At 50.3% G+C, this 81,037-nt stretch carries 98 protein-coding genes, 1 tRNA gene and 1 pseudogene; 31 read left to right on the forward strand and 69 right to left on the reverse strand.

Annotation, left to right across the window (positions count from 1 at the left end; genetic code table 11):
* Positions 1-507: 507 nt before the first annotated feature.
* The gene (locus EH228_RS20635; protein ID WP_275065353.1) at positions 508-639 is read right to left on the reverse strand and encodes a hypothetical protein; all 132 of its coding nucleotides are present in this window, start codon (positions 637-639) and stop codon (positions 508-510) included.
* Between the two features lie 101 nt (positions 640-740).
* Here EH228_RS20635 and EH228_RS04325 point away from each other — a divergent pair, with 101 nt between their 5' ends.
* Positions 741-1,964, forward strand: a complete 1,224-nt coding sequence (locus tag EH228_RS04325) for a rhamnan synthesis F family protein (RefSeq protein WP_240116226.1) — start codon at positions 741-743, stop codon at positions 1,962-1,964.
* 42 nt (positions 1,965-2,006) lie between these two features.
* Here the strand turns inward: EH228_RS04325 and EH228_RS20135 are convergent, their stop codons facing one another.
* The 21 genes and pseudogenes from EH228_RS20135 to EH228_RS04430 form a co-directional block, all read right to left on the reverse strand.
* Complete coding sequence (locus tag EH228_RS20135) at positions 2,007-3,986, reverse strand: tail fiber/spike domain-containing protein (RefSeq protein WP_193323266.1); 1,980 nt, start codon at positions 3,984-3,986, stop codon at positions 2,007-2,009.
* Between the two features lie 57 nt (positions 3,987-4,043).
* A complete protein-coding gene (locus tag EH228_RS04335; protein ID WP_152320458.1) occupies positions 4,044-6,497 on the reverse strand; it encodes a host specificity factor TipJ family phage tail protein in 2,454 nt (817 codons plus the stop codon).
* Positions 6,484-6,849 carry an NlpC/P60 family protein gene (locus tag EH228_RS04340; protein WP_152320545.1) on the reverse strand — a complete coding sequence of 122 codons (366 nt, stop codon included), beginning with the start codon at positions 6,847-6,849 and terminating at the stop codon, positions 6,484-6,486. The genes EH228_RS04335 and EH228_RS04340 overlap by 14 nt, the downstream gene beginning before the upstream one ends.
* 13 nt (positions 6,850-6,862) lie before the next feature.
* Positions 6,863-7,333, reverse strand: coding sequence for a hypothetical protein (locus tag EH228_RS04345; protein ID WP_152320459.1), 471 nt, complete (start codon positions 7,331-7,333; stop codon positions 6,863-6,865).
* The gene (locus tag EH228_RS04350; RefSeq protein ID WP_152320460.1) at positions 7,333-7,830 is read right to left on the reverse strand and encodes a hypothetical protein; all 498 of its coding nucleotides are present in this window, start codon (positions 7,828-7,830) and stop codon (positions 7,333-7,335) included. The genes EH228_RS04345 and EH228_RS04350 overlap by 1 nt, the downstream gene beginning before the upstream one ends.
* Positions 7,830-10,733, reverse strand: coding sequence for a tail protein (tape measure) (locus tag EH228_RS04355; protein ID WP_152320461.1), 2,904 nt, complete (start codon positions 10,731-10,733; stop codon positions 7,830-7,832). Before EH228_RS04355 ends, EH228_RS04350 begins: the two co-directional genes overlap by 1 nt.
* Before the next feature lie 38 nt (positions 10,734-10,771).
* Positions 10,772-11,464, reverse strand: a complete 693-nt coding sequence (locus tag EH228_RS04360) for a DUF6246 family protein (RefSeq protein ID WP_152320462.1) — start codon at positions 11,462-11,464, stop codon at positions 10,772-10,774.
* Between the two features lie 14 nt (positions 11,465-11,478).
* Positions 11,479-12,060 carry a hypothetical protein gene (locus EH228_RS04365; protein WP_152320463.1) on the reverse strand — a complete coding sequence of 194 codons (582 nt, stop codon included), beginning with the start codon at positions 12,058-12,060 and terminating at the stop codon, positions 11,479-11,481.
* Positions 12,057-14,111 (reverse strand): glycosyltransferase family 2 protein, encoded by a 2,055-nt coding sequence (locus EH228_RS04370; protein WP_193323267.1) that lies wholly within the window; start codon positions 14,109-14,111, stop codon positions 12,057-12,059. Before EH228_RS04370 ends, EH228_RS04365 begins: the two co-directional genes overlap by 4 nt.
* 37 nt (positions 14,112-14,148) lie before the next feature.
* Positions 14,149-14,907, reverse strand: coding sequence for an Ig-like domain-containing protein (locus EH228_RS04375; RefSeq protein ID WP_152320465.1), 759 nt, complete (start codon positions 14,905-14,907; stop codon positions 14,149-14,151).
* A gap of 67 nt (positions 14,908-14,974) precedes the next feature.
* On the reverse strand, positions 14,975-15,358 hold the full coding sequence (locus EH228_RS04380; protein ID WP_152320466.1) for a phage tail termination protein: 384 nt from the start codon (positions 15,356-15,358) through the stop codon (positions 14,975-14,977).
* Entirely contained in the window at positions 15,355-15,723 is a 369-nt protein-coding gene (locus EH228_RS04385) for an HK97 gp10 family phage protein (protein WP_152320467.1), read from the reverse strand. Before EH228_RS04385 ends, EH228_RS04380 begins: the two co-directional genes overlap by 4 nt.
* A 1-nt stretch (position 15,724) precedes the next feature.
* Entirely contained in the window at positions 15,725-16,075 is a 351-nt protein-coding gene (locus EH228_RS04390; RefSeq protein ID WP_152320468.1) for a hypothetical protein, read from the reverse strand.
* Between the two features lie 175 nt (positions 16,076-16,250).
* Positions 16,251-16,625 carry a DUF7370 family protein gene (locus tag EH228_RS04395; protein WP_152320469.1) on the reverse strand — a complete coding sequence of 125 codons (375 nt, stop codon included), beginning with the start codon at positions 16,623-16,625 and terminating at the stop codon, positions 16,251-16,253.
* A gap of 2 nt (positions 16,626-16,627) precedes the next feature.
* Complete coding sequence (locus tag EH228_RS04400; RefSeq protein WP_152320470.1) at positions 16,628-17,719, reverse strand: major capsid protein; 1,092 nt, start codon at positions 17,717-17,719, stop codon at positions 16,628-16,630.
* 12 nt (positions 17,720-17,731) lie between these two features.
* On the reverse strand, positions 17,732-18,160 hold the full coding sequence (locus tag EH228_RS04405; protein WP_152320471.1) for a hypothetical protein: 429 nt from the start codon (positions 18,158-18,160) through the stop codon (positions 17,732-17,734).
* Positions 18,161-18,262: 102 nt separating this feature from the next.
* Positions 18,263-19,372 (reverse strand): annotated as a pseudogene (locus EH228_RS04410) (DUF2213 domain-containing protein); the annotation flags it as partial.
* A 23-nt stretch (positions 19,373-19,395) separates the two neighbouring features.
* Entirely contained in the window at positions 19,396-20,292 is an 897-nt protein-coding gene (locus EH228_RS04415) for a phage minor head protein (protein WP_152320546.1), read from the reverse strand.
* A 37-nt stretch (positions 20,293-20,329) separates the two neighbouring features.
* Entirely contained in the window at positions 20,330-21,763 is a 1,434-nt protein-coding gene (locus tag EH228_RS04420; RefSeq protein WP_152320473.1) for a DUF1073 domain-containing protein, read from the reverse strand.
* Between the two features lie 10 nt (positions 21,764-21,773).
* A complete protein-coding gene (locus EH228_RS04425) occupies positions 21,774-23,021 on the reverse strand; it encodes a PBSX family phage terminase large subunit (RefSeq protein WP_152320474.1) in 1,248 nt (415 codons plus the stop codon).
* Complete coding sequence (locus EH228_RS04430; protein WP_152320475.1) at positions 23,014-23,451, reverse strand: terminase small subunit-like protein; 438 nt, start codon at positions 23,449-23,451, stop codon at positions 23,014-23,016. The genes EH228_RS04425 and EH228_RS04430 overlap by 8 nt, the downstream gene beginning before the upstream one ends.
* A 65-nt stretch (positions 23,452-23,516) precedes the next feature.
* Between EH228_RS04430 and EH228_RS04435 the strand changes: the two genes are divergently transcribed.
* Positions 23,517-23,777, forward strand: coding sequence for a hypothetical protein (locus EH228_RS04435; RefSeq protein ID WP_152320476.1), 261 nt, complete (start codon positions 23,517-23,519; stop codon positions 23,775-23,777).
* Here EH228_RS04435 and EH228_RS04440 read toward each other — a convergent pair.
* From EH228_RS04440 to EH228_RS04475, 8 genes are all read right to left on the reverse strand, one after another.
* The gene (locus EH228_RS04440) at positions 23,774-23,956 is read right to left on the reverse strand and encodes a hypothetical protein (protein WP_152320477.1); all 183 of its coding nucleotides are present in this window, start codon (positions 23,954-23,956) and stop codon (positions 23,774-23,776) included. The two genes, EH228_RS04435 and EH228_RS04440, sit on opposite strands and share 4 nt — an antisense overlap.
* Before the next feature lie 518 nt (positions 23,957-24,474).
* Positions 24,475-25,407, reverse strand: coding sequence for a hypothetical protein (locus EH228_RS04445; RefSeq protein ID WP_152320478.1), 933 nt, complete (start codon positions 25,405-25,407; stop codon positions 24,475-24,477).
* 158 nt (positions 25,408-25,565) lie between these two features.
* The gene (locus EH228_RS04450) at positions 25,566-25,892 is read right to left on the reverse strand and encodes a GrlR family regulatory protein (RefSeq protein WP_152320479.1); all 327 of its coding nucleotides are present in this window, start codon (positions 25,890-25,892) and stop codon (positions 25,566-25,568) included.
* A gap of 168 nt (positions 25,893-26,060) precedes the next feature.
* A complete protein-coding gene (locus EH228_RS04455; protein ID WP_152320480.1) occupies positions 26,061-26,750 on the reverse strand; it encodes a Rha family transcriptional regulator in 690 nt (229 codons plus the stop codon).
* 184 nt (positions 26,751-26,934) lie between these two features.
* Positions 26,935-27,225 carry a hypothetical protein gene (locus tag EH228_RS04460; RefSeq protein WP_152320481.1) on the reverse strand — a complete coding sequence of 97 codons (291 nt, stop codon included), beginning with the start codon at positions 27,223-27,225 and terminating at the stop codon, positions 26,935-26,937.
* Positions 27,200-27,754 (reverse strand): hypothetical protein, encoded by a 555-nt coding sequence (locus tag EH228_RS04465; RefSeq protein WP_240116222.1) that lies wholly within the window; start codon positions 27,752-27,754, stop codon positions 27,200-27,202. The genes EH228_RS04460 and EH228_RS04465 overlap by 26 nt, the downstream gene beginning before the upstream one ends.
* Positions 27,751-28,236 carry a lysozyme gene (locus tag EH228_RS04470; RefSeq protein WP_152320482.1) on the reverse strand — a complete coding sequence of 162 codons (486 nt, stop codon included), beginning with the start codon at positions 28,234-28,236 and terminating at the stop codon, positions 27,751-27,753. The genes EH228_RS04465 and EH228_RS04470 overlap by 4 nt, the downstream gene beginning before the upstream one ends.
* A complete protein-coding gene (locus tag EH228_RS04475) occupies positions 28,236-28,484 on the reverse strand; it encodes a phage holin (protein WP_193323268.1) in 249 nt (82 codons plus the stop codon). The genes EH228_RS04470 and EH228_RS04475 overlap by 1 nt, the downstream gene beginning before the upstream one ends.
* Before the next feature lie 282 nt (positions 28,485-28,766).
* Between EH228_RS04475 and EH228_RS04480 the strand changes: the two genes are divergently transcribed.
* Together EH228_RS04480 and EH228_RS20140 are read left to right on the forward strand one after the other, a co-directional pair.
* Entirely contained in the window at positions 28,767-29,147 is a 381-nt protein-coding gene (locus EH228_RS04480) for a hypothetical protein (RefSeq protein WP_152320483.1), read from the forward strand.
* Between the two features lie 39 nt (positions 29,148-29,186).
* Complete coding sequence (locus EH228_RS20140) at positions 29,187-29,759, forward strand: helix-turn-helix domain-containing protein (protein ID WP_193323269.1); 573 nt, start codon at positions 29,187-29,189, stop codon at positions 29,757-29,759.
* 599 nt (positions 29,760-30,358) lie between these two features.
* Here the strand turns inward: EH228_RS20140 and EH228_RS04490 are convergent.
* From EH228_RS04490 to EH228_RS04595, 21 genes are all read right to left on the reverse strand, one after another.
* Positions 30,359-30,847, reverse strand: a complete 489-nt coding sequence (locus EH228_RS04490) for an antiterminator Q family protein (protein WP_152320484.1) — start codon at positions 30,845-30,847, stop codon at positions 30,359-30,361.
* On the reverse strand, positions 30,844-30,966 hold the full coding sequence (locus tag EH228_RS04495; protein ID WP_152320485.1) for a YlcG family protein: 123 nt from the start codon (positions 30,964-30,966) through the stop codon (positions 30,844-30,846). Before EH228_RS04495 ends, EH228_RS04490 begins: the two co-directional genes overlap by 4 nt.
* A complete protein-coding gene (locus tag EH228_RS04500; RefSeq protein WP_152320486.1) occupies positions 30,963-31,349 on the reverse strand; it encodes a hypothetical protein in 387 nt (128 codons plus the stop codon). Before EH228_RS04500 ends, EH228_RS04495 begins: the two co-directional genes overlap by 4 nt.
* Positions 31,346-31,732 (reverse strand): hypothetical protein, encoded by a 387-nt coding sequence (locus EH228_RS04505; protein ID WP_152320487.1) that lies wholly within the window; start codon positions 31,730-31,732, stop codon positions 31,346-31,348. The genes EH228_RS04500 and EH228_RS04505 overlap by 4 nt, the downstream gene beginning before the upstream one ends.
* A complete protein-coding gene (locus EH228_RS04510; RefSeq protein WP_152320488.1) occupies positions 31,729-32,148 on the reverse strand; it encodes an HNH endonuclease in 420 nt (139 codons plus the stop codon). The genes EH228_RS04505 and EH228_RS04510 overlap by 4 nt, the downstream gene beginning before the upstream one ends.
* Complete coding sequence (locus tag EH228_RS04515) at positions 32,145-32,777, reverse strand: recombination protein NinG (protein ID WP_152320489.1); 633 nt, start codon at positions 32,775-32,777, stop codon at positions 32,145-32,147. The genes EH228_RS04510 and EH228_RS04515 overlap by 4 nt, the downstream gene beginning before the upstream one ends.
* A complete protein-coding gene (locus EH228_RS04520; RefSeq protein WP_152320490.1) occupies positions 32,770-33,075 on the reverse strand; it encodes a hypothetical protein in 306 nt (101 codons plus the stop codon). The genes EH228_RS04515 and EH228_RS04520 overlap by 8 nt, the downstream gene beginning before the upstream one ends.
* Positions 33,068-33,199 carry a protein NinF gene (locus EH228_RS20785; protein WP_152320491.1) on the reverse strand — a complete coding sequence of 44 codons (132 nt, stop codon included), beginning with the start codon at positions 33,197-33,199 and terminating at the stop codon, positions 33,068-33,070. Before EH228_RS20785 ends, EH228_RS04520 begins: the two co-directional genes overlap by 8 nt.
* Positions 33,199-33,429, reverse strand: coding sequence for a hypothetical protein (locus tag EH228_RS04530; RefSeq protein WP_152320492.1), 231 nt, complete (start codon positions 33,427-33,429; stop codon positions 33,199-33,201). The genes EH228_RS20785 and EH228_RS04530 overlap by 1 nt, the downstream gene beginning before the upstream one ends.
* A complete protein-coding gene (locus EH228_RS20790; protein ID WP_152320493.1) occupies positions 33,426-33,596 on the reverse strand; it encodes a NinE family protein in 171 nt (56 codons plus the stop codon). Before EH228_RS20790 ends, EH228_RS04530 begins: the two co-directional genes overlap by 4 nt.
* Positions 33,559-33,864, reverse strand: coding sequence for a MarR family transcriptional regulator (locus EH228_RS04540; protein ID WP_152320494.1), 306 nt, complete (start codon positions 33,862-33,864; stop codon positions 33,559-33,561). The genes EH228_RS20790 and EH228_RS04540 overlap by 38 nt, the downstream gene beginning before the upstream one ends.
* Positions 33,861-34,406 (reverse strand): phage N-6-adenine-methyltransferase, encoded by a 546-nt coding sequence (locus EH228_RS04545; protein ID WP_152320495.1) that lies wholly within the window; start codon positions 34,404-34,406, stop codon positions 33,861-33,863. Before EH228_RS04545 ends, EH228_RS04540 begins: the two co-directional genes overlap by 4 nt.
* On the reverse strand, positions 34,403-34,849 hold the full coding sequence (locus EH228_RS04550; protein WP_152320496.1) for a recombination protein NinB: 447 nt from the start codon (positions 34,847-34,849) through the stop codon (positions 34,403-34,405). The genes EH228_RS04545 and EH228_RS04550 overlap by 4 nt, the downstream gene beginning before the upstream one ends.
* 12 nt (positions 34,850-34,861) lie before the next feature.
* Entirely contained in the window at positions 34,862-35,119 is a 258-nt protein-coding gene (locus EH228_RS04555) for a Lar family restriction alleviation protein (protein WP_193323270.1), read from the reverse strand.
* Positions 35,120-35,317: 198 nt separating this feature from the next.
* Complete coding sequence (locus tag EH228_RS04560) at positions 35,318-35,539, reverse strand: DUF7301 family protein (protein ID WP_240116223.1); 222 nt, start codon at positions 35,537-35,539, stop codon at positions 35,318-35,320.
* A 184-nt stretch (positions 35,540-35,723) separates the two neighbouring features.
* Positions 35,724-35,957: a hypothetical protein gene (locus EH228_RS04570; RefSeq protein WP_152320499.1), complete on the reverse strand. Its 234-nt coding sequence runs from the start codon at positions 35,955-35,957 to the stop codon at positions 35,724-35,726.
* A complete protein-coding gene (locus EH228_RS04575; RefSeq protein ID WP_152320500.1) occupies positions 35,957-36,550 on the reverse strand; it encodes a DUF6475 domain-containing protein in 594 nt (197 codons plus the stop codon). The genes EH228_RS04570 and EH228_RS04575 overlap by 1 nt, the downstream gene beginning before the upstream one ends.
* Positions 36,550-37,491 (reverse strand): replication protein, encoded by a 942-nt coding sequence (locus tag EH228_RS04580; RefSeq protein ID WP_152320501.1) that lies wholly within the window; start codon positions 37,489-37,491, stop codon positions 36,550-36,552. Before EH228_RS04580 ends, EH228_RS04575 begins: the two co-directional genes overlap by 1 nt.
* A gap of 122 nt (positions 37,492-37,613) precedes the next feature.
* On the reverse strand, positions 37,614-37,865 hold the full coding sequence (locus tag EH228_RS04585) for a hypothetical protein (RefSeq protein ID WP_152320502.1): 252 nt from the start codon (positions 37,863-37,865) through the stop codon (positions 37,614-37,616).
* A gap of 9 nt (positions 37,866-37,874) precedes the next feature.
* A complete protein-coding gene (locus EH228_RS04590) occupies positions 37,875-38,195 on the reverse strand; it encodes a hypothetical protein (RefSeq protein WP_152320503.1) in 321 nt (106 codons plus the stop codon).
* A 108-nt stretch (positions 38,196-38,303) separates the two neighbouring features.
* Complete coding sequence (locus EH228_RS04595) at positions 38,304-38,534, reverse strand: transcriptional regulator (RefSeq protein WP_152320504.1); 231 nt, start codon at positions 38,532-38,534, stop codon at positions 38,304-38,306.
* A 116-nt stretch (positions 38,535-38,650) separates the two neighbouring features.
* On the opposite strand from EH228_RS04595, the gene EH228_RS04600 reads away from it, so the two are divergent.
* The 3 genes from EH228_RS04600 (at position 38,651) to EH228_RS04610 (ending at position 40,323) form a co-directional block, all read left to right on the forward strand.
* Positions 38,651-39,352: a S24 family peptidase gene (locus tag EH228_RS04600; RefSeq protein ID WP_152320505.1), complete on the forward strand. Its 702-nt coding sequence runs from the start codon at positions 38,651-38,653 to the stop codon at positions 39,350-39,352.
* A gap of 457 nt (positions 39,353-39,809) precedes the next feature.
* Entirely contained in the window at positions 39,810-40,094 is a 285-nt protein-coding gene (locus EH228_RS04605) for a hypothetical protein (RefSeq protein ID WP_152320506.1), read from the forward strand.
* Between the two features lie 13 nt (positions 40,095-40,107).
* Positions 40,108-40,323: a hypothetical protein gene (locus EH228_RS04610; RefSeq protein WP_152320507.1), complete on the forward strand. Its 216-nt coding sequence runs from the start codon at positions 40,108-40,110 to the stop codon at positions 40,321-40,323.
* Here EH228_RS04610 and EH228_RS04615 read toward each other — a convergent pair.
* Positions 40,320-40,526 (reverse strand): hypothetical protein, encoded by a 207-nt coding sequence (locus tag EH228_RS04615; protein WP_152320508.1) that lies wholly within the window; start codon positions 40,524-40,526, stop codon positions 40,320-40,322. The two genes, EH228_RS04610 and EH228_RS04615, sit on opposite strands and share 4 nt — an antisense overlap.
* 252 nt (positions 40,527-40,778) lie before the next feature.
* On the opposite strand from EH228_RS04615, the gene EH228_RS04620 reads away from it, so the two are divergent.
* The 14 genes from EH228_RS04620 to EH228_RS04695 all read left to right on the forward strand — a co-directional run bounded on the left by EH228_RS04620 (position 40,779) and on the right by EH228_RS04695 (position 50,251).
* Positions 40,779-41,006, forward strand: coding sequence for a hypothetical protein (locus EH228_RS04620; RefSeq protein WP_240116224.1), 228 nt, complete (start codon positions 40,779-40,781; stop codon positions 41,004-41,006).
* A gap of 16 nt (positions 41,007-41,022) precedes the next feature.
* Positions 41,023-41,295 carry a hypothetical protein gene (locus EH228_RS04625; RefSeq protein ID WP_152320509.1) on the forward strand — a complete coding sequence of 91 codons (273 nt, stop codon included), beginning with the start codon at positions 41,023-41,025 and terminating at the stop codon, positions 41,293-41,295.
* Between the two features lie 95 nt (positions 41,296-41,390).
* Complete coding sequence (locus EH228_RS04630; RefSeq protein ID WP_152320510.1) at positions 41,391-42,536, forward strand: hypothetical protein; 1,146 nt, start codon at positions 41,391-41,393, stop codon at positions 42,534-42,536.
* 190 nt (positions 42,537-42,726) lie between these two features.
* Entirely contained in the window at positions 42,727-43,032 is a 306-nt protein-coding gene (locus EH228_RS04635; RefSeq protein WP_152320511.1) for a hypothetical protein, read from the forward strand.
* Entirely contained in the window at positions 43,032-43,964 is a 933-nt protein-coding gene (locus tag EH228_RS04640) for a recombinase RecT (protein ID WP_152320512.1), read from the forward strand. Before EH228_RS04635 ends, EH228_RS04640 begins: the two co-directional genes overlap by 1 nt.
* Complete coding sequence (locus EH228_RS04645; protein ID WP_152320513.1) at positions 43,961-44,641, forward strand: lambda exonuclease family protein; 681 nt, start codon at positions 43,961-43,963, stop codon at positions 44,639-44,641. Before EH228_RS04640 ends, EH228_RS04645 begins: the two co-directional genes overlap by 4 nt.
* A 3-nt stretch (positions 44,642-44,644) precedes the next feature.
* Positions 44,645-45,061, forward strand: a complete 417-nt coding sequence (locus EH228_RS04650) for a regulator (protein WP_152320514.1) — start codon at positions 44,645-44,647, stop codon at positions 45,059-45,061.
* 1 nt (position 45,062) lies between these two features.
* Entirely contained in the window at positions 45,063-45,659 is a 597-nt protein-coding gene (locus EH228_RS04655; RefSeq protein WP_152320515.1) for a hypothetical protein, read from the forward strand.
* Positions 45,656-45,835 carry a hypothetical protein gene (locus EH228_RS04660; RefSeq protein WP_152320516.1) on the forward strand — a complete coding sequence of 60 codons (180 nt, stop codon included), beginning with the start codon at positions 45,656-45,658 and terminating at the stop codon, positions 45,833-45,835. Before EH228_RS04655 ends, EH228_RS04660 begins: the two co-directional genes overlap by 4 nt.
* A 298-nt stretch (positions 45,836-46,133) precedes the next feature.
* Positions 46,134-47,090 carry a hypothetical protein gene (locus EH228_RS20145; RefSeq protein WP_193323271.1) on the forward strand — a complete coding sequence of 319 codons (957 nt, stop codon included), beginning with the start codon at positions 46,134-46,136 and terminating at the stop codon, positions 47,088-47,090.
* Entirely contained in the window at positions 47,083-47,376 is a 294-nt protein-coding gene (locus EH228_RS04670; RefSeq protein ID WP_152320517.1) for a hypothetical protein, read from the forward strand. Before EH228_RS20145 ends, EH228_RS04670 begins: the two co-directional genes overlap by 8 nt.
* 271 nt (positions 47,377-47,647) lie before the next feature.
* The gene (locus tag EH228_RS04675; protein ID WP_152320518.1) at positions 47,648-47,968 is read left to right on the forward strand and encodes a hypothetical protein; all 321 of its coding nucleotides are present in this window, start codon (positions 47,648-47,650) and stop codon (positions 47,966-47,968) included.
* Between the two features lie 349 nt (positions 47,969-48,317).
* Positions 48,318-48,788: a class I SAM-dependent methyltransferase gene (locus EH228_RS04685; RefSeq protein ID WP_152320519.1), complete on the forward strand. Its 471-nt coding sequence runs from the start codon at positions 48,318-48,320 to the stop codon at positions 48,786-48,788.
* A 299-nt stretch (positions 48,789-49,087) separates the two neighbouring features.
* Positions 49,088-50,251, forward strand: a complete 1,164-nt coding sequence (locus tag EH228_RS04695) for a site-specific integrase (protein ID WP_152320520.1) — start codon at positions 49,088-49,090, stop codon at positions 50,249-50,251.
* A 14-nt stretch (positions 50,252-50,265) separates the two neighbouring features.
* Here the strand turns inward: EH228_RS04695 and EH228_RS04700 are convergent.
* Positions 50,266-50,341: transfer RNA gene (locus tag EH228_RS04700), tRNA-Thr, on the reverse strand.
* 319 nt (positions 50,342-50,660) lie between these two features.
* On the opposite strand from EH228_RS04700, the gene EH228_RS04705 reads away from it, so the two are divergent.
* Positions 50,661-52,283: a sensor histidine kinase gene (locus EH228_RS04705; protein ID WP_152320521.1), complete on the forward strand. Its 1,623-nt coding sequence runs from the start codon at positions 50,661-50,663 to the stop codon at positions 52,281-52,283.
* A complete protein-coding gene (dcuR, locus tag EH228_RS04710) occupies positions 52,280-52,999 on the forward strand; it encodes a two-component system response regulator DcuR (protein ID WP_152320522.1) in 720 nt (239 codons plus the stop codon). Before EH228_RS04705 ends, dcuR begins: the two co-directional genes overlap by 4 nt.
* Here dcuR and EH228_RS04715 read toward each other — a convergent pair.
* Complete coding sequence (locus tag EH228_RS04715) at positions 52,980-53,948, reverse strand: FAD:protein FMN transferase (protein ID WP_152320523.1); 969 nt, start codon at positions 53,946-53,948, stop codon at positions 52,980-52,982. The genes dcuR and EH228_RS04715 overlap by 20 nt on opposite strands.
* A 52-nt stretch (positions 53,949-54,000) precedes the next feature.
* Entirely contained in the window at positions 54,001-56,760 is a 2,760-nt protein-coding gene (locus EH228_RS04720) for a flavocytochrome c (RefSeq protein ID WP_420841448.1), read from the reverse strand.
* Between the two features lie 658 nt (positions 56,761-57,418).
* Between EH228_RS04720 and EH228_RS04725 the strand changes: the two genes are divergently transcribed.
* Both EH228_RS04725 and fumA read left to right on the forward strand, forming a co-directional pair.
* The gene (locus EH228_RS04725) at positions 57,419-58,930 is read left to right on the forward strand and encodes an anion permease (protein ID WP_152320524.1); all 1,512 of its coding nucleotides are present in this window, start codon (positions 57,419-57,421) and stop codon (positions 58,928-58,930) included.
* Between the two features lie 55 nt (positions 58,931-58,985).
* Entirely contained in the window at positions 58,986-60,632 is a 1,647-nt protein-coding gene (gene fumA, locus EH228_RS04730; protein ID WP_152320525.1) for a class I fumarate hydratase FumA, read from the forward strand.
* 42 nt (positions 60,633-60,674) lie between these two features.
* Here the strand turns inward: fumA and EH228_RS04735 are convergent, their stop codons facing one another.
* The 6 genes from EH228_RS04735 to gpt form a co-directional block, all read right to left on the reverse strand.
* Positions 60,675-61,304, reverse strand: coding sequence for a LysE family translocator (locus EH228_RS04735; protein ID WP_152320526.1), 630 nt, complete (start codon positions 61,302-61,304; stop codon positions 60,675-60,677).
* Between the two features lie 94 nt (positions 61,305-61,398).
* Positions 61,399-62,652, reverse strand: coding sequence for a glutamate-5-semialdehyde dehydrogenase (gene proA, locus EH228_RS04740; protein ID WP_152320527.1), 1,254 nt, complete (start codon positions 62,650-62,652; stop codon positions 61,399-61,401).
* Between the two features lie 10 nt (positions 62,653-62,662).
* Positions 62,663-63,766 carry a glutamate 5-kinase gene (proB, locus tag EH228_RS04745; RefSeq protein WP_152320528.1) on the reverse strand — a complete coding sequence of 368 codons (1,104 nt, stop codon included), beginning with the start codon at positions 63,764-63,766 and terminating at the stop codon, positions 62,663-62,665.
* A gap of 217 nt (positions 63,767-63,983) precedes the next feature.
* A complete protein-coding gene (crl, locus tag EH228_RS04750; protein ID WP_152320529.1) occupies positions 63,984-64,391 on the reverse strand; it encodes a sigma factor-binding protein Crl in 408 nt (135 codons plus the stop codon).
* A gap of 209 nt (positions 64,392-64,600) precedes the next feature.
* Positions 64,601-65,848 carry an esterase FrsA gene (gene frsA, locus EH228_RS04755; RefSeq protein ID WP_152320530.1) on the reverse strand — a complete coding sequence of 416 codons (1,248 nt, stop codon included), beginning with the start codon at positions 65,846-65,848 and terminating at the stop codon, positions 64,601-64,603.
* A gap of 120 nt (positions 65,849-65,968) precedes the next feature.
* A complete protein-coding gene (gpt, locus tag EH228_RS04760) occupies positions 65,969-66,427 on the reverse strand; it encodes a xanthine phosphoribosyltransferase (protein ID WP_152320531.1) in 459 nt (152 codons plus the stop codon).
* Between the two features lie 262 nt (positions 66,428-66,689).
* Here gpt and pepD point away from each other — a divergent pair, with 262 nt between their 5' ends.
* Positions 66,690-68,147, forward strand: a complete 1,458-nt coding sequence (gene pepD, locus EH228_RS04765; RefSeq protein WP_152320532.1) for a beta-Ala-His dipeptidase — start codon at positions 66,690-66,692, stop codon at positions 68,145-68,147.
* A 77-nt stretch (positions 68,148-68,224) separates the two neighbouring features.
* Here pepD and dinB read toward each other — a convergent pair whose 3' ends face one another.
* Positions 68,225-69,280 carry a DNA polymerase IV gene (gene dinB, locus EH228_RS04770; RefSeq protein WP_152320533.1) on the reverse strand — a complete coding sequence of 352 codons (1,056 nt, stop codon included), beginning with the start codon at positions 69,278-69,280 and terminating at the stop codon, positions 68,225-68,227.
* A gap of 239 nt (positions 69,281-69,519) precedes the next feature.
* Between dinB and dpaA the strand changes: the two genes are divergently transcribed.
* Positions 69,520-70,257, forward strand: a complete 738-nt coding sequence (dpaA, locus tag EH228_RS04775; protein ID WP_152320534.1) for a peptidoglycan meso-diaminopimelic acid protein amidase — start codon at positions 69,520-69,522, stop codon at positions 70,255-70,257.
* Here the strand turns inward: dpaA and EH228_RS04780 are convergent.
* Positions 70,228-70,995 (reverse strand): class II glutamine amidotransferase, encoded by a 768-nt coding sequence (locus EH228_RS04780; protein ID WP_152320535.1) that lies wholly within the window; start codon positions 70,993-70,995, stop codon positions 70,228-70,230. The genes dpaA and EH228_RS04780 overlap by 30 nt on opposite strands.
* A gap of 45 nt (positions 70,996-71,040) precedes the next feature.
* On the reverse strand, positions 71,041-71,619 hold the full coding sequence (gene lpcA, locus EH228_RS04785; protein ID WP_152320536.1) for a D-sedoheptulose 7-phosphate isomerase: 579 nt from the start codon (positions 71,617-71,619) through the stop codon (positions 71,041-71,043).
* Between the two features lie 212 nt (positions 71,620-71,831).
* Here lpcA and fadE point away from each other — a divergent pair, with 212 nt between their 5' ends.
* Positions 71,832-74,264, forward strand: a complete 2,433-nt coding sequence (gene fadE / locus EH228_RS04790) for an acyl-CoA dehydrogenase FadE (RefSeq protein WP_152320537.1) — start codon at positions 71,832-71,834, stop codon at positions 74,262-74,264.
* A gap of 105 nt (positions 74,265-74,369) precedes the next feature.
* Here the strand turns inward: fadE and mtnK are convergent, their stop codons facing one another.
* Entirely contained in the window at positions 74,370-75,569 is a 1,200-nt protein-coding gene (mtnK, locus tag EH228_RS04795) for an S-methyl-5-thioribose kinase (protein WP_152320538.1), read from the reverse strand.
* 164 nt (positions 75,570-75,733) lie between these two features.
* On the opposite strand from mtnK, the gene mtnA reads away from it, so the two are divergent.
* Positions 75,734-76,768, forward strand: a complete 1,035-nt coding sequence (gene mtnA / locus EH228_RS04800; RefSeq protein WP_152320539.1) for an S-methyl-5-thioribose-1-phosphate isomerase — start codon at positions 75,734-75,736, stop codon at positions 76,766-76,768.
* 129 nt (positions 76,769-76,897) lie between these two features.
* Here the strand turns inward: mtnA and EH228_RS04805 are convergent, their stop codons facing one another.
* The 3 genes from EH228_RS04805 to EH228_RS04815 are packed head-to-tail and all read right to left on the reverse strand — an operon-like array spanning position 76,898 to position 78,734.
* The gene (locus EH228_RS04805; RefSeq protein ID WP_152320540.1) at positions 76,898-77,440 is read right to left on the reverse strand and encodes a 1,2-dihydroxy-3-keto-5-methylthiopentene dioxygenase; all 543 of its coding nucleotides are present in this window, start codon (positions 77,438-77,440) and stop codon (positions 76,898-76,900) included.
* Complete coding sequence (mtnC, locus tag EH228_RS04810; RefSeq protein ID WP_152320541.1) at positions 77,437-78,123, reverse strand: acireductone synthase; 687 nt, start codon at positions 78,121-78,123, stop codon at positions 77,437-77,439. The genes EH228_RS04805 and mtnC overlap by 4 nt, the downstream gene beginning before the upstream one ends.
* Positions 78,120-78,734 (reverse strand): methylthioribulose 1-phosphate dehydratase, encoded by a 615-nt coding sequence (locus tag EH228_RS04815; RefSeq protein WP_152320542.1) that lies wholly within the window; start codon positions 78,732-78,734, stop codon positions 78,120-78,122. The genes mtnC and EH228_RS04815 overlap by 4 nt, the downstream gene beginning before the upstream one ends.
* A gap of 152 nt (positions 78,735-78,886) precedes the next feature.
* On the opposite strand from EH228_RS04815, the gene EH228_RS04820 reads away from it, so the two are divergent.
* Both EH228_RS04820 and EH228_RS04825 read left to right on the forward strand, forming a co-directional pair.
* Positions 78,887-80,047: a pyridoxal phosphate-dependent aminotransferase gene (locus EH228_RS04820; protein ID WP_152320543.1), complete on the forward strand. Its 1,161-nt coding sequence runs from the start codon at positions 78,887-78,889 to the stop codon at positions 80,045-80,047.
* On the forward strand, positions 80,035-80,802 hold the full coding sequence (locus tag EH228_RS04825) for an amidohydrolase (RefSeq protein WP_152320544.1): 768 nt from the start codon (positions 80,035-80,037) through the stop codon (positions 80,800-80,802). The genes EH228_RS04820 and EH228_RS04825 overlap by 13 nt, the downstream gene beginning before the upstream one ends.
* On the opposite strand, the gene EH228_RS20795 is transcribed toward EH228_RS04825, so the two are convergent.
* On the reverse strand, positions 80,803-81,003 hold the full coding sequence (locus EH228_RS20795; protein WP_152320552.1) for a helix-turn-helix domain-containing protein: 201 nt from the start codon (positions 81,001-81,003) through the stop codon (positions 80,803-80,805).
* Between the last annotated feature and the right edge of the window lie 34 nt (positions 81,004-81,037).

Consider the following 81,037-nt stretch of genomic DNA (forward strand, 5'->3'; position numbering starts at 1 on the left):
CCGTCAGCTTAATCAATTATATTTACCACGCAATGCGAGTTCACCGTTCGGTTACTCAAGTGAATGCAAATACCCAAATGGAAGACTAAACGTGTTTGAATGCCTGTGTAGGTTGTTGTAGTAACATCCTTTAGACCAAACTGTGCTGGCAGTGAACTGGACTGACAACATCCGTAACCAGAAGCCATCAAAGTAGTAATATTGCTCAAAAGAAAAGATAGGCGGGAGCTACAAGGTAACACATGCTATTAGCATACCCTTGCATTGAGCCACAAACAATCTCACTGTACATGCCACAATTTTGCCACACTCACAACGCGCAAAAATGCACATTCGTGTTAAGAAAAGCAAAACAATGCAACAGTAAACAGATGATTTTACTAGAAAAAATGGTGCCGATAATAGGAGTCGAACCTACGACCTTCGCATTACGAATTCTAAGAATGACATTTTAACACAACCACTTACCGCATTAAGCCTCGCTCACACGTCCCAACATGCGGAAAGTTACGGAAAGGTACCGATCCCAACCTTTCCATAGCTGTCCCAAATCTGTCCCACTGAACAGCCCGGCGAACCGGGCTGATTGCTATGCATCTGGCGAGTTTGGTAGCGCCACTGTTCCGTCTGTCCCTTCATGATCACAATCCTGACGAAATCATTTCAAACATATTGATTTGTTGCACGGCCAGGAATATTCTCCTTTTGCCCCCACATACCGAAGAGACTACAAAGTGTCAATGCTGCATTTTCTCATAAATAAAAACACACTGCTAAATATCATCTATTCTGTACGTTCAGTAGTTGACGGCATCAGATGCCCGAGATTTACCAAAATCATATTCCGACAGTGGTTCTGTGGGGGTAGGGTTGTCCTGATTGCCCTCTACGAAAAGAAAGATCTTCGTTATGATGTCGTTAATTTCCTAAGAATATGTAAGCAGAAAGGTATTTTTGTTGTGGGTGTAAACACACAACGACTTTCTGATCCAGAGCGCTACTCAGACATTATTGATGTGTACATAGAAAGAGATAATTTCGGTCGTGATTTTGGTAGTTATCAGGATGGATTCAGGTACATATTTAATAATGACATACACGAAAAGTCAGACAGAATACTGATGGTTAATGACAGCGTTTACTATTCATCAACTAATCTATCTGATTTCATAGATACTATGTTTAGCACTGATAAAGACGCATCAGGGGCTACCGAGAATTTCGAAATCTCGCACCACATAGGATCGTTCTGTGTATCTATTGCTGGAAAAGTTGCACGCGATCAGCGGTTTGTAGACTTTTGGGAAAAGTATAAAAAGAACAATGTTCGTCCTCGAATTATAAAAAATGGGGAAATGGGACTGACGAATACCCTTAAGAAAATATCAGGAACTGAAGTTGTTGCAGAATATAGCTACACAATGCTCGATAAAAAGCTAAAAGATCGTGATTTTCTTGTTGAGTATATAAAAAGCCTTAGATGGGGAACTTTACAGGGGTTCGGTAAGATTGCTTTTTCATCTAATGATGTATTTTTTTCATCACGCTTAATAAGAGATTTTTTTAAAAAGCATTATGAAGAAATATCAGGAGTAGAAATTGAATGGGAAAAGTTCAATTATAACGATATTGATTTTTTTAAATTTGTTAAATCATGCAATTTCGAATCCCTACCATTTGGTACGGAGGTTCTAAATAATATAAAAAGCAAATGCCTTGAGGTTTTTCTGGAGGGTTCACAAATACATCTTAATTGTGTTTCCATGATAATGATTGGACTCCCCATAATTAAGCTAGATCTTATTTATCGAGGAATGGCTGGCCGAGGCGATTTACTGAGGATAAAAGAACATCTTAATGAAAAGGATTATGAAGTTTTTTCAGAATTATTCTCTTCAAGAGATTACGGAGAAAAAACACTTCGCGGATTTAAAAAAATAAGTTTCGTGTATGGTTATATATAAAAAACGAAGACGGGAAAGCGCCCACCGAAAGGTGGGCTATTATTATTCGCCAGAAAATTCAAATTGACACGCAAATGCTGCAATATTAGATCCGGTCACATTGCGCACATAAAATTTAGCTGATGTCGCCGTGCTCTCACTTGGCGAATACGACAGAATATAATCAGCACTAACATTTATTGGCATTGCTCGCCCCCACATAGGAGTTTCTGCAAACACACCGGCAGGAATGGTAACTGAATACGAACCACTACTTGAAGACACTGCACTTACTGTATTGGATATTCTAAATTTACCTCGTTCAACATACGATGTTGCTGGAGTTGAAAATGATGAATCGGTAACTGTCCCTCTGTGAATATTGTCTAAATACGTACTGTAGGTAAAGTATGACAGGTCAGAGAACGCTGTCGTCATATCACGAATGGTATTTTCTGTTATTGTCCAGTACGATATTTCAGTACTGTTCCCATCGAGAAAACCATCAAAACCACGAGCGTTATTGTTTGAAATCATACCCTCTATCCCGCCTGTGATATTAATAGCGTATGAGGTTGATGTACCTGTGTTTTGTAGATTTCCGTAAATTTGATTGCCTGTTATTGTTGCATTATCTCCTGATGATGTTATTGCATTACCAGCAACACTAATCCAGTTATTAGCTATAACAAGAGCGTCTACATCAGAACTAATTGCCACGCCAGTACCAAGTATAATATCTATAATATTACCATCTAATGTTACAAAAAGTCCGGCGGGGAAAATAGCGGCTTGAGTACAGGCAATAATTGTATTATTGCTAATCATCCAGCCCTCGCAATGATTACCTACTGTATTATCAGAAGACCACTCAACACCAACAGAAAAACTCATTATTGTATTTCGTGTAATGCTGATATTTACTGAACTGGTAGCGATTATCCCAGTACCAAACTGACCGACATAGGCTGGTACATTCATAATATCATTACCTGATATCGTTCCATACCATGCATTTTTAAGTGATATTGCAGTGGAGAAATAGTTAGTAGCGGAATTTTCATAACTACCAATAAAACAATTTATAATACCCCAGTGTTCAACAGGCTCACCTGAAAGATCACCCACCGATATTGCAGTTGTTACTCCTGATGCCACTGGGATCAACTTCAATCCGCTGATATAACTACCACTAGCCAGAATGGCTACAGAACCAGACTCTCCTAAATGCAATTCTGCTCCATCAGAATCAATCTCAAATCCTCCTAATTTATATCTGTTCTGAGTTTCACCATTTGTTACTGTCGTATTTATATAAAATATATCTCCGCGTGGTACAAAAAGTTTTGAGTGGGCAGCCAGGGCTTTACTAAAATACACCCCATCTTCTGTTGTTCCATCACCATATGCACCAAACATGTAGGGTGTTATGTTATTCGCATCAACTCGCTGCCAGTAAAAGGTTGTGCTGGCGTTTGGAACGCAAATAGTACCTCCGTTATCTGTCCCTGCCCCAGCCACAGAAACAAAAATTCCACCTCCCTTATTGCCGCCTTCATAATATGAATCAAGAATGACTTTAACTCCCGCTTCAGTTGGAGTTAATTCGCTAAGCGCATTCCATGAAGAAACTTTCCCAAGAAAATTGTAACCTATACTCGATCTTAATGTTGCATCACCTGTAGAAATCCATGCTCCCGTCCCTATTCCTCCACTCGTTTCAGGGGTTGACCCTGCTGGTACAACTTTTGGCAGTTCACCATCCCATCTGTAATATTCTCCGCTCCCTTCATCATAAAGAACTTCATTGGGAAGTGTCAGCGTCGCGCCATCCTGAAAAGATTTAACAACTATCCAGCCGAAACTGGCAATTGCCTGTTGTGCAGTATATCTAAGCCCTTCAATGGTGTAGTGAGCATTACCAAATCGGTCGATATATTGCTGTTCTGTTGATGTTACAAATTCATCTATCTTACCTGCATTAAATTTAAGATCGCGGGGTGATTCGGATGGTACTGCATTGCTGGTTGGTGTGGTAGCCATATATTTTTCCATAAAAAAGCCAGCGCTAAGGCTGGCTCTTGATGTTTGTCAGGTGGTTTATGAGTAAATTAAATCGCTGTACTCAGCCAGAGTTAATGAAACCGTTCCGTCTGAATTCGGTTTTATACTGCTGACCGTCCATAGCATAGAATCAAGGTCGTCGGATGTTGCAATGATGTATCTTGACGGTAACTGAACATCGCCACCATCCCATATATTCAATTCAATATCAGGAACCTCGGCAACAAAGCCAAAATTTGAATCATCACGTTGATATGCTCTTATTCGTTGTGTTGGGTTTCCTGTATTGTCTGTAACAACAACATACATATCCCCGTCAAAATTAATCGGCTCACTCGTTGAGAACGTATTATTATCACGACTAACTATATAACCCTGCTGCTGGTTATAATCGTAAATATCAGGCATCTGAATAACGCTGCCACACTGAATAATTCCATCCTCAAAAACTTTGGCATTCATCTTTATTCGTGAATAAAGAAGTCGTTTTGTTTCCCGCAATGCCCTTTCTTTCGCCTGATATTCATTGCGGAAACCAACAATATCCATTTTGTTCGGATTTGATGCCTCCTGCTCGACGATCTGACCGTTCAGCACGCGATAATTTACGTATGTTTTGTCGTTGGTCGTCGGATGAACATAGCTGGTCTGGATTCCGTCATAGCCTCCTGGCAGTGTTGCCTCGTAGCTGATTTTGTACTCATCTGTCAGCATGTTTGCCCGGTTAAATACCGCTGCCGGGTAATCCACTTTTTGATCGCGGGTGAACGTCAGTACACCGTCATCCCAATACGCGATAACGCTGGCCGCATTGCAGATCGCCTGCACCCGGTCACCCAGAGAATCGTCCTCATTATCAAACGTGTAGTCAAAATAACCCAACTGCTCATCGGGTAATGACTCAGCAATAGAGTACAACTGATACAAATCGATTGTTGACTCTGCCTGCTCCCCCATAATCAACCATGTGTGAGCCACCGCGTCAGCGAACGATCTGGATGCCCGCAGGTTATAGTCAATCGTCTGGGTGTCCGGGTCGTAACTGATAGTGTGCCGAGTGACCAGTAAATTATATTTACGCTCACGACTCCCCAGCGCGTTCTCCGTAGCCCGGACTTTTACCCTCACCAGTGTGTCAGTAGCGTGAACCACGTTTGTACGAGGATTGATAGCGTGGATTTCTTCCACTTTAAGTATGCTGGCATCAGATGAGTTATCAGTACGCTGGAATGAAATAGCGTAACGCCCATACCCTCCTGTTGGGGTTATTTTATCTGTGCGGTAAAAAACCTCGCTGGTTGAATCATGGGGGGTTGTCTGCCGGTACGTGAACACCTGTGTTGTTCCGGCGATCTGATTATTGTCATCGTCGACCTGCCAGAGCGTAACCCGCCAGTTTGTTTCCGTGTTCCCGCCCAGCGATGACTGGGTATGTATCCATAACTGTGATGACTCTATCGGTGAAAATACGGGCCCGATGACAAGCGCTTCGTTATCATTGAGTGTGAACGGTGAACTATTGATGGTTGCAGACTCTGGAACAGTCCCATCCCCCAGCAGGCTACCCATGATAAATGTGTAGTATTCTGTCGGGTCTATGACTGCTCCATCATCACTTTCTTCCGCAGATATTAATGTGCCTGAAAAAGTAGCATCAGTCGTTACATTCCCTGACGCTGTGGCATATGTTACGTTTATTGTGAATGTAACGGAGTGAGGCAAGGCTAGAGACATGAAATAGTCGAATGTGGAGTCTTTCAGTATTTTCACTGAAATCTGTCCACCAGCATACGATCCGCTAACAACGTTATTTGATGTTGCAGTCTCTATTGGATAACTGTCGCTCTCATTCTGGCCGGGGACCTCCTGACCGTCCACATCATCAAATCCATATCCCTCATAAATAACGTCTATCGTTTCTCCGGGTTTATAAATCTGATATTCAGCCCCCGACATTGCTCCCAAATTTGATTCTGAATAGCGTATTGATGAGTAACTGTATTCTCCGATCCCGACACACATAAACTCAGTGACATATTTAAGGTTGTCAACATATTCGAAAACAGATTCCTGTATTAAATCAGGAAAAGACCGGATCTGTCCGTAAATGTCAGGTTTAGCCTGATATAGCCTGGCGGTATTTGTCTGACCTGTCAGTTTATTATTCGGCGAGTCAATGCTGTTATCGCCGGTGTTGGAAATGGAGGTTTTCGGCACCAGGAATGCGAAAACCTGTCCGACAACTTTAAAAATGGGGCTGAGAATATCGCCAATAACTCCTTTTGGCTGGTCGAAAATGACAACGTGATCCGTTTCGTTCATGACGAAATTCAGTTCATCATCATCTGTTAAATCAACGCCATTGACTGATATTCTTATATCACGGTGTAGGTTCTGCTCTGTCAGCCAGGCATAAAAAAAGGTGCCTGCTGGCACCCTGTGTTTTTCTTTCTGCGTTCCGGCGAAACGCTGGACCTCAATCAGTGGCATATTGATAAAACTCCAGTTTTGAAAATGCACGCTCAATAACGAGCAGTGAATCCATTCGCACGCCGCCGCCCTCGCCGCGACTGTGCAGCGCTTTGCGATCAACAGTCAGACCAACATGGGCTGGCATTGAGCCTGTATAGCCAACGAATATCCCGTTATTGATGGGTTTTACCACTTGCTCCCAGAACACCACATCACCCTCATAGCAGGTCAAAAAATCCCGACCGGCCTCGTAGTCCGCTGTATGGTGGAGTTCAATATCCAGTACGTGCCGGTAGAACAAAACCACCAAACCCCAGCAATCCACCTTATCGAATGAACACGCCCGGTCAGACCACGGCACGCCGATCATGCGTTTAATAAAATCAGAGGTCCTGCAATCCAGGGTATTCGACAGGGTCATATAGCCGGCCAATATTATTGTTGAGGGGGTTAGTGACAGACAGAGTCAGTGAAACATCGGACGCGTTCATATCGACAGTTTTGACGTACAGCGTCCAAGATTTTATCGGTGTGGATATGTCTGCCGTATCGAATATTTGCCGCGTGCCAGTTATTGATTCTAAACGCGCCGCACCGGTCCATTTTTTGAGTAACGTTTTAACATCGGTCGCCAGGCGGCCAAGTTTTACTGTCGCATCGATAATCGGCGTACCGCTCTGCTGGCTCTCGTCAATCTCAAACCGAGACGGCGTATAAACCTCACCGCCCAGCGTTTTGGAGAAAAACTGTTTATCTACCAAGCGAACATAGCCGAATGATGAATGATAAAAGGTCAGTGTGTCATAGAGTCCGCGTGTCGGCCTCTGCTGCCGGTATTCGCGAAATGTTGGCATCAGGGAACCCTCGGTAAAGATTCAGGATCACGGCCATCGTCGTATCCCGTCACAATGATATCCAGCCAGCTCGCCCAAGGCGGCGGCAGTTCAACAATAATGTCGTCATAATCATCATCAGGGTTATAGAGATGATTTGCGATGACCGTACCAGTCCACGTGACGATCCCCCCGCTGATATTCGTCTGTACCGGCATTTGTGTGAAATGCAGTTCCTGCACCTGCAACCCTGCACCACCCAGGTTGACCGGCATACGAAACCAGTTAACCCCTTTGTTGAGATAGTTCTCGCTGCGCAGCCACTGTAGAAACGCACGTTCCTGTGCCAGCGTGAATATCCATGTCAGCGACCAGGTAACCTTTAAATCATCCGTCATACTCTGGAAAATAGCCGGACCAACAGCCGGTTGATCTGTCTGAAATCCAGTATCCAGCGTCATGCTTTTACTGGTTTTTTGAGCGAGAGGGAGCCAGTCAGGGTAATCAATGATCGCCATTAGCTCTGGCCTCTCGGTGTGCGTTTAACATTGAAATTACTGGTTATGCCCTGGCTGATAGAACCGCCGTTCGTCAGGTCTGCAATTATCATATCGATAGTCACCCCTCCGTTTCCGTCTGACGTGGCCTGCGCATCAACGTTTGAACTGCTGTAGTTCTGGACATTCATCGCAATGCTGATACTGCCGCTGCCGGAAATGTCTTTATTGCTGATGACTGACCCGTTATCACCGGGGATCATGTACTGGCTGCCATTTGACGCTTTATAAATCTCCGGCGCGTTACCCTCCCCAACCTGATACAGGGAACCGGATGATACGGCACCACCATTTTTACGAGCACCAGCCAGCGCCAGCGCCTGCGCACCAGCAACGGTAGACGCCAAAGCGGCACCACCCGTCACCGCCGCACCACCGAGCGTAGCCGTTGCAGCCAGTGCCGCAGGAGTCGCCCATGCAGCACTAGCAACAAGCGCCTGCGCTGATGATGCGGCCACTGCTGCACTTCCTGCTGTTTGCTGGATGATGAGGTTTTTCGCATACTCAACACCCATCTGCACGATAGAGTTGATCACGCTGTTGAGGACTGTGTTCCCGAGAGAGCGCATTGCATCGCTGAGGCTCATTGTTCCGGTCAGTAACCCTGTTAATGCGTTTGATGCATTACCGGCAAATGAGTCTACAGCACTGGTCAACATGTCGTAGCCCAGACTCTGCTGACTCAGTATCGCCCACTGCGCATCTGTCCGCGCTTTTTCATACGCGGTGTTGGCAGCATTCATCAGAGCCAGACCGTTTTGCTCAGTGATAACTTTCTGCTGCGTGTACTGCTGGATAAGCGCCAGTTTTTGCGCATTCTCATTAGCTAGCTGCTGGACCGGATCAACATTCCCAGCCGCCTCCTGCTGAGGCGTTACAACTGCATCAGCGCGGATCTTTGCCAGATTAGCTTGATGCTGCTGCTCTAATCGTTCAGACGTTTTGTTGTACTGCTCCTGACTTATTTTCTGAGCGGAAAACGCAGTATTTAAATCCTGAACATCCTGCTGATAGCTGGTGTTCTCTTTGTTCTCAGGCAGGAGCTTTTCAGCCGCTGCCTGTGCTTTCAGGGCATTAGCCGTATCCCATTTCTTAGCTGCATACTGACCGGCAAGTGCGATCTGCGCCTGCGTCGCCCCTTTTCCTAATGACTGTTGGGCATTGAGGATCGTTTGTTGACGGCTCAGGTTTTGCGTAGAGTCAGCGGACAGGTCTGCCTGATTTTTCAGATTAGCCAGTTTCTGCGCAATATTTTCTGCCTGAGTAGCGCCTGCCTTCTGCTCAGTTTTTAGCGTCTTCTGCGCCTGCGTGTTCTGGTATGTCGCCGCCGCGTCAGATTCCATCTGTTTAGTGTGCGGGTCATCTTTCGACAGACCTGCATCTTCAGCAGCATACTGAGCTTGCAATTTTGCTCTAGCTTCGCCCTGCAATTTAGACAGCGCGAGATTGCGCTCTGACTGTTTGAGCAGGTTCTTTTGTCCGTCCGTCAGGTTGTCTGTTGACGCTTTCAGACTATCAACATTGAATTTTGCATTTGCAGCCTCACGCGCCAGATTAACCAGAGTCCCAACGAGGCTTGTTATCTGCGCCTGTCCATCCTTTGTGGACGAGGTCATATTTTGTAGCTGCAACGCCAGGGCCTGAATGGCTTCAGGTGACGGATTACTGTTGATGGCTGATAACTGTTTCGCAAGTTCATACGCCTGCTGCTGACTGATCCCGAATTTGTCAGCCAGAACGCCAACGGTATTACTGATCGAGTTTGCTGTTGCAGAAAACGCCTGGCCAGCGCCATAAGCCTGCTTTATTGCAGTGTTATAATCATTTGTGGTGATGTTTAACGCATCAAGCCCATCACCAAACAATTTGACGCTGGCATAGCCGCCGCCCATTGCAGAAATGATATTATCTTTAAAAGAGATAAATGAGGCTGACGCATCGCTGATCGCCTTCGGTATTTTAGCTATGGCCTGATTGTACTCAAGCAGCGCTTGGTTGCGCATCAGAGTGGCCACCTCACCATTTACGCGGGCAAGGTTTGCATATTTATTGGAAAGTGCCGCCACGCCATTCTGTGAAATGGTGATCACTTTATCCATCGCATCAGCAGCATCGGACAGCGCATCCATTGCGTTTTTACCGCCGTTTAGCGATGTAATCAACGTGCCAGCGACGATTGAACCCAGTGCAATGATTGATCCGACAATTGCGCCGCCAGGGCCGAATGCACCCGCCAGTTGTGATCCCTGTTGACTGAATGCGACAAGCGCCGATTGCCCTCCCTGAACTTGTACGATGAAGTCCTGCACCTGGTAGCCTGCCTGCTGCATTTTACCCTTCCACGCACCAGTGCTTTTCCCTCCTGCCTCTGCGCCGTTTTTCATGTCATAAAGACGGCCAGTTAGTTCAGCTATTTTTTTCTTTTCTTCATCTGTAGCGGCAGATCCGGCCCGCAACTGAGCGGCGAGTATTGCGGCGCTGCGGGCTGATTCCTGCTCCGCTTCTTCCAGAATGGCTAACTGGTTACCCAGTGATTCAATAATTCCTTCAGCACGGCTGAATTCAGAACCGGCCCCGCTTGTGCCTGATTTTGCATCCAGCATGGCTTTTGCAATACCGCTTACCGTGGTGTTTAGCTTATTCAGCGATCCGTCAATGGATTTTGAATACGTATTAAGGGTATTTAGCGAATCACCAGCAGAGTCAGCATTTTGATCGAGAGAACCCAATCCTTTACCTGATTTCTGAGCGCTGGAGTCCAGATCGCTTAGCGCTTTTTGGGCCTCCTTACTTCCCTGCAGCAGGGCTGACACATCGGCGCTGATGTCATAGACGATGCTCCCTACATTCTGCTCACCTGCCATATTGATCTCCGGGCATAAAAAAACCGCCTTCTGGCGGTTTACTGTGATTTAATTTTCTTCTTGTCCTGATCCAGCATGGCCTGCCAGCGGCGTTCATCCTCATCCATCACGGCGTCAAACTCCTCGCGAGTGAATCCCTTCTGATCCGGGTATTTCGCTGCCAGTAACATCTGAAATTCTGTCATTGTTAGTTGCTCTGCCTCACTGCGTGGCATGCTGAAATGATTTCTGGCCGCACTGATATACTCAAATGCATTGAACTCGCTGGTGGCCTGCTGCGTCTCGTGGCGCTGAAGTTTTCGCACTTTCGCTTTACCGATGATCCCGTGCTGGATGAGTGACTGCGCTACCAGCACTATGTCAGCCAGTGGCATTTTTCCGTGTCGGTAAACAAAGGCCCATTTACCCGTTTTGCCAGGCAACAATTCACCAATTAACGGCGTTATGTCGTCGTCACAGCATGCCATCATCGTGTTCATTGCTGCGTACACGGCCTGTTTACTGGATTGTGGGCGGGAAATGTACTCAATCAGCCACTGAGGAATACGGCCATATGCCTGTATCGCCCCATTAATCAGCACGGACATGTCGTCATTATGCAGGTCATAGAACGTCTGCACAATCTGCGCTGGCTCTCCGATCTTCGTCATATTGATGAAAGATGGTCGGAAAAAATAATCATTTTCCTTGAGGGATATGAGGCATTCGCCGATCTCTTTGCATGGGGTCATTTGGTATCGCCGTGTTATATATCAAGCCGCCATGCACGGCGGCGCTCTGCCCTTATAACCCTGTCAGGGTGCCGTTCAACAGTGTAAATGTCAGCGTGATCTACCAGTGAATAGCATGGGTAAATAACGTCACCCCCGCACGCATCGCCTACAGCAAAATCAGCAGCTTTACCGCTATCCCACCTCGTCAGTACATCACTGATGCGATGTTTCGGTACGCTGTAGCAAACTCCGTGGATCAGTCTGGGGATGGTTATGCAATCCCATTGGTGTTTATCGGCCTCAATGAGTTTTTGCGCTATCTGCATCTGATACTGCGGCGGCCTGCCGGTGCCGAGATAAAAAGAGCATAAATTATCAGGAAACCGATCCAGCCACGCTGCTGCTTTGTCCCGAAACCCAGCAACTGGCACCGCATCATCTTCAATGATAACCACCCTACAATCCTGCTGACTGGCCCACCCAATGGCGCGACGGTGATTCCAGTTGGCCCCGTTGTTACCCTCATCAATGAGGGTGAGTGCGTCCAGTGATTCAGCCAGGCGAGTTGCCATGTTGCGACGGGAGTGATGGCCGACGACACAGAATTTAATCATGCAATCCCCATCCTCTTTTTATATGCCGTGTATCGCTGGTCGTTCTCGAATTTTTTGATGCCGTATTTCTGTTCGAACAGATGAACCTGCCCCCAAGTCATTTCGTCGGGTAATGCAGTTCCGCCTGTTTTTGAAACCAGGTGCTTAACGTGTGACGTTGGGATCAGCATTGGCAATACGCCAGCCAGCCTGACCTGTTCAATTACCGAGTCGTCCGCGCACCAGTAGCGGAAATCCTCATCCAACCCACCGATCTTCTCCCACAGTTGCCGCGAGAGCATGAAGCACCAGCCGCTGAAATGTTTCCCGTTAACCGTGCCGGTTTCGTTTTTCGTGATGCCCTGCTGCCTGCTGTCGCCTGGACTGGCTGGTGACATGACGGGGTGCTGAAATTTCAGTAACTGATCTAACCATCCGGGCATAAACTCCAGATCGTTGTTAGCAACCATAACCCACGGCGCGTATCCGGTTTTTATGCCGCGATTGGCAAACGAGTTATATGCAAACTCCCGTCCCTCGAAGAGAGTCACAGCACCGGCATAGCGCACGTTTTCAGCCTGCTCAATCACGATCATATTGACGTTATTCGCTCCGGCACCCTCGCGACATGTATCGATAGCGTGCTGCGTCATTGCGCGGCGTTCTTCTGTGTCGCCCTTCGACAGCATGACAACATCGACAACCGGAGGCTTTGAGCGTCTTACTATCTGCGTCTGATAGCGCTGAGATAGTTGCGTTTCTGTCGTTGTACGGTTGTAGTCGTAGTGATACAGAACCCGATCAATAGCGTGCTCAGTGCGTAGCAGTGGACGCAGGTCTTTGGCATACTCCCGATCCTCGCCGCATAGTTTCGATGGGAACGGCGTACGCAGGACAATGGAGCGCTTTACTGCACAAATGTGATTCGGGATGCGGTGATATTCGTTACCGGTATTCGCATCCTCTGCATATTTCAGCGAGTAGCGGCACAACAACGGTGCATTGCCATCGAGTGACACTTTCGCATGAAACGTAATGACGTCAGCGCCAGATGCAGTGGCTGCCAGCAGTGATGTAATGTAATCAGGCTCTACGCGGTCATCGTCATCAACGAATACGACATATTTGCCCTTTGCCAGCCTGACCATTTCGTTGCGTTTGTCGCCCAACTGGATAGTTTTGGTATCCATGATGAACAGGATTTCAACCCTGTCCTGCTCAGTTTTACCCAGTTCGTTATATTGCCTGAATATCTGAGCCTGGATTTTCTGTGCGAAATTATCCCAGCGCGTGTGAACTGAGGGGATCAGGATTGACAGCGAAACGCCAGGTTTATTCCCTGCAACAATTCCGCTGCGAAACGGAATATATTCAGAACTGTTGCGTTTCTCTTCAGCCAGTTGAGGTTTGGCCGTCTGCCTGACGTGTTCGGGAACAGATGACTGTACAGATCCTTTTTCATCGCTGGCATAAAACAGTCCGGCTGAATTTTCGACGTCCGCATAGCGACAGGTTGTCAGCCCTGCGCTGAAAATTCGGTCAGACCATGATTCGTGTTCAAATCCCCATGTGCCGAATTCGGTATCCATGCCACCCACACGATCAACCGCCTTTCGTGTCACGTACAGCATGCAGCCCTTTGGCCTGACGTGCGCACGTATCCCGTTCTCACGGAAATAGACGTCATTACCCCAGAGATACATTAGATGCGGCTCAGGTGATGAGATGTACGGCAACCACCAATTTTCACTGGATGGCCACGTGTCATCGTCAAACAGAAAGAGGTAATCGCAACCCGCGTCAAACAGCGATTCAATGCAGCGGTTTTTAGCAGCAGCAATACCGGTTGCTGTGTTGTTGCGGATCAGCTTAATACCATCGGGAACCATTACCGGCGTATCGCTACCATCATCAACTACGACAATTTCGCTGTTATCAGGACTATGGTCAGCAAATGCCGCTAATGCCTTTTTCAGCATGTCAGGCCGGTTGTGCGTTGTGATTGCTATTCCGATGCGTGGGGTTTGCTGTGTTGCCGGATGATAAGTGACGCCATCAATGATGACCTGCATTTGCATCTCTCAAAATAAAGGGGCCGAAGCCCCGGAATTAGCTACCCTGCTCTGTAACTGTAATGGTGCTAGCTACAGTAAAGCCGCCATCCTCAGATGTTGCAGTGACTGTCGCTGTGCCAGCACTACGACCGATGACCAGACCGGCGGTCGTCACTTCGGCAATAGTCGCATCGGAACTGGTCCACGCTACATCGCGATCAGTCGCGTTGAGCGGTTGAACAGATGCGGTCAACTGGATTTCCGAGCCAACTTCAACTGAAGCGGTTTCCGGCGTTATGGTGATGCCGGTGGCCGCGATACTGTCATTAACTTCAAACACTACAGTGTCAGCGTCGTAAACTTTCCATTCACCAGAGAATGTTGCAATGTCACTAGTGCCGAAATCGCCCGACCATGATGTGGTATTGAAATACCCCATCAGATAGGTCCCAGCATCCTCACCCACGAAATCGAAACGAACCCACAGGGTGGGCTGACGTCCCGCCTGAACCTCGTCAAAGATATATTTCGACAGTCGCCACGCGCCCACTTCATTTGCTTTGTCCGATTTGCGGAACTCACCCTCGCCGGATACGGTAAAATCCATGTTGTTGACCAGGTTCTCAACCAGCCCCTTGGCATCATCAGCTTCAGAGCTGACGGTGTTCATTGAGAAGTCAATCCCTTTCGTTGTCATTGCGCCCAGGCGTTTAAACTCAGTGAGCGCCGGAACAGTATCAGCACAGCCGAAAGCCATGCGTAGTACGGCCACTTTGCCGATCAGCTTGCCAAAATCGCTAGCACAGCCCTGCATAATTTCTTCCTCTTTCAGGTAATAAAAAAGGCCGCCGATTGGCGACCTTATTGGTATTGGTGTTTAGCTATTCGCCGAATGTGACGGCGAACTGGAGCCGATAGACGAGACGGCCCTCTGATGTGAGTACGGGCGCGGGAATGCTGCCCATATTTTCGATGAACCCAACGCAATCATTCGGGAGCGGCCATTTCTGAACGTATTCGACAATGTTATTGACTGCCACATCAACGTCTTTGTTGTTATCTACAGCACCCACCACATCAACGAGAATGTGATATTCTGAACTGAGATCATCGCGTATGGCTGTGCCACCGTTAGGCCTGAATACAATGAATTTATCCAGTTTCTTCCCGGCATCTTTCCAGTAAAGCGTCTGAACAACAAACCCATCACACAGACCCGCATCAACAAAAAGGTCTCTGACCCGTTCGTGCATCATTGGTGTCATAGTGAGAGTTCCTTTTTCATTGCTGCATCAATAGCTTCACGAGAATCCTCAAACCCCAATCGAAGAAATTCCTTCTGCGCAGTAGAGCGCCGGAAATTTTGTGGGATGTTTGGATCGTTGACGTACACTGCGTATTTGGCTGAGTAACCCACGCGCCCCGTGATCCTCGTTCCATTTTCTGTTATTTCACGGAACTGACTGTTGATTAACGTTGATGTATCGATTGGTGTGTAGATTGCCGCCTGTGATGAGCCAATAATCAACGCGGATTGCAAAGCCCGCACAACTCTTCGCCCCTGAATATCGTTAATCAGCCGGTTCAGGTTCTGCTGCGCCTGCCGAACCCCCTTGACCTTAACGCCCATATCACACCCCCGTTATCAGCGCATAGTCGTCTGCGGTGCGTTCAAACGTGTCAGCATAGCGAATGATGTGCATGATTTCGTCGGCACCATCAACGGACAGCGGATCGGCCTCTGCTGATTCACCAATGAGAATGTAATCGCCTTTTTTAGCGTCCGCATACTCAGTCCAGTGAGTGTTTTTGATGACAAACTCAACGCCAAGTTCGCCCATCCGCGCGGCAGCATCCCCGCCGTAATCGCACATGATTAGCTCTGGTGCTGAGAATCCGAGCGAGTCGCCCCGCTCATCATCGCCCAGGCGACGCCAGATAGTGCATGAGGCTGTGTAAGACCAGTTGGCTAATGACGACATGACTACTCCTTCCACTTCAGGATAGTGGGGTTCTCTGCTGCTATTTTTCGGCAGAACAGGAACCACTCGCCGTTAGTTTTCAGGTAACCGGTCGTCTGCCGCCCTGTGCTGGTCATCACCCATACCCTTTCGAGAGGTGCAGGTAATCGCTCAGTAACTGAATTCCACGCCACAGTTAGCCCCCAACAACATCAAAGAAGCCGACAGACGCACTGGACAGCGGCAAGTCAGCAAGGCATCCATTCGTGTCCCATGCCAGCAACTGATCATAAAGGTAATCGGTGCCAGCACTGTCATACGTGAACGACCGTGATGCGCCGGACGGGGCAGACTGAGACGCAATCTTACGAGCACCAGACAGGGCCGCAAGACGCGTCACAGCGTAGATAAGCAGGAGCTTTTGCAAACTCTCTGAATACCCGGCCCCGTCCATGCAGTCAGACACAGCGCTAACCTGATCTAACAGCAATTGCAGAATGGCGTCAGGAACAGTGAAGCCCAGATCCGCCATGAGTTCCTTTACGTCATCAATCGTGATTTGGGCTGCCATTGTTAGCTACCTGATTCGGTCGTTGCGTGGATAACGGAGAAATGCCCGTTGATATCCTGCTTGACCATCAGGCCAGCGGCACCCCAGGTGCGCCACACGTAATCGCTGTTGTAGAACTGGCGAGGATCGGCAACAGTACCGAATGCCTGACCAACGATTGGCGCGATAACGCCTGCCTGCAATGGCACAATCAGAATTTCGTTACCTTTCAGCTCGAAATCTTCCTTAATTGCAGCAATGCCGGTCAGTTTCAGCATTTCATCGAGCACAGTGCGGGTCTGGTTAACATCAAAATACAGTTTTTCGATGTTGGACAGAATTTCACCAGAAACGTACCAGGTCTGATTGCCGTACTGATAGTTTTGCAGCTTCAGAATGTCACGCAGGCGGATAGCTTCAGATCGCATCGCGGCCACGTCTGTGCTGGTAGTGAAATCCAGCGCCAGAGTAACCTGGGCCACACGTTCATCAGCGCGCAATCCTTTCCAGGTGTAATCATCAAATTTGATGAAATTACCCTCGCTGTCACGGAAGCCGTTCCAGATGTAGTCAACATACTGCCGACGAACGTCATTTGTAGAACTGGTCTGAGCGTCAGACAGTGATGACAGAGCAGATCCCTTATTGAACACCGGATCACGCCAGTTAAATTTAAATCCGCTGTCGTGAATTGGCACCATCGTACCGTCAAATGTGTACGACCGGGCATCCAGCGCAGCACCGATCTGACCAGACATTGACGTATGCGCCCAGCCGCGACCACCAGTGCGTGCGTACTCGTACACAGACTCTTCCAGGCGAACAGAACGGGACAACGGCAGCAGGTCATTCAGCAGGGTAAACTCGGTGTTGGGTTCAAATTCTGCCAGGACTGTCTGGTCGTATGCTTTATACAGACGGCGGATATCATCGATAGCATTAACCGCGTTCAGCTCAGGCGTGTTTTCAGCCGCACCGTGCCAGCGTGTACGTGCAATGAAATCAGCCACGGCCTGAGCAGAGGCATTACGCGCCGCAGTCAGTTCGCGAAACTGAGCCTGGTTAACCGCGAGATTGCCGGTCTCAGTGGCCTTTTTAGTTGAGAATACAAACATTAATCGATCTCCTTACTTGACCACTACGCGCAGCAGTTCGCCAGCGGTAGAAATTACGGTTTCTTCGTTTTCTTCAACAAAGAACTGGGCATCAGCGCCGCCACCAGTGGCCACCTGACCATTTACAACAGATAGCGCATCGCCTTTGTTGTACGTGCCAGCTACGGCTGGGATGTTCAAGAACACGCCGGGGGTCGGATGAAATGCAACGACCCATTCGCCAGCAGCGATAGTGTCATCGACTGTTTTGCAGCGCAGATAATCGAAGTTAGCGACATATTTAATGCCAACATCGGCGTCACTGGCTGCGGTGAATAAACCGTTTACAAACGTGCCTACAGTACCGGGCTGAGTATCAGCGGCTGCGGCACCCTCGCGGTGCAGTTGCGGATTAGCGAAAATACCACCCGCGTGAATTACGTGTTTTCCGTCTCTGGCCATCAGTGATTACTCCGGCATGTCTGAGAATGAATTTTTATTGTCTGAATGGTTGAATGCGCCATTCAGTCCGTGCGATGTGGCGCACTGTGCATACAGCTCGTTCAGTGCCTCGCCATCAAGAGCGTTAACGGCAACGTCAGTCATTTTGAATTTCTCTTTGACTGCGGTGCGTTTCTCACCCTTTTCTTTATCAGCGTTGACTGCCAGGCTGTTTTTCAATGATTTCAATTCATCGGCGAAAGGCGTGAACCATTCGGGCGCTTCACTGTTTACAGTCGTACCCTTTTCCTTCTTATCCTTCTCTTCTTTTTCTTTCTTCGCCTTTTCTTCCTTAGCCTTTTCATCAGCGTCAGCTTTCGCCTTAGCATCATCGGCCACCATCTGGTTATATGCGTCCATCAGCTCGGCGTCGGTCTTGCCTTCAACCTCTTGGCCCTTAGCTTTCAGCGCGTTTGTGATGAGTTCTTTCATCGGGTTTGTTTCCTCTTCGACTTCGACAGAATTGCTGTTGGCGCTGAAAAACGCCTTTAGCTGGTTAAAAAATGATTTGAATGCGGGATCTTGTGGATCAGGTTTCTCGGAGTCGGCCAGATTGACCGTTTCGATTTCCTGTTCAGAGCCATCAGCATTAACGAAAATGCCGACGCCTTCAGTTGGCGTGCCTGCCCCTGGCTCGTCCAGCAGTACGGCAACGTGGTCAAAATTCATGTTGGTGGCGATTTCGTCGTACTTTTTTCCCTTGGACTCGCCATTGGCCGCAATGCCGGAATACAGCAGGCCGGTAGAGATATGGATGGGCTCGACGTTTTTTCCTGCCGCCATATCATCCAGGCGGGTCAGCAGGCGCTTGCCCTTCTCTGTCCCCTCTGCATAGCGGCGATCAACGTACATATCACCGGTGACTTTCCCACTGGCATGATTGACGTTCTGTAACCAGGCTCCAACGTGGTATTCATTTACTGCCTGAACATCCCGCGCTGAAATGTGTTTCCCGTCCACTTTCGGGTGACCAAGCGGCATCGGGTTTCGCTCAAGCGTTTTGTAGCTTTTCTCTATTTCTGCTGCCGGGTACAGTTTCCGGTTCATCACAATGTCATCAACAACGGGCGTAACGCCGCGAACCACAATGTGTGGCCTGCCGTTGATGGTTTCAGTTGTGATATTTGACGCGGAGTTGATGACCGACAGCACGTTAACGCAGTTGCGTTTCATGCTGTGCCCTCATTGATTGCGGGTTATTTACTCTTTGATTTTTTGGGTGCCGGTTGCCATGCTGCACGCTCTTTCGCCAGACGCTCAACCATGCCGGGATTAACTACTTTTCCGTCATCGTCGAGAATGACCGGTATCTGTGAGCAATAACAGTTGTAGCGGTTGCCGCCTTCTGCATACCATTCTTCTACTTTTTCAGGTGTGTAGATATGTCCATGCCGCGCAACGTGCCATGAGCGGCTAGTAGGCTTTAATGCGGACAGGTGGATCATGGCAGTGTTCAGCCCCAGCCTCTCGCGAGACCATTCCGTTTCCAGCCGCTGAGCTTTGCGCAATGCTCCAACCTGTTCGGTCTGTGCCATGTTTTTGGCGCGAGACATTGATACATCGAGGCGTTTACTGACAATCTCTGCTGTCTCGCTGGGATTGATACCCCTGCCAACCGCATCTGATATCACGTTAGCCAGGTCACCACGCGCCTTGTCAGACTCCAGTCGCCAGTCACTGTACGTAGAGACGCTGGTGGCGGCGATCTGATTGAGGTATGCAGGACGGCTTAGCAACTGAGTTAGCGTTGTTTGCTGTTCGTAGATGGGTGACTGCACAGACAGATTAGTAAACGCCTGATGTGTGCCGCGTTCGTACTCAGCAATGATGTATTCCAGCGACCACAGGTTATTGCTGCCGCCATCCAGCAAATTGTTATCCAGGATCATCTGCACGCGCTGCAACAGATCAGCCAGTTGCGCTGCGGTCATGTCATAGATATACGTACCGGCGTTAACCTGGTAAATAACATTGCCATGCACAGCGTATGACTGATTATTGCTGGCCTGCGCCCTGCCCGTCAGTTTCTCATCGAGTAGCCGCCTCATCGCCAGTTTTATTTGGTAATAACGGTTTTCGATGTCGCGGAACATCCGGCTAACTGGCCGCGCGGATTGGGTTGGGTCGGCTTTATTGCGTGGTATCACCGGTGTCCTGATCAGTTTCGTCGTCACTTAACGGGTCTCCCGGTGGCACCTCTGGCGGCAGTTCATTTTCAGGTATTGGCTCCAGTTCACCGACAGCGCGTATTTCATTCTGAGTGATTGCCGGAGTGCCATATGCCGCCTGTGTTTTCTGCGCAACATCTGCCATCGCCTGCATGTTCGCGATCTTCTCCTGCTCACTCGGAGCCAGCAGATCAGACCATGCGAGAGTGACCTCTCCAGTAGATGGCGGGTCGATAGCACCCATCATCCAGAAACGCTCAATAAGACTGGTAATCAGTGCGGTCTGATGCCCCCAGCGACGGGTATTGCAGCGCTTCGCCCAGTCCGTCTTATCCTCGTCGGAGGCGAGCCGCCCGGTCTGCTGACCGTACAGGATAGTGAATGGTATCTGAATTGATGCAGCAAATTCGTTAGCCGCCACTGTCCACGTAGGTTCAGGATCGGCAGCAGCAACAGACAGCACAGACGGCGTGCCAGCCTGCATAACCAGCGCAGCATCTGTCCCGCGGTTCATCCTTGCTATTTTTTCGTTCAGCGCGTCACCGATGTTATTGAACCCGGCCTCTTTAGCCTGTTTCGCCAGAACATTAAGATCTGTTTCTTTATCGAACGCTATACCTAACTGGCGGCTGGCGTTCTTCAGAAAACCTTCAGCACTACCACCGGAAATCTTTTCGAGGTCCAGTATTTTGTTATATCCGGCACGCAGCAACGGGACGCCTGCCAGCATATTCTCGTCTTCAGAGCCTTCAGCAATGATGATGATGCGATCCGGGTGGACATCCACGCTACGGACTGGACCATAAGTACCATCATCTCCAACCGGCTGCTCGTTAAACATGTATTTAACTGGCTGACCGTAGGTCTCTGACATTGTGTCTATATCAAAATTACCAGGCTGAATTTGTGATTCCCATGCGGGGATCAGCCGAACTATAGATTTGTCTTTCAGCCTGCCGACTACATTCCGGTCAACTGGCTCTTTCCACTCTCTGCCATCGCGAAACTGAATGAGTAGCGCGGAATATCTTCCGATTAAGTTTCGCCGGTCGGCGTCTTTAATTTTAGCCCAGTGCTTCTTCAGGAGTTTGGTTACCTGAGTTTCCCACGGCGTGGTTTTGCTCGCTTCTTTCGACTCATCCCCATCAATAACAGTTGGGCTATCAGTCCAGCATGAGTCCAGTAGTTTATGCACTGCTGCATGAGCCACGGCATTACGTTCATAGGCGCGGTAATACAGGTCAAACTCCAGACCGTCTGGATAGCCGAACTCACCCCAGAGTTTTGTACGTTTCGTATTGCCGTTAATCGCTCCAGCATAGAGCGCACGCTGCCGTCCGATGGATGCAGCCAGCGCATTAACGAGGAATTCGACCTCGTTGCTTTGTTCAGTCACTGATTGCTCCTTAGAAAAATATTGCGCCGGTTGTCTGCTGTTTTATCAGTGGAGCCAGAGCGTAGCGTGTGCCGTCCATATAGTGGTTATGGGCATCAATGATGTCGGTGAGGACATCACCAGTCAGGCGATCTGTCTTGTAACTGTAGAGTCGAGCTTCTTTCAACCAGCCAGTACAACGAGGGTGAATGATAATTTCTTTGTAGCTTCTCAGGTGTGCTATTCCATCCTCTACGCTACCCTTCCACTTCTCAACACCAGTGATGCGAGGCAGACATGCACGTCTGCCATTGCCGTCCTGTTTGACGTGACTGATTGTTTCCGGGCGTGCAGAGTCAGCCCTGACAACATGCTGCTCAATTCCTGGTATTCTCTGGATCATGAAATCAGCAATGTCATCATTTTCAAGCCCAACCATACCAGCCTCATACTCAATCAATAGCCTGTCCTCATGTACCCAACATTTTACGCCAACAGTCGGATCCTGTGAGAAGCCCCAGTCAATGCCATAGTAAGGCCCATCCCATTCAGGTTGCGCCTCGAAATCTTCAACACGATATTTCCCGGCCAGTATCTGAGCGTCGCTGTTCTCTCGATATGCTCCATCCCATACCCATGCATAGGTCTGGTCATCCAGCCGCCTACGGTCGCTCTGACGCTCCCCTTCCAGCACGTCAGGGAACCAGGGGTTATCCGTGTAGTTCATCTCGACAGTTACACAATCATCCCCAGCTTCTTTCCTGAATCGCTTGTCAGTAGGACTACCATCACGCTCAGGGTTCCACGTCACCCATATTTCTGAGCCTTCTTCACGCACTGTAGGGCTAAGTTTTTGCCAGGCTACTTCACTGACCGATTCAGCCTCGTCCACCCAGCACAATAAGATGCGAGCCTTAGACTTGATGCTGTCGAGGTTGTGGCGCAGTCCAGAGAAAACGTAATTAACGCTTTTATCGACAGTGCGGATGTACTTTTCGCCAATATCAAACTGTGCAGCCAGCCACGGGACGCCAAGTATTGCCTGTTTGACTTCCTGCATGCTCGACTCTTCCAGCGAGTTCATAAACTCACGGGCGCAGAGTATTACCCCTGACTCACCGTTCATCATCGACTGATACGCCTTAACTGCTGTCATCAGTGCGAATGTGCGAGTTTTTGCACTACCACGACCACCATGAGAGCAGCGATAGCGCTTATTTGGAGCAGTGAACAACGGGGCGAGCTTAGCGGGTATCGGAAGCTGAACGGTATCACTCATGTTTAGGCTCTACCGGCAGAAGCTGAATTGTCGTTGGTTTCGGCGACATGCTTCCGTCTGAAGATTTCACGTCGATATCCTGAGAAAGTTTGTCGCCATACTTCTTGGGGTTCATGCGAGACAGAACCCATTTACGCGTATCGATACGCAAGCGGGCCTTGGCTACAGCTGCGCTTTCCTCGGTGGCGTCATCGGATATCTCTACCAGCTCTTCGAATATCGCGTCTTCACGAATGGAAGTTGCCTTTGCGTACTGGTCACGAAAGTCTTCATGCTCACGCAGCCAGCGAAACACTTTGGTCTTGTTAGGCATGCCGGGACGTTCGCATACCTTGCGCAGACTTTCACCATCGGCAAGCAGAGAGCAAATATCATCCGCCACCTCTGGTAAATAATCAGAAGGGCGGCCAGTCTTTTTCTTGGTCGCCATAAATTTTCCGTTTGTTTTTAAAATTGATTAGATTGATAGTAAGAGCTCAACACTAAGGAGAGCTTATGTCTACGTTCAATCTTTCTAGTTACAGATCTTCAGGCAGTGCAGTCCGTCATGAAACAACCGATAAAGAGCATGGCATCGCACACGAAGTGCTTTTGGTTGCCATCATGACCTATCTAGCTAAACAAGAACAAACCAATCAGGGTTTGATTGAGGTCGGACAACTGGTTGAGGGAATTATAGGGAAAAGTCACCCAAACAGCCTTCGCATTGCTTCCGATTTGATTAATGAAGCGAAAGAAAATTTCAAGAAGGCCTAACTACCATCCTGCGGAACGTACTCCATCTTGAGTACGTCGTCCGGTGCCAGGTAAATCCATGAGCCGTCTTCTTTGGATAGCCCGACGAAACCGTTAACCAGTTCAGGCTGTGATCGGTTCATCAGCCCCTCATGGGTTTCACCAGATTTAGTTGTTACTGTGATTTGATATGTAGTCATTTAGAATTATCCACTGTCTGGGTTTATATCACTCTCGTAAATTCCCTGACCATGAACCCCATATCCATTATGTTTGTTCTGCTATCTGTGCCTGTACGACACCATAAACAGAATATTATAAATTCGCTTTCATCTACCATCGCAGCGACGGGCGACTATGAGTGCTCACTCCTGGTTGTCAGCTCAGGAGACACGGTATCGGCGTTTTTGATTCGCTCTGTGCGCTGGCGTGCAGGAGTTGAACGGTCATAGCTAACACAGAGGACGGCGACGGCCTGCGCGTGGTGAATGCTATTCGGTGAATGTGGTCACTGTGACAGCTCCGTATTCCCCAGAGCCAACTTTCATCCAAAGCGTTACAGGAGGGGTGACATTCACTACACGACCTGCCCGGTGCCACGCATCGCTGTCTGCATCATCTGCGTACACAACGAATCCGTCAGTTACAGTGATGTGAGCACTGTTCTCACCAGTCGTTATCTGCACCGGCGTTTGTGTCAGCGTAATGCGTTCAGTACTCATCGAAAGTCGATCCTCTTAATTAACCGGCGCTGCCAGTTCTTGCCAGCTGTCGGCAGTATGAAAGTGTTGCCTGGTGTCTTGTACGTTTTGCTGCCGCCGAATTTGTAGACGAGCGTTATTGATTCGGCATCACTTGTGTCAATGACCGCTGACTGTGCTGCATATGTTTCACCAGTGATGTTTATTTCAATTGGTGATGTTGATATGTCTCCGGATTCAATTTGACCATCGAAAAACAGATCAAATCCTTTTTCAGTATCGCCAGCATAAACCGGCTGATCATCGTTCGTGATTACGCTATCAGATGCGCAAAACATCGCAGTTCCCGCAACAGCACTAAAACTGGCTGTCAGCACTTTTATCTCATCTGTAATGCTGATTATTTCTGCCCGTGAAAATTCGGGGCTCTGATAACTGATTTCACCGTTGTTTATTCCGATTTGAGAGTAAACACCGTCGCTAATTATCTGCGCACGAAATGCCAAGTTTTCTCGACCGATGTGCCTGAAAACGAACTGAGCAGTGACAACCCCCGCGGTGAAATCGAGTAGTTGCGCATGTTCTCCCGTTGAAGCAGTTTCTCTGTACTCTGTCCAGCCTGTTCCGCGTTGAGTGTTCGTTATCCCTGATGTGCTGATGCTGGTCACTAAATTTGATGTCGCGTGATTCAACTCAATTCTGCCAGCGGGAACACTATTGCGATACTCAACAGCCCAGGTGTTTTCAGATGCAAACTCGAATGCACTGGCGCTACCGAACGTGATGTACTCTGGCCCGGTATATGTTATGCGTGAGTCGAGCGTTGCAGCGGTCATGTCGATTGAGTAAAACGGCTTAGACTGCTGAGCGCCGATGAGTACAGAATCAGGAGTCCATACGCCGGGGTTGGCATCACCACCAATGATCGGAGCGCCGGGAATGCTTATCATTTTTGCCCCTTTTTTAGAACTTTGTGCTGATTCAGTTGATACATAGCCGTGATTTTTGCCATGAGATTTTATTTAAATCAGCAATATCGGGCATTCTCAGTGAAAACACCCTGTATTGCAGGTAATAAAAAACCGCCCGGAGGCGGCTTGCTTTCGCTTCATGCCAGATTACTTAGGAAAGTTATTTTCCCGCTGATAGTTTTTGACTGATCATTTTTAATATGGCCTTTGAATTTATAATGATCACCATCCCCATCAATAGACAACTCAAGGTCTGATGTCCCTGTCCCATTAAATGCATTGGTATCATTCTTGTTGTACGGTACCGACTTAACGAAAGCTTTGTTACCTTTTACTTCCCCTTTGTAAAAGCAAACATCATCACCGCCATTGATAGATCCATTGTTTACAATGACAATCCCGCCTAACTGACCATTCTGGTTAACATTAGTATCAAAAATAAGCTTATAAATTCCGTCTTTCATGCTCACTCCTAAGTGGTTATGCCTTATGGCGTGAGCATTATATCACCAACAATTTGGCATCAATTGCTGATTTTTCTACACTTTGCAGTGTGGCTAACTGTTCCCATGCGCCGGGTTTAAGAGCCGTTGTGAAAGTGGCTCTCAGTAAATGGTGGAGAAATCACGCCTTTATGCTGCAAGTCGGTGCTGCTCTTCTATCAGCGGTTGGCGGTGGTTACGCTCAAACATGCTTGTAAGCTCTGCCTTCCGCTTGTCATAGTCCCAGCCCATGGTGATAAACACCGTATCTGCACGCTGAAGTTCCGTGATTGCCCTGATTTGTTCAGCGGTCAGGTAATCCCGAATAGCCTCGGTTTTGCCGATGTCATTCTCTTTTCTGAACTTTGCGGACGTTGTGCCGAGTACGATCCGGTTAATCATGTTGGCTTCGTTGCTGAAGTGGTAATGCTCAGCCTCTTTCCCTTCTGATTCTCTACTGCTCTTGATGGCGTTGGTCATTGGCCGGTATTCTACTCGGGCCAAATCTCGTTCTGCCTGAATCAGCGATTCCTTTCTGGCTTTCTCCCGGTACTCGATGAAGCTATCCACCAGGCGAACCTGACCATCCCTTGCTTTATCACCGCCAATGAATGGCATGGCAATCAGGAACCCACGTTCGGTAAGTTCGAAGCAAGGCTTTGACCTGTTTGATTTATCAACATAAGAGGTCTCCTTGAAATCAAGGGCACCTAAATGTTCCGTCTCAATTAACGACCGGATGTTTTGCATCACGTTATCGTGGCGTCGACCAAATTCAGCCGCGATGACTTCAGTGCTAACAACTGGAGTTCCTTTGACGATCTTAATCAGGTGTTTCATCGGAATTACCTTTTTAGTGATGAACCTTGTCGCACAGGAAAACGGCCCTCAGAAGGCTCCGACAGCCAGCCGGTTCCTCAAGGGTCATCCTGAAAAGTTCTGAGTTGAAATGCGCTGCGATGCGCGGGGGATTTACTGCATAAAAAAGGCCGCCCGGTGGCGACCTCGTTATGTCTCGGGGCTATCAGATCAACTTCTTAGCCAGCTCGACCAGATCATCAAAATACGCATGAGCCTGCGAGCCTGCTGTTTCAACCAGCTCTTTCAGTTTTGCTGCAAATCGCTCTAAATCTGACAGAACTGGCTCAGAGTCGGCTGTCTCAGTAGTAGTGACCACCGGCTCAGTCGTTACTGTTACTGTCTCTGCCGTGGTCGCTGTAGTGTCTGCTGCTGTAGTGTCGGTCATTGTTGTTGCCTCTTTTGATTTGATGAACAGGCTCTTCAGCCAGTTAAGGAGTTGTTTGAGATTTTGCATTCTGCCGATCCTTCTCTATCTGCCGGATTGCAGAGAGTTGATTGTTTGCCTGGTCAATGGCTGTCAGTAGTGGATCTATCCACAACACAGCCTGACAGTAGGTCATTGTGCCGGGGGCAGCGGTGGCAGGACTGGCGCTGTCAGATTTGACGGTATCGGGGTGCATTGCGCTGGAACGTAGACTGTTCGCGTAGTCGAGCAACCGGTCAGCAACATCAGCAGAAATAGCGAGACTGCACGTCGGCTGTTTCTTGAGAATTGTTCTGTACTCAATCTCTTTCTCCTGCGCGTTGCCTGTGATTGTCGCTGTGTATTGCTGTGCGGTGGCCGCTATCTCGTTCGCGCGCTGAAAACTCAGTGCCTGAGTGGAGATAATTGCTGTCTGTGTTGCCGTTTCGCGCTGAAGCTGTTTGATGCTGGCCTGAGCTGTTACCGATTTTCCGTGATAATGCAGGGCCACCATCACCAGACCAATAACTGTCAGCAACAGAACCAGAACGGCAACCGCTGACCATTTGATGCTGCTCACGATTGCCCCCAGTTGCAGACTTCGCGCTCAATCTCGCGTCGATTCATTAGCCCCTTCCACTTCTTGCCACCAGCATAAACCCAGCGACGCAGCTGATCGCATGCGCCAGCGGTATCTCCCTGGTTGATTTTGTACAGCAGTGTTGAGGTTTTGAAATTGCCAGCGCCAACGTTGTACGCAAATGAGTACAACGCAGCGCGGGTCATGTCAGGGATCGGGCGCTTAATATACGGGTCAATCTGTGCAGCAGTTGTGCGCAGATCTTTGTCCAGAAGGGCGTTACATTCCTGCTCTGTGTACGTCTTGCCGAGCATAATGTCTTTACCTGTATGGCCGTAACAAACAGTCAACACGCCAGCGACATCTTTATACGGTTTATACTCAACGCCTTCCAGACTCGGTATTAAAACTGCGGCCATTGCCAGGGCACCACCGGCAGATGCTGCGATCAGTTTGTTGCGCAGCGCAGGAGAAATAGCCATTAATCCTCCTGCCCAGGAGGAGAAAGTATCCCCCTGGAGGTCGCATTTCTGTATGTTTTCAACATCTGATGTTTGTACCAGACGTTAACAATGAACGTAGCGATACCAATAACAACGCCACTCACTATTGCCACCTGATTCCAGTCCAGACTATGTATCCACTGCGACACGCTACCCCCGCATACCAGGGTGCCGGATACGCAATAACTCGCTGCTGATGCGATTTTATCTGGCATGATTTTGATCATCCGTACCTCCCGTCATCGGGGGCTGTGTGTATTGTTGAAAGAGGAAAGTGCGCCGTCCCGACTAACCAGGGAATGTTGTTATTGATTCGGGAGGCGCAAAAGAAAAGGCCCACCGATGTGAGCCCTTGAATAGATGCGGGCGCGACCCCGCTTTATCGCGTGTTATGTGGTGAATGTCATGTTTTTATGACAAAAGTACTTGTCATGGTTTTATGACAATGGTAGTATCTATTCATCGGCAGGGGCATAAGGCCCGGCCAATAAACCAGAAGGGTTTTCGAAATGACTAAATCAGAAATCTTCAAAACAGCACACGAAATCGCTAAATCAACTAACGCTGTCGTGGGCTGCTATCAGATCGCTTTTTCTCTCGCTCTTAAATCTGTTTACGCGTCACTGACCCAGACAATGGAAGAAAAGTTGATCGACATGGGGATGCACGTTTGGGAAAAAGGTGACTATCGTCGAATCTATATAAAAGCAGAACATTATGAGGCTGTTTTCGGACTCAAAACCCAGCACTACAAAACCGGCAACATAAAAAGCGCAATGCTGAACGGTCAGGAAATCAGCAACAGTAAGGCATACAAATTATGCAGCACAGCTAGTTATTTTGACTGCAACACTCAGCAGTTCGTATCAAACATGACACCAATTATCTGATTAACAGCGCCCCGGAAACGGGGCGTAACAGGAAACAATATGACGCCCGAATTTTTAGAATCCGCTGGCAAATTGCTGTTCGGCGACAGATGGCAGACTGATACCGCCGAGCTACTCGGCGTTACGTATCGTACTGTCCGCCGCTGGATATCCGGTGAATCAGCAATTCCATCTGGAATAAAAAAAGATTTGCTCGCAGCTCTGGAAAACAGACAGCAGATGATCGCTGAACTCATTAAACATGAAACCAACAAAAAGGAATTGTCTATGTATCTCGTTGATTACAAAATCGTTCATAAAAATGATAATGGAACAGTCCTGATCCTGAAAAATATCAGAACAAAAAGTAAAGATTGTTATCGGATTGTTCGAAAAATTGATAACTCATTCCGCAACATGACAGACACCAGAACAGCGAATGCATGTGATGAGGGAGCCGAGCACGTCGCTAGGGCACTCCCAAAAAATATTGCAATATGCCAGGCGATTGAGGCGGAGATCGGGATCGGCGGCATGATTGATGTTCTGGACGACCATAATATGATCCCAAAATATAATGATAAAAAAACAGAACAGTATAAAAATGCAGGTTTATGGTTCGATATCGAATAATAAACCGCTAAACATCGTCCACTGCCTGTAATACTATCAACGTTCCCCGCGTCAGCGGGGATAAACCACATTCACTCTCACCTTAAACATTGTTCCCCGCATTAGCGGGGCTAAACCGAAGTGAGCATGAATTGTTCCCCGCCACGGCGGGGATTTTATTGGTCACCCCGCGCCTTAAGCGATAGCTTCCGTACTCGTCAGTACCGGGGTGAATTTGGTGCCACCGCAAGCCAGCATGCAGACCCTAAATATTATCTGCGACCGGCAGCGATGGTCTTTATCAACATCAACGCACCCATCCAGAGTGCGGCCTGCCGATCCGCAATCTTTGCAGGTCTTCAAATCCCGTACGGGTTGTTGTGGTGGCCTTTCTGTCCTCAGTCTTTCGACCTTTCACCATATTGGGCAACCTGTGATTCGATATTCACCACAACGAGAAAAACACTCAACGTCTCTAAAGCGCTCAAAAGCACCCGCTGAATGTTTTTCTCTGTTGTGCAGATTTCAGACATAAAAAAAGCCGCCGTGATGTCCCTAAGAACACGTACGGCAGCTTATGCAATAATGATTGCTCATTTGTTCATTAATGTCAACACGTTCTACGCAACCTTCCCAATTTTATTTACCTTTTTCCGTTCGTTCATCGCTTTTAGCAGCGGGAAATAGATCATGTACTGACTTGCGGCCAGAATTTCGCTCACCTCCCGGCGACAGGTAGACATCGACGGGCGTTTCAGCCGGTTCCCTCCCCTCGTTGCGATTTTGCGTGGAGTTGCAACCTTGTGGATATACACTGCAATGGCGTATTCAGATGAACCATGCGCGTAGTAGCTCAGCAAAATACCAAACGCCTTTTTGTCAATGCACATGACGGAATCTACGACCTGAGAAATCAACATTCCGTCATCGTCATTGCATATCGGACGAGACATACCAGGCTGAGGCTCTACCGTTGCCATATACTGCGCTATCACACTGCTCTGGCGTTTTTCCAGCCTGCCTGAGTAGACCCATGCGCCCCACAGCTCCAGCCAGCCATTAAGCCAGTCGTGCTGTTCTTTTGTCAGGCTCAGTTCACGGACAGTCACAACGTCCTCCACTTCATCAGATGGCTGAAATTTTGCAGGATTTTGTAGTCGTACATAAACGAGTGCTTGCTTTTGTAGAGACGTAACAATTGCCATTTATGGCGCAGGTAGTCAGTCATTGCTCTATCCTCTCGTTTTGCCAGAGTGGCAATGGTTCTTTATGCCCGGCTTTACGGATCCGGGCCTTTGCGTTTCGTTCAATCTGAATCAACTTTTCGATGTTCTGACGACGCTGCTTTTCCTCCTGTCGGAGATATTTAACTGTGTCAGCCAACTGGGTCTCTTTTTTCGCAACAGAGAGCATGTAGACAAATGGATCGAGAACAAACTCACAGCGACGACACCGCACCTGACGATCCTGTTCATTAACCCAAACAATGTCGTGAGGACAGAGCCGCTTACCCGTTCCCTCGGGCAAAAAAGGCAAGCTGTTTTTCTCACTCTCTTCCCTCGCTGGGAACGCCAGGACATTACTTAACTCGTCTTCGGTTTCTGTTGTCATGCTGGCATCCCCTCCCAATAAATTCTTATGAGAACTCTCGACCCAAATGATTCCAGGCCGGTAACAAGAATTGGCGCGTGGTAGTGCCTGTATCCTTTTTCTATCTTCTTGAATGTTTTCAGCCTAATTAGGTCAATCGTATAGCCGTAAGCATCTATTTCAGTGCATCCATTAAGATGAGATACATAGCAATAAAGCGGGCTTTGTCTTTTAAAGATCACTCCCACAGCTTCGTAACCACTGGAAAAAGTAGCTGCTCTTTCTTTTACGGATTTGATCCTTTCAGATTCCAGAAAATTAAGGTTTTCTTGATGAATATCTGAGAGAGATACGTTCCGTCTGCTGTAGATTTCAGGTAGAGACATGGTGTTTTGAGTGCTCATGCTGCCTGCTCCTTCTGATATCTCTCGAACCAGAAAACGATGGGTGATTCCGTTACATGTACCTGACCAAACCTCTCAGCAGTGCGGAAATTGACGCTATGCCTTCTGGCTCTGGAGACTTGCTGCGCTATTTCATTTCTGAATGATTCAACACTGAATGTGGCTTTAAACAGATTGCATGGAGCACATGCAGGGAACAGGTTTTCATACACGTCATTTTCAGGTAGCCAGTGCTCGCCTGTTGCAATGGCACGGCGGACACCATTAGCCTGTCGTGGGCTAAACTCCCATTTGCGTAGCGCAGCCTCAACGTGATCAGCATGCCAGCCCCTTTCTGGCAATTCGCATCCGCAATATGCACATCTGCCGCTAAATTTATTTCTAAGCTCAGCTCGCTGGGATTTTGTCAGTTTCATGCTGCCTGCTCCTGTTGCCGTTTGCGGAGTTTTTCGTAATGACTAGCCCGGCGCGTGAATATGGTTTTCACACGTTTCAGGTACTCGATGTCGAATTTTCGAACCTTGTTGTCATGCTCTATGCGCTCAACCGTGCCCAGGCCAAACTTTTCGATGAGGTTGATGCGATAGGGGATCGGATTGCCGGATAAGTCGCGGTTGCAGTGGACGCAGCTCGCGTTGTTGTTGAAAACATTGAAGCGGAGCCAGGGCGCTGCGCCACGAGAACGATAATGGCTGGCATCTACTGCGCCGCCACGAACGCCGTAATTCAGAGGCCTACCACAGGATATGCAGGGGTCTCCATAATCACGCCAAAAAATGTACCGATTAACCGCTGCCTGAGCCTCTCTGTTCCACTCCGGTTTCCCCTTAAGCCTTTCCCTTCGCTGTCGCAAATCATCACGCTGCAACTTCTCCTGCTTGCGCTGCTCACGCGCAGCATTACGCTCATCAACCTGTTTGTTGAAAGCGATAGCGCATTTGTAGTTGTGGCAGACTTTCTGGAGAGAACTTCGGGGGGTGTATTCAGTTGAACAGATTGGGCACTTTTTCAGTTTCGGCGGCTTCGGCGTTATGCCTTTAGCCATTGGTCAATTCCTTCTGTCGTTCACCTTCACGCTGGAAGTCGTTACCATCGATGGGCATCAGAAAATGCGAGAAACATAGCGCCCAGTCGTTAAGCAGGGTTCCATCACCCAGCCTCACCTGTAACTTTTCTGAGTAAATAAGCCATCTGACGCTACCACCATTAGAGAATTTTCGACCATTAGGCAGTGCAATAACTTCACTCGATGCAACGAGTCTCACAGTCGTAACCACTGTGCCAACAGCCTCGGGGTCACCACCGATCAAAATCGCAAGCCCTCCGGCTCTTAACTCACTCATCCCCTTCCCCTCTCATGTCAGTATTCGGATCAGTCATTTCGTAGAACGATGTGCAGCTATCGCAAACGTATGTTCCATCTGTTGATAATGGCGTGCCGCAACCGGCGCAGATTTGCTCGTTCATCAGTGCAACCTCACTATAGTCCCTTCATGAAGACCGTCCTCAAATCCAATAACGATTGACTTGTCTTCAAATTGCCAGAAAAATTCTGTATCAGGGCTGTCTCCTGTCACTCCCTCAACGTATCCGGCTATCCAGCTCATCATCATGTTTACAGAGTCGACACCATCCGATTCCATATCATCAAGTAAGTCACTGAGGCGATCTGCATATTCGCTGCTTTTATCTGTCATCTGCTCTTCCTCGTTTTGTCAGCCACACGCGCACGCAAGCCATCCACATATTCAAATGTGGTTACCTGGCTCTCGGTGGGTATTTTTCGGGATGTGCGTTTCTGGCGGGGTCGTCTTAGTTTTGCGTGCTCACAGATGAGATAGGTTATGCTGACGTTCTGTCGCATTTGCCGCCCTCACGGTTCCTATTAATCGCTGAAACTCGGACATTCTTTCGCTAACACCGAACTCGCACTGTGTGTTGCCTTTTTTAAACATTGACCCGTTTATGCGGGTAGGATCGTCTTTTTTGAAAACCAACCCTTTCCCGCACAGCCACGTTAATTTCACACTGACAGATGACTTTTTGAACCCCGACCCCGCCGCTATCTCAGCAACTGTCATCCATTCGCCAGACTCCAGTGCCTCAATTACTGCTATCTGTAATTTGCTCATGCTGCCCTCTCAATCAGTCTCGCGCCGAATCTCATCAGCACATCACGATCAACGGTTTTAAACTCACAATGGGTTCGCGGCCATGGATGCCAGATAACAAGCATCTGCCCTCTGTTATTTCCCGATACTGGCTTACCCGTTGTGGCGTTCAGGAAAGAAAGTCGTCCTCCGGTGATAAATCTGACTTCATGCGCCGAACTGATCGCCTCGCGGAACCAGCCAACTGAGGTGTCAGAATTCAGCAGCATCACGCAGCCGATAGCGTTATCTGCATTCTCCGCTGCTGCTTTTTGTACAAATGGACAAACATCGCTGTACGGAGGGTTAAGCCATACGTAGCCGGGGATGTCAGGCTTTGCGGCTTTCCACGATGTTTCGAGTGTATTTTGTTCTTCTGTGATGTAATGCCGACACAACGCGTTATCTGCATCAGCCGCTGCATCCAGGGTGAAACTGAACTCAGCATTGAGCGCTAAAAATATCTCTGGCGGCGTCTGCCAGGCATCCTTGATTTCTGCTGCGGTGTTTGATTTATCAGTCATGCTGCACTCCTGCTATCGCCGAACCGCTTCGCCAGTTCGTCGGCCAATATTGTTTCGTCCTTCCACTTAACGTCATGCTCAGTACCGAATGCGTAGGCACATTCGATAACGTCACACATCTCGCGGATGGTCATTTTGCTGGTAGACAGCCCCAGAACAACGAAACCGCCGTTAATGCCTGGAACAGTTTTCTGTCCCTTTAGCGCGGCGGTTATCACGTGTTTCCATTCCTCCGGTTCCAGCCAGTTGCTGTACCACTCGACCTGTTTTGAAATGTCAGTCAGCATGGCCCACATTTTGTCGTTCTGAGCGACTGAACGGGTCATTTCTGAGATGGTGACAACGAGGGGGTGTTTCAGGTCAGTAGGCAGGTCGCGGATAATCTGGATTACGTTTTGTTTCTGGGCGTCGGTAGCAAGGTAATACTTCGGCTTTTTAGCCATGGTCTACCTCCTCTAATCTCCCTTAATGGATATGCCTGCATTGGTATCCTCATTGATGAGGGCACCATCACTCTTCTCCAGATTGGCGCGGGTGTTCCAGGCGGTAATAGCAGCTCCATCAGTCTCATGGAATCCAGTGCGAGAATCGCATCTCCTGCATTCAACGTAATACCAGTACTGCCCTTCCCCTGTTCCATCCTCAGTAAAGCAGTCAGAATCTACGCCACCACAGAACGGGCAAGGCTTCATCTCAAGCTCATCGTTGGTCATGATCACACCTCTCAATAGGTTGACCGGTAAGAATTCGGTCATGAAAAACTAAGCCAAGGCATTTTGATCTAAGCGCCTGGCGACTTATATATCCTCGCTGGAAAACTGAATGCCACTTAGATTGGATCCGCGTCCATGAGTCAGCTGATTTATGCATTTCAGATAGTGCATAAAGCGCACATTTTACAATGCCCTCCATCACTCCCCTCCCTTACGCGCTGGCTCGGCCAACAAAAATAACGCCTTCTCCATCTCCCGCCTCATGATGCTGTGCAGCACCCGGTCACGCCGATACTGGCACCCCTTGGGCTTGTGCTTTCGGCGTTCCGCAAACGGGAGAGATGATGATTTGTAATACTGCTGCATCTGACGTCCACTTTCGGTTATGTCGATGCGGATAAGCTCTTGTGCTGTGGTCATCCGATGTATCTCCATCCAAATTTTACGATTGCTACAGGCACGAAGCCGATAACAAACCAGGCTAAGGCGAGTGCGAAGAGTGCCGCGAAAGGGTCTTTCCCCTCCAAAGTCAGATTTATGCATGAGCGCAAAAGGGTCCAGAACCACACCAGCATCCAGCCGACCCCGATTATTTTGGCGATTATCATGGTTTCACCCGATGACTTTGTACGCTGTTAATAACACTCACCCCAGCGCTGGTTATCCGATAGCCAGCGAGTTCGACAAACCCCTTCAACCTCACTGACTCGAACGCAAGATAGCCGTCACGCGCCAGACGTTTTGTCGTCTCCGACCACGAGTTGATTAGTCCCGGACTATCAGGATCTGTCTCAGCAGCAAAAGCTCGTTCAAGTATTGATAGTTGTGTTTTGTTCATCAGGCCACCCCCTTGTTTTCTATCAGGTACATTCCATTGCGGATCTGCTTAGCTTTGCTGCGGTCACCCAACAGAAACGGCTGCGGCTCTTTCTGGAACCCTGCCCGGATGTTCTGCGCATCATCCATGCCAATCAGAACGCTCTCGCATTTCTGTATTCCGGTCAGCAGGTAGGCCCGATACCGTTTTTCGAACTCTTTGGCGCGGAACGGTATTTCGTCCTCAGTCATCCCGGCAAACTCAACCCAACCGCCCATGTCAGCGACAATTGCGTGGATAATCGGATCGTCGAATACAACACTGTTACGGCGGCCATAGCTGCAAATTGCTTTATGGCATTTCGACCAGGCCAATAACGCCTTGCCATCTTTGTTGCCCTCGATATGACGCAGAAGGTCAGCGGGTTTCGGGAAGAACTGACCGTTGTCGGTGTCGCGGGTATGCCCCTGGAATGATCTGGAGACGTCTTCAATCGGGTATGGCTTCAGGGCGTTCCAGTAAATACCAATCATCACCTCGGATATGTCTTTGCCGTAAATCTCGCCAATGGCGGCCATCGACTGAGCGAACTTTGGTTTTTCAGAATCAATCATCAGAACGGTGCTCCTGTGTCTTTGGCCCCGGCCCAGCGCTGAAGGGTGTCTAGGTTACGTGCGGTGGTTGCAGTGTACTGACCTTCGGCTATCGCCCTTGCATGCTCGTTGTCGGCCAGGTCACGCAGTTTCTCAACCTGAGCAGCGTCTCTGAGCAGCGTCTCAATACCGTCATAACGCTTGTTAGACGGGTTTTTGCCCATCAGCCAGATGTCGAATTTGGCACCAGTGATCGCCTTGCAAAGTTCGTCAACCGTGAAGCCCTGAGCCAGTCGGGCTTTGATCCGTCTTCTGCGCTTGTCGTCGAGTTTTGATGCCTGGTGGTTATGCTCGGCCTGCCAGTGGGTGAATACCTGCCTGACCGGATCAACAACAGGCTGTTCAGGTGGTGGCGATTCAATGGGTACTTGCGGGGTTATTTTTTCTTTCACGTCCCCCGTGGGGACTATAGGGGCATTAGTGTCTTTCTTTGTCTTTAGAGTATGTCTTTTGTGTGTCTCTGACTTAGAGACTTCGTTTGTCTCTAACTTAGAGACATTCCGTGTCTCTGGTTTAGAGACAAGGTTGCTAACTTGGAGACACTTGCTGAATTGCCACGCTGAAACCTCCTTGTTAACACCGATTTGATTTCCATCCATCAGAAGGCAATTCATTGAAATCAGTTCTTTTTTTGCCTTGTTGACGTTCTGGCGAGATATGCCTGTAAGCAGGGCTATCTGTTCGTCGGCAATGCGATCTGTTTTCTTGTTAAAGCCATAGGTTTTACGGATGTAGGCCAGCATTATTTTTAACTGCCGGGCCGTTAAATCGGCACTTGCGATAGCCTCAAGCAGCTCGTTAGCGATTCTGGTATAACCATTATCGGTATCGACCACGCGGCGCTCCACGACCTGCAAATCAGGTCTTATTGCTCTGACATTGTTAAGGGCTGGCTCTGCCATGAGTTGACCCTCCCCTGTTTACATATCCAGTTATTCCTGGCATAATTACCTCGCTGAATTTTTTCAGAAATCGATTGTTATCTGCACTGAATCCTCGGCTGCAACCGGGGATTTTTTATTGGTCAGAACAGCGCAGGTGTTGATTTTTTTGCTCTGCCCTTCTTTGGTTTTTCAGCTGGGAGTGATGTTTTATCAGCCCACTGTTTTGCGTAATAAAAACAGTCGTCAAACATCGCTCCTTTCTTGCTGGCCTGCGAACATCGCTTATAGTGGTCGACACCACGGAACGCGCTGCTTTGCGCGACAGATTCCGGGTAGCCGAGTTTGATAAGCTGACTTCTGATATTCTGTTCAATAAATTCAATGTGATTCACTACATCCTCCTATGCGGAAAATGATTCCTCTTTTGGCTCAGTCATTTCCAGCTGCAACTTTGCGAATTCCATCGCAACTGTCATCAGCCACCGGTATTGATCCAGTGGTAATTTTTTCTCCCCGTGCATGACAAAATCCTCCACACCGCAGGCGGCGAGAGTTTCCATGATTTCCGGGTATTTCCTGGTGCGATGCAGAATTGTCGAGTCAGCTACATTCAGCAGACTGGCCACTACTGTCTGACGCGTATTACTTAATGCCTGGTGTGCGGTAGCCAGCAAATGGCGACCGATAAACGAAATGCTTTTGCGTGTTTTTGCATGTTCCATCTGTGATAATTCTCCGTGTTGATTTACATGTGGCGGTGCCGTGGGGCTGCCACTTAATGTTTGCGGGTGAATCACCCGGCGGCCTGATTGTGTAAAGAGCGGTGTTACTTAAGCGGCTGTTTCCTGTGATGAAAACACCAGACTTTCTTTAGTTACCGGCTGGATGGCTGGAAACTCTTTTGACGCTGTTTCAATTTTTTTGGCTTTTCCGGGTGAAGGTCGGCGGACCCCGTAGGCGATCAGGTTCAAGTAGCCTGGTGTTGTATCCGCCAGTGCCGCGAGCCTCGACCATTCGTCGGCACTGGCTTCCTTCCTCCAACGGAGTAAATCGTTGAGCATGGTCTTGTCCTCGTTATGACTACAGACAAGACTTTATCATTATGATAAATGAACTGCAAGCGCATTTTATCAACTTGCATATTTATCAAGAAGATAAATGATGAAAAAATAGGGGTATGGAAAATAAAGAAATCAGGCGTAAAAATCTCGCCGATCTTCTAAGTAGGCATTTAGAAGAAAATCCTGAATCTAACAGAGCAAAGTTCGCTGAACTCTGCGGATTAGTACCGGCGCAGTTAAGTCAACTGCTGGGGAATAAATCTTTCCGTAACATCGGCGACGCGCTTGCCAGAAGGGTTGAGGCGGCGTTGGAATTAAATCATGGGTGGATGGATTCATTGCATGATGTAGTCCAGCAAAATTCTGAATTAGAGTTTGCGGGTCCGATCAGAAGTGGCTATGTTCCAGTAATGGGCGAGGCCATTCTGGGGATAGGTGGATCTGTGGATATGATCGAATTCCAGGCTGGCTGGCTGCGAGTTTATAGCGGAGATAAAGATGCCTACGGGCTGAAAGTCAAAGGGGATAGCATGTGGCCGCGCATACAGTCTGGCGAGTTTGTTGTTATTGAACCGAACACCGCAGTTCGGGCCGGGGATGAAGTTTTTGTACGAACTAAAGAGGGTCACAACATGATAAAAATCATGAATAAGACCAGGGACGGAAACTATAAATTTTCAAGCGTGAACAATGATCACAGGCCGGAGACACTAACGCCAGGTGATGTTGAAACGATGCATTTTGTGGCAGCAATCGTGAAACCAACCCGCTATATAGCGTATGAAGACATTTCAGTTGACGAAAACAGATTAGCGTAAATAAAACCAACAACCCGGTCACTGTGCCGGGTTTTTTGTGTCCTCGATCCTCATCCGGCCAGCACCGGATTCCCCGCATAATACATTGATTTATTTATCTTAATATCTAAAACAATCTCCCACCGACGCCATCTTGCCCCCCCACCCCTGGCTTGATTAGCCGCACTGTAGCGTAATTTAAAAATAAATATCCTTATAAATCATTTTTATAAATACAAAAGTGAATTTATTTATCATTTTGCTATTGTGATTAATTTATCATTTAGATAAAGTATATCCATCAGCACGACACACCGCTACACAGTCAGCTGATTTGCTCTTTAACAATCAGGATTGAGGGTGATTCACCCCACCAAAGGCAGTTGGCTTTGGACTGGATGAAATGCAGCTGCATCGACAGCAACCGCGAAGATAAGCAACGCGGCGTCCAGTACCTAAGCCAATTGAGGAGTCCACCATGCCACGTAATCCACAAAAGAACCTGGCTCGTGCAATCGTGCATCACGAACGCAAAGAGTACATCCGCAAAATTGACCGGGCATTTAATCGACTGGCGGCGGATTGCAGTAGCGACAGAGTACTGACAGCAGTAACGCATGCACCTGACTGGCGCTGCAAATCATCTGATGAGCCTGAGTTCATCAATATGGAGAATTCGCAGTACAGGAAAGTGCTGAACGAAGCTGGGCGTCAGATAAATGCTCGGCAGAAACAGCGCGGTAAATCAATTCCATTAATTTAACAGCGAGGCAGGTATGGATAAGATATATTTCGAATTCGCAAAAAAATCATCAATAAACAAAAGTAGGGAGGAAGGAGCTTTCAGCTTTTTTCAATACAACCTTTCAGCAGAAATGGCAATAACGGAAATAGCCAGTCAGTTGAAAATTGAGGACGCTGAGATTTTCGACAAAAATCAGGCTGAGCATATCAGGGCCGTGCTTAGCATAGCCCTGAAGATGATTAGTTAAAAGAAAACCTTTCCTTTTGGTTCGGGATTCTCTTCGTTAAATTTCTTCTTTGCCACTTCCCGACATGAGGGAAGAATATCAGCAATGCGCTGTATCAGCTTTTCCGGTGTGATTATCGACTGGTCTCCTGAAGCGAGAGCCAGTGCCAAATCATAAGCGACAGACTCAATATTTCTGTCGCCAGCAAAGACATTTGCAGACATAAAACATTCCTTATTTTGACTGTGGAAACAGCAGTCTACGCCTTTCCTTTGACTGTGGAAAGCAGGGAAACCACGCGCCGGGCGTGGCTAAATATCCCGGCATGAACTGTTAACAAGCCGCCACCTGAGCGGCTTTTTTATTACCTGAATAGGTGGTCACATGAGCTATCGCGGCATGTCGTGGACGGTCACGTTTTCATTATGTGGCCTGTTATTTGCGTTGGTTATTTATGGAATTGTGGAGATGTTAATATGGGTATAGATACAGGCGGGCCAGCGTTTCCAGAGATGGGTAATGTTGCACATAATTCTGACTGGTTGCTTGATAATGGCATGACGCTGCGTGATTATTTTGCTGCTAAGGCTATTAACGGAATCCTTTCTGACCCTGATGCTGGACTGATGGATGATGACTTAGAACGGTACGCAAAGATTTCATTTAAAGTCGCCGACGCCATGATTAAGGCGCGCAACCAATAACCGGTAAGGAGAGGATATGGGCGATATGGGGGATTACTGGCGTGACTTAAAGCCCGAACTGAAGGAACGGAAAAGGAAAGCAAGAGATGGCGCTCACGAAGGAATTAAGTCTTTTTTCATGAAAAATGGAATTGAATTTGAAGAGGGAAATAACACGATAATATTCAGGACTCCACACGGAACAGTAGCATATTACCCACCAAGCCAGCGCATGCAGCACAAAAACAAGTGGAAAGATTGCAGCCCGACATACTGCATGAATTACGTTAATAAACTCAGAACCCAGTAATTGAGTAACAACGCAGAGCTGATTACCGGTCAGCTCTCCAATGTATTCAGAGCGCCCTCTTTTGAGGGCTTTTTTATGCCCACAGGAGAGGAATAATGAGCGAGACAACGGATATAGCGATACTCGAAATAAAGCCCGAACAGGCACCGGCGCTTTACGTTCCGAATGGTCTTGATACCTATCTCGACCACATCCGGGAAATGGCGAAGGAAACGCCAGATGTGACCACTGCAAAAGGACGCGAACGCATAGGATCACTGGCGCGGCAAGTAGGTAGCAGCAAGACGGCAATAGAGAAGCCGGGGCGTGACTACCTCCGTCGTCTTAAAGAAGCGGTAAAGCCAGCAGAAGAAGAATTGCGGCGATTCACTCGCGAGTGTGACGCCATCCGTGATGCAATTCTTGCTCCGCGCATTGAATGGGAAGCCGAACAGGAACGGTTAAAGGCCGAAGAAGAGGCAAGGATTGCTGCTGAAAAACTGGCGGCGAAAATCGAATCTGACCACGAATTAGCCCTGTTGTTGAATGAGAAATTCGACAGCGACGCAGCACAAAAAGCAGAAGAAGCCGAACGCCAGCGCATTGCACATGAAGAAGAGCTAAAGCGTCAGGTGGTTGAGCAGGCACGAAATGAAGCTGAAGCCGCTGCACAGCAGGAACGACAACAGCATCAAGACGCACTGAGCGAAATAAATGGCATACAACAACAGGTCATTATCGCGCAGACAGGACGGGCTGGCGTCCGCGAGGGCGGCACTATCGAATGCATCCGCGAGACGCTGGCAGAAACTGAAGCGTGGCCCATTGATAAGCGATTTGGTTCACTGCAAGGCACTGCTGAGAAAGTGAAACAACAATCTGTCGAGCAAATTAAACAGATGCTTGTTGCAGCAGAGATCATTCAAAGGCAACAGGATGAATTAGCCAAAGCGGAGCGTGAAAAGCAGGCAGCTATTGCCGAGGCACAGCGGAAAGCGCAGGAAGAGGCAGATCGCATTAAGCGCGAGGCTGAGCAAAAGGAAGCTGCCCGACTGGCTGAAGAAAAGCGCATCGCTGATGAGGCTGAAAAGAAGGCCGCAAACAAGGCGCATCAGGCAGAAGTGAACAACGCCGCGATGGCTGTTCTCACCAAGACTGGGATCAGCGATGAGTGTGCAAAACAGGCAATTATCGCAATTGCACAACATCAGATCTCATCAGCTAAATCTGGTGATCGCCCGATAATTCAACTCAATTACTAATCAACCACAGGAAGCAACCCATGCTAGCAACAGCAGCTCATGGGGCGGCATTGGGCTGCCCTAAATTCAACGCGTTCGGTTATATCGAGCGCCATCCGTCAAACATTCTGACAAGTGCGTCATTCACCCCGCCACCGCGTAAAAGCCTTCTAGAAAAACTGGTTGAGTTCCTGAGCAGGAGTATTCAGCCGTGAAACTGACCATTAAAGATAACGAGGAAATAGACGGAATTATTTCAAACCTCACAGAAGGAGACAGGGAAATAATTCAACTGGAATTAGAGCGACTAACGAAACAGCGTAATCCGTTTTTGGCTGCTATCCGCAATCATGATCCTGATGAGTTTACCCAAGAGGCATGTGACTGGCTTGAGGATGACGTCGATTATCAGAATAAAATTGATGGCATGTTTTGGGAGGCGCTCGTTTACCGACTCACCCGCGAGTACGCAATTAACATCTGGCGGGATAAACACAGTTATTGGGAGGTGGCGTGATGAACCAGCAATTGGTTAATCAAATTTTCGAAATAGTAAATCCCCTGAAAGTTGAATTTGAACAGGTATGTTCTGAGAAGTCAGTAACGTTCAAGCGTGAGTCTGAGTTTGCAATGCAGATATTTGCAAATAACGACTATCTGGCGGGGGTGGCAGTACAAAACCCAACATCAACACGTAGTGCCATCATGAACGTGTCAGCTATCGGGATAACACTGAACCCGGCACAAAAACTGGCTTATCTGGTGCCAAGAAAGGGCGCTATCTGCCTCGACATTAGCTACATGGGCTTGATGCATATTGCACAACAGTCAGGCGCTATTAAATGGTGCCAGTCAGCAATAGTCAGAAAAAACGATAAGTTCATGCGTTCCGGTATCGATAAAGCCCCAAGACATGATTTCAACGAGTTCGACACTCAGGAACAGCGTGGAGATGTCGTAGGAGCCTACACGGTCATTAAGACCGATGAAGGTGATTACCTGACCCACACCATGCGGGCCGAAGATATCTTTTCCATCCGTGACCGCTCAGAAGCGTGGAAGGCATACAAGACAAAGGGGAAATCATGCCCATGGGTCACTGACGAAGAGCAAATGATCCTCAAGACCGTGGTCAAACAGGCCGCGAAGTACTGGCCACGGCGTGAGCGACTGGATGCCGCAATCGACTATGTGAATACAGAAGGTGGCGAAGGGATTGCTTTTAACAATGACAGCCAGCAAGAGCGCGATGTTTCACCCGCAAGCCAGGAAACAATAGCGAGAATTAATGATCTGCTTTTGTCGATGGGTAAGACGTGGGATGACGACATGTTACCTCTTTGCTCAAACATTTTCCGACGCCCTATCACATCACCTTCTGAAATGACTGAGCCTGAAGCGGTCCGCGCTCTGGACTTTCTTGCTAAAAAGGCTAAGGCGGCAGCATGACACCGGAGATCATAAAGGATCGCACAGGGATTGACATTATCCACGTCGAACAGGGAAGCGAGGACTGGCTAAGGCTAAGGCTCGGAGTGATTACGGCCTCTGAGGTTTCAAACGTCATTGCAAAGCCTCGGAGCGGCACAAAGTGGACGGACATGAAAATGTCCTATTTTCACACCCTGCTGGCAGAAGTCTGCACCGGCGTATCACCTGAAGTCAACGCAAAGCCGCTGGAATGGGGCAAACAGCACGAAGACGCAGCGCGGGCGTTGTTTGAGTTCACATCAGGTGTGCAAGTAACTGAAGCGCCGATCCTGTTTCGCGATGAAACATTGCGTACCGCCTGCTCCCCTGATGGCCTGTGCAGCGATGGCCGTGGACTCGAATTGAAATGCCCTTTCACCTCCCGAGACTTTATGAAATTTCGCCTTGGCGGGTTTGACGCAATAAAAAGTGCATACATGGCACAGGTTCAATACAGCATGTGGATAACCGGCAAGGATGCATGGTATTTCGCCAATTACGACCCGCGAATGAAGCGTGAAGGGATTCACCACATCGTCGTCGAGCGAGACGAAAAATACATGTCAGATTTTGAAGAAATGGTGCCGGAGTTCATCGAAAAAATGGATGAAGCGCTGGCGGTTATCGGGTTTAAATTCGGCGACCAGTGGAGATGAGGCATGAAAAAAATCGCAATGTACCGGCGAGGCAAAGGGTATGCGAACGAGGGTCTGAAAGAGCGGATCCTTTGGCAACTCAGCAAGCGCCCTATGACCGCAAAAGAATTAGCCGCAACACTCAAAATTGACGTTCGCTATATCGTCGTTCAGATGCGCGACAGAACGCTCTCAATAGACAAAGTAGCAAAAATAACGGCGGGGGAATGGTTCACAGACGAAACAGGATTCAGAGACAGACTGTACAGTCTCGCAGCCAGTCCACGGCGGCAGTCACCAAAAACCACCCGGTCACAGAACATCCTCATCAGCAAAAAATCACTCTCGTCACTCGGCGAAGAGCAGCGCCAAAAGAACATCCTCGCTGCTCAGCGTCGCGCCAGGCTGATTGCTGCTGGCCTCTACATAACGGAGCTATGAAATGACAGTTAAACGATATGAACCAAGCACTTGTGGTGCCGTACAATTCATGGTTGAGCACACATCTGGTGAATACGTCAAATATGAAGACTATGCCGCCCTGCAAGCGCAGGTGAACGCGCTGGCGGCTGAGAATGTGGTGATGAAAAATATCATTCACCCCATAGCTAATGAGCATACTAACGTTGAGTGCACTGACCGCCCAGTTTGGTATGTATGCGACCCGCGTCAGATGATGTCTCCTGATGCCTCGAGTCTATGCAGTATGTTTCATGGGCCATTCTGGAGTCGGGAACGCGCTACTGATTTTATGAAAAACACATGCTACCGCTACGGTAAAAATGCTTCTGTGTTTTGCACCAGTCTTTACCATTATCCAGAAATGCGAAATTTATATGACGCCTCAAAAGAACTAAAAACCCCAGCCACCGATGCCGCCATTCGGAGATTGCAAAATTACTCAGATATTGATCTTGTGCAGAAATTTAACGAACACATTGTGCGTGCTGGGCTATCCGATGCTGAATCAGTAACTATTCAAGAGTGCAGAGACGCATTACTGCATGTTGTTACACGTCGAAACGGTGAGGTGAAATGATGGCTAACTACTGTGATAACTGCGGATGCCGTAAATTAAATGGCTACTGCACAGGCTGCGAAGAAGAAGCATATATAGCATTCGTTCAGGCTCCTGATTATGAGTTCAGTGAACCATTTATGGAAAAAGCGTGGCAACAGGAAAAAGACCGAAATAAGGGAGGCGACCATGCGTGAGCGCCCATACGACAAAACTCTACCTACTGCTCAGTAGGAGGTAATAATGATCAGTTTCGATAAATGGCTAAATTCACAGGGTAAAGACACTGAAATAAATGAGGATGATTTACCCGATGGAATTACGGAACGTGATGGAAAGTTTTATGCAGATTGCTGTAGATGCGAACGTGAAACAGAGATTTATTGCGATATATCAGAAATTCCAAATGACGGATATGAGCATTATTGCGGAGGTAGCCCAAGGTGCTGTCCGTAAATAATCAGCCGTGACTTTTCACCAGTCCGAGGAATAATCATGACAATTACAGAAGAAGAATTAGAACATATCATGAACCGACAACGTATTGTTGAAATATCTAATGGTGCAGCGGTCATAATGGGAGAAAAAGAAAAACTCGCAAAAACAGCATTGCATTACATTGAAGAGAACACTGATTCAATAAAAGCATTCCAAGAAATAGCACTGAATTTACTCAAGGCTCAGGACCACATCGACGCACAGGCGGCGCAGATTGCTGAACTGGAATCTCGCTACGCTGAGGTTTCCGGGTGGTATGCAAAAATAAAGACCAGAATGTTGGAAGCAGAAAAAGAACTGGCGGCGCTGCGGGAACAGGAACCTGTTTATTGGCAATTTATGTCAGTGAATGGAGACTGGTTAGGTATTGGCGAATCTGGGAAAGATCAAGCGGTTAAGGAAGGGTGCGAAGTTCGCCCCCTATTCAGCCAGCCAGTACCACCCGCACCGGTTGCTGTGCCGGATGAGATGAATTTTTCGGATGCCGTAAATTTTGTTCACATCAACGGAATGCCATGCGAGGACAGGCCAACTTTAGTTAGCGAAGATTATTCTGAGCTTTTAAGGCTTCGTGAGGATGTGAAGGGTCCGGAAGGGTTTGATACATGGAAAGATGCCGCAATAGCTGAAAGGATTGCAAGGGTAAGTTTAGAAAGAAAGGTTGTTAACAGTAAGCATGGAATAGACTATTTAACCGCAATGGGTGCTTTCAATTCAAATCAGTGGCACAAGATGGATCCGATAACTGGCTATATGCACGGGTATAACCAGGCCATTGCTGACAAATCGCTTATCTGCAAGGAGTTCGTGGTTAAATTGCCAAAACGGCATAGCCCTGAAGGATACCACATAGATGAGGCCTATCTAGTTGAAGATGATGAGGGGAATTGGTTAGACCGTGATGAGGTTATAGAAGCCATAAAAGCCGCTGGCGGGAGCGTGGAAGATGAATGAAGAAGAAAAGCAGGCGCTTATTATCCGTGCTGAGCAACTGATTAATCACGCCGAGGAGGCGCGAGACGAAACCCCCTTTGGTCTTAGTGAAGATGTTGAGAGTGAGCTAGCGCTGATTAAAATCGCCCTGTCCGCGATGACGGCTGAGCCGGTCGCGTGGCGTCATAATAATGGGCCGTTTGGAAAAATTGCAACCTGTAGCGAGAATGCAGCCAAAAGATGGGAGCGTGAAGGATTCGACATATCACCCCTTTACACCACGCCTCCAGCCCCAGAGGGGCCGTAATAATAGGCAGAGGTTTACCGATAGCCGCGAATGCGGTTTTTTTATGCCCATAATTTGGAATAACAGAAATGGCCGATATTGCAGATGAGGCGTTTGAACGCGAGGAATTAACGCGGCAGTTAGCTATTCGTAACAGAGCTGTGCCGCAAATGACATACACCGGAGAGTGTCACAATTGCGAAATACCAATAGACAGCGGATATTTCTGTAGCACTGAATGCAGAGACGACCACGCTAAATTTATTCGGGCTGAACAGCAGAGGAAAATAGGATGAGTGTTGAATGGGATGGTCATGGGCTACCACCTGTAGGGTGTGAGTGCGAAGCGCTAAATGGATTGGCATGGTACCCATGTATTATTGTTGCTCACTATGATGGGTTCGCCTTTGCCTGGAATTACGACAGGAGAATTACATTTACTATTAATGCCATCAAGGCGCATGAGAATTTTCGCCCAATCCGCACCAAAGCAGAGCGGAATCGTGAGGATTTCCTGAAATACTGCCATGAAAAGCCTGTTAGCACTTTCTCAGAGCTTTATGCTGACATCGCAGCCGGTAAAATTCCCGGCATAAGGCTGACAGATGAATGAACTATTCGAGCAGTATCTCAACGAGGTAATAACTCACAACGGGCAGACAGGCAAGCGCAAGCACGTTCACAGCCTGGAATGGCGTCCTATTGCTGAACAGGTCTGGAATGACTGCATGGAGATAACAAATGCAGACAGAGCACGAAAACGCAATACGCGCAGTCGCGAAAAGGTGTTGAGATGAAATAATCTCAGCAAAGAAAGGCAAGCCGAAATCCCTGCACGATGAAATAACAACCCGCCTGTTAGACAAATACACCAAACAAATCACCGCCCTGCCGCCTGATACGTTCTCAGCCAAACGCTGGCTGACGTATTACGTGCGCGTGGTGGATAAGGAGTTACGAACATGAGTGATGCATCTATTTTAGATATGTGCTGCGGCTCCCGCATGTTCTGGCTGGATAAGCAGGACAGCAGAGCTATTTTTATGGACGCACGAAAAGAGTCTCATATTTTATGTGACGGTAGAGCACTGCATATTAGCCCGGACATTATCGCAGATTTTCGCAGTATCCCGTTTCCTGACAACACGTTTTCTCAGGTTGTTTTCGATCCACCGCATCTGGTGCGTGTTGGTGAAAAATCGTGGATGGGTAAAAAATACGGAGCATTGGATAGGGATACATGGTGCGATGATATTCGGCAGGGATTTGCCGAAGCATTCAGGGTGCTGCGGCCACAAGGAACTCTCGTTTTCAAATGGAATGAAACGCAGGTGCCAGTCAGTCAGGTTATCGCATTGACCGACCATAAACCGACTATCTGGCAGCGGACAGGGAAGGCGGACAAAACGCACTGGATCCTGTTCCTCAAGTAACCCACCCCACTATCTCAATAGCATTAGCAATCATCGCCCGGGCGGTGTTCATATTATTATCAGAGGTAACTAACTATGGAAAAATACAGCCTCTCTCGCGAAGAGGCGGCTCAGTTTATGGGTATCGACCGGGACACGCTGACGCAATGGTGTCGTTCCGGACGGATCATCTTCACAAAGAAAAACCCTCTAAAACCAAACTCACCATACCTGTTCACCCGTACCGCCTGTATTGCAGCTTTAAAAAATCCACTGCAAACTGTCGGCGTGAGCGCGGCGAATGCACATGAGGAGAGCACATGTCACTTTTCCGCAGAAATGATACCTGGTACGCCAGTTTCATCAAGCCGGACGGCAAACGTTTTAAGCGATCTCTTGGGACGACGGACAAAAGGCAGGCTCAGGAACTCCACGACAGGCTGAAGGCCGAGGCGTGGCGGGTCAGCCGGATGGGGGAAACTCCAGGCATAACTTTTGAGGATGCCTGTGTTCGCTGGCTGGAAGAGAAAGCACATAAAAAATCGTTGGACGATGATAAAAGCCGGATCGGCTTCTGGCTGCAACACTTTGCAGGGATGCAGCTGAAGGAAATAACAGAAGTAAGGATTTACAACGCTACAAAGAAGATGACTAACCGCCGGCATGAGGAGAACTGGCGACTGATGGCTGAGGCGTACAGGAAGAAAGGAAAGGAACCACCTGAGTACAGGCCAAAGGCGGCGTCCACAGCAACGAAGGCGACGCACCTCGCCTTTATTAAGTCGCTACTCAGGATGGCTGAGAGAAGCTGGAAAATGCTGGACAAAGCGCCAATAGTCACAGTGCCGCAGCCAAAGAACAAGCGCATTCGCTGGCTGGAACCGCATGAGGCTCAGAGGCTGATTCAGGAATGCCCGGAACCACTCAAGTCTGTTGTCAATTTTGCGCTGGCTACTGGACTTCGCCGGTCAAACATCATCAATCTGGAATGGCAACAGATAGACATGCAGCGCCGGGTTGCGTGGATCAACCCGGAAGACAGTAAGTCAAATCAGGCCATTGGCGTGGCGCTGAATGAGACCGCATGTCAAGTACTGAAAAAACAGATTGGACGCCATCATAAATGGGTTTTTGTTTACACAGAACGCAGCACCCGGCCAGATGGAACCAATACGGATGTTGTCAGGAAGATGCGCTACGACGCTAACACAGCATGGAGAGCAGCGCTGAGGCGTGCAGGTATAGATAACTTCCGCTTTCACGATCTGAGACATACGTGGGCAAGCTGGCTTGTTCAGTCAGGAACGCCTATTTCAGTGCTACAGGAAATGGGCGGCTGGGAAAGTATCGAGATGGTACGCAGGTATGCACACCTGGCACCGAACCATCTCACCGAACACGCCAGGCAGATTGACGCCATTTTTAATGCCTGTGTCCCAAATCTGTCCCACCTTGATGCTAAGGATGGTACAAATGACACCTAACTCGTTGAAACTATTGGTGCCGATAATAGGAGTCGAACCTACGACCTTCGCATTACGAATGCGCTGCTCTACCAACTGAGCTATATCGGCCTGGAGAGAGGGTGTAACGGGGGCATACGTTAAGAAAATCCAGCCGTCTCGTCAAGCTCCATTGTTGCGTATGCCTGATTTCTCACCACTATGCTTAATAGCTTTACATAATAATGTCCCCCTTGCGAGGGATGGCATCTCAGCCAGTACTGGTTTTGTGTGCTGAGAAGCATCAATGTGCAGCGTTATTTAATCAGCTCTACGGTTACTGTTATCGTCCCTCTCCCTTGCCCCTCGGGTCTGTCCCGTACCCAACGCGCTTTATCAATGACCCGCCATCAGCGATAATGGCGGTTTGCGCTTTCTCGAAGGGAAGATGATGAGCGGCTCGCAACAAAGCCTGTCGGCGCACAAACGGCCGATGAAACTGAGTACCTCGATTACATTGATGGTTTGCAGCGTTATGGTTTCGGTACTGTTGGTAGTCTATGCCCTGTATTTTGTGCAAATCAGTCATATTACCCGCGACGGATTGAAAGCGGCCGCCTTCGCCGTCGCCAGAACCCTAGCTGACGATCCCGTGGTGAAGCAGGCGCTGACTTATCCTCCCGACAGAAAGATTATCCAGCCAGTGGCGAGCCACGTGCAACAACGCAACAATCTGCTGTTTGTGGTCGTGACCAATATGGACGGCATCCGTTACTCTCATCCCGACGCCCGCGTTATTGGCGAGCATTTTATTGGCGATGACCTGCAGCCAGCGCTGGCTGGCCACGAAAACACCTCAATTAACCGGGGCATGCTGGATGAAGCAATGCGGGTCTTCACGCCAGTCTATAACAACCAGCAACAGCAAATAGGCGTGGTTTCGGTCGGTATTTCTCTGCGTAACGTTGCTGAGCAGATAAACCGCAGTCGCTGGAATATGTTGTGGGCCGTGCTGTTCAGTGTCCTGGTCGGCTCTCTGGGGATCTGGGTACTGGTACGGATCCTTAAGCGCATTCTGTTCGGTCTCGAACCTTACGAAATCTCCTCCCTGCTTGAGCAACGCCAGGCGATGTTGCAATCCCTGAAGGAAGGGGTGATCGCCATTGACCATGAAGGAAGAGTGACGCTGATTAATCACGCGGCACGTAAGATGCTGCTCTCGCCAGACGAGTTGCTGCAGGGTAGACGCGTGGAGCCGGGAGCTCTGGTCGCGACGCTGCGTGAAGTCGTTCGCAGCGGCACCCCTGTTCAGGATCGAGAAATCAGCAGCTATGGCCGACTGTTTCTGTGTAATATTCTGCCAGTACGCAGTAACAACCAGGTGATTGGCGCCATCAGTACCTTCCGTGACAAGACCGAGATCCGCTTGCTGATGCAACGCCTGGATGGCATGGTCAGTTATGTCGATGCGCAGCGCGAGCGCTCGCACGAATTTATGAATAAGCTACACGTCATTCTTGGCCTGCTGCATATGAAGAATTATCCGCAACTGGAAGATTACATCCTACAGACGGCCAATAACTATCAGGAAGAAATCGGCGCCCTGCAGCATAAAATTCGCTCGCCAGTCATTGCCGGTTTTCTGTTGGGCAAAATGAACCGCGCCAAAGACGCCGGCCATACCCTGACGCTGTCCGAAGAATGTCTGGTGCCGGATAATCCCAATAAGCAGCAGGTTGCCGTACTGATTACCGTGCTGGGCAACCTGATTGAGAATGCCCTTGATGCGATGGCGGAGCATCCCGATGGCGAAATCAGCGTACTGCTGCATTATCATAACGGTTGGTTGGGCTGTGAGGTCAGCGACGATGGCCCCGGTATTGCGCCTGAACATATTCAGGCTATTTTTGATAAAGGTTTTACCAGCAAAGGCGGTGAACACGGCATAGGTCTGACGCTTGCCAGACAGCAAACCGAGGACATCGGCGGCAGCATCACGGTGGAATCCGAGCCCGGTGTGTTTACTCAATTTTTTATTCAGTTACCCTGGGACATCGAAAGGAAGAGTGTGTGATTAATCTATTAATAGTTGATGATGATGCCATGGTCGCAGAGCTTAACCGCATCTATATCAGCCAAATCCCGGGCTTCAGTTGTTGCGGTACCGCCGCCACGCTCCGACAGGCCAGGGAGATGATTAATGACCCGGCACAGGACATCGATCTGATCCTGCTGGATGTTTATCTGCAGCAGGATAATGGACTGGATCTACTGCCGATGCTACGTACCACGCACAGCCCCATCGATGTGATTGTAATTTCGTCCGCCTCTGATGCGGCAACAATTCAGAAATCAATGCATTACGGCGTGGTGGATTACCTGATCAAACCGTTCCAGTTTTCTCGCTTTGAAGAAGCGTTAACTAACTGGCGCGAAAAGAAAAACCTGATGAGATCGCATCAATATTACGAGCAGGCGGATGTGGACCGCCTGATGCACGGCGGCGCGTCGGTGGCCGCAGATACACGCCGTCTGCCCAAAGGACTGACTCAGCAAACGCTGCGCACCCTTTGTCAGTGGATTGACCAGCATCCAACCACTGAGTTTTCAACCGATGAACTGGCGAATGCGGTAAACATTTCGCGGGTATCCTGCCGCAAATATCTGCTCTGGCTGGCACAGATCAATATCCTGTTCACCAGCGTTCATTATGGCCTGACGGGTCGACCGGTCTACCATTATCGCCTGCAGGCAGAGCACCATGAGCTGCTTAAGCAATATTGTCAGTGACCAGCCGGTAGTCACTATCCAGCAAGGTAAAGCGAAACTGATGGCCAGAAGAGCAGATCACTTCACGCTGCTTAGTGACAAATATCGCCTCTATACCAGGTTGATGGCGTAGCGCCGCACAGCCTTTCTCCACGCCCATGCCGTAAATCAGCGTGCTCCAGATATCACCGTCGAGAGAGTCGGTGGAGATGATGGTCACGCTATCCAGTTCGTTATCTAACGGGTAGCCGTTACGTGGGTCAAGAATATGGTGATAACACCGCCCATCTTGCTCAAAGTAACGTTCATATACGCCAGAGGTGACCACTGATTTATTCTCCACAAGAAGCGTCCCAACCAGGCTATCCACTGTGGAAAACGGCTTTTTCAATCCGACTGACCAACCTCCTGGCGGCGAGCCCAGCGTCTGCACGTTGCCACCAAGGTTAATTAATCCCTGCGTGACCCCTTGCGACTTCAGGTAGTCACGTACGCGATCGGCAATAAAACCTTTAGCAATGGCGCCCAAATCGATTTCCATCCCGGGCTGGGTCAAAAATACCGTTTCTGCGGATTGATCGAGCTGTACCAATTCGGGTCGGGTACGGGGCAACAGTGCCGCAATCTCTTCAACTGACGGCACGCTGGCACCGCAAAAACCAATGCGCCAGCGTTTCACCAAAGGTCCAATGGCCAGATTAAAACAACTGTCTTTCACCAAGCTGGCCGCCAAAGCACATTTAATCAATGCAAACACCGGCGCACTGACCGCCACCGCTGCACGGCCTGCCGCGTGATTAATCGCCATCACCTCAGATTGGGCACGGTTTACGGTCAGTAAATCTTCGTATTTTTTGATTAAACGGAAGACCCGGGAGACAAGAGCCTCATTGTGTTCAAACAGTTTCAGCAGGATCGGCGAACCCATTAATACGGCGGAATAACCATAAACACCACGCTCAGACAACATAAAGGGCTCCTCGCATAAAAAACGCCCCGGCAATCACCGGGGCGCAGAGTGCTTAACGTTTTGCCCAGCTTGCCGCCTGATGACCCGCCAGGGTGCCAAAGATGATAATATCAGCCACCGCGTTACCGCCAATACGGTTACCCCCGTGGATGCCGCCAACCACCTCACCAGCGGCGTAAGCGCCAGGGATCACCTGTTGCTGTTTATCCAGCACGGCGGTGTCGGTATTAATGGTCACGCCGCCCATCGTATGATGAACCCCTGGCGCAATGCGAATAGCATAGAACGGCCCCTGCTTTAACGGATTACGCATGCCGGTTTTGCGGCCAAAGTCCAGATCATTCTGCTGCTCCACAAAACCATTGTAACGCTCCAGCGTCGCCAGAAAGCGATGCGGGTCCATCTCCAGTTTAGCCGCCAGCTCGCACGGTGAATCAGCGCTGACCACAAAACCTTTTGCAAGGTACTCATCGGCGGCTTTATTTTTCACCCGGACGTTCTCATCAAACACGATCCAGGCGTAATGCTCCGGCAACGCGATAATCGCCGCGGATACCTTATCGCGAGTTTCCATTTCATTGTAGAAGCGGTTGCCCTGTTGGTTAACCAGGATCGCCCCACCGCCGCGAATAGATTCTGAGATCAGATAGGAAGTGGTCTGTTCTACGGTGGGATGGATCTGGATTTCCCCCATATCTACCGTTCCCGCGCCGATATGCTCCAACAACGCAATACCACCGCCCGTGGCGCCTTTGTGGTTGGTGGTCACAAACCCCGCCAGATCCGGGCGATATTTCACCACCATTTGGCTATTGGCACTGAAACCGCCAGTGGCGACGATCACGCTTTTGGTACGGATGTGCAGTTCTTCGTGTTCATCTGTCAGCAAACGCACACCGCTGATCGTACCGTGTTCAGTCAAAATTTCGCTCACTGAGGTATCAAGCATTACCTCAATTTCACGTTTAGTAATGTTACGCACCAGGCCGCTGATCAGATAACCGCCGACAGCGGATCCATCTCGCGGACGATGAGTACGATCGATGCTCATTCCTCCGGTGGTGGTGATGTCGTTGAGCATAATGCCGCGGTTGGCGAGCCACTCAATAGCCAGCGGCGCGTTTTCAACAAAGCGATGCAGCAGTGCCGGGTTGTTTTTGTTTTTGCCGCCTTTTAACGTTTCGGCAAAAAACAGCTCTTTGCTATCGTTGATGCCTTTCACCCGCTGGAAGCGGGTTTCCGCCGCATTCATCCCGGCGGATGCCTTAATGGTGTTACCGCCAATCGTGGGCATTTTTTCCACGATCAGCACCCGGGCCCCCTCGTCATGCGCCTGGATGGCGGCAGCCAGGCCGGCACCACCACTGCCAACAACCACAACATCATAATCCTGTGGGACGGAGGGATTCATCCCTTCTTCCACCCTCCGCGCCTTGCTGGACTTCACCATGGCTTTCGAGACCGCTTTTTTCACTGCTTCGCTCTGCGCGGTGGCGCCAGCAATGGCGTCCACATGAGGGCTGTTAGCATGCAGAATACGCTCACGGATCGCTTCAAAATGGGTCACAAAGCTGACGTCATCCTCCGGACCAGCAGCCAGCTCAATATCCGCGATACGGTCAGTATCAAGGCTGACGCTGATCACCCGTTCGTTTTGCTCATCCTGCACCTTCTCAATAAAAGTACCGACTTTGAATTTCGCCGACGCCATGCTCATGTCACGGATTATTGCTTCAACCAGTGAGAAGCGCCACAGCGGCTCAGGAATGTGTTTCGCTTCACGTTGGGTGCTGTCGATAAGCAGCGGCAGATTTTCACCGCTGGCAATACGCTCAGCCCAGTCTGGATAGGCAATGCAGGCACGGCCTACCGCCACCAGGTCATAACCGTGCTCTATTGCCTGTTCGGCATCGACGGCATTAACCACACCGCCTACGCCCATCACCGGGATCTGCGCCAGTGTGGCGGAACGCATTGCCAGATAGTGGGTGATTAATGGTGTTGGATCACGGGTCTCAACGATCGACGGGCGCAAGGTGGAGCCCATGGAAAAATGCAGGTAGTCCAGGCCCCGTACTGCCAGTTTTTCCAGCAGATACAGAGTATCTTCAAACCTGATGCCAGGAACTTCCCTTTCTTCAGGTGAGAAACGATAGCCAATGATGAAGGAATCGTCAGCATACTGACGCACCATCTGGTGGGTGATATCCAGCACAGCCAGAGGAAATTTAGCGCGGTTATCACGACTACCGCCCCATTGATCATCACGCTGATTAGAGTTGGGAGAGTAAAATTGCTGGATCAGATAGGTGTTAGCACCGTGAATTTCGACACCATCGAAGCCCGCCTGAATAGCCCGGCGCACGCCTTCGCCAAACTTAGCCACCATACCGTCCACTTCGTCAGTGGTTAATGCAATCGGGGTCACGGCACCCTCACGCGGCGTAGCCAGCGCACTGGGGGCAACTGGCGTACGACCGCCAATCAACGTCGGCTCAACCATCCGGCCGCCGTGGTAAATCTGCAAAATGGCTTTAGAACCTTCAGCTTTGATCGCTTCGGCGATTTTTGCCAGTCCGGCGATCTTTTCATCATGATCGATACCAATGGCGCCGGGAAACGCCAGACCGAGATCATCGACAAAACAGCATTCCACCACGATGGCGCCAATGCTGCCAGCGCGTGCCCGATAATACTCCACCAGATCGTGGGTAACCGAGCCGTCAAAGTAGCCGCTACAGGTAGTCATCGGCGCCATCAACAACCGATTTTTCAGTTCTGTACCATTCGGCAAAGTAAAGGGACTAAACATAAGTGATTTCGTGCTGATCATTGTCAACTCCAAAATTTTTAAAAAATTAAATTAAAAATTCGATTGCCGACAATATTTTTAGTTCTGATTATTTGTCGATGGCATGACACCAATATAATCCTATTTTTAATTACTAAAGCCATTACATTAGTTAAATAAGTATTGAAGCACACCAATGACCTAAATAAACTTGTAGGACAAATCTTCCCAAGATATAAAAATTCACAACAGGAGAATAAATTTAACTTTTATTTTACCATCACCAAACCAGATAACCATGCCGCCTTCACCAAGGCCTGCCGGGCTGGTAAGTTGATTCTTCCCTTTACGGATCACATGGGAAAAATCCCAATCTCTTTTAAACCGAGGGTTGAGTAAAATAAATTCGGCAATTTATTAGGCACCAAAAATATTAAACACTGAGTAAACGAATATGATTTATTGATCTTGATCAAAAGCAATCATTCCAGAAAGCGCAGAATATAAATATCATATGGATTTATTGTGAAAAAAATTAATGTACTGAGTTGCTATTCATAAAAATGAGGGCCGCCGCTTTTTACTCACCGATTAAGTAAAACAGTAACCACTAAAAAAAGCGACAACCAGACGAGACGAATAGCACAAACGAATCTTAAACTACTAGCAGACATGTACCATGACTGATAAAACACTCTCTCTGCCGCTAAAAAAAGCGGGCAATGCGAAGGCCGGTAAGAAAAATCGCCTGGTGATGATGGCGATCCCCGTTATCGTGGCCCTACTATTGTTGTGCGTGCCGACGCCGACAGGGCTTCCACCTTATGCATGGCACTTCTTCGCTATCTTCGTCGGCGTTATTGTCGGCCTGATTTTCGAGCCACTTCCCGGAGCCGTTATCGGCCTGACTGGCGTGGTAGTTATCGCGCTGGGTAGCCAGTGGCTGTTATTCAGCCCGGAACAACTGGCTGATCCGAAATTCAAGCTCGCCGGTCAATCGTTCAAATGGGCGGTAAGCGGCTTCGGTAACTCCACCGTATGGTTGATCTTTGGCGCTTTCATGTTCGCGGCTGGTTATGACAAGACCCAGTTAGGTCGCCGTCTGGCGCTGATCCTGGTGAAATACCTCGGCCGTCGCAGCCTGACGCTGGGCTATGCCATCACGCTGGCTGATCTGTTGTTGGCCCCCTTTACTCCATCCAACACCGCACGCAGTGGCGGAACCATTTTTCCGATTATCTCCAACCTTCCGCCGCTGTACGGTTCTAAACCTAACGATCCCAGCGCACGTAAAATTGGTTCTTACCTGATGTGGGTCGCCATTACCGCAGCCTGTATCACCAGCTCAATGTTTCTGTCCGCTCTGGCACCAAACCTGCTGGCACTGGCGCTGGTAAAAAGCACGGTCGGTATCAATATCTCCTGGGGTACATGGTTTATCGCCTTCCTGCCGGTAGGCCTGTTATTGATCCTGACCATGCCGCTGTTGGCTTACTGGTTCTACCCGCCAGAAGTAAAAGTGAACGATGAGGTTCCACGATGGGCGAGCCGCGAGCTGGAAAAACTCGGCAGAATGTCACGTAATGAAATCCTGTTACTGCTGTTCGTGTGTTGTGCGCTCATCATGTGGATTTTCGCAACCAGTTTTATTGAGCCCGCTCTCGCGGCGCTGCTGGTGATTGTGCTAATGCTGTGGACGGGAGTGCTGGAATGGAATGATATCACCGGCAACAAAGCCGCCTGGAACACCTTCGCCTGGTTCGCCACACTGGTGGCGCTGGCTGACGGTCTCTCCTCTACTGGTTTTATCGCCTGGCTGGGTAAGGAGGGCGGCGCACTGATGGGCGATATCTCTCCAGGAACCGCGACCATCGTCCTGCTGCTGGCGTTCTACCTGCTGCATTATCTGTTTGCCAGCACCACGGCGCACACCACCGCGTTGCTGCCTGCCGTACTGACTATCGCCGCCACCATTCCGGGTATCAATATGGAGGTATTCTGTCTGTTGACCGTCACCTCGCTGGGGATCATGGGAATTATTACGCCTTATGGCACCGGCCCAAGCCCGATATACTATGGTAGCGGCTATCTGCCGACGAAAGATTACTGGCGGTTGGGGACTATCTTCGGCGCCATTTTCCTGGCCGCTCTGTTAATGATTGGTTATCCGTGGATGGTAATGATGTTCTGATTAACAACTGCCGGGGAGAGCCCCCCGGCAGTGATATTTTAGGAGCAAAAAAACAATGTCGAACAAGCCGTTTTATTATCAGAACCCTTTTCCACTGGCGCCTGATCAGACCGACTATTATCTGCTGAGCCGCGACCATGTGTCGGTAACCGAGTTTAACGGCCAGCCGATATTGCAAGTTGAGCCGGAAGCGCTGACACTACTGGCAAAGCAAGCCTTCCACGACGCATCCTTCATGCTACGCCCCGCCCACCAACGGCAGGTCGCGGATATCCTTGATGATCCCGAAGCGAGCGAAAACGACAAATATGTCGCACTACAGTTCCTGCGTAATTCAGAGATCGCCGCCAAAGGCATTCTGCCCTCCTGTCAGGACACCGGCACCGCGATTATCATCGGCAAAAAAGGTCAATGCGTCTGGACTGGCGGCGGCGATGAGGCCGCACTGTCTCAGGGGGTTTATCACACCTATATCGAAGATAACCTGCGTTATTCGCAAAACGCCGCGCTGGATATGTATAAAGAGGTGAATACGGGAACCAATCTCCCCGCACAAATTGACCTGTATAGCGTGGATGGCGAAGAGTACAAATTCCTCTGTATCGCCAAAGGCGGTGGTTCTGCCAACAAAACCTATCTGTACCAGGAAACCAAAGCGCTGTTAGCGCCAGGCAAATTGCTGGCTTATCTGGTTGAGAAAATGCGTACGCTGGGGACCGCCGCCTGCCCACCGTACCACGTGGCGTTTGTTATCGGCGGCACATCCGCCGAAGCCACGCTGAAAACCGTTAAACTGGCCTCCACACATTACTACGATGGCCTGCCGATCACAGGCAATGAACATGGCCAGGCGTTCCGCGATGTGCAACTGGAACAGGAATTGTTGAAAGCCGCGCAGAAACTTGGCCTTGGCGCACAATTCGGCGGCAAATATTTCGCTCACGATATCCGCGTGATCCGCCTGCCGCGTCACGGCGCGTCCTGCCCGGTGGGAATGGGGGTTTCCTGCTCAGCCGACCGCAACATTAAAGCGAAGATTAATCGCGACGGTATCTGGATCGAAAAACTGGAAGATAATCCGGGTAAATTCATCCCTGAAAGCCTGCGTCATGCGGGTGAAGGTGAAGCGGTGAAGGTGAATCTGAACCGTCCGATGAAGGCGATCCTCGCGCAACTTTCCGACTTCCCGGTCTCTACGCGTCTGTCGCTGAGCGGTACCATTATCGTGGCACGCGATATCGCCCACGCCAAACTGAAAGAACGTATTGATAACGGCGAAGACCTGCCGCAGTACGTAAAAGATCACCCGATCTATTACGCGGGCCCGGCTAAAACACCTGAAGGCTATGCCTCCGGTTCGCTCGGTCCGACCACGGCGGGACGCATGGACTCCTATGTCGATCTGCTGCAATCTCACGGCGGCAGTATGATAATGCTGGCAAAAGGCAATCGCAGCCAGCAGGTCACCGATGCCTGCCACAAGCACGGTGGTTTCTACCTCGGCAGCATCGGCGGCCCGGCCGCGGTACTGGCACAGCAAAGTATCAAGAGTCTTGAGTGCGTGGAATACCCTGAGCTGGGGATGGAAGCTATCTGGAAAATCGAGGTGGAAAATTTTCCGGCATTCATTCTGGTCGACGACAAGGGCAATGACTTCTTCCAGCAGATTCAGAGCAATCAGTGTGCCAGTTGCCATAAATAAGGTTGAGTGAGACACAGCGGGCGCCTCACGCGCCCGTTTATTTTACTTTCGTCCGTCAAATACCATACGTAAGGCCAGTCCGGTCAACACCGTTCCCATCAACCATCGCTGCATTTTCTGCCAGCCAGGACGCAGAGAGAGGAAACGGGCAATGGTCCCGGCAGCAAAGATAATCATGCCGTTAACCAGTACACTGATGGCTATTTGACTGAACCCCAGGGTCAGCGACTGTGCCAACACATGACCCTGTTCGGGTTTGATAAACTGCGGTAGCAGGGTGAGATAGATAACGGCCGCTTTCGGATTCAGCAAATTGGTCAGCAGCCCCATGATAAACAGCTTACGCCAACTGTCGGCGGGAAGGTCACGCAGTTGAAAAGGTGATTTGCCGCCGAAAATGGCCTGCCAGGCCATATACAGTAGATAGACAGCTCCGGCAATGCGCAGCGCGTCATACGCCAACGGGACGGCCATAATCAGCGCGGTAATGCCCATCGCGGCACACAACATATAAAACATAAAACCCAGCGCCACACCGCTCAACGAGATGTATCCGGCTTTTCGTCCCTGACACAACGAGCGAGAAATCAGATAAAGCATATTGGGGCCCGGCGTCAGTACCAACCCCAAAGCGATAGTGGCGAAAGGCAGCAGTTGGGAAAGCGTGACCATCGCAAAATGTCCTGTTGACGTTGAACAATCGGCAACGACGATACCTCTGGGGATACCCGGTGAGCCGCATCCCTGCGGCCTTCACCGGATTCACTTAACTGCGAATCGTATCATCGCCGAAGGCCACCCATTTGTAGGTAGTCAGCGCTTCCAACCCCATAGGACCACGGGCATGCAGCTTCTGTGTACTCACCGCCACTTCCGCGCCCAGACCAAACTGGGCACCATCGGTAAAGCGGGTGCTGGCATTGACAAACACAGCGGCGGAATCCACCTCATTCACAAAGCGGTCGGCATTACGGATGCTGCGCGTGAGGATCGCATCAGAATGCCGCGTACCATATTCGCGGATGTGGGCAATACCTTCATCAAGGCCATCAACCAGCTTAACGTTGAGATCCAGAGACAGCCACTCGTCACGGTACTGCTCATCCGTTACTGCACTCACCTCAGCCGGGCCGTGTTGCAACAATGGCAACGCGCGAGAATCGGCATGCAGTCTGATACCTTCCTGTTTCATCCGCTGGCTTAACGCTGGCAGAAAACGCCCGGCAATGGCGGAATGCACCAGCAGTGTTTCCACTGAATTACAGGCACTGGGACGTTGCTTTTTCGCATTGACGATCACCTTCAGCGCCGCGTCCAGTTCAATGTCGCTATCGACAAAAATATGGCAAACGCCAATGCCGCCAGTAATCACCGGAATGGTCGACTGTTCACGGCACAGCTTATGCAAACCCGCGCCACCGCGGGGGATCAACATATCAACGTAGCGATCCAGTTTTAGCAACTGACTGACCAGTTCACGGTCCGGACTTTCGATAGCCTGTACCGCCCCCGTGGGTAAACCATGCTGTTTTAACGCTTGCTGGATAACCCGAACGGTTGCACTGTTGGTACGATAGGTTTCTTTACCACCGCGCAAGATAACCGCGTTGCCGGTTTTCAGGCACAAAGAAGCGACATCCACCGTAACGTTAGGGCGCGCTTCATAAATCACCCCAACCACGCCCAACGGAACACGACGGCGTTCAATACGCAGGCCACTATCCAGCAGGCCGCCGTCGATCACTTCACCGACTGGCGAGGCAAGTCGGCAGACCTGACGCACATCATTGGCGATACCTTGCAGACGCGCCGGGTCCAGCATCAGGCGGTCAATCAGCGCTTCACTCAGGCCGTTTTTACGGGCATCCGCCAGATCCAGCTCATTGGCCGCCAGGATCATTGTGCTCTGTGATTCCAGATAGTCAGCAATGGCCATCAGGACCTGATTTTTTTGTGCGCTGGAGAGCACCGACAGGTGGTAAGATGCGGCTTTCGCCGCTTTACCCATTTCTTCTAACATACTCAGTTCCTTAACTGACAATCATATCGTCGCGGTGAACGGCGACCGGGCCATATTCGTAGCCCAGAATTTCGCTGATCTGCTGGGAGTGATGCCCGGCGATCATCCGCATTGCATCGCTGTTGTAACGGCATACGCCGTGAGCCACATCACGCCCCTGCAAGCTGCGAATGCGGATGACTTCTCCCCGAGAGAAGTTACCGCTGATGTCGCGAATGCCTTTTGGCAACAACGAACTACCACGATCCAAAATGGCGGATAGCGCTCCATCATCCACGGTGATTTCACCCGCAGGCGGCGCACCGAAAATCCAGCGTTTGCGGTTCTCCAGTGGCGTCTGCAAGGCATGGAAACAGGTTCCCACTGGCTGGTTGTCAATCACATCGCCAATCACACCGGCACGGCTTCCCGCGGCAATGATCGTATCAATCCCGGCACGGCAGGCGATATCAGCGGCCTGCAACTTGGTTGCCATTCCGCCGGTTCCCAGCCCGGAAACACTGTCTCCGGCCAACGCACGCAACGCATCATCAATGCCGCGCACGTCACGGATCAGCTCAGCCTGTGGATTATTGCGCGGGTCGGCGGTAAACAAGCCGGCCTGATCGGTCAGCAGTAACAATTTATCTGCACCCGCCAGGATCGCCGCCAGCGCTGACAGGTTGTCATTGTCACCCACTTTAATTTCCGCCGTCGCCACCGCGTCGTTTTCATTAATTACCGGTACAATATGATTGTCCAGCAACGCCCGCAGGGTATCCCGGGCATTAAGGAAACGCTCACGATCTTCCAGGTCCGCTCGGGTTAACAGCATCTGACCGATATGAATACCGTAAATCGAGAACAACTGCTCCCACAGCTGAATTAACCGGCTCTGTCCCACCGCAGCCAGTAGCTGCTTTGAGGCGATGGTCGGCGGCAATTCCGGGTAGCCAAGGTGCTCACGTCCGGCTGCCATCGCACCCGAGGTAACGATCACAATCCGGTGGCCTGCCGCATGCTGGTGTGCGCACTGGCGCACCAACTCAACAATATGCGCCCGGTTTAGCCGACGCGATCCGCCGGTTAATACGCTGGTCCCCAGTTTCACGACCAGGGTCTGGCTGCTGCTCATTATTTCCTGCCATAACTAAAAAAATGGTAAAGAAGTCTTTGTATCAGGTGTGATTGCGAAAGCCAACAAGCTGCACAGGAAAAGGCGAAAAATTACCGGAAAAGGCGAAAGAGTAAAGGTAAAACTATCGAAGACCAAGACGATCCTGTTGCTGTCGGTATGCGCTATCAGTGATAAGCGCCCTTTTTCCCCATCGCGTTATATGGCGAAAACGAGTCTAATGCCGCTCATTTAAAATAACCGGCTCATTGGCAGAGTCTGCCGCCGCTTTCAGCCCCAACACCATTTCTTCCATCAGCGCTTCCAGCCGCTCGTGAAAATTACACAGCGTCTCTTCAACCCGTTGGTTGTTTTCCTTCCCTTTAATCGTCTCCGCCTTCCAGTTGCCTTCTTTATCGTACAATCCGAAGTGATACTTGTAGGTGAAATGGTCGCTCTGCGCTTCCAGCTCCATCCACCATCCCCAAAACTCCCGATGCTCGGGGGCCGGTTTCACATTGACGCAAACGGCCAGGCAGTCAAAGAAAAAACGATCATCGACACATTTAGCTTCGCGAATATAAGGTCCCAGAGAACCAAAACGCTTCATTAAGCGACTCTTGGGATGCCCACCAGGTAACGTCATCGTATAACCTCCATTCATTATAGCGCTTGGCTTTCCCCATATTACAGCGGCACAACGCCCCTCTGAGACCTAATGGGTATAGACCCGTCATACGGCAAGCCGCAAGCGCATCAGCGGTGTTCTTTCCCTTCTGCGGATTGCCACATTGACTGTCTGCCTGCCACTTGAACCCTTTAGGGTATAGCAAACTCTTGAATTTTCGCCAGTCATCAGGTTAATCGATGCGCTAACCAATCGACAATATCATGTAATGCCTTATCAAAACCGCTGAGTAATGGAGAAAGAGAAACAGGCATCAGCTTCCCCCCGGCAGAAGACTGCACAATCAGGCGGGATTCCTCTTCCGGGCTGAACGGATCGTCCGCCCAGTAGCCGGACAACATAGGAAGCGGAGTGCGTCTGCCCAGCAGTCCCTGCGTCTTCAATGAATAACGTTTCAGCTCTGCCCGCAGCGCTGAATCTGCTGCCGAGGCCATGCCTAATCGGCTGGCCAGCACATCCATATACATCTCTGGTACCTGATCCTGCCGCTGCTGATCACACAACAGACTGTGTACAATCGGGCCAAGGCAAGCCACCGCGCGCAGACGGTGAGATTCCAGATAGGCCAGCCGCACCGCGACATTCGCCCCAAACCGTACCCCCAGCGCGGCAACCCGACTATGATCAACCCAGGGGACGTTTGCCAATTGCTGCAGCACCTGTTGATGCAGGAAACTGGTATCCTGAGTCAACTTCCATTTAGAAGATAAGCCGATAGAGGGCATATCAATGGTCAGCATCGCAATACCACGCGGTGCCAGATAATCATGGAACAGGCGATAGTGATCGATCTGCAACACATCCAGACTGCCGCACAGCAAGACCGTCGGATAAGGTGCCCGGGTCTGTTCTGGCATGTGCAGAAAGCCACTAATCGGGCTGCCGTCAGGAATAGAGAATTCGATTTCCTTCAACTCACCCGGCAAACGCGAGGTGGCTTCTTCATAAGATCGGATCGCCAACTGTTGCGCCTGTTCGGCCAGCTCGTCGCCTTTCAAATGAGGATAGCCGGCAATACTGAACAGGTTAGCCGCATGCAACCAATAATGACCGGCCTCTTCATTGTTTTCTTCTCTGACGGCCCGTTCCTGCCACAGTACCGCCTGTTTTGACCATTCGTAAATCCAGTTACCACCACGATACCCCACCACCGTATCCAGCAGTTGGTCATCGGTGTGTTCCACATCACTGTGGGCTATCCTCGCCAGTACTTCGCCAATTTCCTGCGGCGGCAGGCCACGCCACGTCCACAACAAACGATTAATCATGCGATACCAGCCCGCATGATTTTCCCCTTCCAGGGCAGAATGAATCGGCAACGGTTTATGATGCTCAAGGCGGCGAATTAATATTGAGGTTTCAGGATGTTTGAAGCGAGGTTTAAACAGCTCCTCGCTCAGGTTTTTTTCTGTCATAGCGTGACGATCCTCCGGCGCACAGGGGCTTCAGCCCAGTCTATCGCAGGCAGGGAGGTGACGCTAACGGTAAAAACAACAACGCCCGGTAAAACCGGGCGTTGCAATGACTTGCATCAATCAACCTTTGACGATCGGTGGAATGTAAACCACGCCCATGTCCCAGGGTTGCTCAATCCAGGTATCCTGCGGAATATCCACCACGTAATCATCCACCAGCGGACGTCCGGCTGGTTTGGCGAAAATAGTGACAAAACGCGCTTTCGGATACATTTCACGGATGGCCTGGGCTGTACCGCCGGTGTCCACCAGATCATCAATGACGATAAAACCTTCACCGTCGCCTTCTGCACGCTTCAACACTTTCATTTCACGCTGACTATCGTGATCATAGCTGGAGATGCACACAGTATCGACATAACGGATGCACAGCTCACGGGCCAGTAAAGACGCTGGAACCAGGCCACCGCGGCTGACCGCGATGATGCCTTTCCACTGCTCAACAGGAAGCAGGCGCTGAGCCAGTTTACGGGCATGAATCTGCAGCATGTCCCAGGTGACGACGTATTTTTCGCTCATTAAAGGAGTCCCGACCAGACAAACTGGCTTAAAAATGTACAATGGGATGGGTTGCGCGAAATTATAGAGATATGAGCCACTAAAAACCAGCACCCGCTACCCGGAGAACCGCTTTTTTCCTGCTGTGAAGTAAGCATAGCCCACTAAACAGTGATATTCTCTCCCCATCTCGTCAGGTGGTCTGACGGGAACCGACTTACTCGCAAATGCTCACCATCCACCGCCGCAACTGGCTTGATGGTGCCTGGCCAGGAGATTCATTGTGTCTGAATTGTCTCAACTGTCACCACAGCCTCTGTGGGACATTTTTGCCAAAATCTGTTCCATTCCGCACCCTTCTTACCATGAAGAGCAACTGGCGCAGTACATTCTGTCCTGGGCTGCTGAGCAAGGTCTGGCAACTGATCGCGATGAAGTGGGCAATATCCTGATCCGTAAACCTGCCACCCCCGGTATGGAAAACCTTAAACCGGTCGCTCTGCAGGCGCACCTCGATATGGTGCCGCAAAAAAACAATGATACCGTCCACGACTTCAGCAAAGACCCTGTCCAGCCGTGGATTGATGGTGAATGGGTCAAAGCCCGCGGAACCACCCTGGGGGCGGATAACGGTATCGGCATGGCTTCCGCTTTAGCTGTTCTGGCGGACAAAACCGTGGAGCACGGCCCACTGGAAGTGCTACTGACCATGACTGAAGAAACCGGCATGGTGGGAGCGTTCGGCCTGCAACCCAACTGGTTACAGGCGGAAATTCTGATCAACACTGACTCAGAAGAAGAAGGCGAGATTTACATGGGCTGCGCGGGCGGAATTGATTTCACTGCCACGCTGCCAATCAACCGTGAAACCATTCCCGCTGGATTCACCCACCAGCAACTGATCCTGAAAGGCCTGAAAGGCGGCCACTCCGGTGCCGATATTCATCTTGGTCTGGGCAATGCCAACAAACTGCTGGCGCGTTTCCTGTTTACCCATGCCAGGCAGCTTGATCTGCGTTTGGTGGACTTCACCGGCGGTACGTTACGCAACGCGATCCCACGTGAAGCGGTGGCCACACTGGCCGTTCCCGCCGCAAAAGTTGATGAATTGAAAAGCCTGGCGCGGAGCTATCAGGAAACGTTGCAAAATGAGCTGGGCCTGAAAGAGAAGAACATCAACCTGGCGCTGGAAAACGTGACGGCGGGGGAACCGGCTTTAACCGCGAACAGCCGTGACACGTTTATCGCATTGCTGAACAGTATGCCGAATGGCGTGATCCGCAATTCTGACGTGATGAAAGGCGTGGTAGAAACCTCACTGAATATCGGTGTGGTGGCTATCAGCCCGCACGAAGCGAAAATCAACTGTCTGGTCCGTTCGCTGATCGACAGCGGCAAAGATTATCTGGTGGAAACGCTGACCGCACTGGGCGAGCTGGCTGGCGCCAAAACAGTGGCAAAAGGCAGCTATCCTGGCTGGCAGCCCGATGCCTCTTCACCCATAATGGCCATTGTTGGCGCAACCTACAAAAAGTTGTTTAACAAAACACCGAACATCCAGGTAATCCATGCGGGTCTGGAATGCGGCCTGTTCAAAAAACCCTATCCGAAAATGGATATGGTCTCGATCGGCCCAACCATCACCGGCCCCCACTCACCGGATGAACAAGTGCATATCGGCAGCGTCGGCCTGTACTGGCAACTGCTGACCGCGTTGCTGAAGGCTATCCCAGTTAAATAACGCCCTGCCGGGGCGGAATAAAAATTCCGCCCCGGCTACGCTCGCCGTAATGTACGGGCTCCGGTCTTCGTTCTGTATTAAAAGCCCAGCAATAATTGCCGTTCCAACTGGGGATCCGGCAACATCACATGCAGCCCTACCAGCCTCACGCCCCGCTCACCCCGACGCTCTTCCCAGGTTTTCTTCGCTACCGCAATAAAATCAGCCTTATTTAAGACTGGCCAGACATGTTCCTGAGTGGTCTGCTGAAAATCGTTAAATTTCAGCTTTACCCCCTGACGGGCAATCTGCAAATCCGGTTTTATTTTCATCAACCGGCGTTCCAACTCCTCATACAGATAATCAATAATCACCAGGCAGTCTTCCCAGTGGTGGATATCCTCCGCTAACGTGCGCTCCACGCCCAACGATTTCCGTAATCGCTCAGTCACCACTTCACGCGCATCAATCCCATGACAGCGCTCCCAGAGTATCCTGCCAAACTTACCAAAGCGCTTAAGTAGCGCCGACAGATCGGTTTTCTGCACATCAGCGCAAATCAACAGTCCCTGCTCCTCCAGTTTTTTCGCCGTGACCTTGCCCACCCCGGGAATTTTCCCGAGCGGCAACGTCAGTAAAAAATCAGGCATCTCAGCAGGCGTAATAACAAATTGCCCATCAGGCTTATTAAGGTCGGAAGCAATCTTGGCGAGAAATTTCACTGGCGCAATCCCGGCTGACGCAGTGAGGCCCAGTTCACGAGCGATAGTCTGGCGGATCTCACGCGCGATTAACGTGGCCGAACCGTAGCAGTGCGGGCTGTCAGTGACATCCAGGTAGGCTTCATCCAGCGACAACGGCTCAATCAACGCGGTATAGCGGGAAAAAATATCACGAATATGGGCGCTGGCTTCTTTGTAAGCCTCAAATCGGCCAGGGATCACTTTCAAATGAGGACACAGCTTCAGCGCCATCGCGGTGGACATCGCACTATGGACGCCAAACACCCTTGCCGGATAATTGGCGGTACTGACCACTCCACGTTGTAGATGACTGCCGCCGATCGCGATGGGGATATCACGCAGACTGGGATCGTCGCGCATTTCCACTGCGGCAAAAAAGCAGTCCATATCAACGTGAATGATCTTACGCATATGCCCTCCGCAACAACTGTATAAGTATACAGTTGAAAAAGGTGATTTCAATAGGCGATTTCACTGCAACAAGTGGCGGCAAGGGCGGTAACCATTTTTCTTTCGTTTTTTCTGAATCGTTCTCTTGCTAAAAAAACAGACAATGATAATGTGACGCTGCGATAGTGGAATTTTCCGAGATTGCACGTTACAGCGTCCCCGGACGTAGCATTTAACCCTCTTTTTTCAAGGGAACCAGAATGGGCAAAATCGCACTGTTGTTTGCGATGTTTTTTCTGCCAGCCGTTGTTTTCGCCAGCATCCCTGCCGTACAGGTCACCCCGCTGGCGCCGGTAAGCAAAGTGTTAAAGAAACAGTTACTCGGCACTCCTGTGTATATTCAGATCTTTAAAGAAGAACGCACGCTGGAGTTGTACGGCAAAATCGGCACTGAGTATCGATTACTCGACAGCTACCGGATTTGTAATTTTTCTGGCGGCCTTGGCCCTAAACGCCACCAGGGCGATTTTAAAAGCCCGGAAGGATTTTATAGCATTGGCCTTTCCCAACTGAAGCCGGACAGCCGTTTCTATCGCGCGATTAACCTTGGGTTCCCCAACGAATATGATCGCCAGCAGGGTTATGATGGTAAATACCTGATGATCCATGGCGACTGCGTATCTATTGGTTGCTATGCGATGACCGACGCCAATATTGAGGATATTTATCATTATGTGGAAGCGGCCTTGCGCAATGGTCAGTTGCAAGTGCAAGTGAGTATTTACCCATTCCGCATGACCGACAGTAATTTGCAGCGGCATCGTAACTCCGTGTATTACAATTTCTGGAAACAGTTACAGCCGGCTTATGCTGAATTTGTGCAATACCATCAGCCGCCGAACATCAGTGTCAGTGACGGCCATTATGTGCTGAACAGTCCGCTATTGAACAGCACAGCCCCCAGCAATTCAGCGCTCGCGTTCTCCGAAATAAAATAACGCCCAGTCTCCTGGCGCAATCTTGTGCCAGGTTTCATTGCCCGTCAGCGGCTGAGTGGCAATCACTGTAACCACATCGTCTGGCGAGGTCTGCTGCTGAAAATCAATCTCAACATCCTGATCCAGCAGCGTGGCTTTACCGAACGGCGCACGCCGGGTTATCCAGTATAGATTAGTGGAACAGAACGCCATCAGATAACGGCCGTCTGACAGCAACATGTTAAACACCCCCATCTCACGGAGCTCCGCCGCCAGTTCCGCAATATAGCGAAACACCGCCGGCCAGTGACCCGGCGTTCGTGGATAACGGGTGGTCAGTTGGTGCAACAGCCAGCAAAACGCCTGCTCACTGTCCGTCTCACCAACCGGACGGAACGCGCCAGTCTCCAGGCTGCGATAACCTTTCAATTGCCCGTTATGGGCATAGGTCCAGTGACGTCCCCAAACTTCACGGGTGAACGGATGCGTATTCTCAAGCGACACTTTACCGCGATTAGCCTGGCGAATATGCGCCACCACCGAGCAGGACTTGATCGGATATTCCTGTACCAACCGGGCAATGGGCGAATTAAAACTCGGAAGGGGATCTTTGAATGTCCGACACCCTTTCCCTTCGTAAAAGGTAATACCCCAGCCATCCTTGTGCGGACCGGTTCCCCCGCCCCGCTGCACCAGCCCGGTAAAGCTAAAACAGATGTCCGTAGGAACATTCGCGCTCATCCCGAGCAATTCGCACATAGAGAAATTCCTCGCTAAATAATCATGCGGAGATGACTGGAAAGATTATTTAACCATTTCCTTTTCAATCAGCAGGATCAGGATATGAATAACTTTAATGTGGATTTCCTGAATACGGTCAGCGTAACCAAAGTGCGGCACGCGAATATCCACATCGGCCAGTCCGTCCATTTTCCCGCCATCTTTGCCCGTCAGCGTAATCACTTTAATGCCCTGCGCACGAGCAGCTTCAATGGCTTTGATAACGTTCGCGGAATTACCTGATGTGGAGATCCCCAACAGGACATCGCCCGGTTTACCCACGGCTTCGAGATAGCGAGAGAACACATAATCATAACCGAAATCATTACTGACGCAGGACAGATGGCTGACATCAGAAATAGCAATCGCCGGGTAGCCTGGACGGTTGTCACGGTAGCGCCCCGTCAGCTCTTCAGCGAAGTGCATAGCATCACAGTGTGAACCACCGTTACCGCAGGAGAGCACTTTTCCTCCGGCTTTAAAAGCATCGGCCAGCAGCACGGCGGCGCGCTGGATGGCGTGAATGTTGGCTTCATCGCTGAGGAATTTATTGAGCGTATCCGCTGCTTCGTTAAGTTCAGCACGAATGATGTCCTGGTACATAGGAGAATCCTTTTAGGTGAGGTCTGTATCAGTTTATCAAGTTGCAGGTTAGGCGAAAAGCGCCCTTCCCGCCTGTTCAAAATTTGACTATTAATGCGACCGGATTGTGACCTGCATTGTAATTATCATGTGATCAAATTGATAAGAAAACGCATCTCATATAAACCTGAAATTAACAGGTCAGACCTCTCACTCGTTACGGAGCATTGCTTATGATGGTTCTCAGTTGCATAGCGACAATTGTGCTAATTGGCGTGCTGTTTTATCACCGCGTAAATCTGCGGCTGAGCAGCCTGACTGTATTGCTATGGGCGGCAGCATGGGCCATGGCGCATATCTGGACGCCATGGCTACTGATCCCGTTGGTGATTATTCTATTGCCCTTGAATGTGCTGACGATACGCCGAAAATGGCTGTCAAAACCCCTGCTACGAGTCTTTCAGCAGGTGATGCCGCCGATGTCCCGTACTGAAAAAGAGGCTATCGAGGCTGGAACCACCTGGTGGGAAGGGGAACTGTTTCACGGCACCCCTGACTGGCAAAAACTGCATAATTATCCGCAACCACGGCTAACAGCAGAAGAACAGGCCTTCCTGGAGGGGCCGGTGGCTGAAGCCTGCCGCCTGGCGAACGATTTCCAGATAACTCATGAAATGGCCGATCTGCCGCCTGAACTGTGGCGTTTGCTAAAAGAGCACCGCTTCTTCGCAATGATCATCAAGAAAGAGTATGGCGGGCTGGAATTCTCGGCATGGGCACAAACTTGTGTGCTGCAAAAGCTGGCAGGAGTCTCCGGCATTCTGGCCATTACCGTTGGCGTACCAAACTCACTCGGCCCAGGAGAATTACTGCAGCATTACGGCACCCCTGAACAAAAAGATCATTATCTGCCGCGCCTGGCTCGTGGGCAGGAAATTCCCTGCTTTGCGCTGACCAGCCCGGAAGCCGGTTCTGATGCCGGCGCCATTCCTGATACCGGCGTGGTCTGCATGGGCGAATGGCAGGGTCAACAGGTGCTGGGAATGCGCCTGAACTGGAACAAACGCTATATCACTCTGGCCCCCATAGCCACCGTGCTTGGCCTGGCGTTTAAACTTTTTGACCCGGAGCATCTGCTGGGTGAAATCGAAGATCTGGGCATTACCTGCGCACTCATTCCCACCCAGACGCCAGGTGTGGAAATGGGTAAACGCCACTTCCCGCTGAACATTCCATTCCAGAACGGCCCGACGCGGGGTAAAGATATTTTCGTGCCGATCGACTACATCATTGGCGGTCCCAGGATGGCTGGCCAGGGCTGGCGAATGCTGGTTGAATGTCTCTCCGTGGGACGCGGCATCACCCTGCCTGCCAACTCGACTGGTAGCCTGAAAAGCATCGCGCTGGCGATTGGCGCCTACGCGCATATCCGCCGCCAGTTCCATCTGCCCATCGGTAAAATGGAAGGCATTGAAGAGCCGCTGGCACGTATCGCCGGCAATGCTTACGTGATGGATGCCGCCGCGTCGCTTATCACCTACGGTATTGTGATGGGCGAAAAACCCGCAGTGCTTTCCGCTATTGTTAAATATCACTGCACCCACCGTGGACAACGGGCGATTATCGATGCGATGGACATTGCCGGGGGTAAAGGCATCATGCTTGGCGGCAGCAACTTCCTCGCACGGGCTTATCAGGGGGCGCCCATTGCCATCACTGTGGAAGGCGCCAATATTCTAACCCGCAGTATGATTATCTTTGGTCAGGGGGCCATTCGTTGTCACCCTTATCTGCTGACTGAGATGGAAAGCACACAGAACCATGACCTTGTCGCTTTTGATAAGGCGCTATTCCGCCATATCGGCCACATTGGCAGCAATAATCTACGCAGCCTGTGGCTGGGCCTGACCAGCGGACGCACCAGCAAGGCACCAACGCACGATGCCACCCGCCGTTATTATCAACATCTCAACCGCCTGAGCGCTAACCTGGCGCTCCTGGCAGATATCGCAATGGCGTTGCTGGGCGGCGACCTGAAACGTCGCGAACGTATTTCGGCACGGCTGGGCGACGTGCTGAGCCAGCTGTATCTGGCCTCGGCGACGCTAAAACGCTATGAAGATGAAGGCCGTAATGAAGCCGATCTGCCGCTGCTGCACTGGGGCGTACAGGATGCATTGCATCAGGCAGAAATCGCCATCGACGATCTGCTGCGTAACTTTCCGAATCGGGTTGTGGCAGCCCTGCTGCGCGGGGTGATTTTTCCGCTGGGCCGCCGCTGTCGCGCACCGTCAGACCGTCTGGATCATCAGTTGGCGCAGATCCTGCAAATCCCGTCAGCGACCCGCAGTCGGTTAGGTCGGGGCCAGTACCTCACACCGAGCGAACATAACCCAGCGGGTCAGTTGGAACAGGCGCTGCAAGAGGTGATGGCGGCTGAAGTTATTCATGATCGTTTGTGTAAACAGTTGAAAAAACGTCTGTCGTTTACCCGCCTGGATGCGCTGGCGACACGCGGATTACAGGAGAAATGGCTGAATGAAGAAGAAGCCGCCGTACTGACGCGTGCGGAAGCCAGTCGTCTACGTTCGATTAACGTCGATGAATTTACGGCGGATGCACTGGCGACTCACCCCCTAAAGAGCGGCAAGCAACAGGCCGCTTGAGCCCCTGGATATCCGCCCTGACAAGAATCATTGGCAATAGACTGAGTGCCATACTGACAGGCGGCAGCACGGCAATATTTCCGCCCAGCCGCCTGAGTGACAACATCACCCGTTCTGCCGTACCCGGGCGATCAACGCGACGACATCGTCAATATTATCAGCGGCCAGGATCAGCGTCCGACCCAGCGTCACGGCCTGACGAACGCACTCAATACGCATCGCCTCATCGCCAATCGTTTTAATATCCGCGACCTGGGACATACCCACGGTACGACGAATCAGCTCAGTACCGCAGTAACCCAGCGTGTCACGCCAGATCTTGCTCAGAAACGCCGCCGCATAACCGGGATAAGCCAGTGCGCGGTCGCGGGTTTTCTCTGCCGCCAGCGCAAGGAAACCCTCAGCAAAGCTCTGCCAGGTTGTCCGTACATCATTCAGACGCTGCTCACGCGCTGCCGCAGCCTCGCGGGGCGCCAGCAAACCCGGTAGTGCACAATAGTTGATGAGCAGGTTACCGAGCACACTGCCGACATCAAAACCTATCGGACCGTAGAAACCAAATTCAGCATCAATCACTTTCAGACTGCCAGTCGCAACAAATATCGAGCCACTGTGAACATCGCCATGCAACAGCGCTTCGGCATTAGACAGAAAGCGATGTTTCAGGCCAGCCACCTTACGACGCAGTTCATCGTCAGTGCGCAGAGTGGCAATCAGCGGCTCCAGCGCGCGTGGATAGCCATTACGCTCATGTTCTTCATACGGTTCATTGAAAAACAACTCCTCGGTGATATCACACAATTCAGGGTTGGTGAAACGGATAACATCCGCTTTCTTCTGATGAGGATGTTGATAAAAATCAGAGGTGTGGAACAGCGTTTGCGCCAGGTATGAGCCTAACTGGGCAGCGGCCTGGGGGTAATCATTCCCCTTAACCAGTTCACCGCGCCAGATAGCATGGCTGGAGAGATCCTCCATCACCATTACCGCCAGGACCGGATCGTAATGCAGGATTTTCACCGTATGATCCGGGCAAAACTCACCATGAATTTGCAACACTTCCGCTTCAATACGGGCACGCTCAAGCGTCAACGGCCAGGAGTCGCCGACACAACGCACATAAGGGAGAGCCTGCTTGATTATCACGCGGCTGCTACCTTCATGGTCAAAAATCTTAAACACCAGGTTCAGATTACCGTCACCAATTTCCTGCGCGCTGATCAAACTGTCTGGATTTTCAATACCACCAAACTGGCGGGCGTATTCCACTGCATCCGCGGCAGTGAAGGTACGGTATTGCGACATGACTTCATCCTCATCAAAACGTTCAGTTCTGTACGTCCACAGGTATGGCGGCTGTTTTATCTTTTGCCCCATTTTTATTACCCGCAAGCCGTTCAGACGTCTATACATCCGAAAAGCATGTTGGCACAATATGCCCTGATAACGCAACCAGGATTTAACTTCTTATGCAGACACTCAGCACGACCAGCTTACAAGTCCGTGACAACCAACTGTGGATCCTCGATCAACAGGCCCTGCCCCAGCAAAAAAAATGGTGCCCAGCGCCTGGCGTGGCGGAACTGGTCGATCATATCAAAACACTGCGTGTACGTGGCGCACCGCTGATTGGCCTTGCAGCCAGCCTGCTGATGGCGCTGTTGGCGGAAAAAGGGATGTCGAAACCGGAACTGGCGGTCGCGCTGGAAGTGCTCCGGGCCTCCCGTCCAACCGCCGTCAACCTGATGAACAATCTTGATCGAATGAAGCGGGCGCTGGCGCAGGAAAACTTCATCAGCGCGTTGACCGCTGAAGCACTGCGATTAGTGGACGAAGATAAAACCCTGTGCGATAACATTGCCGCCTCAGGCGCGAAACTGATCAAACCAGGCAGCCGGTTGCTGACGCACTGCAACACTGGCGGTCTGGCGACTGCGGGGGTGGGAACGGCGCTGGGCGTGATTTCCCGCGGCTGGCAGGAAGGCAAGGTAGAGCAGGTTTGGGTTGATGAGACCCGCCCACTGCTACAGGGTGGTCGTCTGACCGCCTGGGAACTGGGTGAACTGGGCGTGCCCTATCGGCTAATTTGCGACAACATGGCGGCAAGCCTGATGGCACAGCAGCAGGTGGACGCGGTTTGGGTTGGTGCCGACCGTATTGCCGCTAATGGTGATGTGGCCAACAAAATCGGCACCTACAGTCTGGCGGTGCTGGCGCATTATCACGGTATTCCATTTTACATTGCCGCACCGCATACCACGCTGGACCCGACCTGCCCGGATGGCAGCGCCATTCCGATTGAGCAACGCGCTGCCAGCGAAGTCACTGGCGTGGCAGGCAGTTTTGGCGAAGTACAGTGGGCGCCGGAAAACACGCAGGTGTACAACCCAGCCTTTGACGTAACGCCCGCGGCGCTCATCAGTGGCTGGGTACTGGATACCGGAGTGGTGACACCAGCACAGGTGAATGACGGGATTTTTAAAATTTCACAGTCGGTGGTTTAAGCGCAGATCAACCTGTCACCACCGATGCCGGAACGGATGCCCGTTATCATGGGCAACAGCCATGGAAGGCCCGGCATCAGTTCCCATACATTTCGAACTCACGAGATAAAACGCTAAATACCCATAAAATTACGGCAAACGCGGATAAGCGTCGGCAATATTGTCGCCGGTAAATTTCGCGATCCACCCTTCCGGGTTATCAAAAATACGGATCGCCGTGAAATTCGGCTCCGATCCCATATCGAACCAATGCGGCGTACCTGCCGGCACCGAGATCAGATCGCTCTTTTCACACAGCAACTGATAAATATGCCCATCCAGATGCAGGCAGAATAATCCCGCCCCTTCCACAAAGAAACGCACTTCATCTTCGCCGTGCGTATGTTCGGAAAGAAACTTACCGCGCAGCGACTCTTTCTGCGGATTATCCGCCCGCATGCTGATAACATCCCAGCTCTGATAACCTTTTTCTGCCACCAACTTATCAATCGCATGTTGATAAGCGGTGATCACGGCGTCCGGTTCCGGGTTTTCCCCCAAATCACAGTCGGCTTGCCACCGTTCAAAACGCACCCCTTTCGCATTCAGTCGCTGGCGAATCGCTTCAGCATCGGTACTGTGCCATACCGGCGTCGTCGCCTCGTTATCAGTAAAAATAGTCAGTGCACTCATGAAAACAGCTCCAGATTAATTTGATCAAAATGGTTCACCTGACGGTGGCGGCTTACAGCATCCGCTCCTTCGCGGACTAACTGCACGGTGTTCCAGCCCGCTTCCTGTGCGGCATCAAGCTCCTGATGAATATCCGATAAAAACAGCAACTCGCCAGGGGGAAGCGCGATTTCAGCGGCAATATTGCGGTAGGACGACGTTTCACGCTTCGCGCCGACATGAGTATCAAAATAGCCGCTGAATAACGATGTAATATCACCCGCATCGCTGTAGCCAAATAACAATTTCTGCGCAGCGACTGACCCGGAGGAATAAACATACAAATCAATCCCCTGCTTCCGCCATGCGCTAAATGCTGGCAGTACGTCCGGATAAAGATGTCCGGTAAAGCTGCCGTTAACGTAGCCATCTCGCCAAATCATCCCCTGCAACGCTTTCAGTGCGGTCGACTTGCGATCCTCATCCATAAAACCGAACAGCACGTTGATCAACTCTTCAACGGTCGCCTGTGGCTGGGCAATTTCATCACGCAGAGAGTTCAGCGCCTGCGCCACCTCTTCCCGCTGCTGGAACGCGGCGATAAAAGCCGCCAGGTTTTTCCGCGCATAAGGGAACAATACGTTGTGCACAAAGCGAATATCGCTGGTAGTCCCTTCAATATCGGTGATAATCGCACGGATCATTTAGCCTCCAGTACACGACGCTGTAGTTCACACTGGAACAGGAATTCCAACCCTTCAAGGTGGCGTTTCGCTTCATTGACGTCCTGGCCCCAACAGGTCAGTCCGTGACCACGCAGCAAAAAACCGTACCGCAGCGGAGTCTGGGCGGCAAACTGCTCAATCCGCGCGGCCAGAGCCGCAATATCCTGATCATTGTCGAACAGTGCAATGGGAACGCAGTCAAGATGCGAATGTTGTCCGGTTAATGTTTTTTGCATCTCATAGCCTTGCAGTTCTAATGCCGCGCCCTTCTCAACACGGGAGAGTACCGTGGAGTTAACCGTGTGGGTATGCAACACCGCGCCTGCGTCCGGAAACAGGCGGTAAATCAGCGTGTGCAGCCCGGTTTCCGCTGAGGGTCTGCGACCAGAAGGCACCTGATTACTGGCAATCTCAACCTGAATAAAATCATCACGCGTCAGCGCCCCCTTATCCTTTCCTGATTCACTGATCAGGCAAAACGCCGAATCCTGACGCACCGACATATTGCCGCCGGTCGCCGGCGCCCACCCTCTGGCCCCGATCCAGTGGCAGACAGCCACCAACTGATCCAACTGTGAAATTACGCTCATTTTCGTCCTGTTCTCAATCCGCTCAATCCGGTGCTACATTAGCATTTAGACGTCTAAGCGTCTCGATTGCCAAATAGTAACATCGACGCTATAGTGGCAGCAATACAAGGTAAACACATCATAAAAGCCGCGTTATATAAGGGTTAACATTCATGAGCCAGACGTCGATCACTCCCGAGAGCAAGCTCCCCGCTCTGGGCACTACCATCTTTACGCAAATGAGTGCGCTGGCGGCACAGTACAACGCCATCAACCTGTCCCAGGGATTCCCTGATTTCGATGGTCCTGACTATCTGAAGGCCCGTCTGGCGCACCACGTCAGCCAGGGGGCTAACCAGTATGCGCCGATGACCGGTGTCCAGCCGCTGCGTGATGCCATTGCCGCCAAAACCGCCGCGCTGTATGGCTACCAGCCAGACAGTAATAATGAAATAACCGTGACCGCCGGTGCCACTGAAGCACTGTATGCAGCCATTACCGCCCTGGTTCGCCCTGGCGATGAGGTCATCTGTTTCGACCCAAGTTATGACAGCTATGCGCCCGCGGTGACGCTGGCCGGCGGCGTAATGAAACGCATCGCTCTGCAGCCGCCTTCATTTCGCGTTGACTGGCAATCGTTTGCCGCTCTGCTGTCGCCACGCACCCGTCTGGTTATCCTGAATACACCGCACAACCCTTCAGCCACCGTCTGGGGAAAAAGTGACTTCGAGTCGCTGTGGCAGGCAGTGAAAGCGCAGGAAATTTACATCCTGAGCGATGAAGTCTATGAGCACATCTGCTTTGCGGCAGAAGGCCACGCCAGCGTACTGGAACATCCGCAGTTGCGCGAACGCGCCATCGCCGTCTCATCTTTTGGTAAAACTTATCATATGACGGGCTGGAAAGTCGGTTACTGCGTGGCCCCGGTCGCCCTGACGGCGGAAGTGCGCAAAGTGCATCAATATCTAACCTTCTCAGTCAATACACCAGCGCAGCTGGCGCTGGCTGATATGCTGAATGCCGAACCGGAACACTACCGCCATCTGCCGGATTTTTATCGCGCACGCCGTGATCGCTTTATACAGGCGCTGGCGAAAAGCCGTCTGGAAGTACTACCGTGCGCCGGAACCTATTTCCTGCTGGCGGATTACAGCGCGATCTCCAGCCTGGATGATGTGGCTTTCTGCCAGTGGCTGACCAAAGAAGTCGGGGTAGCGGCCATTCCGCTGTCAGTATTTTGTGCCGATCCTTTCCCTCATAAACTGATCCGCCTGTGCTTCGCCAAACAGGAAGCCACGCTGGACGCTGCCGCGGAGCGCCTGTGTCAACTTTAAAACTTAGCCTGTTACAACAACCGCTGGTCTGGATGGACGGTGAAGCCAATCTGCGCTTTTTCGACACGCTGATCGCTGAACTACACGGTCGCGATATGATAGTGCTACCGGAGATGTTCACCACTGGCTTCGCGATGGAAGCGGCTCAACGCTCGCTGCCGGAAGCCCGCGTGATTGACTGGCTGCATGAGAAAGCCCAGGCCACTGATGCCCTGGTCGGCGGTAGTGCGGCAATCCAGACCGATAAAGGCGCGGTGAACCGCTTTCTGTTAGTCGAGCCGGAAGGCACCGTCCATCGTTACGACAAGCGCCATCTGTTCCGCATGGCCGACGAGCATCATCATTATCTGGCGGGGGATCGTCGTGAAGTGTTTACGTGGCGCGGCTGGCGGATCCTGCCGCAGGTTTGCTACGACCTGCGTTTCCCGGTGTTCTCCCGCAATCACAATGATTACGATCTGGCGCTGTACGTCGCTAACTGGCCTGAGCCACGCGCTGGACACTGGCAGGCACTGCTGCTGGCGCGCGCGATTGAAAACCAGGCGTATATCGCCGGGTGTAACCGGGTCGGCAGCGACGGTAACCAGCATCAATACAGCGGCGACAGCCGGATTATCAGCCCACTGGGAGAAATCCTGGCGGCAGGCGAACCTCATCAACCCACGATCCTCAATGCGGAATTGTCGCTGGATAGCTTGCGTGAATATCGCGAACGCTTCCCGGCATGGCGTGATGCGGATCCGTTCAGTCTGTGATCAAACGGGTTTCCCTCGCCGTTGCGAGGAGGGAAGCCACACTGAAGGCGGCTCGCCGGTAACCCGATGGAACCAGGTCGAGAACGACGAGCCGCTATCATAGCCCATCTCCAGCGCAATCGTATTGACAGACTGGCCTTCCAGCGGTTCTGTCGCATTAACGGAGGATAGTTGCCAGATGTTGTGTTGACTGTTTTTTATACAGTCAACAGGTAAAACTGTTCAGCCGGGGACA

This window comes from Erwinia endophytica, from assembly GCF_009295515.1.
GTDB lineage: Bacteria > Pseudomonadota > Gammaproteobacteria > Enterobacterales > Enterobacteriaceae > Erwinia > Erwinia endophytica.

Bases quoted from the DNA above. Each gene is read 5' to 3' on its own strand.
- EH228_RS04405 (WP_152320471.1), bottom strand. From the start codon at position 18,160: ATGGCCAGAGACGGAAAACACGTAATTCACGCGGGTGGTATTTTCGCT.
- proB (WP_152320528.1), bottom strand. From the start codon at position 63,766: ATGAGCAGCAGCCAGACCCTGGTCGTGAAACTGGGGACCAGCGTATTA.
- EH228_RS04370 (WP_193323267.1), bottom strand. From the start codon at position 14,111: ATGCAGGTCATCATTGATGGCGTCACTTATCATCCGGCAACACAGCAA.
- EH228_RS04510 (WP_152320488.1), bottom strand. From the start codon at position 32,148: ATGAAACTGACAAAATCCCAGCGAGCTGAGCTTAGAAATAAATTTAGC.
- EH228_RS04435 (WP_152320476.1), top strand. From the start codon at position 23,517: ATGTCTACGTTCAATCTTTCTAGTTACAGATCTTCAGGCAGTGCAGTC.
- EH228_RS04780 (WP_152320535.1), bottom strand. From the start codon at position 70,995: ATGTGCGAATTGCTCGGGATGAGCGCGAATGTTCCTACGGACATCTGT.
- EH228_RS04390 (WP_152320468.1), bottom strand. From the start codon at position 16,075: ATGTCGTCATTAGCCAACTGGTCTTACACAGCCTCATGCACTATCTGG.
- EH228_RS04575 (WP_152320500.1), bottom strand. From the start codon at position 36,550: ATGATTGATTCTGAAAAACCAAAGTTCGCTCAGTCGATGGCCGCCATT.
- EH228_RS04325 (WP_240116226.1), top strand. From the start codon at position 741: ATGCTGCATTTTCTCATAAATAAAAACACACTGCTAAATATCATCTAT.
- fumA (WP_152320525.1), top strand. From the start codon at position 58,986: ATGTCGAACAAGCCGTTTTATTATCAGAACCCTTTTCCACTGGCGCCT.
- EH228_RS04615 (WP_152320508.1), bottom strand. From the start codon at position 40,526: ATGTCTGCAAATGTCTTTGCTGGCGACAGAAATATTGAGTCTGTCGCT.
- EH228_RS04460 (WP_152320481.1), bottom strand. From the start codon at position 27,225: ATGCAAAATCTCAAACAACTCCTTAACTGGCTGAAGAGCCTGTTCATC.
- EH228_RS04505 (WP_152320487.1), bottom strand. From the start codon at position 31,732: ATGAGCACTCAAAACACCATGTCTCTACCTGAAATCTACAGCAGACGG.
- EH228_RS04520 (WP_152320490.1), bottom strand. From the start codon at position 33,075: ATGAGTGAGTTAAGAGCCGGAGGGCTTGCGATTTTGATCGGTGGTGAC.
- EH228_RS04445 (WP_152320478.1), bottom strand. From the start codon at position 25,407: ATGATAAGCATTCCCGGCGCTCCGATCATTGGTGGTGATGCCAACCCC.
- EH228_RS04425 (WP_152320474.1), bottom strand. From the start codon at position 23,021: ATGAGTGATACCGTTCAGCTTCCGATACCCGCTAAGCTCGCCCCGTTG.
- EH228_RS20635 (WP_275065353.1), bottom strand. From the start codon at position 639: ATGAAGGGACAGACGGAACAGTGGCGCTACCAAACTCGCCAGATGCAT.
- EH228_RS04475 (WP_193323268.1), bottom strand. From the start codon at position 28,484: ATGATCAAAATCATGCCAGATAAAATCGCATCAGCAGCGAGTTATTGC.
- frsA (WP_152320530.1), bottom strand. From the start codon at position 65,848: ATGACAGAAAAAAACCTGAGCGAGGAGCTGTTTAAACCTCGCTTCAAA.
- mtnA (WP_152320539.1), top strand. From the start codon at position 75,734: ATGCAGACACTCAGCACGACCAGCTTACAAGTCCGTGACAACCAACTG.
- EH228_RS04705 (WP_152320521.1), top strand. From the start codon at position 50,661: ATGAGCGGCTCGCAACAAAGCCTGTCGGCGCACAAACGGCCGATGAAA.
- EH228_RS04625 (WP_152320509.1), top strand. From the start codon at position 41,023: ATGGGCGATATGGGGGATTACTGGCGTGACTTAAAGCCCGAACTGAAG.
- EH228_RS20140 (WP_193323269.1), top strand. From the start codon at position 29,187: ATGACGCCCGAATTTTTAGAATCCGCTGGCAAATTGCTGTTCGGCGAC.
- EH228_RS04340 (WP_152320545.1), bottom strand. From the start codon at position 6,849: ATGATCGGCGTGCCGTGGTCTGACCGGGCGTGTTCATTCGATAAGGTG.
- EH228_RS04530 (WP_152320492.1), bottom strand. From the start codon at position 33,429: ATGACAGATAAAAGCAGCGAATATGCAGATCGCCTCAGTGACTTACTT.
- EH228_RS04590 (WP_152320503.1), bottom strand. From the start codon at position 38,195: ATGGAACATGCAAAAACACGCAAAAGCATTTCGTTTATCGGTCGCCAT.
- EH228_RS04645 (WP_152320513.1), top strand. From the start codon at position 43,961: ATGACACCGGAGATCATAAAGGATCGCACAGGGATTGACATTATCCAC.
- EH228_RS04650 (WP_152320514.1), top strand. From the start codon at position 44,645: ATGAAAAAAATCGCAATGTACCGGCGAGGCAAAGGGTATGCGAACGAG.
- EH228_RS04365 (WP_152320463.1), bottom strand. From the start codon at position 12,060: ATGATTAAATTCTGTGTCGTCGGCCATCACTCCCGTCGCAACATGGCA.
- EH228_RS04560 (WP_240116223.1), bottom strand. From the start codon at position 35,539: ATGACCACAGCACAAGAGCTTATCCGCATCGACATAACCGAAAGTGGA.
- EH228_RS04815 (WP_152320542.1), bottom strand. From the start codon at position 78,734: ATGAGCGTAATTTCACAGTTGGATCAGTTGGTGGCTGTCTGCCACTGG.
- EH228_RS04500 (WP_152320486.1), bottom strand. From the start codon at position 31,349: ATGACAACAGAAACCGAAGACGAGTTAAGTAATGTCCTGGCGTTCCCA.
- EH228_RS04375 (WP_152320465.1), bottom strand. From the start codon at position 14,907: ATGCAGGGCTGTGCTAGCGATTTTGGCAAGCTGATCGGCAAAGTGGCC.
- dinB (WP_152320533.1), bottom strand. From the start codon at position 69,280: ATGCGTAAGATCATTCACGTTGATATGGACTGCTTTTTTGCCGCAGTG.
- EH228_RS04395 (WP_152320469.1), bottom strand. From the start codon at position 16,625: ATGGCAGCCCAAATCACGATTGATGACGTAAAGGAACTCATGGCGGAT.
- EH228_RS04400 (WP_152320470.1), bottom strand. From the start codon at position 17,719: ATGTTTGTATTCTCAACTAAAAAGGCCACTGAGACCGGCAATCTCGCG.
- EH228_RS04670 (WP_152320517.1), top strand. From the start codon at position 47,083: ATGAATGAAGAAGAAAAGCAGGCGCTTATTATCCGTGCTGAGCAACTG.
- EH228_RS04600 (WP_152320505.1), top strand. From the start codon at position 38,651: ATGGAAAATAAAGAAATCAGGCGTAAAAATCTCGCCGATCTTCTAAGT.
- proA (WP_152320527.1), bottom strand. From the start codon at position 62,652: ATGTTAGAAGAAATGGGTAAAGCGGCGAAAGCCGCATCTTACCACCTG.
- EH228_RS04350 (WP_152320460.1), bottom strand. From the start codon at position 7,830: ATGGCGATCATTGATTACCCTGACTGGCTCCCTCTCGCTCAAAAAACC.
- EH228_RS04480 (WP_152320483.1), top strand. From the start codon at position 28,767: ATGACTAAATCAGAAATCTTCAAAACAGCACACGAAATCGCTAAATCA.
- EH228_RS04360 (WP_152320462.1), bottom strand. From the start codon at position 11,464: ATGACCCCATGCAAAGAGATCGGCGAATGCCTCATATCCCTCAAGGAA.
- EH228_RS04455 (WP_152320480.1), bottom strand. From the start codon at position 26,750: ATGAAACACCTGATTAAGATCGTCAAAGGAACTCCAGTTGTTAGCACT.
- EH228_RS20790 (WP_152320493.1), bottom strand. From the start codon at position 33,596: ATGCGACAGAACGTCAGCATAACCTATCTCATCTGTGAGCACGCAAAA.
- mtnC (WP_152320541.1), bottom strand. From the start codon at position 78,123: ATGATCCGTGCGATTATCACCGATATTGAAGGGACTACCAGCGATATT.
- EH228_RS04685 (WP_152320519.1), top strand. From the start codon at position 48,318: ATGAGTGATGCATCTATTTTAGATATGTGCTGCGGCTCCCGCATGTTC.
- EH228_RS04715 (WP_152320523.1), bottom strand. From the start codon at position 53,948: ATGTTGTCTGAGCGTGGTGTTTATGGTTATTCCGCCGTATTAATGGGT.
- EH228_RS04495 (WP_152320485.1), bottom strand. From the start codon at position 30,966: ATGACTGACTACCTGCGCCATAAATGGCAATTGTTACGTCTCTACAAA.
- EH228_RS04470 (WP_152320482.1), bottom strand. From the start codon at position 28,236: ATGGCTATTTCTCCTGCGCTGCGCAACAAACTGATCGCAGCATCTGCC.
- EH228_RS04380 (WP_152320466.1), bottom strand. From the start codon at position 15,358: ATGACACCAATGATGCACGAACGGGTCAGAGACCTTTTTGTTGATGCG.
- crl (WP_152320529.1), bottom strand. From the start codon at position 64,391: ATGACGTTACCTGGTGGGCATCCCAAGAGTCGCTTAATGAAGCGTTTT.
- EH228_RS04545 (WP_152320495.1), bottom strand. From the start codon at position 34,406: ATGACTGATAAATCAAACACCGCAGCAGAAATCAAGGATGCCTGGCAG.
- EH228_RS20145 (WP_193323271.1), top strand. From the start codon at position 46,134: ATGACAATTACAGAAGAAGAATTAGAACATATCATGAACCGACAACGT.
- EH228_RS04335 (WP_152320458.1), bottom strand. From the start codon at position 6,497: ATGCCACTGATTGAGGTCCAGCGTTTCGCCGGAACGCAGAAAGAAAAA.
- EH228_RS20135 (WP_193323266.1), bottom strand. From the start codon at position 3,986: ATGGCTACCACACCAACCAGCAATGCAGTACCATCCGAATCACCCCGC.
- EH228_RS04675 (WP_152320518.1), top strand. From the start codon at position 47,648: ATGAGTGTTGAATGGGATGGTCATGGGCTACCACCTGTAGGGTGTGAG.
- EH228_RS04345 (WP_152320459.1), bottom strand. From the start codon at position 7,333: ATGCCAACATTTCGCGAATACCGGCAGCAGAGGCCGACACGCGGACTC.
- dpaA (WP_152320534.1), top strand. From the start codon at position 69,520: ATGGGCAAAATCGCACTGTTGTTTGCGATGTTTTTTCTGCCAGCCGTT.
- EH228_RS04610 (WP_152320507.1), top strand. From the start codon at position 40,108: ATGGATAAGATATATTTCGAATTCGCAAAAAAATCATCAATAAACAAA.
- EH228_RS04620 (WP_240116224.1), top strand. From the start codon at position 40,779: ATGGGTATAGATACAGGCGGGCCAGCGTTTCCAGAGATGGGTAATGTT.
- EH228_RS04735 (WP_152320526.1), bottom strand. From the start codon at position 61,304: ATGGTCACGCTTTCCCAACTGCTGCCTTTCGCCACTATCGCTTTGGGG.
- EH228_RS04695 (WP_152320520.1), top strand. From the start codon at position 49,088: ATGTCACTTTTCCGCAGAAATGATACCTGGTACGCCAGTTTCATCAAG.
- fadE (WP_152320537.1), top strand. From the start codon at position 71,832: ATGATGGTTCTCAGTTGCATAGCGACAATTGTGCTAATTGGCGTGCTG.
- EH228_RS04550 (WP_152320496.1), bottom strand. From the start codon at position 34,849: ATGGCTAAAAAGCCGAAGTATTACCTTGCTACCGACGCCCAGAAACAA.
- EH228_RS20785 (WP_152320491.1), bottom strand. From the start codon at position 33,199: ATGAACGAGCAAATCTGCGCCGGTTGCGGCACGCCATTATCAACAGAT.
- EH228_RS04720 (WP_420841448.1), bottom strand. From the start codon at position 56,760: ATGTTTAGTCCCTTTACTTTGCCGAATGGTACAGAACTGAAAAATCGG.
- EH228_RS04415 (WP_152320546.1), bottom strand. From the start codon at position 20,292: ATGTTCCGCGACATCGAAAACCGTTATTACCAAATAAAACTGGCGATG.
- EH228_RS04630 (WP_152320510.1), top strand. From the start codon at position 41,391: ATGAGCGAGACAACGGATATAGCGATACTCGAAATAAAGCCCGAACAG.
- EH228_RS04820 (WP_152320543.1), top strand. From the start codon at position 78,887: ATGAGCCAGACGTCGATCACTCCCGAGAGCAAGCTCCCCGCTCTGGGC.
- EH228_RS04385 (WP_152320467.1), bottom strand. From the start codon at position 15,723: ATGGGCGTTAAGGTCAAGGGGGTTCGGCAGGCGCAGCAGAACCTGAAC.
- EH228_RS04440 (WP_152320477.1), bottom strand. From the start codon at position 23,956: ATGACTACATATCAAATCACAGTAACAACTAAATCTGGTGAAACCCAT.
- EH228_RS04660 (WP_152320516.1), top strand. From the start codon at position 45,656: ATGATGGCTAACTACTGTGATAACTGCGGATGCCGTAAATTAAATGGC.
- EH228_RS04515 (WP_152320489.1), bottom strand. From the start codon at position 32,777: ATGGCTAAAGGCATAACGCCGAAGCCGCCGAAACTGAAAAAGTGCCCA.
- EH228_RS04355 (WP_152320461.1), bottom strand. From the start codon at position 10,733: ATGGCAGGTGAGCAGAATGTAGGGAGCATCGTCTATGACATCAGCGCC.
- EH228_RS04725 (WP_152320524.1), top strand. From the start codon at position 57,419: ATGACTGATAAAACACTCTCTCTGCCGCTAAAAAAAGCGGGCAATGCG.
- mtnK (WP_152320538.1), bottom strand. From the start codon at position 75,569: ATGTCGCAATACCGTACCTTCACTGCCGCGGATGCAGTGGAATACGCC.
- EH228_RS04595 (WP_152320504.1), bottom strand. From the start codon at position 38,534: ATGCTCAACGATTTACTCCGTTGGAGGAAGGAAGCCAGTGCCGACGAA.
- gpt (WP_152320531.1), bottom strand. From the start codon at position 66,427: ATGAGCGAAAAATACGTCGTCACCTGGGACATGCTGCAGATTCATGCC.
- EH228_RS04555 (WP_193323270.1), bottom strand. From the start codon at position 35,119: ATGACCAACGATGAGCTTGAGATGAAGCCTTGCCCGTTCTGTGGTGGC.
- EH228_RS04605 (WP_152320506.1), top strand. From the start codon at position 39,810: ATGCCACGTAATCCACAAAAGAACCTGGCTCGTGCAATCGTGCATCAC.
- EH228_RS04430 (WP_152320475.1), bottom strand. From the start codon at position 23,451: ATGGCGACCAAGAAAAAGACTGGCCGCCCTTCTGATTATTTACCAGAG.
- EH228_RS04450 (WP_152320479.1), bottom strand. From the start codon at position 25,892: ATGAAAGACGGAATTTATAAGCTTATTTTTGATACTAATGTTAACCAG.
- EH228_RS04640 (WP_152320512.1), top strand. From the start codon at position 43,032: ATGAACCAGCAATTGGTTAATCAAATTTTCGAAATAGTAAATCCCCTG.
- EH228_RS04540 (WP_152320494.1), bottom strand. From the start codon at position 33,864: ATGAGCAAATTACAGATAGCAGTAATTGAGGCACTGGAGTCTGGCGAA.
- EH228_RS04805 (WP_152320540.1), bottom strand. From the start codon at position 77,440: ATGAGTGCACTGACTATTTTTACTGATAACGAGGCGACGACGCCGGTA.
- EH228_RS04655 (WP_152320515.1), top strand. From the start codon at position 45,063: ATGACAGTTAAACGATATGAACCAAGCACTTGTGGTGCCGTACAATTC.
- EH228_RS04580 (WP_152320501.1), bottom strand. From the start codon at position 37,491: ATGGCAGAGCCAGCCCTTAACAATGTCAGAGCAATAAGACCTGATTTG.
- EH228_RS04570 (WP_152320499.1), bottom strand. From the start codon at position 35,957: ATGAACAAAACACAACTATCAATACTTGAACGAGCTTTTGCTGCTGAG.
- lpcA (WP_152320536.1), bottom strand. From the start codon at position 71,619: ATGTACCAGGACATCATTCGTGCTGAACTTAACGAAGCAGCGGATACG.